General features: G+C 61.2%; 104 protein-coding genes, 1 tRNA gene and 4 pseudogenes (2 of these 109 running past the window's edge). 68 read left to right on the forward strand and 41 right to left on the reverse strand.

The window, feature by feature from the left end; translation table 11 throughout:
* Nucleotides 1-861, forward strand: partial view of a peptidoglycan DD-metalloendopeptidase family protein gene (locus ACD578_RS05825; protein ID WP_404291689.1) — the 3' portion only. 210 nt of this gene lie to the left of the window's left edge; the window shows 861 of its 1,071 coding nt (coding positions 211-1,071); its start codon lies beyond the left edge, outside the window; its stop codon occupies nt 859-861.
* A gap of 87 nt (nt 862-948) precedes the next feature.
* Here ACD578_RS05825 and ACD578_RS05830 read toward each other — a convergent pair whose 3' ends face one another.
* The gene (locus tag ACD578_RS05830) at nt 949-1,824 is read right to left on the reverse strand and encodes an ATP-binding protein (protein WP_152709145.1); all 876 of its coding nucleotides are present in this window, start codon (nt 1,822-1,824) and stop codon (nt 949-951) included.
* Nucleotides 1,825-2,036: 212 nt separating this feature from the next.
* On the opposite strand from ACD578_RS05830, the pseudogene yajC reads away from it, so the two are divergent.
* The 5 genes and pseudogenes from yajC (at nt 2,037) to ACD578_RS05855 (ending at nt 6,262) form a co-directional block, all read left to right on the forward strand.
* Nucleotides 2,037-2,380 (forward strand): annotated as a pseudogene (gene yajC, locus ACD578_RS05835) (preprotein translocase subunit YajC).
* 88 nt (nt 2,381-2,468) lie between these two features.
* Entirely contained in the window at nt 2,469-4,076 is a 1,608-nt protein-coding gene (secD, locus tag ACD578_RS05840; RefSeq protein WP_404291691.1) for a protein translocase subunit SecD, read from the forward strand.
* A gap of 12 nt (nt 4,077-4,088) precedes the next feature.
* Entirely contained in the window at nt 4,089-5,027 is a 939-nt protein-coding gene (gene secF, locus ACD578_RS05845) for a protein translocase subunit SecF (protein ID WP_404291693.1), read from the forward strand.
* Between the two features lie 4 nt (nt 5,028-5,031).
* Nucleotides 5,032-5,418, forward strand: coding sequence for an Mth938-like domain-containing protein (locus tag ACD578_RS05850; protein WP_404291695.1), 387 nt, complete (start codon nt 5,032-5,034; stop codon nt 5,416-5,418).
* A 1-nt stretch (nt 5,419) separates the two neighbouring features.
* A complete protein-coding gene (locus ACD578_RS05855; RefSeq protein WP_404291698.1) occupies nt 5,420-6,262 on the forward strand; it encodes a phytoene/squalene synthase family protein in 843 nt (280 codons plus the stop codon).
* Between the two features lie 221 nt (nt 6,263-6,483).
* Here ACD578_RS05855 and trmFO read toward each other — a convergent pair whose 3' ends face one another.
* On the reverse strand, nt 6,484-7,902 hold the full coding sequence (trmFO, locus tag ACD578_RS05860) for a methylenetetrahydrofolate--tRNA-(uracil(54)-C(5))-methyltransferase (FADH(2)-oxidizing) TrmFO (protein ID WP_404291701.1): 1,419 nt from the start codon (nt 7,900-7,902) through the stop codon (nt 6,484-6,486).
* A gap of 86 nt (nt 7,903-7,988) precedes the next feature.
* Between trmFO and ACD578_RS05865 the strand changes: the two genes are divergently transcribed.
* Entirely contained in the window at nt 7,989-8,747 is a 759-nt protein-coding gene (locus tag ACD578_RS05865) for a glucose 1-dehydrogenase (protein ID WP_404291703.1), read from the forward strand.
* Nucleotides 8,748-8,819: 72 nt separating this feature from the next.
* Here the strand turns inward: ACD578_RS05865 and ACD578_RS05870 are convergent, their stop codons facing one another.
* The gene (locus ACD578_RS05870; RefSeq protein ID WP_404291705.1) at nt 8,820-8,975 is read right to left on the reverse strand and encodes a DUF1127 domain-containing protein; all 156 of its coding nucleotides are present in this window, start codon (nt 8,973-8,975) and stop codon (nt 8,820-8,822) included.
* Nucleotides 8,976-9,228: 253 nt separating this feature from the next.
* Entirely contained in the window at nt 9,229-10,113 is an 885-nt protein-coding gene (locus ACD578_RS05875; RefSeq protein WP_404291707.1) for a calcium-binding protein, read from the reverse strand.
* Nucleotides 10,114-10,404: 291 nt separating this feature from the next.
* Between ACD578_RS05875 and ACD578_RS05880 the strand changes: the two genes are divergently transcribed.
* Together ACD578_RS05880 and ACD578_RS05885 are read left to right on the forward strand one after the other, a co-directional pair.
* Complete coding sequence (locus ACD578_RS05880; protein WP_404291709.1) at nt 10,405-11,223, forward strand: hypothetical protein; 819 nt, start codon at nt 10,405-10,407, stop codon at nt 11,221-11,223.
* Nucleotides 11,224-11,330: 107 nt separating this feature from the next.
* Nucleotides 11,331-11,645, forward strand: a complete 315-nt coding sequence (locus tag ACD578_RS05885; RefSeq protein ID WP_404291711.1) for a hypothetical protein — start codon at nt 11,331-11,333, stop codon at nt 11,643-11,645.
* Nucleotides 11,646-11,688: 43 nt separating this feature from the next.
* On the opposite strand, the gene ACD578_RS05890 is transcribed toward ACD578_RS05885, so the two are convergent.
* Together ACD578_RS05890 and ACD578_RS05895 are read right to left on the reverse strand one after the other, a co-directional pair.
* On the reverse strand, nt 11,689-11,973 hold the full coding sequence (locus ACD578_RS05890) for a porin (RefSeq protein WP_152709157.1): 285 nt from the start codon (nt 11,971-11,973) through the stop codon (nt 11,689-11,691).
* Between the two features lie 60 nt (nt 11,974-12,033).
* A complete protein-coding gene (locus tag ACD578_RS05895) occupies nt 12,034-12,585 on the reverse strand; it encodes a DUF2231 domain-containing protein (RefSeq protein WP_404291713.1) in 552 nt (183 codons plus the stop codon).
* Between the two features lie 35 nt (nt 12,586-12,620).
* On the opposite strand from ACD578_RS05895, the gene ACD578_RS05900 reads away from it, so the two are divergent.
* Nucleotides 12,621-13,922 (forward strand): GGDEF domain-containing protein, encoded by a 1,302-nt coding sequence (locus ACD578_RS05900; protein ID WP_404291715.1) that lies wholly within the window; start codon nt 12,621-12,623, stop codon nt 13,920-13,922.
* A gap of 18 nt (nt 13,923-13,940) precedes the next feature.
* Here ACD578_RS05900 and ACD578_RS05905 read toward each other — a convergent pair whose 3' ends face one another.
* Entirely contained in the window at nt 13,941-15,677 is a 1,737-nt protein-coding gene (locus ACD578_RS05905) for a glycosyl hydrolase family 28-related protein (protein ID WP_404291717.1), read from the reverse strand.
* Between the two features lie 645 nt (nt 15,678-16,322).
* Between ACD578_RS05905 and ACD578_RS05910 the strand changes: the two genes are divergently transcribed.
* From ACD578_RS05910 to ACD578_RS05930, 5 genes are all read left to right on the forward strand, one after another.
* Nucleotides 16,323-16,538: a DUF6894 family protein gene (locus tag ACD578_RS05910; RefSeq protein ID WP_404291719.1), complete on the forward strand. Its 216-nt coding sequence runs from the start codon at nt 16,323-16,325 to the stop codon at nt 16,536-16,538.
* Between the two features lie 83 nt (nt 16,539-16,621).
* Nucleotides 16,622-16,837, forward strand: a complete 216-nt coding sequence (locus ACD578_RS05915) for a DUF6894 family protein (RefSeq protein ID WP_404291721.1) — start codon at nt 16,622-16,624, stop codon at nt 16,835-16,837.
* 377 nt (nt 16,838-17,214) lie between these two features.
* Entirely contained in the window at nt 17,215-17,637 is a 423-nt protein-coding gene (locus ACD578_RS05920) for a hypothetical protein (RefSeq protein WP_404291723.1), read from the forward strand.
* A gap of 83 nt (nt 17,638-17,720) precedes the next feature.
* Entirely contained in the window at nt 17,721-17,948 is a 228-nt protein-coding gene (locus ACD578_RS05925; RefSeq protein ID WP_404291725.1) for a DUF6894 family protein, read from the forward strand.
* Between the two features lie 305 nt (nt 17,949-18,253).
* Nucleotides 18,254-19,141, forward strand: a complete 888-nt coding sequence (locus ACD578_RS05930) for a hypothetical protein (RefSeq protein ID WP_404291727.1) — start codon at nt 18,254-18,256, stop codon at nt 19,139-19,141.
* 98 nt (nt 19,142-19,239) lie between these two features.
* On the opposite strand, the gene ACD578_RS05935 is transcribed toward ACD578_RS05930, so the two are convergent.
* Nucleotides 19,240-20,049 (reverse strand): class I SAM-dependent methyltransferase, encoded by an 810-nt coding sequence (locus ACD578_RS05935; protein ID WP_404291729.1) that lies wholly within the window; start codon nt 20,047-20,049, stop codon nt 19,240-19,242.
* Nucleotides 20,050-20,285: 236 nt separating this feature from the next.
* Between ACD578_RS05935 and ACD578_RS05940 the strand changes: the two genes are divergently transcribed.
* Together ACD578_RS05940 and ACD578_RS05945 are read left to right on the forward strand one after the other, a co-directional pair.
* Nucleotides 20,286-21,062, forward strand: a complete 777-nt coding sequence (locus tag ACD578_RS05940) for a hypothetical protein (protein WP_404291731.1) — start codon at nt 20,286-20,288, stop codon at nt 21,060-21,062.
* A 136-nt stretch (nt 21,063-21,198) separates the two neighbouring features.
* Nucleotides 21,199-22,270, forward strand: a pseudogene (locus tag ACD578_RS05945) (NAD(P)H-dependent flavin oxidoreductase).
* Nucleotides 22,271-22,282: 12 nt separating this feature from the next.
* Here ACD578_RS05945 and uvrA read toward each other — a convergent pair.
* On the reverse strand, nt 22,283-25,264 hold the full coding sequence (gene uvrA, locus ACD578_RS05950; RefSeq protein ID WP_404291733.1) for an excinuclease ABC subunit UvrA: 2,982 nt from the start codon (nt 25,262-25,264) through the stop codon (nt 22,283-22,285).
* 207 nt (nt 25,265-25,471) lie between these two features.
* On the reverse strand, nt 25,472-26,803 hold the full coding sequence (locus ACD578_RS05955) for a calcium-binding protein (protein WP_404291735.1): 1,332 nt from the start codon (nt 26,801-26,803) through the stop codon (nt 25,472-25,474).
* Nucleotides 26,804-27,035: 232 nt separating this feature from the next.
* Here ACD578_RS05955 and ssb point away from each other — a divergent pair, with 232 nt between their 5' ends.
* Both ssb and ACD578_RS05965 read left to right on the forward strand, forming a co-directional pair.
* Nucleotides 27,036-27,572, forward strand: a complete 537-nt coding sequence (gene ssb, locus ACD578_RS05960; RefSeq protein ID WP_404291737.1) for a single-stranded DNA-binding protein — start codon at nt 27,036-27,038, stop codon at nt 27,570-27,572.
* Nucleotides 27,573-27,841: 269 nt separating this feature from the next.
* Nucleotides 27,842-28,099, forward strand: coding sequence for a DUF6894 family protein (locus ACD578_RS05965; protein WP_404291739.1), 258 nt, complete (start codon nt 27,842-27,844; stop codon nt 28,097-28,099).
* A 125-nt stretch (nt 28,100-28,224) separates the two neighbouring features.
* Here ACD578_RS05965 and ACD578_RS05970 read toward each other — a convergent pair whose 3' ends face one another.
* Nucleotides 28,225-29,655: a calcium-binding protein gene (locus ACD578_RS05970; RefSeq protein WP_404291741.1), complete on the reverse strand. Its 1,431-nt coding sequence runs from the start codon at nt 29,653-29,655 to the stop codon at nt 28,225-28,227.
* A 295-nt stretch (nt 29,656-29,950) separates the two neighbouring features.
* Between ACD578_RS05970 and ACD578_RS05975 the strand changes: the two genes are divergently transcribed.
* Nucleotides 29,951-31,069 (forward strand): M20 family metallopeptidase, encoded by a 1,119-nt coding sequence (locus ACD578_RS05975; protein ID WP_404291743.1) that lies wholly within the window; start codon nt 29,951-29,953, stop codon nt 31,067-31,069.
* A 4-nt stretch (nt 31,070-31,073) separates the two neighbouring features.
* Here the strand turns inward: ACD578_RS05975 and ACD578_RS05980 are convergent, their stop codons facing one another.
* On the reverse strand, nt 31,074-31,712 hold the full coding sequence (locus ACD578_RS05980; RefSeq protein WP_404291745.1) for a MarC family protein: 639 nt from the start codon (nt 31,710-31,712) through the stop codon (nt 31,074-31,076).
* Nucleotides 31,713-31,781: 69 nt separating this feature from the next.
* Here ACD578_RS05980 and ACD578_RS05985 point away from each other — a divergent pair, with 69 nt between their 5' ends.
* The gene (locus ACD578_RS05985; RefSeq protein WP_404291747.1) at nt 31,782-32,636 is read left to right on the forward strand and encodes a hypothetical protein; all 855 of its coding nucleotides are present in this window, start codon (nt 31,782-31,784) and stop codon (nt 32,634-32,636) included.
* 993 nt (nt 32,637-33,629) lie between these two features.
* Nucleotides 33,630-36,404 (forward strand): DNA gyrase subunit A, encoded by a 2,775-nt coding sequence (gene gyrA / locus ACD578_RS05990; protein WP_404291749.1) that lies wholly within the window; start codon nt 33,630-33,632, stop codon nt 36,402-36,404.
* A 329-nt stretch (nt 36,405-36,733) separates the two neighbouring features.
* Here the strand turns inward: gyrA and ACD578_RS05995 are convergent, their stop codons facing one another.
* Entirely contained in the window at nt 36,734-37,330 is a 597-nt protein-coding gene (locus ACD578_RS05995; protein WP_404291751.1) for a hypothetical protein, read from the reverse strand.
* A gap of 196 nt (nt 37,331-37,526) precedes the next feature.
* On the opposite strand from ACD578_RS05995, the gene coaD reads away from it, so the two are divergent.
* The 8 genes from coaD (at nt 37,527) to ACD578_RS06035 (ending at nt 43,410) form a co-directional block, all read left to right on the forward strand.
* Nucleotides 37,527-38,027, forward strand: coding sequence for a pantetheine-phosphate adenylyltransferase (gene coaD / locus ACD578_RS06000; protein WP_404291753.1), 501 nt, complete (start codon nt 37,527-37,529; stop codon nt 38,025-38,027).
* 34 nt (nt 38,028-38,061) lie between these two features.
* Nucleotides 38,062-38,610 (forward strand): peptidylprolyl isomerase, encoded by a 549-nt coding sequence (locus ACD578_RS06005; RefSeq protein ID WP_404291755.1) that lies wholly within the window; start codon nt 38,062-38,064, stop codon nt 38,608-38,610.
* Between the two features lie 35 nt (nt 38,611-38,645).
* Nucleotides 38,646-39,113 (forward strand): hypothetical protein, encoded by a 468-nt coding sequence (locus tag ACD578_RS06010; protein ID WP_404291757.1) that lies wholly within the window; start codon nt 38,646-38,648, stop codon nt 39,111-39,113.
* Between the two features lie 47 nt (nt 39,114-39,160).
* Nucleotides 39,161-39,628: a peptidylprolyl isomerase gene (locus ACD578_RS06015; protein WP_404291759.1), complete on the forward strand. Its 468-nt coding sequence runs from the start codon at nt 39,161-39,163 to the stop codon at nt 39,626-39,628.
* A 199-nt stretch (nt 39,629-39,827) separates the two neighbouring features.
* Nucleotides 39,828-40,904, forward strand: coding sequence for a tRNA preQ1(34) S-adenosylmethionine ribosyltransferase-isomerase QueA (queA, locus tag ACD578_RS06020; protein ID WP_404291761.1), 1,077 nt, complete (start codon nt 39,828-39,830; stop codon nt 40,902-40,904).
* A 62-nt stretch (nt 40,905-40,966) separates the two neighbouring features.
* Nucleotides 40,967-42,148, forward strand: a complete 1,182-nt coding sequence (gene tgt / locus ACD578_RS06025; RefSeq protein WP_404291763.1) for a tRNA guanosine(34) transglycosylase Tgt — start codon at nt 40,967-40,969, stop codon at nt 42,146-42,148.
* Nucleotides 42,149-42,295: 147 nt separating this feature from the next.
* A tRNA-Lys gene (locus ACD578_RS06030) sits at nt 42,296-42,371 on the forward strand.
* 406 nt (nt 42,372-42,777) lie between these two features.
* Entirely contained in the window at nt 42,778-43,410 is a 633-nt protein-coding gene (locus ACD578_RS06035; protein WP_404291765.1) for a hypothetical protein, read from the forward strand.
* 410 nt (nt 43,411-43,820) lie between these two features.
* Here ACD578_RS06035 and ACD578_RS06040 read toward each other — a convergent pair whose 3' ends face one another.
* Nucleotides 43,821-44,402, reverse strand: a complete 582-nt coding sequence (locus tag ACD578_RS06040; protein ID WP_404291767.1) for a TetR/AcrR family transcriptional regulator — start codon at nt 44,400-44,402, stop codon at nt 43,821-43,823.
* A gap of 145 nt (nt 44,403-44,547) precedes the next feature.
* On the opposite strand from ACD578_RS06040, the gene ACD578_RS06045 reads away from it, so the two are divergent.
* Nucleotides 44,548-45,288, forward strand: coding sequence for an MBL fold metallo-hydrolase (locus ACD578_RS06045; protein ID WP_404291769.1), 741 nt, complete (start codon nt 44,548-44,550; stop codon nt 45,286-45,288).
* 3 nt (nt 45,289-45,291) lie between these two features.
* Here the strand turns inward: ACD578_RS06045 and ACD578_RS06050 are convergent, their stop codons facing one another.
* The 4 genes from ACD578_RS06050 to ACD578_RS06065 are packed head-to-tail and all read right to left on the reverse strand — an operon-like array spanning nt 45,292 to nt 48,606.
* On the reverse strand, nt 45,292-46,482 hold the full coding sequence (locus ACD578_RS06050; protein ID WP_404291771.1) for an MFS transporter: 1,191 nt from the start codon (nt 46,480-46,482) through the stop codon (nt 45,292-45,294).
* A gap of 51 nt (nt 46,483-46,533) precedes the next feature.
* A complete protein-coding gene (locus ACD578_RS06055; RefSeq protein ID WP_404291773.1) occupies nt 46,534-47,964 on the reverse strand; it encodes an NAD(P)-binding domain-containing protein in 1,431 nt (476 codons plus the stop codon).
* Nucleotides 47,965-47,979: 15 nt separating this feature from the next.
* Nucleotides 47,980-48,234 carry a DUF1127 domain-containing protein gene (locus ACD578_RS06060; RefSeq protein ID WP_404291775.1) on the reverse strand — a complete coding sequence of 85 codons (255 nt, stop codon included), beginning with the start codon at nt 48,232-48,234 and terminating at the stop codon, nt 47,980-47,982.
* 54 nt (nt 48,235-48,288) lie between these two features.
* Entirely contained in the window at nt 48,289-48,606 is a 318-nt protein-coding gene (locus ACD578_RS06065) for an ArsR/SmtB family transcription factor (RefSeq protein ID WP_404291777.1), read from the reverse strand.
* Between the two features lie 197 nt (nt 48,607-48,803).
* On the opposite strand from ACD578_RS06065, the gene ACD578_RS06070 reads away from it, so the two are divergent.
* Both ACD578_RS06070 and ACD578_RS06075 read left to right on the forward strand, forming a co-directional pair.
* On the forward strand, nt 48,804-49,001 hold the full coding sequence (locus tag ACD578_RS06070; protein WP_404291779.1) for a hypothetical protein: 198 nt from the start codon (nt 48,804-48,806) through the stop codon (nt 48,999-49,001).
* A complete protein-coding gene (locus ACD578_RS06075) occupies nt 48,982-49,380 on the forward strand; it encodes a response regulator (protein WP_404291781.1) in 399 nt (132 codons plus the stop codon). Before ACD578_RS06070 ends, ACD578_RS06075 begins: the two co-directional genes overlap by 20 nt.
* A gap of 15 nt (nt 49,381-49,395) precedes the next feature.
* On the opposite strand, the pseudogene ACD578_RS06080 reads toward ACD578_RS06075, so the two are convergent.
* The 5 genes and pseudogenes from ACD578_RS06080 to ACD578_RS06100 form a co-directional block, all read right to left on the reverse strand.
* Nucleotides 49,396-49,554: pseudogene (locus ACD578_RS06080) on the reverse strand (arsenical-resistance protein); the annotation flags it as partial.
* A gap of 234 nt (nt 49,555-49,788) precedes the next feature.
* Nucleotides 49,789-50,835 (reverse strand): adenylate/guanylate cyclase domain-containing protein, encoded by a 1,047-nt coding sequence (locus ACD578_RS06085; RefSeq protein WP_404291783.1) that lies wholly within the window; start codon nt 50,833-50,835, stop codon nt 49,789-49,791.
* Nucleotides 50,832-51,209, reverse strand: coding sequence for a response regulator (locus tag ACD578_RS06090; protein WP_404291785.1), 378 nt, complete (start codon nt 51,207-51,209; stop codon nt 50,832-50,834). The genes ACD578_RS06085 and ACD578_RS06090 overlap by 4 nt, the downstream gene beginning before the upstream one ends.
* Nucleotides 51,206-54,397, reverse strand: coding sequence for a response regulator (locus ACD578_RS06095; protein ID WP_404291787.1), 3,192 nt, complete (start codon nt 54,395-54,397; stop codon nt 51,206-51,208). The genes ACD578_RS06090 and ACD578_RS06095 overlap by 4 nt, the downstream gene beginning before the upstream one ends.
* A gap of 23 nt (nt 54,398-54,420) precedes the next feature.
* The gene (locus tag ACD578_RS06100; protein WP_404291789.1) at nt 54,421-55,524 is read right to left on the reverse strand and encodes a branched-chain amino acid ABC transporter substrate-binding protein; all 1,104 of its coding nucleotides are present in this window, start codon (nt 55,522-55,524) and stop codon (nt 54,421-54,423) included.
* Between the two features lie 695 nt (nt 55,525-56,219).
* On the opposite strand from ACD578_RS06100, the gene ACD578_RS06105 reads away from it, so the two are divergent.
* From ACD578_RS06105 to ACD578_RS06130, 6 genes are all read left to right on the forward strand, one after another.
* Nucleotides 56,220-57,425 carry an HlyD family secretion protein gene (locus tag ACD578_RS06105; protein ID WP_404291791.1) on the forward strand — a complete coding sequence of 402 codons (1,206 nt, stop codon included), beginning with the start codon at nt 56,220-56,222 and terminating at the stop codon, nt 57,423-57,425.
* On the forward strand, nt 57,426-59,402 hold the full coding sequence (locus ACD578_RS06110) for a glycosyltransferase (protein WP_404291793.1): 1,977 nt from the start codon (nt 57,426-57,428) through the stop codon (nt 59,400-59,402).
* 23 nt (nt 59,403-59,425) lie between these two features.
* Nucleotides 59,426-60,544, forward strand: a complete 1,119-nt coding sequence (locus tag ACD578_RS06115) for a cache domain-containing protein (RefSeq protein ID WP_404291795.1) — start codon at nt 59,426-59,428, stop codon at nt 60,542-60,544.
* A gap of 535 nt (nt 60,545-61,079) precedes the next feature.
* Nucleotides 61,080-61,868: a DUF4239 domain-containing protein gene (locus tag ACD578_RS06120; RefSeq protein ID WP_404291797.1), complete on the forward strand. Its 789-nt coding sequence runs from the start codon at nt 61,080-61,082 to the stop codon at nt 61,866-61,868.
* A 677-nt stretch (nt 61,869-62,545) separates the two neighbouring features.
* Nucleotides 62,546-62,716, forward strand: coding sequence for a hypothetical protein (locus ACD578_RS06125; protein WP_404291799.1), 171 nt, complete (start codon nt 62,546-62,548; stop codon nt 62,714-62,716).
* Nucleotides 62,717-62,803: 87 nt separating this feature from the next.
* The gene (locus ACD578_RS06130) at nt 62,804-62,983 is read left to right on the forward strand and encodes a hypothetical protein (RefSeq protein WP_404291801.1); all 180 of its coding nucleotides are present in this window, start codon (nt 62,804-62,806) and stop codon (nt 62,981-62,983) included.
* A 338-nt stretch (nt 62,984-63,321) separates the two neighbouring features.
* Here the strand turns inward: ACD578_RS06130 and ACD578_RS06135 are convergent, their stop codons facing one another.
* The 5 genes and pseudogenes from ACD578_RS06135 to ACD578_RS06155 all read right to left on the reverse strand — a co-directional run.
* Complete coding sequence (locus ACD578_RS06135) at nt 63,322-63,753, reverse strand: hypothetical protein (protein ID WP_404291803.1); 432 nt, start codon at nt 63,751-63,753, stop codon at nt 63,322-63,324.
* 391 nt (nt 63,754-64,144) lie between these two features.
* Nucleotides 64,145-64,927: a hypothetical protein gene (locus ACD578_RS06140; protein ID WP_404291805.1), complete on the reverse strand. Its 783-nt coding sequence runs from the start codon at nt 64,925-64,927 to the stop codon at nt 64,145-64,147.
* A 366-nt stretch (nt 64,928-65,293) separates the two neighbouring features.
* A complete protein-coding gene (locus tag ACD578_RS06145) occupies nt 65,294-65,593 on the reverse strand; it encodes a helix-turn-helix transcriptional regulator (protein WP_404291807.1) in 300 nt (99 codons plus the stop codon).
* Between the two features lie 385 nt (nt 65,594-65,978).
* Nucleotides 65,979-66,839, reverse strand: a complete 861-nt coding sequence (locus ACD578_RS06150; RefSeq protein WP_404291809.1) for a tyrosine-type recombinase/integrase — start codon at nt 66,837-66,839, stop codon at nt 65,979-65,981.
* 108 nt (nt 66,840-66,947) lie between these two features.
* Nucleotides 66,948-67,166: pseudogene (locus tag ACD578_RS06155) on the reverse strand (Arm DNA-binding domain-containing protein); the annotation flags it as partial.
* A 588-nt stretch (nt 67,167-67,754) separates the two neighbouring features.
* On the opposite strand from ACD578_RS06155, the gene ACD578_RS06160 reads away from it, so the two are divergent.
* Nucleotides 67,755-68,165: a cupin domain-containing protein gene (locus ACD578_RS06160; protein ID WP_404291811.1), complete on the forward strand. Its 411-nt coding sequence runs from the start codon at nt 67,755-67,757 to the stop codon at nt 68,163-68,165.
* Between the two features lie 32 nt (nt 68,166-68,197).
* Here the strand turns inward: ACD578_RS06160 and ACD578_RS06165 are convergent, their stop codons facing one another.
* Entirely contained in the window at nt 68,198-68,443 is a 246-nt protein-coding gene (locus ACD578_RS06165) for a hypothetical protein (RefSeq protein WP_404291813.1), read from the reverse strand.
* Between the two features lie 38 nt (nt 68,444-68,481).
* On the opposite strand from ACD578_RS06165, the gene ACD578_RS06170 reads away from it, so the two are divergent.
* Nucleotides 68,482-69,309, forward strand: coding sequence for a hypothetical protein (locus tag ACD578_RS06170; RefSeq protein WP_404291815.1), 828 nt, complete (start codon nt 68,482-68,484; stop codon nt 69,307-69,309).
* A 105-nt stretch (nt 69,310-69,414) separates the two neighbouring features.
* The gene (locus tag ACD578_RS06175; protein ID WP_404291817.1) at nt 69,415-69,594 is read left to right on the forward strand and encodes a hypothetical protein; all 180 of its coding nucleotides are present in this window, start codon (nt 69,415-69,417) and stop codon (nt 69,592-69,594) included.
* A 392-nt stretch (nt 69,595-69,986) separates the two neighbouring features.
* Here the strand turns inward: ACD578_RS06175 and ACD578_RS06180 are convergent, their stop codons facing one another.
* On the reverse strand, nt 69,987-71,276 hold the full coding sequence (locus tag ACD578_RS06180) for an L-fuconate dehydratase (protein WP_404291819.1): 1,290 nt from the start codon (nt 71,274-71,276) through the stop codon (nt 69,987-69,989).
* A 534-nt stretch (nt 71,277-71,810) separates the two neighbouring features.
* Here ACD578_RS06180 and ACD578_RS06185 point away from each other — a divergent pair.
* Together ACD578_RS06185 and ACD578_RS06190 are read left to right on the forward strand one after the other, a co-directional pair.
* Nucleotides 71,811-72,980: an MFS transporter gene (locus ACD578_RS06185; RefSeq protein ID WP_404291821.1), complete on the forward strand. Its 1,170-nt coding sequence runs from the start codon at nt 71,811-71,813 to the stop codon at nt 72,978-72,980.
* 364 nt (nt 72,981-73,344) lie between these two features.
* Entirely contained in the window at nt 73,345-74,463 is a 1,119-nt protein-coding gene (locus ACD578_RS06190; RefSeq protein WP_404291823.1) for a Gfo/Idh/MocA family protein, read from the forward strand.
* 372 nt (nt 74,464-74,835) lie between these two features.
* Here the strand turns inward: ACD578_RS06190 and ACD578_RS06195 are convergent, their stop codons facing one another.
* The 4 genes from ACD578_RS06195 to ACD578_RS06210 form a co-directional block, all read right to left on the reverse strand.
* Nucleotides 74,836-75,645, reverse strand: coding sequence for an SDR family oxidoreductase (locus tag ACD578_RS06195; RefSeq protein ID WP_404291825.1), 810 nt, complete (start codon nt 75,643-75,645; stop codon nt 74,836-74,838).
* Nucleotides 75,633-76,556, reverse strand: coding sequence for a myo-inosose-2 dehydratase (iolE, locus tag ACD578_RS06200; protein WP_404293718.1), 924 nt, complete (start codon nt 76,554-76,556; stop codon nt 75,633-75,635). The genes ACD578_RS06195 and iolE overlap by 13 nt, the downstream gene beginning before the upstream one ends.
* Before the next feature lie 46 nt (nt 76,557-76,602).
* A complete protein-coding gene (iolD, locus tag ACD578_RS06205; protein ID WP_404291827.1) occupies nt 76,603-78,444 on the reverse strand; it encodes a 3D-(3,5/4)-trihydroxycyclohexane-1,2-dione acylhydrolase (decyclizing) in 1,842 nt (613 codons plus the stop codon).
* A 116-nt stretch (nt 78,445-78,560) separates the two neighbouring features.
* Nucleotides 78,561-79,508, reverse strand: a complete 948-nt coding sequence (locus tag ACD578_RS06210) for a MurR/RpiR family transcriptional regulator (protein WP_404291829.1) — start codon at nt 79,506-79,508, stop codon at nt 78,561-78,563.
* Nucleotides 79,509-79,961: 453 nt separating this feature from the next.
* Between ACD578_RS06210 and ACD578_RS06215 the strand changes: the two genes are divergently transcribed.
* The 10 genes from ACD578_RS06215 (at nt 79,962) to ACD578_RS06260 (ending at nt 91,612) form a co-directional block, all read left to right on the forward strand.
* A complete protein-coding gene (locus ACD578_RS06215; RefSeq protein WP_404291831.1) occupies nt 79,962-81,398 on the forward strand; it encodes an NAD-dependent succinate-semialdehyde dehydrogenase in 1,437 nt (478 codons plus the stop codon).
* Between the two features lie 14 nt (nt 81,399-81,412).
* Nucleotides 81,413-82,231 (forward strand): HpcH/HpaI aldolase/citrate lyase family protein, encoded by an 819-nt coding sequence (locus ACD578_RS06220; RefSeq protein ID WP_404291833.1) that lies wholly within the window; start codon nt 81,413-81,415, stop codon nt 82,229-82,231.
* Nucleotide 82,232: 1 nt separating this feature from the next.
* A complete protein-coding gene (locus tag ACD578_RS06225) occupies nt 82,233-83,222 on the forward strand; it encodes a hydroxyacid dehydrogenase (RefSeq protein ID WP_404291835.1) in 990 nt (329 codons plus the stop codon).
* A gap of 46 nt (nt 83,223-83,268) precedes the next feature.
* Nucleotides 83,269-84,261, forward strand: coding sequence for an inositol 2-dehydrogenase (iolG, locus tag ACD578_RS06230; protein WP_404291837.1), 993 nt, complete (start codon nt 83,269-83,271; stop codon nt 84,259-84,261).
* A gap of 385 nt (nt 84,262-84,646) precedes the next feature.
* The gene (locus ACD578_RS06235; protein ID WP_404291839.1) at nt 84,647-86,146 is read left to right on the forward strand and encodes a sugar ABC transporter ATP-binding protein; all 1,500 of its coding nucleotides are present in this window, start codon (nt 84,647-84,649) and stop codon (nt 86,144-86,146) included.
* Nucleotides 86,139-87,155, forward strand: a complete 1,017-nt coding sequence (locus ACD578_RS06240; protein WP_404291841.1) for an ABC transporter permease — start codon at nt 86,139-86,141, stop codon at nt 87,153-87,155. Before ACD578_RS06235 ends, ACD578_RS06240 begins: the two co-directional genes overlap by 8 nt.
* Nucleotides 87,088-88,152 (forward strand): substrate-binding domain-containing protein, encoded by a 1,065-nt coding sequence (locus ACD578_RS06245; protein ID WP_404291843.1) that lies wholly within the window; start codon nt 87,088-87,090, stop codon nt 88,150-88,152. The genes ACD578_RS06240 and ACD578_RS06245 overlap by 68 nt, the downstream gene beginning before the upstream one ends.
* A 628-nt stretch (nt 88,153-88,780) precedes the next feature.
* Nucleotides 88,781-89,521, forward strand: coding sequence for an ATP-binding cassette domain-containing protein (locus ACD578_RS06250; RefSeq protein WP_404291845.1), 741 nt, complete (start codon nt 88,781-88,783; stop codon nt 89,519-89,521).
* Nucleotides 89,521-90,567 (forward strand): ABC transporter permease, encoded by a 1,047-nt coding sequence (locus tag ACD578_RS06255; protein WP_404291846.1) that lies wholly within the window; start codon nt 89,521-89,523, stop codon nt 90,565-90,567. Before ACD578_RS06250 ends, ACD578_RS06255 begins: the two co-directional genes overlap by 1 nt.
* A 31-nt stretch (nt 90,568-90,598) precedes the next feature.
* Entirely contained in the window at nt 90,599-91,612 is a 1,014-nt protein-coding gene (locus ACD578_RS06260; RefSeq protein WP_404291847.1) for a sugar-binding protein, read from the forward strand.
* A gap of 128 nt (nt 91,613-91,740) precedes the next feature.
* Here ACD578_RS06260 and ACD578_RS06265 read toward each other — a convergent pair whose 3' ends face one another.
* On the reverse strand, nt 91,741-92,187 hold the full coding sequence (locus ACD578_RS06265; RefSeq protein ID WP_404291848.1) for a PaaI family thioesterase: 447 nt from the start codon (nt 92,185-92,187) through the stop codon (nt 91,741-91,743).
* Nucleotides 92,188-92,308: 121 nt separating this feature from the next.
* Here ACD578_RS06265 and ACD578_RS06270 point away from each other — a divergent pair, with 121 nt between their 5' ends.
* From ACD578_RS06270 to ACD578_RS06280, 3 genes are all read left to right on the forward strand, one after another.
* Complete coding sequence (locus ACD578_RS06270) at nt 92,309-93,067, forward strand: SDR family NAD(P)-dependent oxidoreductase (RefSeq protein ID WP_404291849.1); 759 nt, start codon at nt 92,309-92,311, stop codon at nt 93,065-93,067.
* A gap of 465 nt (nt 93,068-93,532) precedes the next feature.
* Nucleotides 93,533-94,609 carry a Gfo/Idh/MocA family protein gene (locus tag ACD578_RS06275; protein WP_404291851.1) on the forward strand — a complete coding sequence of 359 codons (1,077 nt, stop codon included), beginning with the start codon at nt 93,533-93,535 and terminating at the stop codon, nt 94,607-94,609.
* A gap of 166 nt (nt 94,610-94,775) precedes the next feature.
* The gene (locus ACD578_RS06280) at nt 94,776-95,765 is read left to right on the forward strand and encodes a Gfo/Idh/MocA family protein (RefSeq protein ID WP_404291852.1); all 990 of its coding nucleotides are present in this window, start codon (nt 94,776-94,778) and stop codon (nt 95,763-95,765) included.
* A gap of 181 nt (nt 95,766-95,946) precedes the next feature.
* On the opposite strand, the gene ACD578_RS06285 is transcribed toward ACD578_RS06280, so the two are convergent.
* The 3 genes from ACD578_RS06285 to ACD578_RS06295 all read right to left on the reverse strand — a co-directional run bounded on the left by ACD578_RS06285 (nt 95,947) and on the right by ACD578_RS06295 (nt 99,627).
* On the reverse strand, nt 95,947-96,924 hold the full coding sequence (locus ACD578_RS06285) for an aldo/keto reductase (RefSeq protein WP_404291853.1): 978 nt from the start codon (nt 96,922-96,924) through the stop codon (nt 95,947-95,949).
* Between the two features lie 550 nt (nt 96,925-97,474).
* On the reverse strand, nt 97,475-98,413 hold the full coding sequence (locus ACD578_RS06290; RefSeq protein WP_404291854.1) for an esterase: 939 nt from the start codon (nt 98,411-98,413) through the stop codon (nt 97,475-97,477).
* A 41-nt stretch (nt 98,414-98,454) separates the two neighbouring features.
* Nucleotides 98,455-99,627 carry an ABC transporter substrate-binding protein gene (locus ACD578_RS06295; RefSeq protein WP_404291855.1) on the reverse strand — a complete coding sequence of 391 codons (1,173 nt, stop codon included), beginning with the start codon at nt 99,625-99,627 and terminating at the stop codon, nt 98,455-98,457.
* 176 nt (nt 99,628-99,803) lie between these two features.
* On the opposite strand from ACD578_RS06295, the gene ACD578_RS06300 reads away from it, so the two are divergent.
* The 3 genes from ACD578_RS06300 (at nt 99,804) to ACD578_RS06310 (ending at nt 103,751) form a co-directional block, all read left to right on the forward strand.
* On the forward strand, nt 99,804-100,289 hold the full coding sequence (locus ACD578_RS06300) for a MarR family winged helix-turn-helix transcriptional regulator (RefSeq protein ID WP_404291856.1): 486 nt from the start codon (nt 99,804-99,806) through the stop codon (nt 100,287-100,289).
* Nucleotides 100,290-102,259: 1,970 nt separating this feature from the next.
* Nucleotides 102,260-102,514: a hypothetical protein gene (locus ACD578_RS06305; RefSeq protein WP_404293719.1), complete on the forward strand. Its 255-nt coding sequence runs from the start codon at nt 102,260-102,262 to the stop codon at nt 102,512-102,514.
* Between the two features lie 130 nt (nt 102,515-102,644).
* On the forward strand, nt 102,645-103,751 hold the full coding sequence (locus ACD578_RS06310; protein WP_404291857.1) for an AI-2E family transporter: 1,107 nt from the start codon (nt 102,645-102,647) through the stop codon (nt 103,749-103,751).
* A 476-nt stretch (nt 103,752-104,227) separates the two neighbouring features.
* Here the strand turns inward: ACD578_RS06310 and ACD578_RS06315 are convergent, their stop codons facing one another.
* The 3 genes from ACD578_RS06315 to ACD578_RS06325 form a co-directional block, all read right to left on the reverse strand.
* Nucleotides 104,228-104,926: a hypothetical protein gene (locus tag ACD578_RS06315; protein WP_404291858.1), complete on the reverse strand. Its 699-nt coding sequence runs from the start codon at nt 104,924-104,926 to the stop codon at nt 104,228-104,230.
* A gap of 750 nt (nt 104,927-105,676) precedes the next feature.
* The gene (ppk2, locus tag ACD578_RS06320) at nt 105,677-106,516 is read right to left on the reverse strand and encodes a polyphosphate kinase 2 (protein ID WP_404291859.1); all 840 of its coding nucleotides are present in this window, start codon (nt 106,514-106,516) and stop codon (nt 105,677-105,679) included.
* 84 nt (nt 106,517-106,600) lie between these two features.
* On the reverse strand, nt 106,601-106,765 hold the full coding sequence (locus ACD578_RS06325) for a hypothetical protein (protein ID WP_404291860.1): 165 nt from the start codon (nt 106,763-106,765) through the stop codon (nt 106,601-106,603).
* Nucleotides 106,766-106,845: 80 nt separating this feature from the next.
* Between ACD578_RS06325 and ACD578_RS06330 the strand changes: the two genes are divergently transcribed.
* The 8 genes from ACD578_RS06330 to ACD578_RS06365 form a co-directional block, all read left to right on the forward strand.
* Nucleotides 106,846-107,079: a hypothetical protein gene (locus tag ACD578_RS06330; RefSeq protein WP_404291861.1), complete on the forward strand. Its 234-nt coding sequence runs from the start codon at nt 106,846-106,848 to the stop codon at nt 107,077-107,079.
* 89 nt (nt 107,080-107,168) lie between these two features.
* Nucleotides 107,169-108,266 carry an AraC family transcriptional regulator gene (locus ACD578_RS06335; RefSeq protein ID WP_404291862.1) on the forward strand — a complete coding sequence of 366 codons (1,098 nt, stop codon included), beginning with the start codon at nt 107,169-107,171 and terminating at the stop codon, nt 108,264-108,266.
* Between the two features lie 208 nt (nt 108,267-108,474).
* Complete coding sequence (locus tag ACD578_RS06340; protein ID WP_404291863.1) at nt 108,475-109,239, forward strand: DUF2092 domain-containing protein; 765 nt, start codon at nt 108,475-108,477, stop codon at nt 109,237-109,239.
* A complete protein-coding gene (locus ACD578_RS06345; protein ID WP_404291864.1) occupies nt 109,236-109,505 on the forward strand; it encodes a hypothetical protein in 270 nt (89 codons plus the stop codon). Before ACD578_RS06340 ends, ACD578_RS06345 begins: the two co-directional genes overlap by 4 nt.
* A 376-nt stretch (nt 109,506-109,881) precedes the next feature.
* A complete protein-coding gene (locus tag ACD578_RS06350) occupies nt 109,882-110,322 on the forward strand; it encodes a helix-turn-helix domain-containing protein (protein ID WP_404291865.1) in 441 nt (146 codons plus the stop codon).
* A 401-nt stretch (nt 110,323-110,723) separates the two neighbouring features.
* Nucleotides 110,724-111,704 (forward strand): phosphate acetyltransferase, encoded by a 981-nt coding sequence (locus ACD578_RS06355; RefSeq protein ID WP_404291866.1) that lies wholly within the window; start codon nt 110,724-110,726, stop codon nt 111,702-111,704.
* A gap of 3 nt (nt 111,705-111,707) precedes the next feature.
* On the forward strand, nt 111,708-112,916 hold the full coding sequence (locus tag ACD578_RS06360) for an acetate/propionate family kinase (protein ID WP_404291867.1): 1,209 nt from the start codon (nt 111,708-111,710) through the stop codon (nt 112,914-112,916).
* A 17-nt stretch (nt 112,917-112,933) separates the two neighbouring features.
* Nucleotide 112,934, forward strand: partial view of a hypothetical protein gene (locus ACD578_RS06365; RefSeq protein ID WP_404291868.1) — a 1-nt sliver only. Its footprint extends 515 nt past the window's final position; only 1 of the gene's 516 nt is visible here; its start codon straddles the right edge of the window (only 1 of its three bases is visible, at nt 112,934); its stop codon lies off the right edge, out of view.

Here is a 112,934-nt window from a genome sequence, read left to right on the forward strand (position 1 = left end):
CCGACGCCTTCGGTTCAGGCGCAGGCTCTGCCTCCCGTGCAGTCCCAGTCCCTGTCGCAGCCTTCCCGCATCGCCTCCGCTCCCGCTCCGATCCAGCCGCGCCCCATGCCGGTTGCTCACACCGCGTCGGCCCAGCCTGTCAGCCAGCCCAAGTTCCGCCTCGTCGACACTTCGAAGGTGCCGGCCCCAGCTACACCGATTGCCGCCGCCGAGCCGACCAAGCGCGTCCGTCCGGGCATGACCTCGACGGCCCAGGCTCCGGCCCCCGCGAAGTCCGCTCCGATGCAGGTCGCATCCGCGACGAACGAGCCGCTGGTCTCCGCGCCCAAGCCCCTGGTGTCCGCTCCGAAGCCTGTCGTCGAGCAGCCCAAGGTGGCGGCTCTGACCCAGCCTGAGCCTGTGAAGCCTGCCGCCGTTCAGCCGCTTGCGCCGGCTCCGCAACCGGAGGCTGCCAAGGCTCCCGTGCAGGAGCCCGAGCAGACCGCGAGCGTTTCGGGTGACTTCCGCTGGCCGGCCCGCGGTCGCGTCATCGCCGGCTTTGGCGCCAATGGCGGCAACGAGGGCATCAACATCGCCGTCCCCGAGGGTACCCCGGTCAAGGCTGCCGAAGCCGGCACGGTGACCTACGCAGGCAGCGAGGTGAAGGGCTACGGCAATCTCGTCCTGGTCAAGCATGAGAACGGCTACGTCTCGGCCTACGCCCATAACGGCTCGCTCAACGTAAAGCGCGGCGAGCAGGTGAAGCGCGGTCAGGTGATCGCCACCTCCGGCCAGACCGGGAACGTGACCTCGCCGCAGCTTCACTTCGAGATCCGCAAGGGTGCGCAGCCCGTCGACCCGATGAAGCATCTCGGCGGCTGATCAAGCCAACGGTTTAGATCGGCCCTCGAATGTCGAGGCCGATCGAATGAGGGGACGGTGGAGCTCAGCCACCGTCCCTTTGTCGTTTCAGATCGCCTTGCCGAGACGTCCGGCCAAATCCTGGATGAACTGCCAGGCCGTTCGCCCGGAGCGCGCGCCGCGGGTGGTCGCCCATTCCAGCGCCTCGGCCCGGATGGCGTCGCGGTCGGCCTTGAGGCCAATGTGGTCGACATAGGCGAAGACCATATCGAGATATTCGTCCTGGCTGCATTTGTGGAAGCCGAGCCAAAGGCCGAAACGGTCGGACAGGGACACCTTCTCCTCGATGGCCTCGCCAGGATTGATGGCCGTCGAGCGCTCATTCTCCATCATGTCGCGCGGCAGCAGATGGCGGCGGTTCGAGGTGGCGTAGAAGATCACGTTGTCGGGCCGCCCCTCGATCCCGCCTTCAAGCACGGCTTTGAGCGACTTGTAGGAGGTATCGTCCGCGTCGAACGAGAGATCGTCGCAGAAGACGATGAATCGGTGCGGATCCGGGCGCAGCAGACCCATGAGATCGGGAAGGGTTTCGATGTCCTCCCGGTGGATCTCGATCAGCTTGAGGGGAAGCGAATCGCCAGGTTTGGCGTGGTTGATCTCCGCATGGACCGCCTTGACCAACGACGACTTGCCCATGCCGCGGGCGCCCCAGAGCAGGGCGTTGTTGGCCGGCAGGCCCCGGGCGAAGCGCTGGGTGTTTTCGGCCAGCTGATCCCGGACCCGGTCGATGCCGCGCAAAAGGCTCATCTCGACCCGGTTCACCTTCGGAACGGGTGCGAGCCTGCGGCCCGCAGCCTGCCAGACGAAGGCGTCGGCTGCAGTAAAATCGCCGTGAACCGTGCCGGCGGGAGCGAGACGTTCCAGGGCGTCGACGATGCGCGTCAAAAGCGCCAGGGATTCGGGGGAGGTGAGATCGGCGGGCATGGGCATCTGACTTCAAGAAACGGTGAGGAAGCCGTGCTTAGCGCAAAAACCGCTTCCCGGTCCATGGAAGACGGGGCTGTGGCCCTGCAGGAGCCTTGGGAAAGGCCTTCAACTTCATTGATTTCGGCGAGTCGATGAGTATAGTCCGCCACGCTTTGTAATCCCGTCTGGCGCGGGTGGGCCCAAAAAGGGCCCGCCACGCGCCTTTATCCATGGAGAGCCGCTTGTTCATTTCACCTGCCTTCGCACAAGGGCCCCTGCCGGGGGCGGAACGGAGATGATCCTTCAATTCGTACCGTTCATCCTCATATTCGTCATCATGTGGTTCCTGATCATCCGGCCCCAGCAGCGCCGGGTGAAGGCCCACCAGGAGCTGATCAAGAACGTGCGCCGCGGCGATACGGTCGTCACCTCCGGCGGCATCATCGGCAAGGTGACCAAGGTTGTCGAGGATTCGGCCGATGTCGAAGTCGAAATCGCCGATGGCGTGAAGGTGAAGGTGGCCCGGGCCATGATCTCCGAAGTTCGCTCCAAGAGCGAGCCGGTCAAGGCCTGATGTAACAAGAAGCCGGCCCTTCCTATCCGAAAGGGCCGGTTCGCCGCAGAACGATGCGGCAGGGTGTGTGAGAAAGGTTGAGCTGACGATGCTGCGCTTCTCGAGGTCGAAAATCATCGCCACCGTGGCGATCATTGTGATCGGCCTGCTTCTTGCGGTTCCGAGCACGATGAATCGCGAGCAGCGTCAGGCTTTCCTGAATGCCGTCCCGAGCTGGGTTCCCTCCTGGCTCATCCCGTCCCGGGCCATCGTGCTGGGCCTCGACCTGCAGGGCGGCTCGCACGTTCTCCTCGAGGTTGACGGCCAAGATCTGCTGAGGGCGCAGATCACAATATTGCGCGACGACGTCCGCCGCATTCTTCGCGACACCCGCGTTTCGTCCCAGAACGGCATTCAGACGACGCCCCGCGGCGTGCAGATCCGCGTGCCGGATGCGGCCGACCGCGAACGCCTCCTGCCTCGCCTGCGCGAGTTGTCGCAGCCCATCGGCAATACCGTCCTGGGCCAGACCGGCAACAATGCCATCGAGATCACCACCACGCCGGACGGCGTGATCACGCTGACCTATACGGATGCCGGGATCAATGAGCGCGTGCGTCGCGCCGTCGATCAGTCCATCGAGGTCGTTCGTCGCCGTATCGATTTCGGCGGAACCACCGAACCCAGCATCCAGCGTCAAGGTGCCGACCGCATTCTCGTCCAGGTTCCAGGGCTCCAGGATCCGCAGCAGCTGAAGGCGCTTCTGGGCGAGACCGGCAATCTCGAATTCCGTCTGCTCGCGCAACCGGGCGCGACCGATGTAGACATGCTTCCGATGGAGGATGCGGGTGGCCAGCGCGTTCCGGTCGAGCGCCGGGTGATCGCCGAAGGCGGCGACCTGACGGACGCCCAGCCTGCCTTCGACAGCCAGACGCGCCAGCCCATCGTCAATTTCCGCTTCAACATCCGCGGTGCGCAGCGCTTCGGCCAGGCGACCACGGAAAACCTCGGGCGTAGTCTCGCCATCGTCCTCGACAACAGGGTGATCTCGGCCCCGACGATCCAGTCGCCCATCACGGGTGGTTCAGGCCAGATTTCGGGCAGCTTCACGGTCGAGCAGGTCAACAACCTCGCAGTCCTGCTGCGCTCCGGCGCTCTGCCTGCCAAGCTCACTATCGTCGAGGAGCGCACCGTCGGCCCGGGCCTGGGGCGCGACTCTATCGAGGCGGGCAAGACGGCAACCTATGTGGCGGCCGTTTTCGTGATCCTCTTCATGTTCGCGACCTATGGCGTCTTCGGTCTCATCGCGAACATCGCGCTCCTCGTCCATGTGGGCCTCATCTTCGGCCTCATGTCGGTGCTGGAAGCAACGCTCACCCTGCCGGGCATTGCAGGCATCGTTCTCACCATCGGCACGGCCGTGGACTCGAACGTGCTCATTTACGAGCGCATCCGCGAAGAGGTGCATGCCGGGCGGTCCATCGTGTCGGGCATCCAGGCCGGCTTCGACCGGGCTTTCGCCACCATCGTGGACTCCAACAGCACCATGGCCATTGCGGCCGTGATCCTGTTCTTCCTCGGCTCCGGCCCCGTGCGCGGCTTCGCCGTCGTGTTCATTCTCGGCATCCTGACGACCGTGATCACCGCCGTCACCCTGACGCGCATGATGATCGCGCTCTGGTATCAGTGGATGCGTCCCAAAGTTCTTCCGTTTTAAGGAGTGAGTATCGTGCGCCTCGTACGCCTTTGGCCCGAAAACTCCCACTTCGACTTCATGCGCCTTCGGCGCTTCTCCTTCCCGCTGTCCGCCCTGATTTCGGTGGCGACGGCGATCGTGCTCATGACGGTCGGACTCAACTTCGGCATCGACTTCAAGGGCGGCACGCTCATGGAGATCCAGGCCAAGTCCGGTCAGGCCAATGTCGCCCAGATCCGCCAGACGGCGGAGAGCTTCGGCTTCGGCGATGTGGAGGTGCAGGAATTCGGCACCACCGGCGAGGTCTCCCTGCGTTTCCCCATCCAGTCCGGTGGGGAAGCGGCGCAAACCGCCGTGGTGCAGAAGGCACGCGACACCTTCAGCAATGAGTACGATTTCCGCCGCGTCGAGACGGTTGGCCCGCGCGTATCCGGCGAACTCGTCCAATCCGGCACCATCGGCATCGTGCTCTCAGTGATCGCGGTTCTGTTCTATCTCTGGTTCCGCTTCGAGCGCGAACTGGCGGTGGCATCCATCATCGGCACGCTCCACGACATCGTGCTCACCATCGGCTTCTTCGTGATCACACGGCACGAGTTCAACATGACCTCGATTGCCGCGATCCTGACCATCGTGGGCTACTCGCTCAACGAGACGGTGGTGGTGTTCGATCGGACCCGAGAGCTCATGCGCCGCTACAAGGCCATGCCGGCCAAAGAGCTGTTGAACCTGTCGATCAACACCACCATGTCCCGTACAATCATGACGGCGACCACCACGGCGCTCTCGCTTCTGGCGCTGGTGCTCTTCGGCGGGCAGGCGATCCAGGGCTTTGCGCAGGTCATGCTCTACGGCGTCGTCATCTGTACGTATTCGGCCATCTGCATTTCGTCTCCCATGCTGATCTATATCGGTCTGCGCGGATCCGAGACCGTCAAGGTGGCGGAGGGCAGGGCCGCCGCAGCGGAGTAAGACCATGAACAATGGTCGCCTCTATGATGGTTTCCTGCCGGGACGCTATCCGTTCGATGCCTATGGCAATGGCGGCTTTCGCTTTGCGGATATGTCCCATCGCGGGTCCTTGCTCGCCTTGCCTTCGGGGATCAGGGCCTGGCCGGTGAGTTCCGTGGCCGAGCTGACGGACGAGGCATTCGACCCGATCTTCGCCGAGGGCGATGCGATCGACCTCCTGCTTCTCGGGACGGGCGCCGATATTGCGGCGATTCCGGCCGCTTTTCGGACGCGCTTCCGCGAGGCGGGGATCGGGCTCGACGTGATGCAGACAGGCGCCGCCGCCCGCACCTACAACATCCTGCTCGCCGAAAACCGCAAGGTCGGCGCCGCCCTGATCGCCGTTCCCTGACATGGCGCAGGCGATATCGAACTTCGCGCATTGCGAAGCCCTCGTGCGCGAGGCCGATCCAGACCGCTACTGGGCCAGCCTCTTCGCGCCGGCCGACAAGCGGCCGCATCTTCACGCGCTCTATGCCTTCAACTTCGAGGTCGCCCGCGTTCGCGAGGCGGTGCGCGAGGCGCTCGTCGGCGAGATCCGCCTGCAATGGTGGCGCGATGCTCTGCAGGGTGAGGCGAGGGGCGAGGTGCGCGCCAATCCCGTGGCGGCAGCGCTCGATGACACCATCGTTCAGTTCCGTCTGCCCCGACAGTCTTTCGTCGACCTCATCGATGCCCGGATCTTCGATCTCTATGACGATCCGATGCCGAATCTGAACGATCTCGAGGGCTATTGCGGCGAGACCTCGTCGAGCCTGATCCAGCTCTCGAGTCTCATTCTCGCCAACGGCTCCAATCCCGGCACGGCGGACGCGGCGGGTCATGCGGGTGTGGCCTACGCAATCACCGGACTTCTGCGCGCTTTTCCGCATCATGCGCGGCAGGGGCAGATCTTCCTGCCGGCAGACATCCTGACCCGCCATGGGGTGGTGCGCGAGGATATCGTGACCGGGCGCGGCGGACCGGGGCTCAAGGGTGCTCTCGCCGATCTGCGAGCGGTCGCCCGCCGACACCTCGAACAGGCGCGCAGACTGCGAACGACCATTCCTGGCGCGGCGAAGCCGGCTTTCCAGCCGCTCGCGCTGGTCGAGCCCTATCTCAAGGCCATGGAGCGGCGGGGCTACGATCCATTCCACACACCTGTGGACCTGCCGCAGTGGCGGCGGGTCTGGGCGCTTTGGCGTGGGCCGTTTTAGAGAATCTCACAACGCTTGGTGTCAGCCCCGCGAAGGCGGGGATCCAGGAACGCAACGATGCTTCCCTTGCCTACTACGTCATCACCGGCCATGTGCCGGTGATCTCGATCCGAAAAGCGGATCACTCTTCCGGACCGACATGGCCGGGACAAGCCCGGCCATGTCGTGACGAGTATCGTCCCTGTGATTCAGCGCATCCTGGAATGCCGGTGTAAGCTGACTTACTCAGCAGCCACAGGCAGGGCGCGGCCCGAAAGCCAAGCCGCCAGATCCACCCGCGCCCTGTCGGTCAGCGCCTTCTTTCTGGCAACGGCCTTGGCAGGGCCGCGCAGGCGCTTGCCGTCCTCGGCCTTCGGAGCATGGGCCAGCGGCGGGAACAGTCCGAAATTGACGTTCATGGGCTGGAAGGAACGCGGCCCCTCGTCGATGGTCTCGATATGCCCGCCCGTGATGTGGTTGATCAGCGCCCCGAGCGCCGTGGTGTGGGGCAGGGGCTGGATCGGCTGGCCGAGCCGCTCGGCCGCGGCGAAGCGGCCGGTCATCAGGCCGACGGCCGCGCTCTCCACGTAGCCCTCGCAGCCGGTGATCTGGCCGGCAAAACGCAGGCGCGGCATCGCCGTCAGGCGCAGGGTCGGATCGAGGAGCTTGGGCGAGTTGAGATAGGTGTTGCGGTGAATGCCGCCGAGCCGCGCGAACTCGGCATTCTCAAGACCCGGGATCATGCGGAAGATGCCGGTCTGTGCGCCGTATTTCAGCTTGGTCTGAAAGCCGACCATGTTGAACAGGGTGCCGAGCGCATTGTCCTGGCGCAACTGCACGATGGCATAAGGCTTCTTGTCGGGATTGCGCGGATCGGTAAGGCCAACGGGCTTCATCGGCCCATGGCGCAGGGTCTCGCGCCCGCGCTCGGCCATGACTTCGATCGGCAGGCAGCCGTCGAAGTACGGTGTGTTGGCCTCCCATTCCTTGAACTCGGCCTTGTCGCCGGCGATCAGGGCATCGACGAAGGCATCATACTGCTCTTTGGTCATGGGGCAGTTGATGTAGTCCTTGCCTGTGCCGCCCGGTCCGACCTTGTCGTAGCGCGACTGGAACCAGGCGATGTCCATGTTGATGGACTCGCGATAGACGATGGGAGCGATGGCGTCGAAGAAGGCGAGCGACGTTTCGTCGGTCAGGGACAGGATTGCTTCGGCCAAGGCGGGCGAGGTGAGGGGCCCGGTAGCGACGATGACGGAGGACCACTCCTCCGGCGGCAGGCCGGCGATTTCGCCGCGTTCGATGGTAACAAGCGGATGAGCTTGGAGGGCCGCCGTCACGGCATCCGAGAAGCCGTCGCGGTCGACAGCCAGCGCACCGCCGGCCGGTACTTGGTTGGCATCGCCCTTTGCCATGATCAGCGAGCCTAAGGAGCGCATCTCCTGATGCAGCAGGCCGACCGCATTGGTCTCGGCGTCGTCCGAGCGGAACGAGTTCGAGCAGACCAGTTCTGCGAGGCCCTCCGTCCTATGGGCGTCGGTGCCACGCACGGGACGCATCTCATGGAGAACGACGGGCACACCCGCCTGAGCGATCTGCCAGGCTGCTTCGGAACCGGCGAGGCCTCCGCCGACGATATGGATGGGTTCGATGGTGCTCATGGTCATTCTCCCGAGCGGCTTTGTTGACTCCCTCGGGAGCCCTGGTCAAGTTGAGCCGGTTTACTTTTGGAAAGGCATTCAACGCCATGCAATCCAGGCGTCCCGTCGTCTTTATTACAGGTGGAAGCCGCGGCATAGGGGCTGCGGTGGCGCAGCTTGCGGCCGCCCGCGGCTATGATGTGGCCATCACTTACCGGTCCGAACGCGAGGCAGCCGAGCAGGTGCTCGCCGCGTGCCGAGCATCCGGGGCAGCAGCGGTAGCGTGTCAGGGGGATGTGGCCGTCGAGGCCGATGTGGTGCGTCTCTTTGACGAAGCGGAGGCCGCGCTGGGCCCAGTCTCCCACGTGGTCAACAACGCAGGGATCACGGGCAAGTCCAGCAAGCTCGAGCAGGCCTCGGCGGAAACGATACGGGCCTGCATCGACATCAATGTGCTGGGAGCGATCTGGGTGGCCCGCGAGGCGGCGCGACGGCTCTCGAAGAGCCAAGGCGGGAAAGGCGGGACCATCGTCAATATATCGTCCGTCGCCGCGTCCCTGGGGAGCCCCAATGAGTATGTCTGGTATGCCGCCTCGAAAGGGGCAGTCGACTCCCTGACAGTCGGATTGGCTAAAGAACTCGCCGGGGAAGGAATCCGCGTCAATGCCGTTTCTCCGGGCATGACGAAGACCGACATCCACGAACGTAGCACCCAGGATGCGGGCCGAATGGAGCGGATTCGCCCCCACATCCCGCTCAATCGGATTGGGGAGCCCGAGGAGATCGCCGAGGCGGTGCTGTTCCTGATATCGGACGCCGCGTCCTATATCACCGGTGCCAACCTCCCGGTCTCGGGCGGCCGCTGAAATCCCGCCGGCAAATGTATAAAGAAAGCCCGCCGGAGGCGGGCTGAGGTCTTGCTGCGCTGCAGCGACGTCCTACGCGAAAGCGTTCTGGCGAGCGACGCTCTCGATCTGGAAGCGAGAGATGCCGAGATCGTCGAGCTCGCGGTCCGAAAGCAGCGACAGCTCACGGATGGTCTCGCGATAACGCATATAGTTGCGGACCTTAGAGAGGATGTAAGAAACGAACATTGGAAGCTCCTAATCAGTTACCGGCCCCTTTGACCGGTGGCCTTTGTTCTTGCGTTTGCAGTGCGGTATATACGTCCCTGCGGTGCAGAAGAGGAGTGGTAATAGTGTAGGTCTGTCATGCTTTAGTAGCATAACGACCTAATGCCAAGTTAACTGTGCTGCAGGCCAGGAATGGGTTGTCGGGTGAACCAAGCAGTCTCAGAAGCGGAAACGGCCCTGAAATCAGGGCTATCTCCGTGAACTGGGCTTTGGTCTAGAGTACGAAGAAATCGGCCTTGGAGAGGGTGAGGCCGGAGTTCAGCTGGGCGAACTTCACGGCGGCAACGCCGCCGACGCCGTCAGCGTCGTAGAGCAGGGCGCCGCTCTGCTTGTGGTAGATGATCCGGTCGGAGGAATCCCGGGCGCCCGAACCGGTGGTGAAGGCTCCGCTTGACAGCCAGCCGTCGCGTCCGACGCGGGTGAAGACCTGATTGTCGAGCATGATCGTGTCGTCGGCAGGCCGGAAGTCGACGATCCGGTCGACGTTTTTGCTGGACGGCCTCGTGTCAAAGACGAAATAATCCTTGCCGGAGTTGCCGGTCAGCCGGTCGCTGTCCGCACCTCCGCTCAGGTAGTCGCTGCCGGCACCGCCGGTCAGGGCGTCACGGCCGGCGCCTCCGTACAGATCATCGTCTCCCCAGAGTCCATAGAGCTTGTCGGCGCCTGTGTCGCCGTGGACGATGTCGTCCTCGTCGTAGGAATAGACGATGTCGTTGCCCGACCCGCCACGGATGATATCGACGTAGTCGTTGCCGTAGAAGGTGTCGTGACCTCCGTTGAGGGTCACATACCAGGCATAGCCCTGAAGCTCGTCGACCGTCGTATAAAGATCGAGGTCTTCGATGGAGAGGATCTTGTAGCCGTCATTCTCATAGAGCAGGTCATCGACGATGACGGTATAGCCATCGCTCCAGTATCGGGCAGTGAAGTAATCCACCAGGGCACTGCCGTAGACGTCGTACCCGGCAACCGCACCGCTGTCATAGACGAGGTCCGTCGTGACGGAGGGATCGGCCCCGATGAACGCCCAGCCCGAGCTGCCGGTGCTGGACATGTTGAAGCCCACGCCCGCTGCATTGAAAGCCTGAAAAACTGCCATGGCTGCGCTATTCCTGATGAACGACCGATAGCGCTAAGCTAGAACGATAAACGTGAACTTAAGCTGTATGGGTCTGAGGACCAGCGTTCATGGCGATGGTAAAGATTCGGTTGAACGCCTCGTTGCCCGCCTCAATGCTTCTGTCCGAGACGTTGCTGAGGCGTCGGATTTTGAACGGATGTTCATCTTCGCATCTAAATTATCGGGTAAGGTGCGTTACTTGAAGTTGTTGGGAACAGTCTCCAGAGGTTGGCGTTCATCTCGCACCTTTACTATTATGGAGATGGTCCCGTGAAGAAAATTGCTCTCGGTGCCGCCCTTCTCTTGCTGAGCAGCGCGGCCTATGCCCAGACATCCACGCAGACGAATACGAACACCAACACGACGTCACAATCATCCTCGGACTCGAACACGTTGCTGCGCAACCAATCCGGTAATAGCAACCGGACGCAGAGCGAGACCACAGGTGCAACCCGTAGCGAGAGCTCCGGTACACAGATTAACGTCCGCAATCGTGAGGAAACCGGCACTCGGGTCGGGGTCGAGACCCGCGAGCGCGCGGGCGTGTCCGTCCACTCCCGCACGGTCCGCGAAGTCGAGGAGCCGAGTGTCTCGGTGACCCGCCGCCGCAGCGTGACCACCTATGAGGAGCCCGATTCCGAGATCCACCGCACCGTGGTGAAGAAGAAGCCCACCAAGAAAGTAGCGGTGAAGAAGACCAAGCGGACCAACAAGGTCGTGTCGAAGAAGCGCCGCTATCAGGTGGTCGAGGAGCCCGTGGAGGTTCGCCGCCGGAGCGTGCGCCGCTACGAGGAGGTCAACGAGCCGAGCGTTTCCGTGAGGAGCCGCACGACGGTTCGTCGGACCCAGGACACCTCGCCGAGCGTCGGCGTGTCGGTCGAACAGCGCCGCTCCAACGACGTGAATGTGTCGACGAGCCGGACGCGCTCGAGTGCGCCTGAAACGACGGGCACCGTCTCGACCCGCAGCCGGACGGATGTGAACAGCAACTCGGGTGGCAACACGTCGAATTCCGGCAGCAGCTCCACCAACATGCGCCTGCCGCAGCAGGGTGGCTCCTCCTCGCAGGGCACCAGCCCGAACCAGTAATGACAAGCAACTGAAATGGTTGGGAAAGGGGCCGGTTCAGCGGCCTCTTTCTCGAACCATCGGCCTCAAGTTGAGTTCAGGAGCAAGTTGAGTTCAGGAGTATGACGATGAAAAAGCTTTTGGTGACGATCAGCGTAGCTCTCTTGGCCGCGACATCCTTCAGTGGCGCGGTGGATGCCCGCCCCGGTAAGGGCCATGCCTACGGCTATTACAAAAACCACAAGGCCCAGCGCTACTACGTTCAGAGACGGAACAACAACAATGCCGCGATTGCGGCCGGTGTGACCGGTGCGATCCTTGGCGGGGCGCTCGCTGCGACAGCCCGGCCGACATACCGGACCTATGACAGGCCTCACTACAGGGCCTACGAGGCGCCCCGACGGACCTATTATCGAGAAGAGTACTACGACGACGGGTACTGACCCGGATCGGAAGAGCGCCTTCGGGCGCTCTTCCTTTACGCCGTCAGCGCCGCAGATTCCCGACTGAGATGACGGCCCGCAAGGGGCCGTATTCCGTCTGCTTCCTCACGTCCAGCTGGACACGACCGCTCGCCTGCGTCCGGTAGGAGTCGGAGGAACGAACACGCGATGAGCCGATCGCCGTCTCTGCCCGCACTCGACCGCTGACCCGCACGCAGGTATCGGAGGCCTGAAGCATCGCAAAGCCGGGCGGGCAGGACGAGGCCGCCTGCGCCTGACCGGTCGCCGCAAGGCTGGAAAGAATGAGGGCGAGGACGCATCGCTTCATAGCAAGCTTGAGTTTAGCCGTCCCTGTCCGCCCGTGGCAAGGCGATCGCCTCTGCCGAACTCAAACGCCGCCCGAGCCGCTCCGGCGTCCATAGGATTTGGCAACGTCCACCCGGTCCACCTCTACGTGGAACTGTTCGGCCTTGGGGCTGTAATCCCGGATCGCGCCGATGCCATAGCGATAGGCGAGTTCGCCGCCGAGCCAGCCGCTGAACAGGAGGAGAACGGTCTGAATGCCGGACAGCCAGATACCCCAGCCCTGGACCCCGGCCGCCGGATCGTCCAGGCGGACGCCGACATTGATGAGGGCCAACGCGACCACCACGAGATTGGCCACCATATGCGCCCAGGAGACCCATACGTTGCGCACCCGGTCGATCGTCACGAAATCGATCAGGCCCGGAACGGCGGCAACGAGAGCGGTGACGATGCCAGCGATCAGGAGCCAGTAGGAGACCTGGGCCCAGAAGGGATCCTGGACGGCGAGGAAGGCGATGTCGGTTCCCAGAGCCCCGATCAGGAATGCGACGGGGAAGACAATCAGCATGTGGTGGAGCGGATGGCCAGCGATCGCCGCCGTGCTCTGGACGCCATGACGATGGTACATGCCCATGTAGTTCTCCCTCTCGGATGCTGCGTGAGGGAAAAATGCTCCGAGCATACCTTCGTTCCCGGCGCTTTCTTTCCCTGTCCGCCGATCCGTCGCAGAGCGGGGTTCTGGACATCGCGAGGCAGATGGGAGATAGCGCAGGTATTCATTCCCTACGGGATGGGCCGTGGGGATTCGTCTGCGGCCGTCTCGCCGAACTCCATGCAGCCGCTTCTATGGTCCTTGATCCTGCCACGCTCACCGTCGCCTTCGTGTTGCTTTCGGCAGTGCTTGGAACGTTGTTGTTTTTCTCCTGGGTGCTGAACCGCAAGGTCCAGGCTCTCGCCTGGTGGGGCAGCGCCTTCTGGTTCATTGCCTTAGGAATCGGATCGGCCAACCTGGCGCAGGGCCAGCCGGCTTACGCCATTCTGCTCGTGGCGAACGCCTTGGCCTTGCTGTGTTATGGCGTCCTGTATACAGGCTGCAGGATCTTCAATGGTCGCTCCGCGCCTTTGACGGCGACGCTTGCCGGCGTGGCTGTCTGGGTCGGCGCATTTCCATTCATCTATAGCTCGCACGGCTACAGGCTGATCGTCGCTTCGCTGATCACCTGTGGGTATTCCGCACTTTCGGCATGGGAACTCGGACGCTATGCGCCACGGCCCCTGGCCTCCTCGCGTGTCGCAGTCGTGCTTCTGCTGGGGCTTGCCATCTTCAATCTGTCCCGTGGAACGCTCGGGATCGCCCTGACCTCCGTCTCCTGGATCGATACCATCGCCAGCCGGTGGTCGCCGTCCATGGCACTCCTGCTGGTCATGTTCGGGCCGACGCTGGCCTTCATGTTTCTGTCCATGGCCAAGGAGAAGGTCGAATTCGAGTACAAGCAGGCAGCTCTCGTCGATCCGCTGACCGGTGTTCCCAACCGGCGCGCCTTCATGCAGAACGCTTCCCTTCTCCTCGGCCGGCTCGGCAACAGGCCGGCGAGCTGCCTGCTGTTCGACCTCGACAACTTCAAGGCCATCAACGACGGCTACGGACACGATGTCGGCGACCGCATTCTCACGATCTTCGGTGAGGTGCTGGCGAGCCATCTGCCACAAGGCACCTTCGGCCGCTTGGGCGGAGAGGAATTCGGCGCGATCCTGCCGCTGGCTTCCCGCGAGGCGCCTCTCGTGGCGGACCGGATCCGGCATGCCTTCTCCACGGTCGGGGCAAACACTCTGGGCGGTTCGGCCACGGTGACCGTCAGCGTCGGCTGCATTACGGGAACAGGCATCGATGCCGGAACGCTGCTCCGGGGCGCCGATGCCGCGCTTTATCAAGCCAAGCGCGGCGGCCGCAATATCGTCATCGCGGCCTGATCGGGCGGGTCCGATGCTCTAGACGACGAAGAAGTCATGATCGGTCAGGGCAAGGCCCTTCTTGAGCTGTGCGAATTCCACCGGCTTGCGTGAACCCGCCCCGTCGGAATCGTAGGAGAGGATGCCGGTCTTCTTGTTGTAGAGGATGTAGTCGTTCTGATCCTTGGGCCTGTTTCCCGCGTTGAAGAACTCCGCATTGAGCTCGGTGGGATGGGCGGACGAACCCGGTCCGAGCTTCCTGAAGATGGCGTTGTCGAGCCAGATCGAGTCGTCTCGCACCGAATAATTCGTGATCGTATCGAAATTGACCTTCCGATCCGTCGTGGCGCTTCCGAGCTTCGTGCTGAAGATGAAGACGTCACGGCCTGCATCGCCGCTCAGAATGTCGTTGCTGGCGCCGCCGTTGAGGCTGTCGTGGCCGTTCCCGCCGAAGACATAGTCCTTCCCGGTATCCCCATAGAGCTTGTCGTTGCCTCCATCCCCGAAGACGAAGTCGTTGCCGCCCATACCCCGGATCGTATCGTTGCCCGAACGGCCGCTCAGACCCTCATCCTGCCCGGTGCCTCTGAAAGAGTTGGACTTGGCACTTCCGATCCAAGTCTGCTGTGACGTGAAGATCGCGCCGGAATCCACACCGTAGATCACGTTGCCGAGCAGGCGGATGCCGCTGGGGCCGGCCAGGGTGTTCGTCTGCTCCTCACGGATCCCGTAGCGCGCATCGATCGCGCCGTCGGAGTAGATCGTGTTGTTCAGGACCTGCGTGTTGGTCGAATAGTACGTCAGCCCGGTGGTCGTATCGAGGCGCATGCGGATGCTGATCTCGTCGAACTGGTTGTCTCCGGCCTGCGCATTGTTGAAGATGTGGCTGTTCTGAATGATGCTGCCGGTCGATCCTTCGATCCGGACGCCGCTGCCCTGGTTGCCGAAGATCATGGCGCCGTCGACGATGACGTTGGAGGCCATGTTGAGCAGGACGCCGTCCTTGACGTTGGCGTAGTACTGGCCGCCGACGATCTGGACATTGCTCGGCCAAGCTATGTTTTCCGATCCGCGCTGCACGACCACGCCTGTCGACCCGTTGCCGTAGGCGATGTTGTCCTGCAGGAGGAGCCCGGTCGTCGTCGTGGTGATGTTGAAGCCGTGCCGGTCGTTGCCGTAGGCGATGTTGTTCCTGTAGATGCCGTTGACGATGTAATCGGCCACGAAGCCGTCGAGCCCGTTGCCGTGCGACACGCTGCTCTCGATCGTCAGGCGCAGAGTCTGCTCATGCGGGTCGAAGCCATAGCCTGAGCAATCCATCACCTCCACGCGAGCTACGTGGATGTCGCTGTCCTGCTCCGTACTTCCGGGTTTGACACCCGTATAGAAGCCGTCGATCTTGCCAATCGTGGCGTCGCGATTTCCGTCGATGGTGAGATCGAACAGGCCCACATTGCTCGTCACTTGATCGAATGGAGTGCGCACCACGCCGGTGATGTTGCCCGTCGATCCGTTGGCAACCTTGAGGATCGTCTGGCCCATGCCGGCGCCCTGCAAGGCCGTGCCGGTGAGCAGTTCGACCGCACCGTCGCTCTTGTCGCCATTGCCTTTGACGAGCAGGGTGCCCGCCGGCAGAACGACCGTCACACGGCCCGCAGCAGAGTCCTTAAGATAGGCATCGTGAGCCGCTTTGACGGCAGCATTGAGGGCGGCAGTATCGTCCAATGCATCATTTGCCTTCGCACCATAATCCAAAGCATTGATAAACAAGGCCATGCAGACAATCCTCTGTCGAAAAAGGAAGACAGCCTGCTTAACCAGCTTTGAGTGATTTTTTGTGGGTTATTCCTGAGGATTGACCCGCATAGGAGGTAGTCATCATGAAGGTGATGGCGACTTACTCATAGGTTAAGAAACTACTCTAAAGTTTATTGGGCGAACAATTCAGAGAGACGTTGCGATGATGTCCGGTCCATCATACCGGCCCGCATGTCTGAAAATGTCGCTAGATGCCTCAAAGATGGGCATGACGAGAGGAAACCATCAGCATTGAGCGTCCATTCACCGAATGGTTCGCGGAGATAGCCTGCCATCGTCATCGACAGCTCAATGAAATGCAGTTGCGAAGGGAAGGTGATCGATCCTATTGCTCACGAAGGAGATCGCCGATGAATCGTTCCACCTCTGCAAGTCTTTCCATGTCTCAGCGGACATTGCCGCGCGCCATACGCAGTGGAGGGTCATGGTGATCACGTTCAATACGGGGGTGATGCAGCTCTGAGCGGGCACTTTCTGTATAAATGGCGGGCTGAAAGCAATCGTTTCCGGAAAACAACTATAACTGCCATGTCTCGTAACCTGTGTTAAGGCGCTCAAGCTCAGGGCGTGTAGTCTGCAGTCAGAAAAAGGTGAGGAACTGCCATGCCTCGCTATCATTTCCACGTTCAGCATGGGGATCGGTTCATCCTGGATAGGGAAGGTGTCGACCTGCCGAACTTGAGAACAGCGCGGGGAGAGGAGTCTCAGGCCGCTCAGGCGTCCTGGGAGCATGTGTTGTGCTTTATCCAGAGCTTGCCCAACAGAACCACTGTCATTACGGACGAGTCAGGCCGGATTGTCTTTGTTCTTTCTCTGTAGCGTGTGCCTCCACACCGCAAAAAGTGCGGTCCGGGTGAGTATTCCATCATCGTCAGACGATCGCTGCAACAGAGGGGAACGAGATGCCCCGTTACTACTTCCATCTCCGCTCGAAGGAGCAGTTCATCTGGGATAAGGAAGGAGTCGATCTGCCAGATCCTGTCATCGCCCGAGGGGCCGCCGACAAGGCGGCGGCCGAGCTCCGTGGTGGCCTGCTGCATGAAAGCACGCAGGTATGCTCTTGGGTCGTCGCAGTCACGGATGAGGGTGACGAACTCATTCACGTCACGTCGCTCTAGAGCATCGAACCCATCAGTGGACACCACTTTCAGGATCCATCCGACGCTCACTTTCAACTGACGGATCGTCCGGTGCAGGCCAAAGGTCCGCGTCATCCGGAAATCGGGGTCCCTTTCCGCTCGATGCGCTCGCGCCTCGCCCCTGAAAAGCGCTCGATCCTGCGTATCGGAGCGCCAGACGAACACAGTACACGCGTCCCGAATTGGTGCTCAAATGAGGGCTATCTTTTTGGAGCCGGTACGCCCAAGCTAAAGCCTAAAGTTGTAGTGAACTGCCATTCTTGATTTTAAGCTTGCGCATTACTCTGCGTTAAGCTCTTTTCAAGCAGATTATGCAATGGTTCCGATGGGTGGCACACGATGTCTGGGGGGCAGACGTGACAGACGAAGAAATTGAAGCCGTTGCAGAGGAACTGGCAAAGGCCGGGGGGACCTCGTGGTATCCTGGGCGCACGCGCGGCGCTCTCTTGAGATCCGTGAGCGAGCGATACCGGGACCGGGCGAGATTGGCGATCGCCGCTCTCGATAGAGTAAGGGCCGGCAACGGCAGCCAAATCCAGCCGCAATCCCCGGAAGCGCCAACGACGCCTGAGCGCTCCATCGCGGGCAACACGGACCATATCCACGTCGGGGCGACCGTGGTCTATCGTCCTCCGGGAGACCAGAGGGCGATCAGCTGCCGGATCGAGCGGCTCAAGGACGGGCGCGCCTATCTCGTGCCGGCCCCGCGGCCCGATATCGGCTGGGTTGCCCTGGACAGTTTCGATCCCGTGGGAGAGGCTCCGACCAAAGACGAATAACGGTCCGGGGCCGAAGGTCTCTTCACTTCGCTGGCAAAAACCGCTAGCAGACTCCATCCTTTTCGTGGGGTGACGGTCCCGATATGCGCTGCTTCTTCCACCTTGTGAACGATCATGAAGAGATCGTCGACAATACAGGGATTGAAGTCCAGGACCTGGAGAGCGCCAAGGTTCAGGCTCTCCTTGCCATCACCGAACTGCGCCAGGAAATCGGCGCTGATATCGAGGACTGGTCCGGTTGGCGGCTCGATATCGTTTGTCCTCGGGGCACGCTTCTCCATTCCATGCTGCTGAACAACACAGTCCACTAAAAGCAACAATCGCCCAAGACTGCTGTTGAATGCCAGGCCGCAAAGCAAAGCTTTAACCGATAATCTCATGTAAGCAATTTGTACAAAACGATATAGCGTATTTCAAGTATTCGTACGTACGTTGTATCGTGAATAGTAGGGGATATAAGTATCTACTCAGATAAATATTCAAAGTTGTGGAACTAATTTCCTCAAAGCCGAGTCTTTTTTACGCGAGAGCCCGTAAGGGGTAACTCTTAAGGAGTGGAAGGATGAATTCGCGTGGACGGTTGTTCGGCTTCGGCCGCGAAGCTTCAGCATAGGGTGTGGCAGTTCTTCTGGTTTCCTCTTTGGTCTGGCAGCCGGCCGTTGCCCGCGACCGTGGCGGACGTTTGGATGGGATCGGGGCCGGGCTTGGCGTGAACGTTGGTGGCGACAATGGAATCTCCGCAGGTCTGGGTGCGAATATCGGCGGTGGCGGCGGGATCGCGGCCGGCCTCGGCGCCAGCATCGGCGGAACGGGCGGCACGAACGCCGGCGTCGGTGCCAATGTGGGCGGCTTGAGCGGCGTCTCGGCCGGAGGCGGAGCCAATATCGGCGGCGCGAGTGGCGTCTCGGCGGGAGCGGGCGCGAATGTCGGGGGCTCGAGCGGCGTCGGCGCCGGCCTAGGCGCGAATGTCGGCGGTTCGTCGGGCGTGAGTGCCGGCGGCGGCGCCAGCATTGGCGGATCCGATGGTGTCACGGCCGGTGTCGGTGCGAATGTCGGGGGCTCCAATGGTGTCAATGCTGGCGTGGGAGCAAACGTCGGCGGATCTAACGGTGTGACGGCTGGCCTCGGCACGAGCATCGGCGGCTCCAACGGCGTCGATCTTGGCGCCGGCGTCGGGGTCGGCGGCAGCACGGGCACCAGTGGAACTGGCGCATCCGGTGGCACGGGTGGAATCGGAGGCACCGGCAATACGGGCGGCCTCGCCACTCCAGGCTCCACGGGAACGGGCAGCGTGCGCAATCCATCCTCGACCGGCAGCGTCGACCCGAACCGGCCGGGCAGATCCGGTCAGACCGAGCGTCTCAGGGCGGAGCTCCGCACCATGAGCGAGGATGAGCGCATGAAGCTGCGTCGCAGCTGCGCCACGGTTTCAGCTTCGCCCGATGGATACGATTCCGACATGCAGGCGCTCTGCCGCCTGATGAGCCGGATGTCGGCTCGTTGAGAACTGTCTCATGAGGAGCAAAGGCGCGACCCATCGGGCCGCGCTTCTTTTTTGAAGTGCGGTGCGCCTTCTCAAGGATCGATCCGATGCCCTGGGCGCTATCGCCAAGCCGTCACCACGAGAGCGCTCATGCGGTTTTCGACGGCTGACGCGCCGTAGCGGGACGTGAGCGCCTCGGTCGCTTTGGCGGTGATGTCCTCCAAGCGCTCCGGGGCCCGCGCCTCGAGTTCGGCGCGCAGGGGCGTGCCCTGGCACAGCCCTATCGCGGGTTCGCGGGGCGAGGGGGCTTGCGTGACCTTGTCGACGACCTCGATATCGACGTTCTCGAACCCTGCCTGCTGCACCTCTCCGCGGATCCGGTCCGGGTCGAAATAACCGAAGGGCACGCGCTCGATGAAGCGCGGAGGATCGTCGGGAAAGAATGTTCCCGCCACATCGGAGACGATGCGGCTGATCTCGTTGCGATCGAGGGAGTTCCAGACGTTGAAGACGAGACGCCCGCCGGGTTTGAGCACGCGCAGGGCCTCGCGATAGCCGGCCAGCTTGTCGGGAAAGAACATGACGCCGAACTGGCAGACGATCACCTCGAAGGATGCATCCTCGAACGGGAGCTTCTGCGCATCGGCCTGCTGCCATTTCAGGTTAGGCGCCTGCAGCCGCTTGGCCGCGAGATCGAGCATGGCCTGATTGAGGTCGGTCGCGACGATCTCGACACCGGGCGGCAGCGCCTTGACCAAGGCGCGGGTGACGATCCCCGTTCCGGCTGCCGTTTCCAGAATGCGGCCCTGCGCGACGTCATGCAGTCGCGCCGCCATGTCTTCGGCAAAAGGCTCGAAGAGGAGCGGACCAAGATATTGCTCGTAGATCGCCGGAATCGAGCCCGCAAAGGCTGCATCGGTAGCGCCCATCGTCTCCTCCGCCGTGAACGGACGGGATGATCGCGCCGAAGGCCAAGGCAGGCAAGTGTCTCAAAAGAGGTGGAGCGGCCCGGATCGTCTCGACGATGGATATGCTCCGGAGCATCCTCAGCCACCGGCCGCGATACGCCGGAAAAGCCATGGCAGGTGTGAATGTTGCATGCTTTCTTGTGCGCCGCCGTAACCGGTGCGGGCGAGCAGGAGCCACGCAGGATTCAGGAGCAAGCATGACGGCCATTCTGCAGCTTCCAGCCTGGTTGGGGGCCATCCTCGCGATGCTGCTCGCGATCGCAGCTTCGGCTCTTCCCTTTGTCCTGCTTCGGCGGCGAATGGGCGATGAGCTGCCGACGAAGACCCGTGACGTGGCCGAAACGGTTGCCGTTCGCATCGGCACAGTCCACAGCCTGATCCTGGCGCTTGTCTTCGCGGAGGCCCAGTCCACCCACACCAACCTGCAGCAGGAGGTTTCCAAGGAGCTCACGACGATCGAGCACATTGCGCTGGAACTGAACCAATGGAACGGACAAGAGGGCAATGTTCTTCGCAGCCAGCTTGCCGCTTATGTGACGGCGGTTCTGCAGAACGAGTGGCAGGCATCCGCCGACCTCAGAGGCAGCAGAGAGGCAAGGCGGGCCTATAACGCACTCGACATCGGCATCCTCGACCTCAGGGCCGAGACGCCACAGCAGCAATCTCTGCGCGCTCGGATGATCATGAACATGGACGATCTTCAGGACCACCGGAAGGCGCGGCTCTCGCTGGCACATCGCGGTCTGCCCAGCCTGTTCTGGTGGATGGCCCTGACCGGCTTCGCCATCATCGTCGGGTTCTTCCTCATTTTCCCGGCCAATCTCGTGCACATCGCCATTCTCTCCGTCTACGGGGCCTATACGGGCCTTGCGCTCTATTTCATCCTGGCCCTGAGCCATCCCTATGCAGGCCCGGCTTCCATCGATACGTCGCCCTATGAAATGGTGCTCGAGGACGAGCTGAAAGGGCCTTAGCCGATCGCTACAAGAAAAAGCGCGCGGTTCTCCGCTCGGAGCGTTTCACAGAGAATGGAGTGATCCGGAAAGTGCATTCTCATTTTACTGATATACTTTAGCACTCGTTCGTCCCTAGACAGGAAAGGCAGCAGCCATGTGGAAGGATCGGCGAATTCTCGATCTGTTGGGAATTGAGCTTCCAGTCGTCCAGGCTCCCATGGCCGGAGCCAACCTGTCCGACATGGTCATTGCGGTCTCGGAAGCCGGAGGTCTGGGTTCGCTCCCCTGCGCTCTGCTGAGCGCCGACAAGGCCAGGGAAGAACTGTCCAAGATCCGGCAGAAGACCGCGAAGCCCATCAACGTCAATTTCTTTTGCCATCGAGCCCCTGTCTTCGACCCAGAGCGTGAAGCGGCGTGGAAGCAGCGCCTGAAGGACTACTATGTGGAATTCGGGCTTGACCCGACTATGCCGACGCCACCCTCGGCGCGCGCTCCCTTCGACGAGACATTTCTGAGTTTGGTCGAGGAGTTCAGGCCGGAGGTTGTGAGCTTCCATTTCGGGCTGCCTCGACAAGACCTGCTGAATCGCGTGAAGGAGACTGGTGCCAAAGTGCTGTCCTCTGCGACGACGGTCGACGAGGCACGCTGGCTTGAAGGCGAGGGATGCGACGCCATCATTGCGCAGGGCTTCGAAGCCGGCGGTCATCGTGGCATCTTTCTGACGGACGATATCTCGACCCAGGTTGGCACGATGGCGCTGGTGCCGCAGGTGGTCGACGCGGTCAGGGTGCCTGTTATCGCTGCGGGCGGAATTGCCGACGCGCGGGGCATCGTCGCGGCCTTCGCCTTGGGAGCATCGGCCGTGCAGATCGGAACGGCCTATCTGTTCACTCCGGAAGCCACGATATCTCCGGCTCACAGGCAGGCGTTGAAAGGCGCCGGCGCTGAAAAAGACGGCGCTGACGAACCTCTTTACCGGGCGTCCAGCCCGAGGCATCGTCAACCGGGTCATGCGCGAGGTCGGGCCGATCTCGACGTCGGCGCCGGATTTTCCGCTTGCAGGCGGTGCGCTCGCACCCCTGCGTCAGAAATCCGAGCCCCTCGGTTCGGGGGATTTCATGTCTCTCTGGTCGGGGCAGGCCGCGCGCTTGAGCCGTGAGTTGCCTGCTGGCGAGCTGACGAAGCGGCTCGCAGAGGAGGCCTTGGTACGGCTCTCATCCCGGTGAAAACACGGCAGGCTATTCAGCCGCCTGCCGTGTCACCTTCTTGTCCTTCTTCGCCGGCGCCTTCTTGGCAGTTTCCTTCGGAGCCGCTTCTTTCTTCAACGGCCTGCGCTGCAGCACTTCCTTCATGAAGCGGCCGGTATGGCTCGCCTTGGCCTCGGCGATGTCCTCGGGGGTGCCCTGCGCCACGATCTGACCGCCGCCGCTGCCGCCTTCGGGACCCATGTCGATCACCCAGTCGGCGGTCTTGATGACCTCGAGATTGTGCTCGATGACGACGACCGTATTGCCCTGGTCGACGAGCTCGTGCAGCACCTCCAGGAGCTTCGCGACATCGTGGAAGTGAAGGCCCGTCGTGGGCTCGTCGAGGATGTAGAGCGTGCGGCCGGTGGCGCGTTTGGAGAGCTCCTTCGAGAGTTTGACGCGTTGGGCTTCGCCGCCGGAGAGTGTCGTCGCTTGCTGCCCCACATGCACGTAGTCGAGGCCGACGCGGGCGAGCGTCTGCATCTTCTCGCGGATTGACGGCACGGCCTTGAAGAGCTCGCGCGCCTCCTCCACCGTCATGTCGAGCACGTCGGCGATGGACTTTTCGCGGTATTTCACCTCCAGCGTCTCGCGGTCGTAGCGCTTGCCCTTGCACACGTCGCAGGTGACGTAGACGTCGGGCAGGAAGTGCATCTCGATCTTGATCACGCCGTCGCCGGAGCAGGCCTCGCAGCGCCCGCCTTTCACGTTGAAGGAGAAGCGTCCAGCCTGATAGCCGCGCGCCTTCGCCTCGGGCAGGCCGGCGAACCACTCGCGGATCGGCGTGAAGGCGCCGACATAGGTCGCCGGATTCGAGCGCGGCGTGCGGCCGATGGGCGACTGGTCGATATCGATGACCTTGTCGAGATGCTCCAGGCCCTCGATGCGGTCGAACGGCGCCGGATGCTCCAGCGCGCCGTTGAGCTTGCGCGCCACGGCCTTGTAGAGGGTGTCGATGACGAGCGTGGACTTGCCGCCGCCGGACACGCCGGTGATGCAGGTGAAGGTGCCGAGCGGGATTTCCGCCGTCACGTCCTTCAGGTTGTTGCCCTTCGCACCGACCACTTTCAGCATGCGTTTCGGGTCGCGCTTGCGGCGCTTGGCCGGCACCTTCACGGACATCTCGCCGGTGAGATACTTGCCGGTCAGCGACTTCGGATCCGCCAGGATCTCGTCAGGCGTGCCCTCAGCCACGATCTCGCCACCATGGATGCCGGCGCCGGGGCCGATATCGAACACGTAGTCGGCGTGAAGGATCGCGTCCTCGTCGTGCTCCACCACGATCACGGTGTTGCCGAGATCGCGCAGACGCTTCAGGGTGACGAGAAGACGCTCGTTGTCGCGCTGGTGCAGGCCGATGGACGGCTCGTCGAGCACGTAGAGGACGCCCGTGAGGCCGGAGCCGATCTGGGATGCGAGGCGGATGCGCTGGCTCTCGCCGCCCGACAGCGTGCCGGACGCGCGGGCAAGCGTCAGGTATTCCAGGCCCACATCGACCAGGAAGGTGAGGCGCTCGCGGATCTCTTTGAGAATGCGGCCCGCGATCTCGTTCTGCTTCTTGGTCAGCTTCTTGGACAGATCGCCGAACCAGAGATGCGCGTCCTTCACGGAGAGGGCCGTGGCGTCGCCGATATCGGATCCTGCGATCTTCACCGCGAGCGCTTCCGGCTTCAGGCGCTTGCCGCTGCAGGCCTCGCAGGGCGTCTCGCTCATGAAGCGGCCGATTTCCTCCCGGGCCCAATCGCTCTCGGTTTCCTTGTAGCGGCGCTCGAGATTGGGGATCACGCCCTCGAAGGGCTTCTTCACCTCGTAGGCGCGGAGTCCGTCGTCATAGGCCATACGGATGGACACGCCGCCGGAGCCGTAGAGGATGGCGTCCCGAACCTCGTCGGACAACTCGGTCCAAGGCTTCGTCATGGACGCCTTGTAGTGCTTGGTGATCGCCTCGAGCGTCTGGCCATAATAGGGCGAGCTCGACTTCGCCCACGGCATGATGGCGCCGCGCTTCAGGGAGAGCGTCTCGTCGACGACGAGAGCCTCGTCGATGCGCATCTCGTGACCGATGCCACCGCAGGTCGGGCAGGCGCCGAAGGGATTGTTGAACGAGAACAGGCGCGGCTCGATCTCGGGGATCGTGAAGCCGGAGACCGGGCAGGCGAACTTCGAGGAGAAGACGATGCGCTTCGGTTGGCCCTTGGCGTCCTTCTCGTCGGCATATTCGATGATGGCGATGCCGTCGGTGAGTTCGAGCGCCGTCTCGAAGGATTCCGACAGGCGCGCGGCGATGTCGGCGCGGACCACGATGCGGTCCACTACCACGTCGATATCGTGCTTGAACTTCTTGTCGAGGGCAGGGGCCTCGTCGATGGCGTAGTACTCGCCGTCGATCTTCAGGCGCTGGAAGCCTTTCTTCTGGAACTCGGCGATCTCCTTGCGGTACTCACCCTTGCGGCCGCGCACCACGGGGGCCAGCAGATAGAGACGGGCCTTTTCCGGGAGCTCCAGCACCCGGTCGACCATCTGGGAGACCGTCTGGCTCTCGATGGGCAGGCCCGTGGCGGGCGAATAGGGGATGCCGACGCGCGCCCAGAGCAGGCGCATGTAGTCGTAGATCTCGGTGACGGTGCCGACCGTCGAGCGCGGGTTCTTCGAGGTGGTCTTCTGTTCGATGGAGATGGCCGGCGACAGGCCGTCGATCTGGTCCACGTCGGGCTTCTGCATCATCTCCAGGAACTGGCGGGCATAAGCAGAGAGCGACTCCACATAGCGCCGCTGCCCCTCGGCATAGATCGTGTCGAAGGCGAGCGACGACTTTCCCGAGCCGGACAGGCCGGTGAACACCACGAACTTGTCCCGCGGGACCATGAGGTCGACGTTCTTGAGATTGTGCTCCCGCGCGCCCCGGACGGAGATGACGCGTGCATCCGGGTCTCCCGCCTTCGCGCGGTTGAACAGATCGTCGAGTTTAGCCATTGCCCGCAAGCCTTTTGAGGAAATCCGGCCTCGCCGGCCGGTCCCCGCATATGTGATACCTCACCCTCCGGTGCAATGCGGCGGATGATTCCAGGTGTTTGATCCTAGAACAAAGGGGGTACGGCGGGCAAGCGGAGCCGTGGACGCATTCACGGAAAAAGAAAAGGCCCGCCGCAGGGCGGGCCTTCGTTGGTGGTTAGCCGGGTCTCAGATGACGAAGTCCGAAGCCTTGAGCGCGGCCTTGTTGGCCAAGGTGGCAACGAGGTAGGGATCGAAGTTCAGCCCGGTCCCATCGGCATCGAAATAGATCTTGCCGTCGTCCGTGTCGTAGAGGAATTGCGCCAGGGCCGTGGCAGGCTTCGGGTCGGTTCCGGCAACGAAGGGGTTCGCTCTGTCAAAGGTAGGTATGACGTATTTGTCCAGATCGAAATCGTAATATCGGAAGCTGGTGGCGCGGATGAGGAAGTAATCCTTGCCCGAAAAGTCCGCAATCGTACAATCCGAGCCTCGCGACAGAGAGAATTGATCCTCGCCTGCCCCGCCGACGAGAGTGACGTGGCCGTCGCCGCTCAGCTTGTCGTCACCCGCGCCACCATCGACGATGATTCCGTTGGCCGGGTTGTCGCTATTGTAGCCGTTCGCGGAAAGGGTGTCGTTGCCCGCCCCGCCGTTGATCATGCCGGACTTGCCCTCGGCATTGATCGTGTCGCTGCCCTTCGAGCCGGTGACGAAGCTCCCGACATCCATGTCGGAGACTGAGGCGCTGACCTTCTCGAACTGGCCGGCCTTGACGTTGCCATAGCCGATATCGACGGCCTTCTTGCCGGTGATGCTCGAGAAGTTGAGCGAGTATTTGACGCTGAGAGATGAGTTGCGCGAATAGAGGCTGAGACTGAGAGTATCGATGCCCTTGCCGCCCAGAGCATTGTCTCCATCGTCGACCCAGACCTTATCTTTGCCATCGCCCCCTAGGAGCCTGTCCTTGCCCAGTATAGTCCAGGTTCCGTTGTCCATGAAGACGCTGGGATCGCGACCGTCGACGTTGTCGTCACCCGCGCCGCCGGACAGATAGTCGTTGCCTTCTCCGCCGTGCAGATCATCGTCGCCCTTGCCGCCACCGAGACGGTCATTGCCTTTGTCGGCGTACAGCCAGTCGTCCTCGCCGCCGTAAAGCCTGTCGTCGCCTTCCCCACCCATTAGCGAGTCGTCGCTCTCACCGCCATAGAGCTTGTCGTTGCCGACGTCACCGTAGAGGTTGTCGCGGTCCGCCTCGCCGTAGAGGGTGTCGTTGCCGTCTTGGCCCTGGAGAATATCCTTGCCGAGGCCGCCATAGAGATTGTCCTTGCCCAGGCCGCCGAGCACCTTGTCCGATCCGTCGCCGCCACCGCCGGTCAAGTTGTCACTGCCTTCGGCTCCGGAGACATAGTCGTCGCCGTCGCGGCCGTCGAAAATGTCCTTGAACTTCGAGCCGAAGAAAGAATCGTCCTTCTCGCTCCCTTTTATGGCCTTCTTCTTCGTGGTGATGCGATAGGTGGTCATGCGTTCCTCCAGGCTGTGCGGAACCAATGTCATGTTATTTCATAAGCATCGAGTAAGATGGGCAGGCCCCGGAGGTTCGTCCCCAGTCTGGGAAGAGACGGCTTGCCGGGAACACAGAGGGGCCGGTCCGAACGGCCATTAATTGGGGACAGGCCTGTGTAGAACTCGTCCGTCGCCTTGCCGTAGGTCCGGCCCGGCCCCAGAACAGCCCGAGTTGAACAGGAGCGCCCTGATGGCAGGCAGTGTGAACAAGGTGATTTTGGTTGGCAATCTGGGGCGTGACCCGGAGGTGCGGCGATTGTCGAACGGGGAGCCGGTGGTGAACCTGCGCCTTGCCACGTCGGAGACCTGGAAGGACAAGGGCACGGGCGAGCGCAAGGAGAAGACCGAGTGGCACTCGGTGGTGATCTTCAACGAGAACCTGGCCCGGGTGGCGGAGCAGTACCTGAAGAAGGGCTCGAAGGTGTACATCGAGGGCCAGCTGCAGACGCGGAAATGGACCGATCAATCCGGCCAGGAGAAGTATTCCACCGAGGTGGTGCTGCAGCGCTTCCGCGGCGAGCTGACGATCCTGGACAGCCGCCAGGGCGGCGGGGCATCGGAGTATGGCGACGAGGAGCCGGGTCAGGTCGCCAAAGGCGGAGACTTCGGGCGCTCGTCCTCCCAGGAGCGTCGCCCGGCCCCGTCCTTCGGCGGTGGCGGCAGCGGCAGCGGGGGAGGCGGTGGCGGTTCCCGCTACAACGACCTCGACGACGACATCCCGTTCTAGTCGTTCGATCTATCGACCGGAAAGGCCGTCTTTCCAGGCGGCCTTTCCAGTGAAATGCCCAGGCGTTGTTCTTGAGATTAACAAGGCAGCGCGGTTCAGCGTTGAGGGAGCGGTCTTCACCGAGCTTGACCGTTCCCGGGAGCGATTCGTTCAGGACAATATTCTTCAACAGGGCGTTCAAGTCGGCACGACGCCGAAAACTTACCTTGCGTCCGGTCAGGGAAGCTGCTCATCTAACGGCAGATTCCGGGTCTTGTTGAAGCTCGGCGGTGAGTGAAGATTTCCAAGGTTGCTCAGTCGTGCACTGTTACTTTCACCTTGTGCACACGCACGAACGGATCGTCGACGAGGCCGGAATTGAAGTCTCGGATCTCGAAGCAGCCCATTATCAGGCGCTCAAAGCCATTCAGGAATTGAGGCAGGAAGGCGAAGCCGACGAGGTCGACTGGCACGGCTGGCACCTTGAGGTCGTCGACGAGGCGGGCAATGTCTTGCTGTCGATTCCGTTGAATGTGGCGCAGCATTGAGTAATTCGCCCTCAACGATTCCTTTGACGGGTCGGCTCCTCGAAAATCGATCATCCACATGAATGCGATGGCTGGGTGCAGCATGCATTAAACGAAAGGCCCGGATTTCTCCGGGCCTTCTGCCGTCATAGAATGAAGTCGGCGGCTGAGAGTTGGGCCTTCAGGACGTTTTCGAGCTTGATGTAATGGCTCGTCCCGGAAAGGTAGACGAGGGAGTAGGCTGTTCTATCGGCGATGTTGAGGCTGTCGAAGGAGGCGAAGCGCCAGGCGCGCAGATCGATCTGATCCTCTCCCGGGCGGAAATATTGGATCGTGTCCTTGCCCGAGGACAAGTCGAACGCGAAGAGATCGCGCCCGCCGCCGCCGTCCATCGTATCGTTTCCGCTGCCGCCGTTCAGGTAATCCGCGCCCGTGCCGCCATAGGAGGAATCGCCGATCAGGCGGTCGTTGCCCGCGCCGCCGAGCAGAGTGTCGTTACCGTAGCCCGCATAGGCGCTCGTGGCCTGGGCATCGCCATACAGCACGTCGTTGCCGGAGCCTCCGCTCAGGTAATCGTGTCCGCCGCGGCTCTGATCGTTCAGAGATCCGGCATCGCCGTAGAGCGTATCGTTTCCGGTGCTGCCATAGAGACTGTCGTTTCCGCCAACGGACGCGGCGACCAGGCTATAGGCGTCGCCATAAAGGATGTTGTTGCCGCCTTCTCCCGACAGGTAATCGGCCCCGCCGATCGCGCCGTCATACAGCGTATAGGCATCGCCGTAGAGCCGGTCATTGCTCGAGCCGCCGTAGAGCCAGTCGGCTCCGCCGACCGTGCCGTTGCGCATCTCGTAGCCATCGCCGTGGAGAATGTCCTCGGAGGCGCCACCTTTGAGAGTGTCATGTCCGCCGATCGCGGAGTGGGTCAGAGAGCGTGCATCCCCATAGATCGAATCCCGTCCACTGTCGCCGCTGAGCCTGTCCGATCCGCCTCTCGCTCCATCCTTCAAAGTGAAAGCATCCCCATAAAGTCGGTCGTCGTCGTTACCGCCATAGAGGAGATCGGCGCCGCCCACGGCAGAACCCGTCATCGAGTACGCATCGCCATAGAGGGAATCGCTGTCGTTGTCGCCATACAGCCCATCGGCGCCCCCGGTTGTCGTCGCCGACATCGAATAGGCATCGCCGAAGAGGCTGTCGTCATCATGGCCGCCATACAGCTTGTCGGACCCACCTCTCGCAGAACGCGACATGGTTCGGGTGTCTCCATAGAGCTTGTCGTAGCCGTACTCGCCCCAGATCCGGTCCGAGCCGCCGATGGAGGAGTAGCTCATGGTGTAGGAATCGCCATAGACCGTATCGCCGTCGAAGCCCGCCCAGATGGTGTCGGACCCGCCGCGTGCCGTGAGCCTCAGGTTTCTCGCGTCGCCATAAAGATAATCCGCCCCGTTGTAGCCGTGGATCGAGTCGCCGCCGCTCGTGTGTGCCGTGAGGGTGCCGCTGCTGTCGCCGTAGAGGCTGTCGGAGACACCGGTGCCTTCGAGAAAATTCCTGCCGAGAGAGCCAACTTTGCGTGTCATTCTTTTAAATCCAAGTGAGTCTGCAACTTCGATGCATTAGCTTATTTTCCTGTTACAAGATATCGATACGTAACCGATGCGTCATAAAGACGTAGCTTTGTATCGTTCGGCGTGGCGCCGTGCGGAACCGGAGGTCCGCCACGGACGATGCGCCGATCAAGGGACAGAGCATCGGATCAGCCAAAGGTGGACGCCGCTTTTGGATCCGAGGCTTCAGGCAGATCTCATCTCGGGCTTGATGTTTCGGGCGAGGAGTGGTTAGCCAGCAGGCACGATCATTCAGAACGAAGACATCATGAGCCGCTCCTCGCCATCCCTCGACACGCTCTTCACCTGGATCCGCACCGAAAGCCCGACCCATGACCGGGCCGGAGTCAACCTGATGATGGACCTCGTCGTCTCGCAGATGCAGGACGCGCCGGTGGCGGTCGAGCGCATTTCGGGCACGGAGGGCTTGGGCGATGTCCTCGTGCTGCGGGCGGGGCCGCAGACATCCGAGCCGGGCATTCTGGTCATGTCGCATCTCGACACGGTCCATCCCGTCGGCACCATCGAGAGCGATCTGCCATTGCGTCTCGAGGGCGACCGACTCTACGGACCCGGCATCTACGACATGAAGGGTGGCGCCTATTTTGCCCTGGAGGCGTTCAAGGATGTGGCGCGCAGAGGCGCGGCGGCTCGGCCCATCGTCTTCCTGGTGACGCCGGACGAGGAGATCGGCTCGCCGATCACGCGGCCGATGATCGAGGATTTCGGTCGCCGTTCGGCTTATGCGCTCGTGACGGAACCGGCCCGCGACGGCGGCCAGATCGTTACCGCGCGCAAAGGGGTAGGGCGCTTCGACGTCCATGTGGAAGGCCGCCCGGCTCATGCAGGCTCGCGCCACAAGGATGGGCGCAACGCCGTCTACGAGGCCGCGCGGCAGATTCTCGCCATCGAGGCCATGACGGATTATGCGCGTGGGATCACCACCACGGTGGGCATGATCTCGGGCGGTACGGCGGTGAATACCATTCCGCAGCATTGCCGCTTTCCGGTCGACCTGCGGGTCGAAACCGTGGCGGACGGTGAGGCCGTGACGGCCGCGATTTTGGGGCTGAAACCGCACAATCCCGATTTCAAGCTCACCATCACCGGCGGCATGAACCGGCCGCCCTATGAGCGGACGGCGGCGACCTCGAAGCTGTTCGACCAGGCCAAGTCGCTTGCCTCCGAGATCGGTTTCGACCTCGTCTCCGCGCCCCGCGTCGGCGGCGGCTCGGACGGCAATTTCACGGCGGCTTTGGGCATCCCGACCCTCGACGGCCTCGGTATCGACGGCGATGGGGCGCACACGCTCCAAGAATACGGCCTGGTCTCCTCCATCGCGCCGCGCCAGAAGCTCATGACGCGCCTGCTGGAGACGTTGCGCTAAGCCTCTAGACCGCCGGTGCCCGAAGCAGCGCCAGCACCCCGTCGATGATGAACTGCACGGCGAGGCCCGCGAGGATCACGCCCAGCAGGCGGGTGAGAACCACGTTTCCAGTCACGCCGAGCCAGTGGGCGACACGCTCGGCGGCGGAGAACACCACGAAGCAGCTCAGGATTCCGAGCGCGATCAGGATCAGCAGCGCGGTCAGATAGACGATGTTGCCGTCCGCACGTCCGGCGAGCAGGATCACGGCCGTGATGGCGCCGGGGCCTGCCATCAGCGGGATGGCCAGCGGGAAGGCGGCGACGTTGCGGATGTGATCCTCGGTGATGGCGATATCGGCCGTGTGCTGCTTGCGCTCGTTGCGGCGCTCGAAAACCATCTCGAAGGCGATCCAGAACAGCAGCAGGCCGCCGGAGATGCGGAAGGCCGGAATGCCGACGCCGAGAAGCCGCAGCAGCACCTCGCCGCCGAGGCCGAAAAAGGCCAGAATGCCGAAGGCGATCAGGCAGGCCCGCAGGGAGACCCTGCGGCGCTCCCCGGCATTCATCCCCCGGGTCAGCGATACGAAGATCGGCGCCAGCGCCACCGGATCGAGGGTGACGAGCAGGGTCACGAGAGCGGCGGAGATGTAGTCGAGGAGCATCGGCTGGACCTTCTTGCAAGCTTTGCGTTATGGGGTGATCGGACCGGTTTGACGAGGGGCGACGCGACAATGTTCACGGTTTTGGATCGGATCAGCTGGCCGGGGCACCCGGACAAGCCCAACGAGGACATCTGCGGCGTCTCGGGCGATTGGGCCTGGGTCATCGACACGTCGATCTTTCCCGGCACGAAGCCGGTCATGCCCGCGAAGAGTGACGCCACCTGGCTTGCCCGGTTCGCGGACGAGCGGCTCTCGAACCTCGCCCCTCAGGCGCAAGACGGCGCCGCCCTCCTGCGGCACGTGATGGAGGAAGCGTGCACGGCTTACCGGGCCATCGCGCCCGCGGAGCGGCATGACGATTTCGTCACCTGGCCTCTCGGCGCGATGACGCTGGTGCGCCGCAGGGGCGATCTTCTCGACGCCTGGACCTTCGGCGACACCACGGCCTATGTCCGCCGGCCTGACGGGACCGTCGTAACCCTGGGCGACGCCCCTGGCCTGCGCGACGCCGAATCCTCAATGGCGGCCGAGTTGATGCGGCAGGCGGGGTCCAGGCCCACGGCCATCCTCGACGAGCCGGTCTTTCTCGCGTGGCTTGGCGAGCGCCGCGAGCGCCAGCGCAAGAGCGGCATCCCGGCAGCTCTCCTGAGCTTCAATCCGGACGCCGTCGACCGCCTGCGGCACGAGACGGCTCCCTGCGAGGACGGCACGGTGATCCTCCTGGCCTCGGACGGCTTTTCGGCTCTGGTCGATCTCTACGGAGCCATGGATGCCGAGGCCGTCATGGAGGCCGCTCTCACCTTCGGCCTTGAGCCTCTGGTGAAGCTGGCGCGGGAGATCGAGACCGAGCGCGATCCGGACGGCCGGCTCTATCCACGGTTCAAGGCGAGCGACGACACGACGGCGATTCTGCTGAGAGCATAGCGCGTTCACGTCCGTCGTGGCCGGGCTACTAGGCCACCGGCGCGCTGAAAAGCGTCGCACCGGCGGCGATGAGAGGATGTCATCCCCGGCGGTCCGCAGGACCGGGAAGGGGATCCACGATCACGCGCTAAGTTGATGGATTCCCTTCCCCGTCATGGCCGTCCCCGGGCTCGATCCGGGGATCCGTCCCGGCCATCCCGCGTTCAGACCCATGGCCCTCATCCTGAGGAGCAGCCGTGAGGCTGCGTCTCGAAGGAGGGTCCGGAAGAGCCCTGAACTCCTCCTTCGAGACGCCGCTTGCCGCGGCTCCTCAGGATGAGGCCGTGCGAGACGATCGGGATCACGGCCCTGGACACCCTCTCCCGTCATGGCCGGGCCTGTCCCGGCCATCCCGATCGGACGAGCGCCGCGCTTCAAGCAATCGGGATCACCGGCACAAGGCCGGCGATGACGACTGAGAATGTCACCCGGCGAACACTGTCATCCATAGCCATGACGGGATCCATCCCGGCGCCAACGGTCATGGATTCCCGCCTGCGCGATGACAATGTCGAGGTTCGAGCGCCAGAACTCTGCACTGATCCCAGATCTCCGCTCACACTCCGTCTGGGGTGGCGGAGCGAGAGAAAGCGGATATCGCGGGCACATGCCCGGGAATGACATTTGAGAAGGTGTCAAAACCTAAGAATATCAATGGATTGGACGCGGCGGCTGAGCCGATGTCTCATCTCGCGGGATGCCCTGCGAAAGTGCCACAGCCACGAGCCGGCCCGCCGCCGCGCCCGATCCGACAATAAGTTGCTGAAACGTAAACGGATTTCGGTGCTGTGCTTGCCTCTGGAAAACCCGTCAAAAAGCTTGAAAATTGCGGCGTTCTCCCCCATCTAAGAGGCTGATTTCTATTGGATTCGCGGGCCTGCCGGACGGCTTGACGAAGCGGCACCGATAAGCCGCCTCTCGCGATAGGGCAGACCGTTTTAAGAAAGACCAACCTTGACCGATCCGAACGATATCCGCTCTGGTGGCCCCGCGGGGGACCAGCCGGCGAGCGACATCAAGCTGATTTCCATCGTCGACGAGATGAAGCGCTCCTATCTCGATTACGCCATGAGCGTGATCGTGAGCCGCGCTCTGCCCGATGCGCGCGACGGCCTCAAGCCCGTGCACCGGCGCATCCTCTACTCGATGCACGAGAACGGCTATACGCCTGACAAGAAATACGTGAAGTCCGCCCGCATCGTCGGCGACGTGATGGGTCAATACCATCCGCACGGCGACCAATCGATCTATGACGCCTTGGTCCGAATGGCGCAGGACTTCGCCATGCGCGTCATGCTCGTGGACGGGCAGGGCAATTTCGGCTCGGTGGACGGCGACCCGCCGGCGGCCATGCGCTACACCGAGTCCCGCCTTGCCAAGGCGGCGATGCCGCTCCTCGACGACATCGACAAGGACACGGTCGACTTCACCCCCAACTACGACGAGTCGAAGGACGAGCCGGCGGTTCTGCCCGCGCGCTATCCGAACCTGCTCGTCAACGGGGCCGGCGGCATCGCGGTCGGCATGGCCACCAACATGCCTCCCCACAACCTGGGTGAGGTCATCGACGGTTGCCTGGCCTTCATGGAAAACCCTGACGTTTCGGCCGAGGAGCTGATCGAGATCATCCCCGGTCCGGACTTTCCGACCGGCGCCCTGATCCTCGGGCGCGCCGGCGCCCGCTCGGCCTACACGACGGGCCGCGGCTCCGTCATCATGCGGGCCAAGTCCGAGATCGAGGAGGTTCGCAAGGACCGCGAAGCGATCATCTTCACCGAGATCCCGTATCAGGTGAACAAGGCCTCGCTGATCGAGAAGATCGCCGAACTGGTGCGCGAGAAGAAGATCGAAGGCATTTCCGATCTCCGCGACGAATCCGACCGCGACGGCATGCGCATCGTGGTCGAGATCAAGCGCGACGCCATGGCCGACGTGGTGCTCAACCAGCTCTATCGCTACACGCCGCTGCAGACGAGCTTCGGCGCCAACATGGTGGCGCTCAACGGCGGTCGTCCGGAGCTGATGACGCTCAAGGATCTGATCAAGGCCTTCGTCGATTTCCGCGAGGAAGTCGTCTCCCGCCGGACCAAGTACCTGCTCAACAAGGCCCGCGAGCGCGCCCACGTGCTGTGCGGCCTTGCGATCGCGGTCGCCAATATCGACGAGGTCATCCGCCTCATCCGCACGGCGCCCGATCCGAACACGGCACGCGAAGCCCTCATGGGCCGCGACTGGCCGGCGCACGACATCGCGCCGCTCATCGCGCTCGTGGACGACCCGCGTCACAAGATCAACGAGGACGGCACCTACCGTCTCTCCGAGGCCCAGGCCCGCGCCATCCTCGACCTGCGCCTGCAGCGCCTCACGGCTCTGGGCCGGGACGAGATCGGCGACGAGCTGTCGAAGCTCGCGGCCGAGATCTCCGACTACCTCGAGATCCTGCGCTCCCGTGTCCGCATCATGTCCATCATCAGGGACGAGCTGACCGAGATCCGCAACACCTTCGCCACGCCGCGCAAGACGCAGATCGTGGATTGGGACTCGGATCTGGATGATGAGGACCTGATTGCCCGCGAGGACATGGTCGTTACCGTGTCCCATGCCGGCTACATCAAGCGCGTGCCGCTCTCGACCTACCGGGCGCAGCGCCGCGGCGGCAAGGGCCGTTCCGCCATGACGACGAGAGACGAGGATTTCGTCACCCGTCTCTTCGTGGCCAACACCCACACGCCCGTCATCTTCTTCTCCTCCGAAGGCCAGGCCTACAAGGAGAAGGTGTGGCGCCTGCCGCTGGCGGCTCCCAACGCCAAGGGCAAGGCCCTGGTGAACATGCTGCCCATCAAGCAGGGCGAGCGCATCACCACCATCATGCCGCTGCCCGAGGACGAGGCATCCTGGGACAAGCTGGACGTCATGTTCACCACATCCCGCGGCACGGTCCGCCGCAACAAGCTGTCGGACTTCGTCCAGGTCAATCGCGGCGGCAAGATCGCCATGAAGCTGGATGAGGGCGATCACATCGTCGACGTGCAGATCTGCTCGGAGAACGACGACGTGCTGCTGACCACGGCCAAGGGCCAGTGCATCCGCTTCCCGGTCACGGACGTGCGCGTGTTCAAGGGCCGCGATTCCATGGGCGTGCGCGGCATCAACCTGGCCGAGGGCGACGACATCATCTCCATGGCGATCCTGCGGCACGTGGAAGCCACGGGCGAGGAGAGGGCGGCCTATCTCAAGATGCGCCGCGCCGTCACCGGTGAGCAGATGGGAGCGGATGCCGACGCGTCGGAGGACGCGGAGGAGGCCAATGCCGACGCCACACTCTCGCAGGAACGCTACGCCGAAATGAGCGCGCAGGAGCAATGCATCCTGACGCTCTCCGAGAAGGGCTACGGCAAGCGCACCGTGTCCTACGAGTACCGCATCACCGGACGCGGCGGCAAAGGCATCACGGCCATGGCCGTGAACAACCGCAACGGCAAGCTGGTGGCCTCGTTCCCGGTCGAGAACTCGGACCAGATCATGCTCGTCACCGATGGCGGTCAGCTGATCCGCGTGCCGGTGGAGGGCATCCGCGTCGTCGGCCGCAACTCGCAGGGCGTCACCGTCTTCTCCACCCGCGACAAGGAGAAGGTGGTCTCGGTGGAGCACATCGAGGGCGAGGATGCCGAAGAGGTCGAGGGCATCGATGACGCCGCGACCGAAGGCGGCGAGGCGGCGGAAGAGTAGAGGCTTCTACACCTTCAAGAAATGCGAAACCCGTCGGCTCAGGCCGGCGGGTTTTTCGTTATGCCGTCATTGCCTCCCCGGACTTGATTCGGGGATCAGCGCCGATGATCCTGCTTTCCACACCCTTTCGACCTCATCCTGAGGAGGTCACATCAGTGACCGTCTCGAAGGATCAGGGCGTCTCCAGAGAGTACCAGATCCTCCTTCGAGACGCAGCTTCGCTGCTCCTCAGGGTGAGGTCGAGATTATGGGCCAGACTTACAGGCTGAGGGTGGAGTATTGGAGATGAAGACGTGTATCGTCGAACTAGCCCGGCAATGACGTGGAAACTATTGCCGAGGATAGCTCAGGTGGAGGCTCCTCACCTTCGGCTTGGCAGCTCTCATGGCAGATGAATCTGAAGCGAATTCAGAATCGCCTGCTACGACACTCAAAGCTTCGTCGGGTGCGGTGTCATCGGTCTCGAAGATGGGGCTGAAGATACAGCCGCCGGGCAGAGCCCCCAGTACTCCGCCCTTCCAGCTCTCGATGCTCCCGCCGTAATCCCATTCGAATCCGTAGAGAACGAAGGGCCTGCCGTTCGCCTTCTCGACAGCCTCGATCGGTGAGCCGACCCGGAGCCCCTCCGGCCCGGCCCAGCCTGAACCCATCAGGTGGATCCGTGCCGGTCGCCGGAGCGCTTTCTCATCGGACCAGAGCACCACCAGACGCCGGACCGGATCCTTTGGGAAGACGACGCTGGCTCTGACTTCCAAGCCTTCCGGTTCACGGATCGTTTCCCGGCTGACATTCGCACGGCCAAAGGCCGCGACGAGGAGCTTGTGGTCGGTATCCTTCGCGAAAGGACCTCGGCATGCAAATTCGTCCGCGAAGGCGTGAGTGGCGGCGAAGAACATCCAAGTCGCGGCAATCCGAAAACGCAGCATCGCTGGCACTTATGTCAGACTCGCGAGTGCGGCCGGGCTCAGAACCGCCACGGCGGTGATGGCGACGATGAAAAGACGGAAGATCATAGCTCTCTCCTGACCTAAGGTGAGCTATATCTCTCATGACCCTGTCCAGCTTGCCGTGTGCCAGCGCACGGCTTGCCCGACAGCGATTATCAAGCTAGGCCATGGCCTCATGACACGCACCGCGCTCTATACCGGCAGCTTCGACCCCGTCACCAACGGCCATCTGGACGTTCTGCGCCAGGCCTGCAGCGTGGCCGAAAGGATCGTGATCGCCATCGGCGTCCATTCCTCGAAGGCCCCGATCTTTTCCGCCGAGGAGCGGACCGAGATGCTGCGCGAGGTCTGCGGGCCGGTGCTTAAGGCCAGGAATGTCGAACTGGAGGTCGTAACCTTCAACGATCTCGCGGTTGACGCCGCCCGTCGCCACGGCGCGACTCTCATCGTGCGCGGCCTCAGGGACGGCACGGATTTCGACTATGAGATCCAGATGGCCTCCATGAACGCCACCATGGAGCCCGGCGTCCAGACCATCTTCTTCCCGGCCTCGCCCCCGGTTCGCCCCATCACGGCCACGCTTGTGCGCCAGATCGCCGGAATGGGCGGCGATGTCTCGGCCTTCGTGCCGGGTCTTGTCGCCGAACGCCTGAAGGCCAAATTCAAGCGGCCATAAAGTTTCATCATCCTCGATAAGGAGACTTCTCACCATGAAGCGTTTGCTCGCAGCCGGAGCGCTCGTGCTCGTAAGCCTCGTTCCAGCCATGGCCCAGCCCGCCAACGACCCGCAGAACACGATCCTCCTCGACACCAGGGACGGGCGCATCACCATCCGCCTGCGCCCCGACCTGGCACCCAAGCACGTGGAGCAGATCAAGGCTCTCACGAAGCAGGGCTTTTATAACGGCGTCGTCTTTCACCGGGTGATCGAGGGCTTCATGGCCCAGACCGGCGACCCCACCGGCACCGGCACGGGCAAGTCGAACCTGCCTAATATCCCGGCCGAATTCACCAAGACCCAGTACAAGCGCGGCTCCGTCGGCATGGCCCGCTCCCAGAGCCCGGATTCCGCCAACAGCCAGTTCTTCATCTGCTATGAGGGCTGCGGCCCGCTGACCGGCCAGTACACGCTCTTCGGCGAGGTCGTGTCCGGCATGGACGTCGTCGACAAGATCAAGAAGGGCGATGCCGCCGCCAACGGCATGGTGTCGAACCCGGACAAGATCGTGAAGATGCAGCTCGCCGCCGACGCGAAGTAATGCGGCTTCGGCATCTATCCGGAGCGTGGCTGGCAATGGCCGCGCTCCTGTTCGCCGCGATGGCCTCGCCACTCGCCGCACAGGTTCTGTCCCCCTCGTTCTATCCGGATGAGTGGGAGGAGCCCCGTCAGCCGCCGCCTTTGCCGGAGGGCCTGCGAGGCACGATCCGGCCGCGTTCCGATGCGCCGAAGGTCGAGCGGATCGACCGCATCGGTCAGATTTTCCAGGCGGTCCAAGCCTGCTGGCGCCCACCCGCCGGCAGCGGGTATTCCGGCCAGGAGATCACCCTGCGCCTGAGCTTCAAGCGCAACGGCGAGGTGCTGGGACAGCCCCGCATCACCTTCTACAAGGCAGGCTCGCAAGCCGAGCAGCGCGAGCCCTTCACAAGAGCCGTGCGTGAGGCGTTCGAACGCTGCACGCCTCTTCCCTTTACGGAAAGTTTGGGGCGTGCCATTGCCGGGCGCATCTTCTCCTTCCGTTTCGTCGATGCTCGACCTATGTGAGCGGGCAGACGACCCTTTTCAGCCGATAGCCAGCACAGGAGATCCCGATGGCAGATCCCGAAAACACCATCATCATGGAGACCACCAAGGGCCGTGTGGTCATCGAACTGCGCCCCGATCTGGCTCCCGGTCACGTGGAGCGCATCAAGACGCTCTCCCGCCAGGGGTTTTATGACAACGTGCCGTTCCACAGGGTGATCGAGGGCTTCATGGCCCAGACCGGCGATCCCACCGGCACCGGCACGGGCGGTTCCGACATGCCGGACCTGAAGGCAGAGTTCAACGCCGAGCCGCATGTGCGCGGCGTCTGCTCGATGGCGCGCACCAACCAGCCGCATTCCGCCAATTCGCAGTTCTTCATCGTCTTCGACGACGCCCGATTCCTCGACAAGCAATACACCGTCTGGGGCAAGGTGATCGAGGGCATGGAGAATGTCGACAAGATCAAGCGCGGCGAGCCCGTGCGCGATCCCGACCGCATCGTGTCCATGAAGGTCGCGGCGGACGCGGCTTGAGCCTATTCTCCCCTTGAATCCGTCATGCCCGGGCTCGCCTCGCGCATCCACGTTTTCAGATGAACTGCCCTAAGCCCTCATCCGGAGGAGGCCGTCAGGCCGTCCCGAAGGATGAGGGCGCTTCCAGAGAACATCAGGCCCTCCTTCGAGACGCAGCCTTACGTCTGCTCCTCAGGATGAGGGTTGAGACAGAATCTCCATGCGCGTCGACCTGTTCGATTTCGATCTTCCCGAAAGCAGTATCGCGCTCCGCCCCGTGGAGCCGCGCGATGTTGCGCGCATGCTCGTGGTCCGGCCCGAAATTGGCCTCGAAGACCGTATCGTGCGCGACCTGCCGGACCTGCTGCAGCCCGGCGACGTGCTGGTTCTCAACAACACCAAGGTCATTCCATCCCGGCTCTATGGCTTGCGCGTCCGTGAGGAGACCGCGGCGCGTGTCGAGATCATGCTGCACAAGCGCGAAGGCGCCGACCGCTGGCGTGCCTTTGCCCGCCCGGCCAAGAAGCTCAACATCGGCGATCGCATCCGCTTCGGGGACGATTCCGAGAGCACCGCCTGCGAGCTCGTGCGCCTTGATGCCGAGGTCGAGGAGAAAGGCGAAGGCGGCGACGTGGCGCTCCGCTTCTCCTTCTCGGGCGCATTCCTGGACGAGGCCATCGCGCGGCTCGGCGAGCTGCCGCTGCCACCCTACATCGCCGGCAAGCGCCCCACCGATGACAAGGACCGGAACGACTACCAGACCGTCTATGCCAAGGACGAGGGGGCCGTCGCGGCCCCGACAGCCGGCCTGCATTTCACGGAAGACCTTTTCCGCCGTCTCGACGAACGGGGCATTACCCGCCAATTCGTGACGCTTCATGTAGGGGCGGGGACCTTCCTGCCGGTGAAGGCCGACGACACGAATGAGCACCGGATGCATGCGGAATGGGGCTCCGTCTCGGCGGAGACCGCGCAGGCGCTCAACGAGGCGAGGGCCAGGGGAGGGCGGATCGTGGCGGTCGGCACCACATCCCTTCGTCTGCTGGAGAGCGCGGCGCAGGGAGACGGGACCATCGCTCCGTTCTCCGGCGACACGGCGATCTTCATCACCCCTGGCTATCGTTTCAGGGCGGTGGACGTGCTGATGACCAATTTCCACCTTCCGCGCTCAACCCTTTTCATGCTGGTTTCAGCCTTTGCAGGACTGGATTGCATGAAAGCCGCCTATGCCCATGCTGTCGAAACCGGCTATCGCTTCTACTCCTACGGTGATGCGAGTTTGTTGTTTCGGCGTTGACCCTACTGTTGCCCTTCTTGCCCGCCGAACGGGCGAGGGCCATCCATAGACAGAGTTTCCGAATGACGACCGAGAGCTTCACCTTCACCGTCAACAAGATCGACGGAGCGGCACGCACCGGAGAGATCCGGATGCCCCGCGGCGTCATCCGCACGCCCGCCTTCATGCCCGTCGGCACGGCAGCGACCGTGAAGGCCATGTACCCGGACCAGGTGAAGGCGCTGGGCGCCGATGTGGTGCTCGGCAACACTTATCACCTCATGCTCCGCCCCGGTGCGGAACGCGTGGCCAAGCTCGGTGGGCTGCATCAGTTCATGAACTGGCCCTACCCGATCCTCACCGATTCCGGCGGCTTCCAGGTCATGTCCCTCTCGGCACTGCGCAAGATCGACGAGACCGGGGTCACCTTTCAGTCGCACATCGACGGCTCGACCCATGTGCTGACGCCGGAGCGCTCAATCGAGATCCAGGGGTTGCTCGGTTCCGATATCCAGATGCAGCTCGACGAATGCGTGAAGCTGCCGTGCTCCGATGAGGTGGCCGAGAAGGCCATGCGCCTGTCGCTGCGCTGGGCGGAGCGCTGCCGGGTTGCCTTCGGCGAACAGCCCGGCAAGGCCATGTTCGGCATCGTCCAGGGCGGAGCGGTGGAGCGGTTGCGCATCGAGAGCGCGACGGAACTCGCGGCTCTGGATCTGAAGGGCTATGCCATCGGCGGCTTGGCCGTGGGCGAGCCTCAGGACGTGATGCTGCGCATGATCGAGACGGTCGAGCCGCATATGCCCAAGGAAAAGCCCCGCTATCTCATGGGGGTGGGTACCCCTGACGACATCGTCGAGGCAGTGCGCCGGGGCGTCGACATGTTTGATTGCGTCATGCCCACCCGCGCCGGCCGCCACGGCCAGGTCTTCACCCGCCATGGCCGCATGAACCTGCGCAACGCCCGCTTCGCCGAGGATGTGAGCCCGCTCGACCCGGAATCGAAGTGCACGGCCTCGAACACCTATTCGCGCGCCTATCTCCACCATCTCGTTCGCTCCAACGAGATTTTGGGCATGATGCTCCTGACCTGGAACAACTTGGCCTATTACCAAGAGCTCATGGCCGGCCTGCGCAGGGCGATCGCCGAGGGGCGGCTCGATGACTACATCGGCGAGACCAAGGAGGGCTGGGTTAAGGGCGAGCGGGACAGCAAGGCGGAGATCGGCCAGCACGCCGACAACATCGCCATGGCGGCAGAGGGGTGATTGCCTCGACTCCCAAGAGTGTTTCTGCCCGGAAGATCTCAGAAAAACAAACCCCCTTAGGACCCCGAAGCTGAGGATTTACCGGTCCAGGCGGGGCTTTTCGATTGACCCGAGGCCTGAGAGCCCCTATCTCGGGCTCACCTCTGGGAGCGCGTAGCTCAGCCGGTAGAGCATCTGACTTTTAATCAGAGGGTCCTGGGTTCGAGTCCCAGCGCGCTCACCATATATTCCAGAGGCTTAGATCCCTTGTGGCCATCCGGCGGGCCGCATGCTTCCATCCTAGGAAGCACATAGTAAGCACCAGATGCTGTTTCGGCCCCGACTCGCCGCAGATCTGGTTTCCTTGCCTCCAAGCTGCCTTCGCCTCCCGCGATCTGCTACAATCCAGGACAGCGTACCGCAAAGTTCGTCCACTCAGCGAACGCGAGTCCGCTAGGGAGCTCGAGGGTTTTCGAGGACCTTAGTTCTAACGGTTTAGGTATCCTGGCTCACAGCCCCAAGTTTATCCCAATTTACGCATGAACACTGACCCATGCCTCGTTGGCAGTTTGATGCCTGAGACATTGTTCCTTACCCGATTCTGCTATGCTCCTGCATCGTGGGCGATCGGTGGGGAACCGTAATCAAGAATGACGAAACGGAAGAATGCGGTAGAAGAACTTTTCGAACTTTCGGTAGATGAGCGGGTGCAGCTTGTTCGCGATATTGCTTTAAGAAGCCACAAGGACGCTATCGACCTAAATGCTTGCAGGGCCCTAATCGAGACAATACCAAGAAGCTTCTTTAAGGATGTGCAGGTCGCGCGAGCCGCGCTTCAAGTCGATAGATCGCTGGTCGAGCGTGTCCTTATGATTTCCGAAAGCGCACTTGGCGTCGTCAAGTTCCCGAACGATAGGCACGCGCATGTAGCGATGTCACTTTTGAAAGACGCCGCAGTTTTCGAAGAACTGGCAAGAGGCGGAAATGCGCAAGGTTTAAAGAACGCTCAAGTCGCCTTGGATGCCGCACTTGAGGATTGGAGACGGGAGCTGATCAAGCATTACCGCGATAAGTTCGTTGCACATCGCGTGGAGCCTAAGCCCGACAAGCCAATCCCGGAATTGGATTACCTCCTCACGATATCCGGGCGCGTGGTCTTCATGCTGGCTCAACTCGCAACCGGCGCTGGATATCCAATCGACCAGAAGAAGCTGGACTCGTACGGCCACTTCCTAAACGCCCAAGCATTTTGGCGGCCGTGGCTTCCGAGCCATCTGCAGTAACCGAAGTCTATTGGACGGCAGCTGTTGGCTTAAGGGGATCTTTTCTGTCGGGGCCCTAATCGAGTCCTACCGTCTCGGGCGTGCTGTACTCGGCCTCCAAGACCAACTTCTGCTCTGCCCCAAGTTCCTTGAAAACGCGATTAGCCAATGCCTCAGTTCGGCGGTGTCCTTCCCGACCGGCTCGTCAGCGATGATCTTCCCCCAGCCAGGTCCCTGTTCATCGGTGAGCTGCTGAGCCCGGGCCATGATCTCTTCCTTGAAAGTCAGCTTCGGGCAGGAACAGCGGACGTTCCTGCAGGGTAGGGGATCGTCGGTGCCTGACCCACTGCGGACTCTCAGAGCCTGACTCGAACTTGCTTCAGACCTGGCATCCGGACGCTGGGGAGGCCATCTGATCTCGCCACCGGGGCTCACGATGATTCCGTGGTGCAACCGATCGCCTGGATCATGGCCCCTACGGCCGCCGCCTGTCCCAGGCCACTCTCGCGCACCAGGGCCCGCCACGTGAAGAAGTTGAGGGCCAGCCGCAACATCGCGTGCTGGGTCTTGCTTAGCTCTGTGCCGAGCACGTCCTGATAGGCCGCCATCGACGGTCCAATCCGCAACTCGACGATCTCTTTCGTCAGCGAATGGTATTCGGCATCGCGCAACACGCATGCGGCCAGGTCCTCGTTGCGCTCATACCAGCGGTAAATGGCAAGAAGGCCGACCCGGAGTCGCTCGCCCCCATCCTCGATGCCCTGCCAAGCTGCTGCGTCGGGCAGGGAATCGCGCTCCAGCGTCAGTCCCGAGCACGCCAGGTACAGACTGCGCTCATCGGGAAAGTGGGCGTAGAGCGTATGCCGCTGAACGCCGGCCCGCTCGGCCACCATGCTGAGCGACGTGAGTGCCGGACCGATGCTGCCGTGCAGTTCGACGGCGGCTTCGACGATCCGCTGCCGGGTCTCGGCCTGCTGCTCCGCGCGCTTCTTGAGGGTGTAGGTCCGGGTCATGTGTGTTTCGGCACACAGCACTGTGCCGCCATATTGACCATATGTCATTTTCACTGCACGGTAATGTACGTTCAAATGTGACTGCTGTCCACCGTCGCCCAGTCCGGCCGGTGGTGCCCACCAAGATGATCGCGTGGAGAAAGTCATGGGACCCAACATCAGCGAAATCGCCGACGGCATCTATCGGATCTCGATCTTCGTGCCGGAGATCGCCCCGCCTGCGGGCTTCACCTTCAACCAGTTCCTCGTCCTGGGCGACGAGCCGCTCCTGTTCCACACCGGGTTGCGGAAGATGTTCCCGCTCGTGTCCGAGGCCGTGTCCCGGATCATGCCGGTCGGGAACCTGCGCTGGATCACGTTCGGCCACTATGAGGCCGATGAGTGCGGAGCGATGAACGAATGGCTGGCCGTCGCCCCCCAGGCGCAGGTCGCACACGGAATGACAGGCTGCCTTGTGTCGTTGAACGACATGGCCGATCGCCCGCCGCGGGTGCTGTCGAACGGCGAGGTGATCGACATCGGCGGCAAGCGGATCCGCTACATCGACACGCCGCATGTGCCGCACGGCTGGGATGCCGGGGTGATCTACGAGGAGACCAGCCGGACGCTGTTCTGTGGCGATCTCTTCACGCATCTGGGTAACGGCCCGGCGATCACAGAGAACGACATCGTCGGCCCGGCGCTTGCGTCCGAGGACATCTTCTATGACACGAGCCTCGGCCCGAGCATCGCGCCGACGGTGCGCCGGCTGGCCGATTTGACCCCGCGCACCCTGGCCTTGATGCACGGCTCCTCGTATGTCGGCGATACCGTCGCTGCACTGAATGATTTGGCCAGTGCCTACGACAAGCGCCTGCGGGACGCGATGGCCGAGATGTCGGCTTGAGCGTCAGTCCTTTCGGGCGGCCAGCCACAGCAGTCCGACGAGGACGATGTTCAGGCAGGTCAGCCCCGCGAGGAAGCCGAGCGCGGCGCCGGGACCGCTCCACTCGATCAGGATCGCGCCCAGCGAGGGCGAGAGCGCCTGGGCCAGCAAGCTGGGCATTGCCAGCCGACCCATGAGCGAGGCATACCCGTCAGGGCCGAACAGGGCGAGGGGCAGGGTGCCCTTGGCAATGGAGCCGATTCCGTTCCCCGCGCCGTACAGCGCAAGGGCGACCGCGAGGATCCGGAAGCCGAAGAGGAGCAGGGCGACACCGCCGGCGACTAAGGTGACGGAGGCCGCCAAGGTCCAGATCGGGTGGTAGTGGCGGCCGAAGGCCATCTCAATGACGCGGGCGCCGACCTGCGAGGGACCGACGAGCGCGCCGAGGGCCACCGCTGCCGCGAGTCCGAGGCCCCGTGCCTGAAGGAAGGTGAGCAGGTGTACCCCGATCATCGAGGCCGTCACGGCCCCGAGGGTGAGGATCGTGGCGAGGAGCGCGAACGCGCGGGTTCGCGTGGCTCCGGTCAGAGGGGCTGGTGACGGCAGCCCGGGCTTCGCGCCGGGGAACCTGCCGCCGCTTGGAACCGGCCCGATGTCGGGTACGACGAAGGCGTGCAGCGGAAGCGAGACGAGGACATGGATCGCGGCATAGGCCGCGCAGGCGCCGCGCCAGCCGAAATGCTCGACCAGCCAAGCGCTGAGTGGCCAGCAGACCGTGCTGGCGAAACCGCCCCACAGGGTCAACGTGGTGATCGCACGCCGGGCATCCCTGCCGTACAGGCGGCCCAGCGTGGCGAAGCCCGCGTCGTAGAGACCCGACCCCATGCCGAGGCCCATCACGAGCCAAGCCATCAGGTAGACGGGAAGGCTGTGGGCCAGCGCGAGGGTCGCGAGCCCGGCGGCGAGCAGGATCGAGCTGGCGACGAGGACAGGGCGTCCGCCCTTGATGTCGATCGTACGCCCGATCCGCGGCGCGACCAGTCCGGCCGCGAGCAGGCCGACGGACAGGCCGCCCACGACCCAGCCGAGCGACCATCCCGTGTCTGCGGCGATCGGTTTCGCGAGCACGGCGGGAAGGTAGAAGGACGATCCCCAGGCAAGGATCTGCGTGATCCCGACGGCGGTGATGACCACCCCCGGGCTTGGCTTCGGCATGGCAGGATCGTTCGCCAGGGACTCACTCACCGGATTCGACACGGGCGGATCTCAGCAGCAGCCAGCGGGTTCCGCAACCTTCTCCGGTGCCTTCGCCGGGCCGCATCCGCAGCCGGATTGGCCCTCGGCCTTGGCCACGGCGTCCGCGACGCAGCAGGCATCGGCCTTGGCCGGAGCGGGACCGCCGCAGCAGCCAGATGATGCAGGCGCACCGTCGACGGGAAGGTTGGTCGAGCACACGCCCGTCTCCGGCAGGACGAGATGGATGTCGTCCGCCGCCGCGAGGTCGCCGGCGATGGCCGCCACGACTGAGCGGACCTGCTCGTAGCCCGTCAGCATCAGGAAGGTCGGGGCACGGCCGTAGCTCTTGATCCCGACCGTGTAGAAGCCCGGCTCCGGATGGGCGAGCTCGCGGTGGCCGTGGGGCGGGACCGACCCGCAGGAGTGGACGTTCGGGTCGATCAAGGGTCCGAGGGCTTTCGAGCTTTCCAGCCATGGATCGAGATCGAGCCGCAGCTCGCGGGTGAGGTTCAGGTCCGGGCGCTGTCCGGTCGTGACCACGATCCGGTCGATGGGCCCGATCTCGCGGAGGCCGCTTGCCGTTTCGCCCTCGACCATGACCTGCCCGCCGGCGGTCCGCACGCGGACCACGGAGAACCCGGCAACCAGCGTGACTCGTCCGCTGTCCACGAGCGCCTTGAGTCTGGAGCCGAGCTCCCCGCGGGCCGGGAGCTGGTCGGAGCGGCCGCCGCCATAGACCCGCATCAGGTTCTCGCCGCGGGTCGCCCACACGATGGACGTCGCGGGATTCCGTTCCGCAAGCCGGGCCAGGTCGAGAAGGACGTTGGCAGCCGAGTGCCCAGCCCCCACGACGAGGGTTGTCCTGCCCTCGTAGGCGGCACGGTCACGTCCGAGCACGTCCGGGATGCCGTAGGCGATGTGGTCTGCGTTCTCGGCCTCGCCCTCGGCGAGGATGCCGCCCGCGCCGAGGGGATTTGGTACCGTCCACGTGCCGGAAGCGTCAATCACCGCCCGGGCCAGGTCGCGCCGGATCGATCCGTTGCCGGTGGAGACGGCGAGCACGAACGGCTTGGTCTCGCGCCCCCGGCTGAGCACCTTGTCAGCGCCCTGCCGGGTGATCGCCTCCACGGCAGCGCCGGTCTCGATCACAGCCGCCATCTCGGACGTCTCGGCGAGCGGCTTGAGGTAAGCCTCATACAGGTCCGATCCCGTCGGCATCGCCTTGCCAGGCGGCTCCTGCCAGCCATGGGACTGAAGCAGCGCGCGGGCCGCCGTGTCGGTGTTGTACTCCCACGGCGAGAACAGGCGAACATGGCCCCAGTCGCGGACGTTGGCGCCAACGGTCGAGCCGGCTTCGTAGACCTTCACGGGAAGGCCGTGCTGGATCAGGTGAGCGGCGGCTGCAAGACCGACAGGGCCTGCGCCGATGACGGCGACGGGGAGGGCATCAGACGAGGTCATGGCAGGACTCCTTGGTCAGCAGCAGGAGGCGGGTTGGGGAGCGAAGCCGTCGCGCACGCGCTCGACGAAGACACGCCCATGGCAGCAAAGGATCTTCAGCATCCGCGAGGGATCGCGGTGGCGGGGCTGGGCCAGGACGGCGAGGACGTCCGCCCGCTCGAGGCCGATGTCGCAAAGAAGATGGTCGTCCAGTTCGCCGAGGGCGATGACGTGCCGACGGTTCCGCGCCGCGCGGGCGAGATGGAGGACGAAGGGAAGGAAGCCGGGCATCTGTCTCTCCTTTTCATATTTCCAGTAGTATGGAAATAGCGGGCAAAAAATAAATCAGGCGGCGTTCTCCGCCTGGGTCGCGCATCCGGCGTCGGCGCAGCACTCGTCGGCCAGGAAGCCGATGAGGCCGTTCATCGCCGGATAGCTGGCCCGGCAGATCAGCGTGGTGGCCTGCCGCTCCTGCGTCACCAGTCCCGTCAGCAGGAGCCGCTGGAGGTGATGCGAGAGCGTCGAGCCCGGAATGCCGAGGCGCTCCTGGATCTGGCCGACGGGCAGACCTGCTTCCCCTGCACGGACAAGGGTGCGGTAGACCTGGAGCCGGGTGGTGTTCCCGAGCGCTTCGAGTTGCTTGGCTGCTTGTTCGACGTTCATGGAAATAAGATGCGGGTGTCTGGATCGTCCGTCAAGCGTTATTTCTGGATTTATCGAAATAATGCTCCGGCCGATCAGTTTTGCCGCCACGCTGAAACCCACCGCGAGTCCAGGTGTTGCTCCCCCTAACGTATGTCGGCCCAGACGGCACACGCCGCGCGACGGGTTCGCGGGACAAGTATCCAAGGAGAGTGCCGATGCCCCACGATGCCTTAGGCGACGTGCGCCTGCCCCACGTCAACGATCTCCATCCGGATGTCGCTACCTTCATGATCGCACGGGCTTTCGCCGAGACCTACAGGGACGTGCTCGATGCCCCGGTGCCAGACCCGCTCGTCGCCATCCTCCGGCAGATGGAAATCGGGAAAGCCGACCATGAACACCCTGCATCCTGAACCGCACGTCGCACTGATCGTCGAGGACGAGCCCTATGTCAGGGAACTCGCGGGCGCTCTGCTGGAGGAGACCGAGCTGGACGTGGTGGAGGTCGACAGCGCCGAGGCGGCCTTGGCCTACCTCAAGGACCAGGGGGGCGAGGTCGCGATGATGTTCGCCGACGTTCGGCTGCCCGGGGAGATGGACGGGGTCCAGCTCGCCAAGGCGGCTTGCACCCTCTGGCCTGCGATCCGCATCGTGCTCACGTCGGGCGATCCGGACGCTGCATCCGACGACTTGCCGGACGGCGTCACCTTCATGCCGAAGCCATGGCGCGGCCTTGACTTGCTGGTCGAGGCGGAGCGGGCCGTTCGCCAGCCCGAGCCGCTTGTGACCTAATAGGGTCGGGGATGTTCACTCCCCGGCCGTCACCCTCCGTCCGGACGATACCGCACGCCCGGCTCCGCGCTCGTACCAGCCTTGGCTGGGGTTCACGACCCGGACCACGGACGGCGTCACGGGCACCTCGATCAAGACACCGACGACGATCGCCAGCGCCGCACCGGAGTTGAACAGGATCTGGCGTTGACCTTATCCGGATTTCTGCATTGGCGGCGTGAGCGGACCTTCATTTGGTCTGCTCAACATTACATTTTGACCCGAACCGGACCTTCACGCGTAACTCAGATCGCGAGGAGCTGACCTACAGCTGCATTGCCTCACCACGCTTACGAAGTTTGGGAACGAGGCACGAAGGCGAACTCGCGGTGGATCGTCGTCGGGCTCCCCCGCGATCTTGCGTACCGCTCAGCCGGAGAGGACAATCTGATGGATCTCCAGATCGCCCTTGCCGCGGATCTGTATCGGCCCAAGTGGAACAGCCCGAATGCGGGTACTCACCTGCTTCCATGCGGCCGCGCTCAGGTTGATCCCAGCGCTTGTACCGTAGCCAGCGAGACGGGCGGCGACATTCACAGTATCCCCCCAGATATCAAAACTGAACTTCTGCCGGCCGACGACACCGGCAACGACAGGACCGACATGAATGCCGACTCGGACATCCCAAGGGATCGGCAGTCCACGAGCCGACGTGATGGTCGATACAGCGCATTCAATGCTGGACATCACAGGATCTGGATTGGGCAAAAGCAGACTGGCTGTAGCGAGTAACCCATCCCCAACCGTCTTGATCTTCTCAAGCCCATGCTGCGTAGTGATGTCCTCGAAGGCTGAGGCCAGCAGATCAAGATTCTCGACAATCTTTTCGGGCGCGAGTCGATCGCAGGCTGCCGTAAAGCCCACTACGTCTGCAAACACTACCACAACGTCCTCGTACCGACGTGGCGTCACAGCCTGGGAGCTTTCGAGCTCCGCGACCGCCTGAGCCGGAAGAATGGCGTGCAGAAGCGCTTCGGCGCGGCACCGCTGCCGCTCAATTTCCGCGAGATAGCTCAGCTCCTGATCATGCAGCCGCTTTTTCTCCAGACAGGCGTTGATGCGGGCCCTCAGGAGCACCGGATTGAAGGGCTTGAGCAGATAGTCTTCTGCGCCGAGCTCAATGCAGCGGACGACGCTCTCGATATCCGACAAGGCCGAGATCATCAGGACGGGAATATCGCGGGTGCCCGGATCGGCCTTGAGCCGCGCCAGCACCTCGTAGCCATTGACCTCGGGCATCATGATGTCGAGGAGTATGAGGTCGAACCGCTCCTTCACTATCCTGTCTAGCGCCTCGCGCCCGTTTTCGGCCATGACGAGGTTCGTCCATCCCTCACGCCGCAATCTACGCGCCAGGGTGTAGCGATTGTCCTCGTTGTCATCCACAATGAGGATGCGGACCCCGCCATGGGTCATGGGCCGCTCCGGCATTGCAGAAGCGCATGGATCTTCGCCAACAGCCTCTCGAAAACGACGGGTTTGGCGTCGTAGTCGTCGCAGCCGGCAGCTAGCGCCCTCTCGCGGTCGCCTGCCATCGTATGCGCCGAGAGTGCAATGATCGGGATCGCACCCGTGTCAGGCGCGTCCTTCAGCAGCCGCGTGGCCGCCCAGCCGTCCAGGAACGGCAGGCTCAGGTCCATCAGGATCAGATCTGGCTTTTCGCTGCGGGCCATCTCGATGCTTTGTTCGCCATCGGACGCAACGCTGACCTCAAATCCATACTTCCTCAGACGCCGAGACAGCATATACACATTGTCATCGTTGTCTTCGACGTACAGAATCCTACTCATGTCCGCTCCTGATTGTTCACGCGGCCGAGCCGCAGGCAATCAGCAATCACCTCCCGCAATGTGGCAAGAACCTCCTCTCGGCCGCCAGGCCTCTTACGCAGGATTCTCTCGATACTGCCATTCAGGCGGCGATGTCCCTCTTCATCGAGGTCGGCGGCGGTTAGCACGATCACAGGCAGATGGCGTGTTTCCTCGCGTCCACGGATCGCCTCGATGAACTCGAAGCCGTTCATCTCGGGCATCATCAGATCAAGGAGCACGAGGTCGGGATGCGCCATCATCAAACGTTCAAGCGCGACACGTCCATTCTCAGCCTCGGCCACCTCCCATCCGTTCTCGCGCAGGATGCGGGACAGCCATCCGCGCGTGTGGGCGTCATCTTCGACGACCAGCACCCGTGGGCTCGCATGGTGGGGATGGCAGGAGGTGAGTGCCTTTCTGAGGTGTTCGCGGTTGATCGGTTTGGTCAGATAAGCCGCAGCTCCGAGGGCGTAGCCTCGATTCTCCTCATCGACGATCGTCACCATGATGACAGGGATATCGCTGAGGTCGTCATTGCGCTTGAGTTCCTGGAGAGTACTCCAGCCGTCGAGATCTGGCATCAAGACGTCAAGGGTAATGAGCGACGGCCGGATCTGACGGGCGAGCTGGATCCCCTGCCGACCACTCTCGGCCGTCACGACATCAAAGCCTTCACGTGTCAGGATCTGCCGCACGATGCCCCGCGCTGGTTCATCGTCATCGATCACCAGCGCGCGTCGGCCCTCTCCAAGGGGCCAGATATGGGCTGGAGGAGGCTCGGGGGCGGAAGGTATCGCTGGAGTGTCCGTTTGTCCCCCGTCTGCGGGCAGTGTCACGGTGAAGGTGCTTCCGACGCCCACCACGCTTTGCACGTCGATGTCCCCGCCCATCAGGCGACACAGGCGGCGGCTGATGGCGAGTCCAAGCCCGGTCCCTCCATACTTCCGTGTCGTCGAGCTATCCGCTTGAGTGAACTCCTGGAACAGCTTGCCGATCTGCTCTTCAGTCATGCCGATGCCCGTGTCCTGGACAGTGATTGTCACCCTGTCTCCGCTCGGGCCCGCAATACGGGTCGCACGCAAGACGACGGTCCCATTCCTGGTGAACCTGCAGGCGTTACTCAGGAGGTTGAGCACCACTTGGCGCAGGCGCATAGGATCGGCCTGAATGGTCCCAAGGCCTGGGGAGACTTCCACATTAAGCCGATTGCCATTCTTGGCAGCGAGGGAATCGGCGGTACTCGAAACGTCCGCCATCAATGCTCCGAGCTCGACCTCCTCAGGATAGAGTTCGAACTTTCCCGCCTCGATCTTGGCGAGATCGAGGATTTCGTTGATGAGAGCCAAAAGATGGGTGCCTGCATGGTGGATCCGGTTGAGCGGTTCAACTAGGGGCTCCTCGCCGGTTTCCTCGGCTTCCTCCTTCAGCATCTCGGTGATTCCAATAATCGCATTCAGCGGCGTCCTGAGCTCATGGCTCATGTTGGTAAGGAACTGGCTCTTCGCCCGGGTTGCCGCCATGGCTTGGTCGCGGGCCAGCTCGAGCTGTGCCGCGTGACGCGTGATCTCGGTAATGTCGGTATAGACCGCAACAGTTCCACCGCCGGCGATCCTCCGTTCACTCACTTGGATCCACCGATCACCGTCGCGATGCTGGACGTCGGCGGCGACCGGATTGTGGTGCCGAGCCAGCCTCTCTGCGACCCAAGCGTCGATACGTCCTTTGGCCTCGTGGATGAGGCCGAGTTCCGCGGCGCGCCGGATCACCTTCTCAAAGGTCGTGCCGGGAACCATAGCGGCATCGATTTCCGGGTAGAGGAGATCCTGATAACGACTATTGCACAGGACCAGGCAATCATTTGCGTCATACAGTGCAAAGCCCTCGGTGATGCTCTCGATGGCGTCGATCAGGCGCTGCCGCGCAGTGGCGACCTCGCGCAGGTTCTTCTCCTCAATCTCGATCGCAGTATCCCGGAACACTGCAAGCGCCTTTGCCATCTGGCCGATTTCATCGCCGCTGTCAGAGGGGAGGGGCGCCCGCAGGTTGCCTCCGGCGATCGCCAGCATGCTGTCGCTCAGGGCCCTCAGCCGTGCGACAAGATTACGGTCGACGTAGAGCCAGACGATGAGGAGGGAACTCAGGAGGCTTAGGGCGACAACGCCGAGAAGAATGTTGCGGCCTACGCGCCGCGCCATCTGTGCTTCTCCTCCGGCCTCTTGGATATCGTGTCTTGCGGCAGCGATAAGTCCGTCGACAGCTTTCGTCAGCTGAGCCGATAGCCCAGCGTTTTCCGACAGGAGACGCTCGGCCTCCTCGACAAGACCGAGTTCAGTTCGGCGCGCATTGAGGACGCTGTCAGGTCCCTCGATCAGCCGTGCGAAATCGGAGATGCGCTGCTCGAAGCGGGAGCGCAGGCGCAAGTCCGTTAGGCTGGATGTGATCTGCCGTAAGGTCGACAGCGATCGGTTGAGCGGGAAGCTCAGCACGGGAAGGTCAGCCTGATTTTCTGCCAAAGAGGCCCTGAGCAGGCCATCGTTGATCGCCGCAAACTCGAGTTGCGCCTTCTGCATCGGCAGAATTGCGGCGATCTCCTGCACGATTTCCATAGGCGACTGCGTGGGCCCGTCGCTTGGGGACGTGCGGTGCAAGGTTGCGATCTTAGAATCCATGACCACGATGGCTGGGGCTACCAGTCGCTGAGCGGCCACCGTTGCATTTGACAGGCGACGGAGGAGGGCATCCTTGCGCTCCGAGACTGCGAGCCGTCCCGCGACGAGACCGGCAAGTGCGGTGAGATTTCGGCGCAGGCCCTCGACGGCCGGCTCCATCGCGGCGAGCGCAGCGGGATCGACGGCGCCACTCCTGATTTGAGCAAGCAAAGCCTCGAGGCGATCGACCTCTATCGTGATGGACGCAGAGATCTCCCGGTATTGCGCCTCTGATCGCACTGTCAGCAGGGCCGGCGCGGCGGCGACGATGCGCTCGGCCTGACGCGACAGATCGAGGGCGGTGAGCGCTGATGGCACGCGTTGATCTGTGATCCGCTCAAGCACATAGGCCATCTCACGGAACGCATAGGTGCCCGTCGCAGCAGCTAGCACAGCAAAGGCGCTGATCCCGAGGAATGCGAGGAGGAGGCGCCAGCGGACACTAAGCCGGTTTCGCATGACTGCAAGGGTAGAACCCTCCCTCATTCCAGAGGCACATACTGGCCACCCCGCCAGATAAACCACTCGAAGCCGGGCTGCCGGACGTCGCCCTTTTGGTCGAAGCTGATCGGCCCAAGAATCGTAGCGAACTCGCCGGTGCGGAATGCAGCAATAACGGCCTTTTGTTCCACCGAGCCAGCCTTTGTGGCGGCCTGGGCCCAGGCCTGGACAGCCCCGTAGCTGTAGAGTGTATATCCCTCAGGCTCGAAGCCCTGCTGTCGGAGACGGGCAACGACTGGCTCCGCTACTGAGCTCCGGCGCGGATCGCGGAACGAGGTGAAAAGGGTACCCTCGCCAGCCTCTCCGGTGACCTGCGCGAACGCCTCGCTCGCGATGCCATCCCCGGAGACAAGTTGCATTTTGTAGCCCTGCTCGTGGGCACTCCGGACCAACAACGCGGCTTCCCGATAGTACCCGCCGAAATAGGCAACCTCGACCCCGGCGGACTGAAGCTTAGCGACGAGAGGGGAGTAGTCGCTCTGACCGGGTATTAGATCCTCATTCAGTGTTTCGGCGACTCCATGCTTGGTGAGTTGCCGCCGGGTCTCCTCGGCAAGGCCCTTGCCGTAAACCGATCCATCACTGACAATCGCGATCTTGCTATTGGGCCAGCGCGCAACGAGAAAGTCTCCGGCAATAGCGCCCTGCTGATCGTCCCGCCCGCAGATGCGGAAGACATTGGCGCGCCCCTCCTCGGTCAGCCGCGGGTTAGTCGAGGCGGGCGTCATCTGGATGATTTTGGCTCTATCATAAATCTCGGCGGCCGGAATTGAGGCGCTCGAGCACTGGTGCCCGACGACGAACGAGACCCTGGCTGCCACAAGCCGATGGGCGGCCGCAATAGCTTGGCCGCTGTCACAGGCATCGTCGACTGAAATGAGCCTTAACTGCTGGCCAAGGATGCCGCCGGCGGCATTCAGGTCAGCAACCGCCAACTCGACCCCTTGCTGCTGTTGTTCACCCTGATACGCATTGGGACCTGTGAGGGCTCCTGCCATGCCGATCAGGATCTCGGCTGTCGCAGCAGAGATGTGCATGGCTGTCAGAACGGCAGCAGCACTGACACTCCACAGAATCCGCCTCATAGCGAGCCTCCCGCTCTATGGGGGCATCAGTCCAACCGCGGCGTTATCCACTGCCGGGCGAAGGCAAATATTACATTGAGATAGGCTTCACCTTTCAAGGGGCAATTGTCTCTTGATGCCTATTGTTTGAGCACCTTCAGCGGGCCCACTTATGCGGATTGAAAAGAAAGAGAGCTTCGACCGCTTGCTTCGAACCGAAGTGTCCGAAGCTCTGACGTCCTGGGTCGATGGTGTCCCTTCCATGCACTCGTTATTACTGTGTGCTTGAGCGAATGCGGCCCAAGGGCAGCTAATGGCACGAGGCTGACCCTAGCTGTACTTCCGCACTGCTGGGATGACCGGACCTTCGCGCGAGCCCGCTGCAAGGCACTGGATGACCCACTGCGGACCTTCCACTCGTACAGGAATAGAGCGGAACATGGGCGGGGAAACAAAGCCACCACTCGTGGTAACGAGAATGTCCATCCCATACTAAGTTTGTGGAACCTGTCAGGCAGCTTGAACTGGAACAGCCGCAGTGAGCTCGGCCGATAGGACCGCTCGCCACAGTTGTGATAGTACTCCTTTATAGGTATTCCTAAAGAGATCGCCTACCGGATCGATTCTCCAGCGTTCTCAACAAAGGAGTGCAGAAATCTGGCCTGGACAACCTTAGCAGTAATCCCAGTTTGGCCGATTTGAACTAGCACCCACCCATGAAAATCTTCAGACTTCTTATCGGAGCGGCTCTGCTCCTTGCTGGCCTCTACGTGATTGTTGGCGAGTATCTCTCGGGAACCAGCGCTGACGCCACGATCAATGCCCGCACCACGGTGCTCCGAGCACCGGTCCAGGGGCTGGCCGAGTTCTCTGTTCGCAGCATCGGAGCCCGGGTGTCCCCGGAAGAGGCCGTGGTGCGCATCACCGACAACCAGTTCGACAATGCCCGCCTGATCGACCTGGAGCGAACCCGCTCCACGATGGAGGCGGATCTCGCTCGGCTCAGGGCCCAGTCTGCGGCCGTGGACGAGGCTCGCAAGATCCTCGAGGCCCAGGCCAAGAGCTATCAGGAAGGGCGGGTGCGCCAGATCCGTTCCCGCATCGCCGAAGCGCAGACCGCCGTGAACTCGGCGGAGGCCCGGTTCCGTGAGGCGGAGAGCGCTCTCGAGCGGACCCGCGAGCTGAGCTCGCGCGGAGTCCAGACCGCGATCACCCTCGATCGCGCCAAGGCCCAGTACGATGTCGCGCAGCAGGACATTGCCAGCACGCGCGAGCGCATCACCTATCTCTCCGCGGAGCTCTCCTCGGCCCAGAATGGGGTCTTCATCGGCGATTCCTACAACGATGCGCCGTTCTCAATTCAAAGGATCCGCGAATTCGACCTGAGGCTCGCCGAGCTGAAGGCCGAAGCCGAGAACGTCAGCCGACGCCTGAATCTCACTGCCGAGCAGATCGCGGCCGAGCGGGTCCGGATCAATCGCCTGACGTCGGCGGAGCTCTCGGTGCAGAGCCCCGGCATCGTCTGGAACTTCCTCGCCAGCAGCGGCGAGCACGTCAACCAGGGGCAGGATCTCGTCCGCTTCGTGGATTGCTCCGCCGTCATGGTCACGGCCAGCGTGAGCGAGAGCGTCTATTCTACCCTCCGGGTCGGCATGCCGGCCCAGTTCCGGCTGATCGGCGACGATCGGGTCCTGCAAGGAACCATCACGCGCCTCGGCGGATCGGGGGCAGCCGGCCTCTACAGCACGCTCGCTATCGGCCCGAGCCCGGAGCACCTGACCCGCTTCGACGTCGCCCTGAGCATTCCGGAGCTCGCGAGCGATCCGGACCTCTCCTGCGCCGTCGGGCGAACGGGTCGCGTGGTCTTCATGGGTGGACCGCTGGCCGGCATCCGGCAGAAGCTGACGGATCTCGGTCTGTAGATGCTTGTCCTCGACCAACATTTGTCGAGCCTCGCGGGCCTTGCCGTGGTGATCGGCCTCGCCCTTCTGTTGCTGCCGCTGGCGACACCCAGGAGCGCGCCCATCCGCATCCTTCTGCTTGGCCTTACCACCCTGCTGGGCTGGCGCTACATGATCTGGCGGATCACCGAAACGGTTCCGTCGGCGGCCGAAGGCCTCACCCTCGACGTCATCGCGGGCTGGACTTTCGTGGCGATCGAAGCTCTGGCTCTCGTGTCCTCAACGACGGCCTATCTGTTCCTCACCCGCCGGAAAGACCGGCACCAGGAAGCAGACCGGAACCTCGCCTGGTGGGGGAGCCATCCGCCGCGTGTCGACCTCTACATCGCCACCTACAACGAGGAGTTGGAGGTTCTCGAGCGCACGCTCGCCGGTGCGCAGGCGATCGATTATCCGAACCTGCGCGTGTTCGTACTCGACGACGGGCGACGGGAATGGCTGACCGAGGTGTGCCGTCGCTATGGCGCGGAGCACAGAACACGCCCGTCCAACGAGCACGCGAAGGCCGGCAACATCAACTACACGCTGACACAGCGTCTGAAGGGGGAGAATGCCCCCGACTTCATCGCCGTCCTCGACGCGGACTTCGTCCCACACCGTAATTTCGTGCGCCGGGCCGTCGCCCTGTTCCACGACCCGAAGGTCGGCCTCGTCCAGACGCCACAGCACTTCTTCAATCCCGATCCGATCCAACACAATCTCTACATCGCCTCCGCCTATCCGGACGAGCAGCGCTTCTTCTTCGATCATCTGGAACCTGCGCGCGACGCATGGGGCATTGCGGTGTGCTGCGGAACCTCCTCGATGGTGCGGGTCTCGGCTGTGCGCGAGATCGGCGGCCTGCCGACACAGAGCGTGACGGAAGACTTCCTTCTAACCATTCGCCTCGACAGCCACGGCTATCGTACGGTCTATCTCAACGAAGCGCTCACGGAAGGGCTCGCCCCGGAAGGACTGCACGAATATGTCGTGCAGCGCGGGCGCTGGTGCCTGGGCATGATGGAGATCGTGCGCAACGTCTACAATCCCTTTGGCGCCAATGGCTTGCGCTTCATGCAGCGCCTGAGCCTCGTCGACTCGCTGCTATTCTGGACGACGACCTTTCCGTTCCGCTTGATCGCTCTCATCGGCCCGCTGCTCTACTGGTATTTCGGCATCATCGTCGTGAATGCCTCGTTGACGGATGTTACGTCGTATTATCTCCCTTATTACGCAGCCGTGCTGATCACGCTCAACTGGATCTCCGGCGGCCTAATCTGGCCCGTGCTCAACGACGTGTCGCAGCTCATCGCCGCATGGCCCATCGCGCGCGCAGCCGCGATGGGCCTGCTGACCAGAGGACCGCACAAGTTTCGCGTCACGGCGAAGGGCGGCGACCGGACGAAGACAATCGTGCAATGGCCGATGATGAAGCCTTTCGCGATCCTCTTCGGCCTCACCGTGCTGGGACTTCTCCTGCCCCTGATCTTCCCGGATCATTTCAGCCATGTGGCCAAGGCTGGCGACGGGATCAGGATCATTCTGTTCTGGACGATCTACAATCTGATCGTGCTCGCCATCACCATGCTGGTCTGCGTCGAGCGGCCTCGCACCAACCGGCCCCAACGCGAGAATGTCGAGCTGGCCACGATGTCGGTCGGATCGCAAAGACTCCCGTCCTGGGTGCTCGAACTCGGAGTCGATCATGCCCGTGTGCGCGGATTAACCGGGTTGCCGGTCGGCGCCCTGGGAGCAATCGCTCTTGCGGATGTCGGCGATGTCGCCATCCGCATCTCGGACGAAACGAATGATGGCTATCGCCTGTCCCTGCGTCCGACGCCGGAACAGCGCGATGGGATCCTACGCAAGCTCCACACGGCAGATACCAGGCCGGGAACCGGGCGGGGCGACCTTCCTGAAATGATCAGGGGCTGGATGCGCAGCCTGGGATCGCGGTAGGCGCAAGAAAGAGGAGCGCGAGAATGCGCATTGGGATCAAGACACTTGTATTCGTGATCGGCGCCTTGCTGATGCTCGTACCTGCCATCGTCGCCGGTACCATGTTCACGAATGCCATGCAGCGCCGTGCAGAGGAAGCCAACAGCGCGCGCTTGCGGCTTCTTGGCGAGATCGTTGCCGATCAGCTCGGTCGGCGCATGCACGAGCTCTGGCAGGACGTTGAGGGAATGGCGCGCGTCGTTCGCTTGGACGACTCTGAGGAAATCCGCCGCCAGTTCACCCTGCTGGGCCAAGTGGATCGGCGGTATACCTGGATCGGCGTCACCGACGTGCAGGGGAAGGTGATCGCCGCTTCGCAGGGCATGCTGGAGGGCGCAAGCGTTGCCGAGAGGCCGTGGTTTCGCCGCGGCCTTAACGGCCCGGCTGCCGTCGATGTGCATGAGGCGGTACTTCTGGCGAAGCTTCTTCCCGCAACGCAGGAGCCGCGCCGTTTCGTCGATTTCTCCGCTCCGATCAGGAATGACCAAGGGGCCGTGATCGGCGTCATCGGGGCGCATTTCGACTGGAACATGGTCAAGGATATCATCCAGGCCGTGAGGGAACAGGGGGTCGATGCCCTTCTCGTCTCGCGGGACCGGGTGGTTCTCTCGGGCCCGCAGGAGCTTCAGGAAACCAGGCTGTCCGAAGGGTCGGCCGTCGCCGCCAGCCAAGGGACATCGATCTCGCGTCGCGAACGATGGCAGGACGGCAAGGACTACATGACGGCCGTTATTCCCACAATCCAGTTCAAGGACATGCCCAGCTTCGGCTGGAGCCTCATCGCGCGTGCGGACCTGAACATGGTGCTCAATCCCACGCGGTCGATCACACAGGCCTTCTGGATGCTGCTCGGCGCCGGCGCACTGGCTGGTCTCGTCCTGCTTTACCTCTTCTCCGCCTGGCTCGCCAAGCCGCTCCGCCGGCTGATGGCAACGGCGGAGGCGCTCGCCAGCGGCCGCGCAGATCAGCCGCCGCATGACGAGACCCGCTACGAGGAGGCCGCTCGTCTGAGTGCCGCGCTCGTGCGGATGCAGACCTTCTCGATTAGGCCCTATCAGCCGACCCGAGCCGAGAAAGGCAAGAAGCCGACGCGTGTGTCCTGATGCGGGTTCTGAATGGCGGACAAGTTCGGGAGGATGATCGGAAAGTCTCTGGGCCGATATTCCAGATCGATTTGCCCCAAATGGGTTTTGTATGGACTACTCATCGCACCAACAAGGCGTCGACGAGTCTACTTGTCTGCCGGTCGCGACTACAACTTGGCGCTCTTGACGACTGAGTATCATGATCGGCGGCTACCATTCGGATTGGGCTCGCTTGTTGCATCAAGCCGCTCTGGCACAATCTGGAAACAATGGGAATGTCAGCAAATGGCACTCCTGAGACGTAAGCGTTTGGTCCGCTTCGACACTCAAGTGCCGACGTTCGTTGGTTCCGCCGGAACGTGAAAGTTTGACCCTGAGCGGTCGTTCAGCCGTAGGCGTTTATCGCCAGTGTGGCTGGAGTTGGGCTGGAAGAGCGGTTCGGCTTGGTGGTACTCCTGCATAGCCGTCAATGGCTTCCCGCAGCAAGGCCGTTGCTGCTTGCGCACAGTTGCTCCCATCCGTCATATTCACCTGGACCGGAGCGGGTCGACCCATGGCACTCCTGACCACCCTGCCACTATGGCTGTCTGGCGTCCTTCTCGTCGGCGGGGCAACGCTCATCGCCATGGCCGCTCCCGCCTTCGTTCGCCGGCACGTCAGCTCGGACCGGCTCCGGATCAACAACGAGGTGGCCGGCTTCACATTTGCGACAGTCGGTGTGCTTTATGCCGTGCTGCTGGCCTTCGCCGTCATCATCGTCTGGGAAAAGTTCAGCGAGGCAGAGCACGCAGCCGCCCAGGAAGCCGGCGCTGCAGCGACCCTCTACCGCCTGGCGGAGGGCATCGGGGGTGATCCCGGTGCTGCCCTCCGCGACGGGTTAACCCGCTACGTGAGAGCAGCCATCGCCGAGGACTGGCCTGCCATGGAGCAGAGCGGGTCAAGCCACGCGGTGACGCGCGGGCTGGACGCCGCCTACGCAGCCCTGCTGACGTTCACCCCCAGCGATGGCCGCGGAACGGCCGTTTTGGCCGAGGCTCTCCGGCAGCTTGATGGCCTGACCGAAGCCCGCCGCACAAGGCTCGTCCTGGCCTCCGGCGCAGTGCCTGGGGTGCTCTGGTTCGTGCTCTTCGGCGGCGCCGTCCTGACGATCGGCTTCACGCTGTTCTTTGGCACCGAGAACCTGCGCGTTCACGCGATGATGACGGGGATCCTGTGCTTCCTGATCGTCTCCGGGCTGCTTGTGATCATCGCCATGAACCACCCCTTCGCGGGATCGGTGAAGGTGCAGCCGGAGGCCCTTTCGGCGGTGCTGGAGGACTTTGGTGAGAAGGCTCAGCCGTGATGGATCTCGTTGCACGTCTTCAAGACTAGAACGGCTCATGGCAGGATGCATGATCTTTCCACGTTCGTGAAAATCCTTCTGCCGATAGTAGCCTTCCCTCTGCCGCTTTTTCCTAGTAGCCGCGCTGCCAGCAGCCCCCGCAATGGCGATCGATCTCTAGCGTCGCTTCTTGGCACGCCTGAGACCTAAGCCCGAGGGCAGCAATCCTCATCGAACCGGACGTTCCAAACGGGTAGGGAATCTCGGTTCCTGACCCGTTTCGGACATTGCTGAACTGTGGCCGACCTTCGCAACGGACGGTTCCTCGGAGGGAAATACAACGCTGTGATGCTTTCCGGACGCGTGTCAGCAGGTCGAATTCACTGTTCGCGGCCATGCCGGACGGCTGGATGATGGGCATGGGTGCGTTCTCTTTCCCAGTCGCGCGGCGATGGTAGGCTAAAGGTGCGTCCGACACTCTGCTCGGACGGGTCCAAGGTGGCCGGCGATATCCTGAGCCCGCGTCTCAAGCAGATAGGGGGTCTTGAACCCTTCAGAAACTGAACCTTGCCGGGCTACCTGTCTCGGTTCGTCAAGTCGGTGTCCTGTTCTGTCAAGCTGACCGCCTGCTCTCGTGCGAGGCTGCTGGTATCGGCGGATTCATTCCTGACGCGATCGCGGCCACGTGGAGAGAACCAATGCAACCCCCATCGATCCTGACGCTTGGCGCGATCAGCCTCGTCCTGGCCGCTTGCCAAACCCCGCAGCAGGCCGTGCAGCAGAAGGAAGATCCGCTGGCAGCTCCGGCTTCACGCGCCAGCCCGCATGAGCAAAGGTCCGGGGCGGAAAGCGGCGGCGCTTATAGCTGACTTCATCAGGCCCACGCTTCCGCGACACCGATCGCTTTGGCACGCCATCACTCGTTCTGGTTCTCAGAATCTGCAAAGGAGAAGTCGATGCTCGTGAGAGTGCCATTGTTCCTGATCCTGTCGGCTCTGGTCTCCGGTTGCGTGTCGGGCCCTTCAGGCGGGCAGCCGCCAAACTACGTCGAGACCGAGCTCACCCAGAGCCCGATCCCGCGAGGATCGATGGTCGCGTCGCCGGATCTCCCCGGTGAAATTGGCGGTCCCGAATAGGCTGCCTCTTCCATAGGGGTGCCTATCCGAGACCCTGCATCAGCCCGCGGCCGCAGACGTGATTGTGTCAGGATGCCAGTGAACAAGGATTGCGCAGCCACTCACGGCCTCGCAGGTCACATCCGTTATTTACGTGCCAAGCTTCGGTCTAGGAGCCCGGCACCACTTGGCTGCGCAAGCTTCCCAAGCTCCTTCCAAGCTCTCCAAGAAAATCGTCTCAGTTCGAAGGAATGTCGGCTCCTGGCACGAAGCGGAACTTGCTTGGTCGTCTGCAGTAGGCCCGAAAGCGGACCTGCATCAATGGTGAAGGATCTGCGCTCCGAACTGCATTCCATGTACTACAAACGATCAATAGAGCTTGGATCATCGCTCTGGAATTTGAGAGTCACCTTGTTAAGAGCTTCGAGAGAACAGCGTTCAATCTTCAGCGCTTTTGCTCGAAGCCGCTCATACGTGCGCTGATGCATGCCCCTGGGTCGAGGCGGGAAGGGAGCACGGATCGACAGGCTCCCTTTGAGGCGAGCGCGAATATTTTGTGCTTGGGTGATCATTCGGAAGAGGTCCGACTCACCTTGCGAGCGGTATGCGAGACTATGGGCTTCGCGAGAGGCAAACCTCTCGGCGCCGGGCGGCAGATAAAGAATGCGGGTTTGTTGGTCCGTGATTGGACAGACGAACCACAGCCGGATGGCACCAAGGTGCGGTGCTGTACCGACCACTCTCACTGTCTGACGGCGTTCAACGCCGCGAAATCGGAACGAGACGGTCATATTTGCGTCCGCAAGGTTGGTCAGGTTGCTGCTGTACTGGATCGCTAGGCAGCGAGGTCCGAGAGGAGCGGCAAGACTCCATTGTCCTTCCGTGACTGATCCGGGTCTTAGTCGGGCAGCACGCGCGAGTACTGCGATGTCGAGTACGAGGGCATGTTCGACAAGGCCACGGCGTGAGTGCCATAGCGAGAAGTTACCTGATCCAGTGCCGCCCACGAATGCCACCTATATTGCCGCGAAATCATTTGCCAAAAAGTATACATCGCAGTTGATTGTCGGTCGCCCTAAGCGGAAAATTGTTTTATATTCAGCCGGTTATGCGATTGATGGTTGGTTGCACCCCCTGCAGCTTTAGTAGCACACTGCAACTGCAGTTCACTGTTGTTGAAAGTCATGGAGTCCCCAGCTGCCTGCTAGCTTCAGCATACCGTCGACGCGCCTTTTGTTGGATTTCCTGAGAAATAGAGTAGAGCTTGCCGTAGATCTGACCTTGCGGCGTCGGGCGGATACCAAGGGCTTTTGCAACCTCAGGATCCGTCCCCTTGCAGATGTAGTCCAACTTCCCCAACGTTGCCCGCAGAGTTGAATTGCCATTGCCAATGCGTTTGAACTTAACAGCACGATCGTTTAGGCCGTGGCAGGCCTCGTCCAGAACATTCAGGACCTGCCTCTTGAAGTCTCGAAGTATCGATGGCGGGCAATGAACCAAGATATGCGTATTGGCACAGCCGTTTGGATTCTCACGAACTGCAATCTGCGCGAAGATCTTGCAGTAGCGCGGCTTAAGCCATTTCCTGGTGAGCTCCATCAGCCGCCCGAGAATCTGGCCATCTGGATCGTTCCCAACCCAGGTGCGGGTCCAGTTGATGTCGATGCTGAGATTGAGAGGGTGCTTAATATCGTGAGCGAATTCAGCCGCAGATCGCATCTTCGTAACATGGTGTTTTGTCAGATGGGTGGACTGCCGGCGCAGGGGATGAGCTGACCTCTCGAGATCCAGTGATGCACTGATCCTACTACTATTACGAGGATTACTACGCGCACGCGTGAGGATAGCGCGCCAGCGACATTGGGAAGAACGCGTGATCGCAGAAGGATTTGAGGCATCATTTGGCAGGCTTTCGACACCACCGTCACTTGCCATGGTCTTTCCAAGTTTGCGATCGTTCATCATCGTGCTCTCCTAAACCCGAGCCAGCTTGCCTGCGTTGTGCCTCGCAGGTGGTAAACTCAGAAAGCCGCTGCGTCGGGCGTCGCTCATCTGCTCACCTTCACGATAGGCAAGGCCATCCAGCGGCGGACATCACCAATCCGGTATTCATCAGCGTTCGTGCGAGAGGCGGCTGTTAGGCAGCCCGGCCCGTGTCCCTGTCGATCCCAGCGGTGGAGCCTCGCGACCGAGCAGCCGAGAAAGAGCGCGACTTCTGCGGCGGAAACGATCGTGTCGTCCGGCAGACATCCGAGCTCAATCGGGGTTCGGATAAGGAGGCGATGCTGTTGCGGCTGCTGCGACACGGGATTGCTCGGGGAACAGAGCAGGCTAGGTCTGCGACGGGCCAGAACTGCTCGTCGAGCGGCGGTTCTTGCTATTGGCCCACGCCTGCAGGTCTTCCAGGCTGTAGACGATCAGTTTGGGCGAGAGCTTCTTATAGGTTGGGCCGGAACCCCGCAGCCGAGCATGGTTCAAAAACGAGACGGAGACACCGAGGTATCGAGCCGCCTCGGGCGTCCGCAGGTGTCGCAACAAAGGCGGTGCGGATTGCTCTTGCGCAAGCGATAGCTGCTGCTGAAGCAATTTTGCCGCGGCCTTGGCCTTCGGCATCATTGGACGGGTCGTCATGGTTCTACACTCTGTCCGGTCTTGTCCCAAGAACTGAGCGTTCAATAAAAAATTTCAAGATGCCGAGATCGCAAAGACTAACGTGATTGTGTAAAACTGGCGAATTGCATCTGATCGAGCTGTAGCGGTCATGGCTACTTGCACTTTGCTTTCCGCGTGAACCGGAATGGATAGTAATATCTTTCACACAAAAATGATGAAGGACTTATTGTGGCATTTCGCCACGAATTACTCACAGGTTGTTGCGACCTGCCACGGCGGCTTCAGCAATTTGAAGCACTTATCGGTCACGAGCCCGGCTGTGGCGTGTGGCAGAATTGGGGCGAAACCATCTGTGTAGGTTGCTCTCGGGCACAGGATGCGCGTGGCTTGCCCGAGGTGGAGCTCAAACAGCGATACGGGTGATCTCGGCCGCGAGCTTCTGAAGGGCACCGCGCTTTGCTGACACGTAATCATGGCGGTCGTAGACGCCGGCCACCCCTGGGATCGTGTGAACAAGGACCCGTTCCGCAATTTCGCCGCTGACCCCGGCGCGGCTCATGAGCGAGCGTGCGGTACGACGTAGGTCATGCAGCCGCCATCCCGTGATCCCGCTGGCGCAGTCGATGACTGCCTTGGCCTTTGAGAAGCCGGAGATCGGCGTGCGGCCTGTGGTGGTGAACACGTACTCGCCCGAGCGCGGGAGGGTAGCAAGAATGGCTTGAACCTCCTCGGTCAATGGAACAGTGTTGGCCCTGCCGTTCTTGTAGTGCTCGCGGGGAATGATCCAGAGATCGCCATCGATCTCACTCCACCGCATGTGCGCCCCCTCATCCCGGCGCTGAGCTGTCAGCAGCAGGAGTTGAGCGAAAGGACCGAAGGGGTAGGGGATTTGCCGCAAGGCGTGCCAGAGGGCTCTGATCTCGTTGTCGTTCAGCACGCGATCACGGGCCCGGGCGGTGATGCTGGTACGGGCCATGCCTCGCACGAGCGGGCTTTGGAAGCGCTCGTCCCGGGCGGCATGCCAGTTGAACAGCTTGCGGATGACCGCCAGCACGTGGTCTGCGAGGGCCGCGCTGCGCTTCGCCTCGATCGCGTCGAGAAGGGCCGTCACATCGGACCGCTGGATCTCGGCGATTGGTCGAGAGCCCCACTTGGGTAGAACATAATCATGGAGCATGCGCTCGTACTCGCGCCAACTCCGAAGGTGTGGCTTGGCGTGGCGTGCGATGAAGGAGGCCGAGATCGCTTCGACGGAGTTCGCCATCTTCCGCTTCTTCTCTTGCGCGGCCTGTGCAGCTTCAGCGTGGAACTGTTCTCGTTGGGTAACTGGGTCAATGCCTTGGTGGAGCTTTCCCCTCACCTGAACGGCGATGCTTCGGGCCTGATCGGGCGTCAGGCTCTCGCCATAGGCTCCAATCGTGTAGCGCCGGATGCGACCACTTCGTCCTGGAGGGTAGCGGTACTGGACCAGGAAGACCTTGCGGCCGGACGGTGTGATTTTGACGCCGAAGCCCGGCAGATCCGCATCAAAGATGACCCTGTCCTTCTCGGCAGGCGCTAGGCCATCGACAGTGCGCTTGGTGAGTTTGATGCGAACTGGAGCAGGGGGGCGCCATGATCACTCCGGTAATCACATGGTAAGCACGCGATCAGCAACGACCACTTAGAACCGGACACAGTGTGCAACGAAAATGCGTGTGCCACAATGATGTGTGACACACGCCGTATCATAGAGCCAAGATGAGGATGAAATAGCGCCTAACTTTTAATCAGAGGGTCCTGGGTTCGAGTCCCAGCGCGCTCACCACCTCAAACCCTTAACCGGCAAGGGTTTTATGATTTCCACTTGGCTGCAATCCCGCGCCTTGTTTTTATTCGGGTAACGCCACGGGTAACAGTAGACAAAGTTCGAGCAATCCGCGCCAGCCCCGCCTCACTAGCGCTGGACAGCGCAATTTCTGCAATTGCGCTCTGAGTTGACCTTCACACAGCCTCGCTTAGAGGCAGTTCTTGACCCAGAGCTAACTCTAGCTGTTCCAACACAGTTCGCGTTTGCCACGGTTCCGTAATTTCAGTTCTTCGAATTCTCGGACCTTTGTCTCACGCACCAACGGCCACTTCCCTTCGGTCCAGCGGCGGCGCATCCTGATCCTGGGTTGGGGATCAACGGAGATGGCCTATGCCCGGCAAGTTCATACTCAAGGATGATGTCAGACGGGAGGAGTTGGAGATCGTGCGGCTCGGCTGGCTGAGCCATCCAGCTTCCACGGGCGCCAGCAAGTTCACTGTGCTCGAAGGCACCTTTTTCCCCGGCAAGGGACACAGCTTCCACTACCATGCCGACCAAGAAGAACTCATCTACGTGGTCTCCGGCGCGGTTGAGCACTGGATCGAGCAGGAGAAGCGCATTCTCGGCCCAGGAGACAGCGTGTTCATGCCTTCCCGGGTCGTGCACGCGACTTTCAATATTGGAGCCGAGGACGCCAAGGTTGTTGCCATTCTCGGGCCCTGTGTCGGCGACATGGGGGTGGAGCAGGTCGACGTATCCGGTGAGGCGCCTTGGAATGGGCTGCGAGCCAACACAACCTAAGAACAACCGGATTTCATAAGGGCTCTTGCGACTTACGCGGCCTTGCCCATCAGGGTTTGTCCCACCAAGGCTGCGGCCTCTTCGGACGTCTTGAACAGAGGCGCGTTCTGGATGTTGCACTTGCCGAAGCAGATCTTGCGCTGATCCCAGTTGAGAAGCCATTCGAACCGGCGGCGGAGCCCCTCTGCCCAGCGGTGGACCGTGTTGCAGGAATGCGGCACCATCTGCCACACTGATGCTCCCGGCAGCCCGCACCAGTTGACGCACAAGCGGCCCATTCCCTACTTTCCGGCCAAAAGCAAACCTCAGGGGCCTCATGCAACCACTTGAGCTCAAGGCTATTGTCGCGGTCGCTGCAGGCGTGCTGTTCGGCACCCCTGCCCAGGCGCAATCCCTGTCGGGGATCAAGGTTGGCGAGGAGATCTCGTCCGCATCCAAACTCGCTGCAAGGCCGCTGCTCTCCAGGAGCGTGGCTTCGCACAAGGAGCGGCGATGGAAGCTGCCCGACGGCAACAGGCTCTCCGTCGCTGTAGACCCTGAGACGAAGCGGATCGTCTACGCCGAGAAGACGTGGAGTGGCGGCGCCAACGGCAAGCCGGCTGATTTCCCAGGCTTCGTCTACGGCCAGACCACTCTCGCCGACATCAGGGCTCATGCCCAGAATAACGGGTTCGCGTTCAAGGAACACCTCATCGATGTGAGGCCGGACGGTCTTGCTCTGTTCAACGCGTACGAGGTCGAGGGTGCGTCCGGCCTCGTCGTGACGTTCGTGACCAAGCTGTCCAGGAAGGATGACGAGCGCCTCCGGACCGGCAAGGCGAATGTGGACCTCAACCGTGCCGCCCGGCTGGACGCCATCATTCTCGCCGATGCGAGGGACCTCGATACGATCTGGGGTGATGCGAAGCTGACGCACGAGGCGTACAAGCCCATCCGGTGGGAGCCGCCCCGCCATGCCACGTTAGCGTCCCGCCAAGGGGGCGAATGCCACCTCCATGGCGGCCGCCCGCTGGAGGCGGCACCCACCGCCCTCTCTCGGCGTCAGAGCGGCTCTGGAGGGCATGTGGCTTTGTGGGCTACGCTGCTGCTTCGGCATCTGTCCTTGCTGATGAGTCAGGAGCCGTGCCGCGATGGCACGCCCTGATCGCCTCGTGTGGGATGTGTGGATCCAGTAATCGCGGCGTGAGGTTTGGTTAGGACCTGCGGACTACCGTGCTGCTCCGACACCTTGATCATCGGAGTCAGCACCATGATAGGCTTCCTGCTCGCCGCAATCGGACTTGCCTTGGTGTCTCCCACAGCCTTTGCTGACGGCACGACCCTGGCGGGCTCCCTCTGGCACTGCACCCGCGCAACTGATCAGTCGCAGTTCGTCATCACCTTCTACCCGGGCGGCGTCGGGGAGGGGAGTTTCAGAATGATGAGGTGAGCCCCTACATCTTCGAGGCCTCTTGGACAAAGTCGGGCGAGTGGCCCGGGAGGTGGGACCAGACGGGCCGGCGTTTCACATGGGCTTTCCCAGATCAGAGTATTCGGATCGAAGGTAGCCTCACAGGACTTGGCCAGACAACAATGCGGCTCGCCGGAACCGAAGCCTCGCTGGCGGGACGATCAGCCGTGACATGCAGCGCTCTTTCAAAACTGCCAAAGATCGGGGCGGGGCTCCTTATTCCGAGGGACAGCCGCTTCATTGACCTTGATGGAGAGGAGGGCGAGTTGAAGGTGCCGGCCGGGATCTCGCTCCAGCCGCAGGAGCCGTGACGATCTTCCAAATCCGATTGAGCGCGGATGGGAAGCCAGCTCGACTGACCGGGCGGTTTGCTAGATTGCGGAAGGCCTGGGGAAGAGATGCTGCCGGATTGAGGCCTCCTTCATCTCGATGGAAAAGCCCGGACGGTGAGGCGGAATGTAAGCCGCATTCCGGATCACGCAGGGATCGACGAAATGCTCGTGCAGGTGGTCCACGTACTCAACCACCCGGTCGTCCTTGGTTCCTGACACGCAGAGATAATCGATCATCGCCAGATGCTGGACATACTCGCACAGGCCCACACCGCCCGCATGCGGCCAGACGGGCAGGCCGAACTTGGCCGCCATCACCAGCACGGCCAGTACTTCGTTCACGCCACCGAGTCGGCAGGCATCGATCTGCACGATGTCAATGGCGCCCCGCGTGATGAACTGCTTGAACAGGATGCGGTTCTGGCACATCTCACCAGTCGCAACCTTCATTGGCGCAACGGCCTCACGGATCTTCCGATGGCCCTCGACGTCGTCGGGACTGGTCGGCTCTTCGATGAAGTAGGGCTGGGCGAACTGCAACTGCCTGAGCCAGGCGATGGCCTGATCGACCTCCCACACCTGGTTGGCGTCGATCATCATCTTCACATTGGAGCCGATTACCTCCCGGCAGATGCGCAGGCGGCGAATGTCGTCCTCGAGATCGCGGCCCACCTTCATCTTGATGTGCCGGAACCCGGCTTCGACCGCCTCAGACGCAAGGCGGGAGAGCTTCTCGTCACTGTAGCCAAGCCAGCCGGCCGAGGTGGTATAGCAGGCATAGCCCTCCCGTTGCAGGATCACCTTCCGCTCAGCCTTGCCGGCCTCTGCCCGGCGGAAGATCTCCAGCGCTTCCTCGGGCGTGATCGCATCGGTCAGGTAGCGGAAGTCGATGATGCGGACGAGTTCCTCAGGGCTCATGTCCGCAACCAGCTCCCAGACCGGCTTGCCAGCTTCCTTGGCCCAGAGGTCCCAGACGGCATTGACGACCGCGCCCGTGGCGAGGTGGATGGCGCCCTTGTCAGGTCCGATCCAGCGCAGCTGACTGTCTCCGGTCAGGTGGCGCCAGAACCGGCCGGGGTCCTCCTTGATCCAGTCGAGATCGAGCCCGACCATGAGGTGGCGCATCGCCGCGATGGTGGCACAGCAGATGTCGTTGCCGCGCCCGATCGTGAAGGTAAGGCCATGGCCTGCCAGATCTGGATTGTCAGTCGCGAGCACCACGTAGGCGGCGGAATAGTCCGGATCCGGGTTCATCGCATCCGAGCCATCGAGATGCTCGGAGGTGGGGAAGCGCAGGTCAAATGTTCGGAGATCGGTGATGCGGGTCACGGCACGCCTCATCTGAGCCGGAGAGCAATAGCGGCTCCACTATGATAGGTATTGGGGCAACGACCACTCTCAAGAGCGCCATCCGTTGTTCTCGCCGGTTCCCGACCCTGAGAAATGGACTGATCTCCGGCAGTGGCGACAGCGCCTAACAGGTGGTGCTATGCAGGGTTTCGGACGACCTATGGGGGCAAGAGACAAACGCCAGATCCGGCACGGTCAGGCGAGAGCAAAGGTTCTCATCCGCGCGGTGAACAGACCTTGCTGGGGTCCATTAGGGTTACACTTTGACCCATAGCTGCCCTCCGACCGAACGACGCGAATGCCGCGATGGGTCGTGTTCGCAACGCTCAAAGCGCCGCCTCCCGGGCCGAGTTCACCGAAGCCAACTCGACATGCTGCTGCGCAATTTCTACCGCAGCGGCGTTGTGATGGTCGAAGCAATCGCCGAGCTGCGTTCGCAGCGGAGCCACGACGCTGGGCCTGCGGGTTCGATTCCAGGATGAAGTTCGCCCGGCTACGTGGCAGGATCCAGTCATGCGCACCAATACCGTCACACACGGTCGCTTCATCGTTCGCGACGAAACAACATGGGCCGCCTACGGGCTGCTCACGGTCTACACGTTCTTCCTGGCGCTGATCGGGCCGCTGCTCCCGCACGTGCGGGCCGAGCTGGACCTGAGTTACGCGGCCGGAGCACTCCATACCAGCGCGTTTGCGGCGGGCGTGATCTTGTCCGGCCTCTTGGGCGAAGTGGTGGTTGAGCGGTTCGGCCGCAAGCGAGCAGCCCAGTTAGCTCTCGTAGGAATTGGCATTGGGACCCTGCTGATCGCCCGTGCGCCATCGGCGGCCGTGAGCATCGGCGGTTCTGCCATGATGGGGCTCATCGGCACGCTGATCCTGATCGTCGTGCCGGCCGTTCTGGCCGAGCGGCACGGCGAGGCGCGCAGCATGGCTTTCACTGAGGCCAACATCCTGTCCTACATCGGCGCGCTCGCCGCCCCACTCACGGTATGGTGCGTTGTCAGCATTGCGACTTGGCGGACAATTTTCGTCCCCGCTTGGGCCGTGCTCATCATCACAGTCTCGGCAATCTGGGCGGTTCCGTTCCCGGTCGGCAAGGCCGCGGCGGCTGTGGACCGGAGCCGGCTGCCGAAGGCTTTTTGGGCGTTCTGGATGTTGATCACGCTCAGCGTCGCCACCGAATTCTGCCTTGTCGTATGGAGCCCGAGCTACCTGGAGAGCGTGTTCGGATTGTCGCGCGAGAGGGCTGCGGTCGCGGTCATGGCCTTTCCCGTTGGCATCATTGCGGGCCGGTTGATCGGCGCATTCGCGCTGACCCGGTTCAGCGATGAACAGGTGGTGCTGCCATCCCTTGCCATCGCATTCCTAGGGTTCCTTCTGTTCTGGTCGGCGACGCACGTTGGAGCGGCTGTGGTCGGGCTCCTGGTCACCGCGCTCGGTGTGGCCAACCTTTTCCCGGTCAGTCTGGCCCTTGCAATCGGCCAGGCCGGCTCGGCTACGAGTTTGGCGACGGCGCGCTCCTCCTTGGCGACGGGCGTCGCTCTCATCGCAGCACCGCTGATGCTCGGAGGGCTCGCCGACCAGGCTGGCATCAGAGGCGCCTTCGCGCTGGTCCCGCTGCTTCTCATCGCCGGGGCCGCAGCCCTCGTGCTCGGCCAGCGAACGTCAATTCGTTCGACATGAAATCGTATGTCAGGATCGCAGCGCCGTCTGAGCAGATTGCTCGTGCTGAAATGTTTGTGATGTCTCTCCTCGTCCTCGCTTGGTCGAGTCAAGCCCCAAGGCGTAGTCCTTCAACCGCAAACTAGATGACGCAATAAATTGTGCAGTTATTGACGTTCTGCAATTTTCATTGTAATTCCTTCAAGGAAGGTGCGTAGCAAACTGGCGAAAGGAGGAGGGGACGGATTGGGGCGAGGCGGCGGGTGCCACATGCGGCACTGCCGCTATCACAATGAGCAACTCTGGCGGCCTCCCTCAATCCTGAATCTATTGGGGTTCTTTCTGTGTGTGGTCCTGAAATCTAGGCTGAACGGAGACGAAGTATATGCGCCAGATTGGCATCGGAGTCATTGGAACTGGCTTCATGGGCAAGGCGCATGCCTTTGCCTACCGGGCCGTGTCAGGCATCCTTCCGGGGACGAGGCCTGAGCTCGAGATCGTCGCGGATGTCAACAGGGCCGCTGCTGAGCGTGCGGCCACTCAGCTGGGTTTCCGGCGCTATACGGACAATTGGCAGGATCTTGTCGCTGATCCGGCGATTGGCATCGTTTCAATTACGACACCCAACATTTTTCATCGTGAGATGGCCTTGGCCGCAATCGCTGCTGGAAAGCACGTTCATTGTGAAAAGCCGCTTGCCCCGTCCACGGCCGAGGCCCGTGACATGATGGAGGCCGCCGAAGCAGCCGGTGTGGTCACCCAGGTTGGCTACAACTACATCAAGAATCCTCTGCTCGGCCTCGCCCGTGAAATGATTACGAGCGGTGAACTCGGAGAAATCACCGGCTTCCGCGGCATCCATGCGGAAGACTATATGGCCAACCCGGATGAGCCTTACAGTTGGCGTGTTGATCCAACGGGAGGTGCAGGCGCCATCGCTGATATCGGCAGTCACATTATTGGCATGGCGCGTTTTCTCCTCGGTCCCATTGACGAGGTCATCGCCGATCTCGAAACCGTTGTTAAGAGCCGGCCCATTGCTCCCGGAGCCGGCGAGCGACGCACGGTCGAGGTCGACGATATTGCCCGCCTAACGGTCAGCTTTGCGCGAGGCTGCCGTGGGATGATTGAAGCGAATTGGGTCGCGACTGGCCGTAAGATGCAGCTCGGATTCGAAATCAACGGTACAAAGGGTACGCTGGTCTTTAATCAAGAACGCTTGAATGAGCTGCACTTCTACCAAGTCGGCCGAGACCGTCGTCACGGGGGCTTCCTGAAGATCGAAGCAGGTCCTCAACATCATCCCTACGGCCTATTTTGCGTCGCGCCCGGCCACCAGCTCGGCTTCAATGATCTTAAGACAATCGAAGTTGCGGATTTTTTGACAGCCATCGATGGCGGTGAGCATCGTGGACCTGACTTCCGTGAAGCTTATGAGATTCAGAAAATCGTCGACACGGCAGTTAAGTCATCGCGTGAGCGCCAATGGAGAACTGTGTCCTAGAGCCATAGACGTGGACGATCGGATAACGTCTGGCGCATCTGAGGGCGGCACTGGACTGTCCATCTGGGTTCTCTGAGCCTTTGAGCACTCTTTCAGACGAATGGAAATGCGTAGCGATAGCTTCATCCGAGTTTGAAGATCCCGTCACCGGGATAGCAAAGCGCCTCAGCATCATTCCCGTCGGTTGTAGTTCCGAGACGTCACCCGTGACATTTCCTTAGCGCTTCGAGGAGCACCAAACGACACATGAGGTTCTTGCAAACGCGCTACCGACTCGTGGATTCAGTCCCACCGAACAGATACTCCAAGCAAAAAAAGGGCCCTGCCAGATGGGAGAATTCCGGCAGGGCAGGCGGGAGGACCACAGAGTTGTCAGAGAGGGGCGGCTGGTCTCGGGGCCGCATCATAGGCCCCCCAGATCGATTGATCGTAATTGATCACGGAACCGGTCATCAGGCCTGACTCGTCACTTGACAGAAACGCCACAGCACGAGCCACCTCCTTTGGGTCGATCAGTCGTCCAAAGGGCTGCTGCGCGGCTGCCTCGGCAAGCCAGTGTGGATTGGCGCCATGATACTGCTTCTGAGTGCGATCCTCGCCCTCGCTGGCCATCCAGCCAATGTTGAGGGCATTGACGCGGATGCGGTTCATGAGAAGGGCATAGGCTGTGTTCTCGGTGAGGGTCGCAAGTGCCCCTTTAGATGCGCAGTACGCCGCGATGAAGGGCTGCCCGGCCTTTGCCGACATCGAGCAGATATTCACGATCGTGCCCTCGACGTGATCCCGACGCATGAGTTTGATCGTGTCCTGCATCAGAAAGAAGGGAGCTCGGACGTTGACCGCAAACATGGTGTCGAAGAGATCCGGTGACGTATCGATGATCGTGCCGCGGTCCGTGATAGCCGCAGCATTGACAAGTGCGTCAATGCGTCCGAACTCGGCATCCGCTTTGGCGATGACCGCCCGGGAATCATCAACCCTGCTCAAATCAGCGGACACGAACACGACGCGGGCATCGGTTTCTTGCTGAATGGCGCGCGCCTTCGCTTCTCCCTTCTCACGCGACCGGCCGCAGATGACGATGCCCGATGCCCCGCGTTTCGCGAACAATTCAGCAATGGAGGCTCCAAGGCCTTGCGTTCCGCCGGTTACAACAGCGACCTTCCCCTTCATCTGTGCCATGCTGATACTCCGTCGATGCGGTAACCGGCTTTGGTAAGAGCCGCGGTCAGGGCGCGGTAGCCGATCCTGGCGTACTCAGCGGGCGGGGCTTTGGCAGGATCCTGCTCCGCCTCGACGACGAACCAGCCTTCATAACCCACATCGGCGAGGCGCTGGATTACGGCCGTGAAGTCGATCGTCCCATCACCTGGAACAGTAAAGGCCCCCTCAAGCACCGCGTCCAAGAAGGACTGACGGCTTCGGTCGAGGCTCTCGATGACAGGTCCGCGAACGTCTTTTGTGTGAACGTGGATGATCCGGCTTCCATGCTTCTCGACCACGCTTAGAACGTCGCCTCCGGCAAAGCGCATGTGTCCCGCGTCGAACAGCAAGCTCACGGCTTCACCGGTGTACTTCATCAGCAGATCAAGGTCCTGCTCGGTCTCGATCACAGTTGCCATGTGATGGTGGAAGCCAAGCGGGACTCCGGCGTCGGCGCAATGCTCGGCAAAGCGCGTCAAACGTCGTCCATAGACTTTGATCTCGTCTTCAGAGAGCCGGCGCCGGGTGGCCAATGGAGCATTGCGCTTGTTTTGAATGGTTCCGGCCGTCTCACCGTAGGCCAGGCACGTAGCGCCGAGGGTGCGGAACAGCTCAAGCTGCGGGGCTACTTTGTCTTTTTCCTCGGCAAGGTCATCGGATGCGTCGAGAACGGTTCCGGAATACCAACCGGATGCGAGCTCCAGGCCGAAGGTCTCAAGTTCAGGAGCCAACTCGGCGGCGGTCTTCGGGAATTTCCCCCCGGTCTCCACACCTGAGAAGCCAGCCTCCCGGCTCTCCCTCAAACAGGTCTGCAGGCTTGTGTCCCCACCTAGCTCCGGCAGGTCATCATTGGACCACGCAATGGGCGCAATTCCCAACTTCGCTCTCATCATTGTCTCCGGGAAGCTGCAGTCAAATTTTGGCCTCGATGCAGGGTCAGACACCGACACGCTGGCGTTTGCGACCGTCCAACTGTGCCTTGGATGCCTCGATTACTTCGTCTCGTCCGCTGACCTGCGGCACACCGACATCCCACCACGCGTCACCAGGGGTCCAGGTGAAGGCGTCTGAGACAATGGTGATGACGGTCGTCCTGTCGGTCGTTTTAGCCCAATCCAAAGCTTGGCCGAGATCCGCCAAACTCTCGACGTGTCGGGTCAACGCTCCCATCGCTTCCGCGTGCTTTGCGAAGTCGACCGAGAAGGGCTCCTTCACGCGACAATCTCGGATCAGGTTATTGAACGAGGCGCCGCCTTTGGCGTTCTGCAAGCGGTTGATGACCGCGTAGCCGCCATTGTCACACACGATGATAATCATCTTGTGACCAGCCAAGACTGACGAATAGATATCAGAGTTCATCATCATGTAGGTGCCGTCACCGATCATGACGATCGGCGTACGGGTTGGATCCGCCATGGCGGCGCCCCATCCGGCGGCTATCTCGTATCCCATACACGAGAAGCCAAACTCACAGTCGAAGGTATTGGGCTCCTTGACGCGCCAGTTCTTCATCACCTCGCCGGGAAGCCCACCCGCAGCGGCGATGAGGAGATCCCGCTCGCCTGCCTTGGAATTAACGATGCCGACAACCTGGGCGTAGGTCGGAATTGGATCATTTGTCGGACGCTGGAAGCCGTCGAGCATCGAGTTCCATTTTGCGAACTCGACGCGGCCCCGCTCTGACCAGGCCGTATCAGCCTTCCAGCCCTGCACGGCTTCCGCAAGTTCCTCGATCGTTTCCCGCGCATCCGCAACAACTGCAAGAGCACGGTGTTTGGTCGCATCATAACGGGCCGCGTTGATGGAGATAAATCGGGCGTCGGGCGAGAAGCAGGTCCAGGACCCCGTGGTAAAATCCATGAGCCGTGTTCCCACAGCAAGGATCACGTCAGCCTCCGCAGCCAAGGCGTTTGCCGACGTGGACCCGACAATGCCTATTGGCCCAACATGAGCCGGGTGGTCGTGCGTGACAGCGCCCTTGCCGGCAATCGTCTCCGCCAGTGGAATGCCATGCTTCTCCGCGAACCGTCCGAGAACGTCCTCGGCGCCGGAATAGCGCACACCGCCGCCGGAAATGATCAAGGGGCGCTTGGCTGACTTAAGTAGACGGACGGCCTCGATGAGCTTGTCGCGGTCCGCCCGCGGGCGTGGGATTGTGTGGATGGTCGGCTCAAAGAACGCAGTCGGATAATCCCAGGCAATCTCCTGCACGTCCTGCGGCAGCCCGATGAACGCCGGCCCGCAATCCGCTGGATCAAGCAGCGTCGCCACAGCTTGAGGTAAGGACGAGATGAGTTGCTCGGGATGAACAATCCGATCCCAATACCGCGTGACTGCCTTGAACGCATCATTGACGTTGATCGTCGGATCGCCGAAATGCTCAACCTGCTGCATGACGGGATCGGGGCGGCGGCTGACGAAAGTGTCGCCGGCGAGAAGCAGGACCGGGAGCCGGTTCGTATGAGCAACACCCGCGGCAGTCACCATGTTAAGGGCACCCGGACCGATTGAAGTGGCGGCCACCATGATCTGGCGTCGACGCTTCGCTTTGGCAAAGCCGATGGCGGCAAGTGCCATTGATTGCTCATTCTGTCCGCGCCACGTCGGCAAGATGTCCTGGACGCCTTCTAACGCCTCGGAAATGCAAGTCACGTTGCCATGCCCGAAGATTGCAAACACACCCGGAAACAATGAAACCTGTTCGCCATCGACGATAGTGAATTGGTTGCAGAGGTAACGAACCAAAGCCTGAGCCATGGTGCAGCAAATAGTCGACATGCGATCTCCTCCCGGTCACGACGCGCTGTCGCCGATAGCGCATCTGCCTTTCGTAAAGATTATTGCAGACTCCTATAATTCGCAAGATAAATTGCGAAAAAGAGTTCGTCCGATCGTCACAACTTCGCGGAGGCCTTGCTGCGACGCTTTGAATCGCCGGTTCTGTCTCGGGCGATCTCGGTCACCGTTGGGATCCGGGGGGTCACGTCGCGACCAGGCTGCAGAAGCGCTGCTGTGGCAACGGCAATGCACTGAACGAGGCACATGGGAGCCGCAAGCGATCGGGAGAAGGTGTACTCATCCTCGGGGACCGTGAATAAGACCCTGGCATCTTTTGCGAGAGGCGACAGTTGGCTGTCTGTGATCGCGATAATCGGTGCTGAGGTGCTGACTGCCACGTCGGCAATGGCAATAACCTCTTTTGCGTAATGCCGAAACGCGATGGCGACCAAAACATCGCGACTCGTCATTGTCGCGGCCATTTCCTGCGCCAAGCCGCCTGCCGGATCAAGAAGCACAACCCGTCGACCCAGCATCGTCAAAACGTAGCGAAGGAAAGATGCGATTGGCTCCGACCGGAGTTGACCAGCAATATAGATCGTTTCCGCCTTCACCAGCAGCCGAGCCGTGGCTTCCAGATCCTGTTCTGCAACCCCTTCGAGAAGGTCCTGGAGGGCTGCGATATCGCGGACAACCAGTTGCCGCAAATGCCCGAGGTTGCCGCGTTCTTCGTTGCGGGACAGTTCGCCTTCCAGCGCGCTCAGGCGCTCGCGAAATCCCGGAGCGGCGGTCGCAAGGCGTGTCTGGAACACTGCCTGAAGCTGCTTGAAGCCTGAATACCCGAAGTTCTGGGCAAAGCGAACGAGGCTCGAGGGGTGGGTCCCGCATTGGGCCGCAATGGAGTTGATCGACTCAAGTGCAATAATGTTCGGATTTTGGGTAAAGAACCGGGCGATCTGCTGGAACCCAGCCGACAGGTGCGGGTATTCACGTGTAATGAGATTGACAATCCCCTCATAGTTCTTCGGGGTCGGGCTCGTAGGCCGTTTGTCCTTCGCTGGCATTGCGGCTCCGCCTTTCTTCTTTGCGTAGTGGCCATCGGCTCTAGGCCTAGCCTGTTTGTCAGACTGCGTTGCGCCGCAGCTGCGGCGTCGCCGGGGTTATTGGCCATTCGCCAATATAGCTCTCCTCATAATGCGACGCTCAGTCGTCAACGAACTTTGCACCAGATACTTGACATAGAATATTCGTTGCGCAAGATATACATCAGCAATTAAAGTTGCAACAAGGCGCCGATGAACGCGCTCTGCATAAGGACGTAAGGGAGAGGACTTTGTTGAGCCGCCAGCAACCGGTTGCTCAGGCGCAGCACCCCCGCATCGTGATCTGTTGGCCCGCCCGCGAGCTCAGATAGACGATCTTGCAAGAATGTTGCGCGCTCAAGCCTGACTTCTCCCTTTCAGAATTTGCAACGAATGTTGCAGGAAACGTCACACCGAAGCAAGGGATCCTCTCCGATGTACGAGAATTTCGGCCTGTTCATTGACGGCGAGTGGCGCTCCCGAGGAGGGCAGGGGGATCTGGATGTCCTTGACCCTGCGACCGGCGAGATTTTAGGAGCAGTGCCGGCGGCAGCGGAAAGTGAAGTTGATGACGCTATCCTTGCTGCCGAGCAGGCTTTGAAGCGCTGGCGAGAAACCCCGGCTTGGACGCGGGCAGATCTTCTTCACGCCGCTGCAGACCGCATGCTGGGACGAACAGACGAAGCCGCCCGCCAGATTACCCTTGAAGCGGGAAAGCCACTGGCGCAGGCAAAGCGCGAATGGGCGCTCTCGGTTGATCAGTTCCGTTGGTATGCGGAAGAGGCGCGCCGCATCTACGGCCGGATCGTTGAAAGCCGTGCTCCAGGCGGACGCATCGAAGTCCTGCATGAGCCGGTCGGCGTTGTCGCGGCCTTCACAGCCTGGAACTTCCCGGCGGTGCTGATCGCCCGCAAGGTGGCGCCAGCCCTGGCGGCGGGATGTTCGGTGATCGTGCGACCATCCAGCGAGGTTCCCGGTGCCGCCATGATTATGGTGGACTGCCTCAGGCAGGCGGGTATCCCCAACGGCGTGGTGAATTTGGTCGTCGGCCCCACCTCAACAACCTACGCGCGGCTCGTAGCATCGCCAGTGGTTCGCAAGATTACGCTCACTGGATCTACCGCGGTTGGGCAGCAGATGGTCAGGGATGCTGCCGCGACAATGAAGCGGGTCAGCATGGAACTTGGCGGCAATGCGCCGATGATCGTGTTCGATGATGCCAACGTCGATGCCGTGCTCGATCTCGCCGTTCCTACGAAGTTCGCCAATGCCGGCCAGGTTTGTGTCGCGCCGGATCGCTTCTACGTGCACGAGTCGCTGCACGATGACTTCGTCTCTGGCTTCGCGAAACGGGCGGGTTCCCTCAAGCTCGGGCATGGCCTTGACGAGGCCACGCAGATGGGACCGCTGATCAACCAGCGCCGCATCGATGCCATCGAGGCTGTTATTGCGGACGCAGAGAAGCACGGCGGCCGCATCGAGGCCGGCGGCCAGCGCCCACAAGGCCAGAACAAGGGGTTTTTCTACGAGCCGACCGTGATTTCCGGCTTGCCTGATCATGCCATGGCGCTCGCCGAGGAGAATTTCGGGCCCATCGCAGCCATCACATCCTTCGCGGAAAGCGATGAGGTCTTCCAGCGCGCCAATGCTGGAGACTTTGGCTTGTCCGCATATGTTTTCACCCGGGACCCGACCCGCATCCGGGAGGCCGTATCTCGGATTGAATCCGGCATGGTCGGGGTGAATAGCTTCGCCCTCGCTGCGGCGGAAGCGCCGTTCGGCGGAATCAAGCTGAGCGGAATGGGTCGTGAAGGGGGCTCTGAGGGGATTTTCGACTTCCTCAACGTCAAGCTGTCCCAAGTCACGGTCTAGAGGCAAGAGCCACCATGTTACCGAACGCAATTCGTGAGAAGTGGAACGCCGGCAAGCCGGTCATTAACGGATGGCTGTCCATCGCCTGCCCATTTACGGCCGAGATCATGGCCGAGCAGGGCTACGACTCAATCACCATCGACCTTCAGCATGGTCTGGTGGGCTACGAGGTCGCGACCACCATGCTCCAGGCTATGCGCGCCAGCGCCGTAACGCCTCTCGTCCGGGTTCCCTGGTTAGACCCAGCCGCGATTATGAAATCCCTAGACGCTGGTGCCTACGGTGTGATTTGCCCGATGATCAATACCCGGGAGGAGGCGGAGCGCCTCGTCTCCTGCGTCCGCTATCCTCCCAACGGGGTCAGGAGCTTCGGGCCGACACGGGCGAACTTCTCGGCAGGATCGGACTACGGACAGCACGCGGACAGGGAGGTTCTCTGTTTCGCCATGATCGAAACCGCAGAGGCAGTTGCCAATCTCGAGGCCATCACTTCAACCCCTGGGCTTGACGGTGTGTACATCGGTCCTGCCGATTTGACCCTGGGGCTTACGGGCCGACGTTACCCGACGGGATTTGATCGGGAGGAACCTGAGGTCGTGGAAGTCATTCAGACGATCCTCCAAGAAGCGCACAGGGCTGGTATACGCGCATGTCTGCATAACGGAACGCCGGCATACGCCGCTAAAGCGATTGGCTGGGGCTTCGATCTCGTCACGATATCGAACGACGTGCGCCTGCTAGCAGGCGCAGCGCAAGCTAGCGTGGCGATGGCGCGGAAACTAATCGACGAACAGGTATCACCGCTTCCGGCCTCAGCCACAGAAGGATACTGAGATGCCCCATGTACTCGTCGCCGGCCGCATTCATGATGCCGGGCTCGCTCTCCTGCGCGCAACTCCAGGCCTGACATTCAACCTTGTCGAGGAGGTGTCGACGGAATCTTATGCACCGTTCGTGGAGCGCGCCGATGCAGTGCTCATCCGGACACAACCGATGCCTGCCTCCGTCATTAGCGCAGCGCCCCGATTGAAGATCGTCTCCCGACATGGCGTCGGCTATGACGCCGTCGACATAGCAGCGTTGAACGAGCGTGGGATCCCACTGGCTGTTGTCGGGGACGTCAACTCGCGATCAGTGGCTGAGCATACGATGATGCTCATTCTGTCCCTTGCAAAGCGAACACTTACGTACGACGCGAAAACCCGCCTCTCCGAATGGAACTACCGCAACAGCTTCGACGCCTCGGAATTGGCTGGGAAGACCCTCCTTCTGCTTGGGTTCGGGCGCATCGGGCGCTCGGTTGCAAAACTTGCCGAAGCCTTTGGCATGCAGATCATCGTCCACGACCCCTTTGTGGACGAGTCTACGATCAGAGGCGCGGGCGCCGTTCCTGCTCCCGAAATGGATGCCGCCCTCGCACAGGCCGATGTGATCTCGGTGCACATTCCGCTGTCGGAGGGGCGCGCCTTACTAGGAGCACAGGAACTTGCGAAGCTGAAGTCCACCGCCGTCGTGGTGAACACGGCTCGGGGCGGGCTCATCGACGAAGAAGCACTCGCCGCCGCGATTGAAGCGGGTCGTCTCGCGGGGGCCGGGCTTGACGTCTTCAGTGCCGAGCCGCCCCCACATAATCACCGGCTCTTCAAAAATGACCGTGTGATCCTCAGCCCTCACTCGGCGGGTCTGACACAGGAGAGCGCGATCCGCATGTCGGTGTCGGCTGTTCAGAACATTCTCGATTTCTTCGCGGGCAGCCTCGATTCGAGCCTTGTGGTGAACGCGGACAGCGTATCGCCGGCAGCTCGGGAGCTAATGAGAGCATAACGATCAATGTGGCCACTAGGTTACTATACAGACTGGAGCCTTACTGATGTTGCGCGTTGCAGTGCTCGGTGCCGGACGGATCGGCAAAATTCATGCGGCCAATGTTGCGGCCAACCCAAACGCCAAGCTGATTGCTGTGGCAGACCCTTTCGGGAACGCGGCAGCTTCACTGGCGGATCAGCTCTCGTGCGAGTCCTCACTGGAGCCTACTTCTCTCATCGAACGTGATGACGTCGACGCGGTCGTAATCGGCACGCCGACTGACACACACGTAAGCCTAATGCTGCACGCCGTCGCCTCAGGAAAGGCTGTGCTGTGTGAAAAGCCGATCGATCTTGACATTACCAAAGCCGATGCCGCGCTGCATGAGATCGAGCGCCTTAATGGCCGTGTCATGCTGGCTTTCAATCGGCGCTTCGATCCGAGCGCGCAGCAGCTTCGCCGGTCCATCGATGCAGGCTCTATTGGTGATGTCCGACAGGTGATCATCACAAGCCGTGATCCCGGATTGCCGTCGCGCGAGTATCTGAAGCATTCCGGAGGTATCTTCCGTGACATGGTCATCCATGATTTCGACATGGCGCGCTGGCTGCTGGGCGAAGATCCTGTCGAGTTGATGGCGACCGCAAGCCGCTTGGTGGACCCGACCCTGACGGACTTTGACGACTTTGACACCGTGATGGTGCAGATGCGGACGGCAACGGGGCGCCAATGTCATATCAACTGCTGCCGAGAGGCGGTATACGGGTACGACCAACGCTTCGAAATCCTTGGATCGGCAGGGATGCTGCAGAACGAGAACCTGCGGCAAACGACGGTCCGCCGCTGGACGCGAGATGAAACAGAGGCTGGCGATCCACTCCTGAACTTTTTCTTAGAACGCTATGCTGATGCGTACCGGAACGAACTGAACGCGTTCATTGCCGCGGTCGAGTCTGGCTCGCCTATGCCGGTCACGCCGTTTGATGGCCGCCAAGCCCTGCGGCTTGCGGATTGCGCCTTGGAATCCGCGCTGACTGGTCGTGCCGTGACCGTTTGAGAACAGGAGCGGGGACGCGCCGGCTCGGACTGGACCACCCTTGATACGAAGTGGTGCGGCAAAGAGTCGAGCCAGCGCGGACAAGGAGAGTTTCGCCGACGCCGCAATTGACATCTGCAAATTTTATTGCGTAAATAATATAAATGCAACAAATGTTGCTAACAAGACACCAAGGCGGATCATGAGCATCCACTCAGGGAGGACACGCCGATGAAGCAGGGCACCAATCCGTCCGCATGTACAGCCCATCCACTAGCCCTCTCTCTTGCCTGATCAACTGTTTAATGGCGAGGGCAACTACATGCCTCCAACGGCAATCCCGCATCGGAACGTGCGACCGATACCGGCGTCGGCGCTGCCCGCCGCACAGGCGGGGCGACACGACATGACGCTGCTCCGCACAAACGGCGTTCGTAAAAGCTTCGGGCCGGTCGAGGTCCTTAAGGAGGTCGATTTGTCCGTGTCACCCGGTGAGGTGACCGCGCTGGTTGGCGAAAACGGTGCCGGCAAATCGACGCTCATGAAGATTATTGCGGGCTACGAGCAGCCGTCGTCCGGGCACCTGCTCGTTGACGGAACGGACGTCTTCTTCCGGTCCAATGTCGATGCGGAGGCCGCCGGAATCGTCCTCGTACATCAGGAGTTCTGCCTCATCCCGCATCTGACTGTCGCCGAGAACATCTTTCTTGGCTACGAGCCGACCCGGGGCCACGCCCTCGACTATGCCACGATGGAAAAGCGCGCGTCCGCGTTGCTGGAGGAACTCGGTTCCAATATCCATCCGCGCACACTGCTGTCTAAACTCACTGTGTCGGACTGGCAGATGATCGAAATCGCCAAGGCTCTGTCCCGGCGTCCTCGCCTGTTGATCATGGATGAGCCGACCGCAGTTCTCGGCCATCACGAGGCGGACAGGTTGTTTGAGCGAGTGGATCGGTTCAGAAAGGACGGAGGGTCCGTCGTTTTCACGTCGCATAAGCTCGACGAAGTCAAGCAGCTTGCGGACCAGACAGCGATCCTCCGCGATGGCCGGATCGTCAGAGTCGCTCCGACAAGTTCGCTCACCGAGGACGAGATGGCCAGCCTGATGGTCGGGCGGCCCTTGTCGGACCTCTACCCGCCCAAGCACACGACCGCCGGACAAACAACGGTTCTGGCCGTGCGCGACCTCGACGTCCCTGGATTTGTCGAGGGTGCAAGCTTCGAATTGAAACTGGGTGAGATCCTCGGATTTTCAGGTCTGGTTGGATCAGGTCGCACGGAACTGTTCGAGGGGCTTTTCGGGCTCAGGCCGGCTCACTGCAAGTCGTTCTTTTTCAAGGGGAAGGAACGCCATCTTCCGGGACCTCGAGAGGCCTACCAGATGGGAATGGCCTACCTGACCGAGGACCGGAAAGGCCGTGGGCTACTGCTGGAAAAGCCGCTGGGCGAAAACCTTACTCTTCTCAAGGGAGCCCTGGCGGGAGACACGATCATCGACCTCAAAGCCGAGCGGGCGGCGTTGGCCGATGCAATCACGACGTATGAAATCAAGGCACCGAGGCCGTCAGCGCGCGTCGGCACGCTCAGCGGCGGCAACCAACAGAAGCTCCTGATCGCAAAGACGCTTCTCGCCGGGCCAGACGTGATCGTCTTCGATGAGCCGACCCGCGGCATCGACATCGGGACCAAGCAGCAGATCTACCGCCTGATACAAGCGCTTGCCGCAGCCGGAAAGGCCTGCGTGGTCATCTCATCCGAGATGCAGGAAGTCATCGGTCTGAGCCACCGCGTGATGATCATGCGTCAGGGCCGCATCGTCGGCGACGTTTCCGGTGACACAATGACCGAGGACGAAATCGTCCGGTATGCCGTGGGCCTAAAGGAGGCACCCATCCATGTCTGATACGATTGCAGTTCCAAACAAGCTGCCCGCAGCGCGAGGCCGGTACCGGATCGGCGATCACTTGACTGCGTTTGGGCCTCTGATTGCGCTCGTTGTTTTGTTGATCATCGGAGGGCTCATCAACGAGTCGTTTCTCAGTTCAGCCAATCTCAGCAACGTCCTCACCCGAAGCGCGCTCATCGGCATCATCGCAATTGGGACGACATTCGTGATCACCGCAGGCGGCCTCGATCTGTCCGTCGGCGCAATGTCTGCCCTCGTGGCGGGTCTCATGATCATGTTCATGAACTTTGCTGCGGCGACCCTTGGCACAGGTTGGGCAACCGTCTTAACCGGCATCGCGTTCGCGCTGGTCCTTGGGACGATGGCGGGCCTCGTCAATGGTCTTTTGATCACCCGGTGGCGCATTGAGGCCTTCATTGTCACCCTTGGGACAATGGGGATCTTCCGCTCACTGCTGACATATCTCTCGAATGGAGGCTCGATTTCACTAGAATCTGGCCTTCGCTCGACAGCAAGGCCGATCTACTACGGAACTTTGTTGGGAATCGCCTATCCGATCATCGCATTGGCGGTGCTGGCGGCCATCGGTGAGTTTGTGCTGTGGCGAACCCGCTTCGGTCGGCACTGTGCCGCAGTTGGCTCGAACGCTGATGTTGCCAGGTATTCAGCCATCAATGTGAACCGGGTCCGGATTGCAACATACATTCTCCAGGGCTTGTGCGTGGCTGTGGCGACTCTGATCTATGTGCCGCGCCTCGGGGCTGCCACGCCGTCCACGGGCGTCCTCTGGGAACTGGAGGCCATCGCGGCCGTGATTATTGGCGGCACTGTGTTGTCCGGGGGCTATGGAAGAATCTGGGGGACGATCGTCGGCGTCCTCATCCTCGGCCTGATCCAAAACGTCCTTAACCTCACGTCATGGTTCAGCCCGCATCTGAATGGCTCAATCCAAGGCGCGATCATCATTCTGGCCGTCCTCATGCAGAAGGGACGGGCGACTCGATAACCAAGCGTACCAGTTTGCAGCAAGGGAGGAAGGCATGTTGAAGAACCTACGTTCACTTTTAAGCATTGGCGCAATCACTCTCGCGGGTGTGTTGACCACATCGCCCTCAGCCATGGCGGAGAAGGCTAAGATCGGAGTCTCTATTCCGGCCGCAACGCATGGGTGGACTGGCGGCCTGAACTACCACACCAAACGCACAGTCGACGCTCTGAAGAAGGCCTATCCCGATCTCGAGTTCGTGATTACAACGGCTGACAGCGCGACGAAGCAGGTGAACGATATCGAAGATCTCGTTGCGGTTCAAAAGATCAACGCTCTCGTGGTTCTTCCCTTTGAGTCCGATCCGCTGACAGAGCCGGTCAAAGAGGCGAAGAAGCAGGGCGTCTTCGTGGCGACTGTCGACCGCGGCCTGTCGGAGGAGGGCATTGAGGACCTCTATGTCGGGGGCAACAATCCGGAATACGGTCGCATTGCAGCCGACTACTTCAAGAAGAAGTTGGACGGCAAAGGTAAGATCGTCGTCATGCGTGGAATTCCCACCGCCATCGACAACATTCGGATCGATGCCTTCAAGAAGGCCCTGGAAGGGACAAGCATCCAAGTTCTCGATATGCAGTATGCGAACTGGAATCCAGATAAGGGCTTTGAAGTCATGCAGGATTACCTGCAGCGGTTCCCCCAGATCGACGCAGTTTGGGCTGGCGACGACGACGCCGCACTCGGCGCAGTCGAAGCCATCAATCAAGCCGGGCGTGCGAAGGGTATGACTGTTCTCGGCGGATCTGGCATGAACAAGGTCATCAAGCGGATCATGGACGGTGACAGTCTGATTGACGCCGACATCTTCTATCCGCCGACTCTGATCATTCCGGCTATCGGGGCTGTCGCCATGAAGTTCGCAGTTGGTGCACCCGTCAGTGGTCGTTGGGTTTTGGGAAGCCCCCTGATCACAAAGGAGAACGCGAAGCAATATTACTTTCCGGAGTCTCCGTACTAGCGGTGATCTCGGCACCAGAACCAATGGATAGGGCAGGGCGGGGAGCAATCCTCGCCTTTTTCTTAGGAAAGGCCTTATCCGCACAATATTCCCGGGCCATACCTGGAAGCGGTGGGACAGAACGCACAGGGGCAGCCAACCAGTCTCTAGGCCTCCGCCTAATACGCCGCTCTCGCCCGGGTTCTACAAGCAGATTTCCAAAAAAAATGTCTCGCAAGTTTTGTTGCATGGTTTGACATGTCGCAAGGATACTTGTAGGCTCTGCTCAAATAGGCCAAGAAAAATGGCAGTAATGGGAGGAATGAATGGTGCAGACGACGCAGCAGATCCCTTACTCAGAGCGCTTGCCCGACTCGGCACGTGGCCTCCGAAACTTGGCTCTTCATTAGCCAAGCTGCCGTCGCGCCCATGCGGGCTATCGGTTGGTCCCTGCGGACTAAGAACGTGAGAGCCAGAGCATCGACGCGGACAGGTTGTGCTGTCGCCAGGTTTTCGATGCCCACCTTGATCCTTCGCCTCCACTTCAAGCTGGCGATTGCATCAACGGGAGAGAGCCCCGCGGGCCACCTGAACCAGTGTGCATGGCTGTGCCAAAGGCCCACCCTTCAAAGGATGAGGAGACCCAAAAATGCCGCTCTTGGAGCTTCACGGAATTGCTAAGCATTTCGGTGCGATCGAGGCCCTGAAAGGGATGGACCTTGCAATTGAGCCTGGTGAGGCCGTAGGTCTAATGGGGGACAATGGAGCCGGCAAGTCGACCCTCGTCCGGATCATTGCCGGCAACTTCCGCCCGTCAGAGGGTGAAATCCGGCTCAATGGCCAGGTGCAGCATTTTCACAAGCCGGTTGACGCTCGGGCCGCCGGGATCGAGGTTGTCTATCAAGACCTTGCCCTGTGCGACAATCTCACGGCAGCGGCGAACGTTTTTCTTGGCCGCGAGCTCAAGCGCCAGATCGGTCCGCTCAAGATCCTGAATTACCCTGCCATGTACGCCAAGGCAGCTGAGTTGTTCAAGGAACTCAAGTCGGAGACCCGGCCTCGTGATCTTGTGAAACAAATGTCTGGCGGTCAGCGCCAGGCGGTCGCAATTGCTCGAACCCGCCTCGCTGATGCCAAGATCGTTCTCATGGACGAGCCAACAGCTGCCATCAGTGTGCGGCAGGTCGCTGAGGTGCTGGATCTCATTCGCCGCCTCAAGGATCAGGGGATCGCCGTTGTGCTGATTAGCCACCGTATGCCGGATGTGTTCTCCGTCTGCGATCGCGTCGTTGTGATGCGACGCGGCCGAAAGGTCGCGGACAAAGCCATAGCGTCCAGTTCGCCCGAAGAAGTGACCGGCCTCATCACCGGCGCGATCCACGTTGCCTGATGATCGCACAGGAGCATTTCATGTCGACGACACCAATCCCCGCCACACAGAGCAGCGTCGCGATCGAAGATATTACAGGGCTCAAGGGGCGCAGCCTCCTGCAAAGGCTCTTCTCAACCCAGCCATTCTGGGTCACCATCGCCCTGATTGCCATGTGCGCCGTGATGACATGGTATCAACCAGACGCATTTGCCTCTGCGGATAACTTCTACAACATTACGCGCAACTTTGCCTTCGTCGGCATTATGGCCATTGGAATGACGGCTGTCATTCTCACCGGCGGCATAGACCTGTCGGTCGGTTCGATCATGGGTCTGGTCGGGGTTGTTTGCGGCCTTGTCCTTCAAGCTGAAGGCCACTGGGGAGTTGCTGCCTTAGCCGGATTGGCGGCAGGTGCTCTTGCGGGAGCCGTGAACGGTTTCCTCGTGGCCTATGTCGGTCTGCCAGCCTTCGTTGTGACCCTCGGAATGCTGTCCATCGCCCGCTCGCTGGCAATCGTCTTGTCTGAGAATCGAATGATCTACGAATTTGGTCCCTATGGCGAGACATTCAACGCGATTGGCGGCGGAGCTATCTTCGGCGTGGCGAACCCGGTGTGGGTCCTGCTGATCCTCGCCCTGGTTTTTGGCTTCGTTCTGAATTTCACCAGCTGGGGCAACTACCTGTACGCCATCGGCAGCAATGAAAATGCTGCTCGCCTCACGGGCGTCCCGACCCGCCGGATCAAGCTCCAGACGTACATCGTCTCGGGCCTGACTGCTGCTCTGGCATCTGTGCTCATCGTCGGTTGGCAAGGATCAGCCATCAATGCTTTGGGCCAAGGCTACGAGCTGCGCGTCATTGCCTCGACCGTCATCGGCGGCGCCGACCTGATGGGTGGTCAGGGCGGCGCTTACGGAGCGGTCATCGGCGCGGCCCTGATCGAAGTCATTCGAAATTCGCTTCTCATGGCTGGCGTTGACGCCAATTGGCAAGGCGCCTTCGTCGGCCTGTTCATCGTGTTAGCGGTTCTGCTGCAGCGGATCCGCGGCAAGCGTTCGGCTTGAGGGAAGCCGGACATCACAGGGAGGAAACCCAATGAGAGTTCTAGCATTTAGTGTCGCCGCCATAGCATTGTTTGCAACGGCCGCTGGGGCCCAAGCCCAGAGCAAGAAATATACCTTTGCTCTGGTTCCAAAGAACATGAACAACCCGTTCTTTGACCAAGCCCGCGATGGCTGCAAGAAGGCGGAAAAGGAACTTAACGGTGCGATCGAATGCCTTTATATCGGCCCCGGTGAGCACGGGGGCGGTGAGGAGCAGGTCCAAGTGATCAATGATCTCATTACCAAGAAGGTTGACGGTATTGCTGTCTCACCAGCCAATGCCGCGGCCGTCGGAAAGGCGTTGGAGGCCGCGAAGAAGGCCGGCATTCCCGTTCTGACCTGGGACTCCGATCTGCTTGACAAGGATAAAGGCCTTCGCGTTGCCTATGTCGGCACTTACAACTACGACATCGGCGTCAACCTTGCGAAGCTCGCGCAGCAGATTAAGCCAAAGGGCGGGTCCCTGTGCATCCAATCGGGTGGCGCTGCCGCCGCGAACCACAATGAGCGCATGCAAGGTATTCGCGATACCTTGGCCGGTTCGAAATCGGCCTCTCCTCCTGGGACAAAGCTGAGCGGTCAGAATGGCTGGACCGAGGTGGCCGGTTGCCCGCTCTACACTAACGATGACTTCCCGCTCTCTGTCCAGCAGATGGAGGACACACTCGGTAAGAACCCGAAGCTGGATGCCTTCATTCCTACGGGTGGCTTCCCGCAGTTCATCCCGCAGGCTTACCGGAAGGTCGCGGAGAAGTATAAGGCCCGCCTTGACGACGGGTCCCTGGCCCTCGTGGTTGCGGATACCTTGCCTGCCCAGATGGACCTTCTGAAAGCCGGCCTGTCCAAGGGACAGGTCGGACAGCGTCCCTTCGAAATGGGGTACAAGACCATGATGTTCCTAAAGGACATGAAGGACGGGAAACCCGGTCCGAAGGACCCAACCTATACCGGTCTGGATGTCTGCACGACACAGAACGCTGCAAGCTGCGTGGGATCGGGCAGCTAGGTGGGATGAGACCGGCTTGCGATCAAGTCGGTTGAGCGGCAACGAGGGCATGCGATCCGAAGGGGAGCATGCCCTCCAACTGTGCTCCGGTATGAGATTCAGCCAGCCCGGATAGCACCATGCGTGGTTCACGAAGAGGGATGGAGATCCGAGGGGGTGAACGGGACACCTTGAGGATTCTCGCTTCCCCTGCGATAGCGATGAACGCTTGTGCCTGTCGCAAGCACTGAGCCGCTGAGGTCCACGATCTCGGATTGGGCAAAGTAGATATTACGCCCTCCCGCGGTCCGCCGGCCGACAGCCACGATACTCCCGCTTTTCGATTGACCCACGAAGTTGCTTGTGAGGGAGAGAGTGACGCAGAAGCGTGCGTGAGCGGGGGTGGTACAGTACAATCCAGAAAAGCTGCCAACGTGATCGAGAAGCGTTGTCAGGATGCCGCCATGGACCACACCTGAACGATTTTGATGATCCGGCCGGAGGTCAAGGTGGGTGCGAACATAACCGTCTTCCCAGTGTTCAAGCTGAACACCCAACAGATCTATGAACGGGTTGTTGATGAGGAATTCTGACATAGCAACCTATCCGCTGAATTTGATGAGGGAAGCTCGGGTGTCGGGCACGTCAGTTACATTGCCATGCCATTCAGGCAGACAATAGATTGATCACAGGAATTGATCCGAGAGGGATAACAACATGGTCGCGACCTACAGTGATCTGAAAAACAAGGTTGTGCTGGTCACCGGTGGTGGATCAGGCATTGGCGAAGCGATCGTTCGAAGCTTTGCCAGGCAAGGGTGCAAGGTTGCGTTCATTGATATCGCGACCGAACCGTCCGTGAAACTTGCTGGAGAATTATCGGAGCGCGGTCTCAGCGTACGGTTTGAACAAGCGGATCTCACTGATATCGGCGCCTTAAGGTCTGCAATTGCGCAAATTCGAGAAAGTCTCGGGCCAGTCGAGATTTTAATCAACAACGCTGCTCATGATGAGCGGCATCCCACGCCGGACGTAACGCCAGAATACTGGGACGACCGCTTTGCAGTAAACCTTAAGCACCAGTTCTTTGCCGCGCAAACGGTGCTGCCTGACATGCAGGCCGCGAATGCTGGCGTGATCATCAACTTCGGATCATTTTCGTGGATGATCGGTCAAGGGGGCATGGCAGCCTACACGGCGGCAAAGTCGGCTATTCTCGGGCTGACACGATCTCTCGCACGTGACTACGGCCAATACAATATTCGGGTCAACGCGATTGCGCCTGGTTGGATCATGACCCAACGCCAGCTGGAGAAGTGGCTCACCCCGGAGGCTGAACGAGATCTGATGCAGCGTCAGTGCCTGAAGCGGAAGCTTATGCCTGAGGAGATTGCGCGGTTCACCGTCTTTCTTGCATCCGAGGAAGCTTCGGCCTGCACTAATCAGCACTACGTCGTTGATGGAGGCTGGTCCTAACCGACACTCACTGACGAAGTACGGTGTTGAAGGAATCCGCACCCGAATTGGCAACGGTTTTCCACGGAATGTCAGATCCGTAATCGAAAACCGGCGCGTCATTGATGCCAAACCGTAGGCAGTTTAGGTACTTCCAGCTATCCACGTCAGTTCTCAGGGAGTCAGCGTACCTGCACCGCTGGAACTCTAATCGGGGAGAGACTGTATTTGAAGCCGAGGATCCAGGGCACACGTGATCCTCGTCGCTCAAAATCGTTGGAATAAAAGTTGACGATCTGGTGCTTACTGCAATAAATATTGCATCGGCCAAAGGCGATGAACCTCGAACGTCAAGCAAGTTGTGCCATTAGGGGCGAGCGGCCCGTCATCGAGGATTGGCATCGGTATCTGATTGCTCTCGCGGCGAAGCGATCTCGGCCTCAGTCAAAGCACACGCCACCCGTGTTGCCCTATAGGGAGGGAGCATTGAAAAAGGTTCGCTATGCCGTCGTTGGAGCAGGCTGGATCTCACAAGAAGCCTTCATGCCCAGTGTCGACCAAACCGAAAACTCGGTCATAACGGCTATTGTGACGGGAAACAGAGCCAATGCGCTCAAGTTGGCTGACTTCTATGGCATTGAGCACGTCTTTGGCTACGAACAATACGAGGAGATGCTTGGCTCAGGCGTAGTGGATGCTGTCTATATTGCGCTTCCGAACTCGCTGCATGCTGACTTTGCGATCAGAGCCGCCAATGCAGGCGTTCATGTACTGGTTGAAAAGCCCTTGGCAACATCGGTCGCGGAGTGCGAAGCCATGATCGCTGCCGCCGATCGGTCGGGTGCCAAACTGATGACGGCGTACCGTCTGCATTACGAGCCGGGGACCGTTGAAGCCTTGGATACGATCCGCCGTGGTGACATCGGTGACCCGAGGGTGTTCATCTCGGTGTTCAGCTTCCAATCGGCCGAGTCGAACCATCGCTTGAAAGGCGAACATTGGGGAGGCCCTTTGCAGGACATTGGCGTCTACTGCCTCAATGCCGCTCGCCATGTCTTCAGCAGCGAACCTTATGAAGTGGTCGCCATCGGGGGGCACGGTCACAATGATCCGCGGTTTGCCGAGGTGGAAGAGGCGATCTGCGCCACGCTCAAGTTCCCTGGCGACCGCATCGCTACTTTTGTTGCAAGTTTCGGCGCGGCCCCGCTCGATATGTACCGCGTCATCGGTTCCAAAGGAGAACTTGAAATGTCGCCTGGTTTCAGATTCGAAACTGCGACACGCTTGAGGCTGACCCGGGACGGTCAGGTTACGGAGAGATCCTTCCCTCAAGTCGATCACTTCAGTGGTCAAGTCGCTTACTTTTCTGATTGCATTCTTCAGGGCAGATCGCCTGACGCAGATGGTCGGGAAGGTCTAGCAGACGTTCGAGCTCTTCTGGCGATTGAGGCTGCGGCTCGAACAGGACAGTCACAGCAGATTGGATCACCGCCGTGCCTCACGCAGCTGTCGCTAAGCGCGGTTCGCGCGTTTCCGCCAGTCGAACGAAGGCTCGTTCTATGAACAGGGTGACGTAAGGGCATCTTGAGGTCGGAACGGGATGTCGTGTCAATGCGCAGCGAATGTCGAAGTCGGGTTCGGCCTTTCCAGAATGGGGCAATTGACGAAAGTCCGCCGTTGACCTGAACCATAGACACTAACCGGCAAGCTGTATGTGGGAGGATGTGATTTGAGCATAGGAGTTGGAATCATTGGTGCTGGCGTGATGGGGGCGGATCACGCCCGACTTATCCGCAGCCATGTATCCGGCGCACATCTGGTCGCCGTGGCGGATACGGATCCGGCCCGAGCCAGGGAAGCCGCAGCCGACGCGCGGATTAGCACTGATCCGCTCGAGTTGATCAACGGTCCAGAAGTTCAGGCTGTCATCGTTGCCTCGCCGGATCATACGCACGGCGACTTTGTTCTCGCGGCGATCCGTGCCGGAAAGCCCGTCCTGTGCGAGAAACCGCTCGCTGCGACATCTGAAGATTGTCTTCGCATCATTGATGCTGAGCGCACGGCTGGTCGGAAACTCGTTCACACCGGATATATGCGGCGGTATGACCCGACCTACAGAGAACTGAACGCCACTCTGAAGGCGGGAACTCTTGGCAAGGTCCGCATTCTTCATAATCAGCATCGTAACCGGGTAGCGCCGGACTGGTTTACCCCCGACATGGCAGTCACGAATTCATTTGTGCATGAGATTGACATCAGCCGCTGGTTACTCGGCACGGAGTTCAAGGCTGTGACTGTTGTGGCATGCGGCAGCGACCGGCCTGATGTTGCTGCCGACCCACTCCTCATTACCTTGGAGGCTGAGAACGGCGCGCTTGTCTCGACAGAGGTCTTCTTGAATGCAGGTTACGGCTACCATGTCCACGCAGAGGCGGTGTGCGAGCGGGGAGGGGTTCGCATGGGTCAGCCTGCCCTGACGTCCGTCCTCTTCGAAGGATCAGATAGGGCGGCCTTTCCAGCGAATTGGATACCTCGTTTTGCTGATGCTTACCGCTTGCAGGATCAGGCGTGGGTGAATGCGATTCACTCCGGTTCTCTCGATGCTGATGCATCGTCGTCGTGGGATGGCTACATGGCGAGCTACATCGCTGAGAAGACCTTAGAGGCATTCAAGACGGGTCAGCGAATTGAGCTGCAGGTACCTCGGCAGACAGGCTAGGAGCGTTAGCGCGTGGCCCGGTCGACGCGCGGCTTTCGGGACGAAAACAAATCCTTCCCGGCCACTACGCCAGACCGACTGGCGAAGTCCGTCTCGTCCATCAGCTCTTCGGTCTTGTTACCTGAGTGGCCGGTTCGGATCGATTCGTTGTAACTTTCCCAAGTTGCTGCAACCGAGCGGTTCACCCGAGCTTGTAATGGCGGGTCGCTTCCGGGTCTTCGGTTGTGACCGGCACCGACGACAGCTCACTCCAGACGAGATCTGGAATGGGCCATCGTGCCCATTCGAGCGTCTGCGCAATGCGCTCCGGCCGACTGACGCCACAGATCGTCGAGGTAATCCGCGGGTCTCTCAGGGAGAATTGCAGAGCGAGAGCGCCAAGTGGAATATTGTGCTGGCGGCTGATCTCTTCGAGGCGATGGATGGGTGCGAGCCTATCGCCGGTCGTATCCTGGTAGGCGTAGCGGGCATACCGGTCCGAGCCCTTGGCGAGAACGCCACTGCCGTAGGGTGCCGCATTCAGAACCGCGATCCCTTTTGCATGCGCGAAATCGATCATCGGCTCCGCGTTCTGGTTGACCAGGGTGTAGCGATTGTGAGTGATGACCGCGTCGAAGTCCCAGTCGCGCAGGAGCGGCATCATCACGTCGACACGGCCTGCCGCGAGGCCGACCGCCATCGCCAGCCCTTCATCCCGCATCTTGAACAGCTCACGCAGAGCGCCGTCGGGGCCGGTGATCTCGTCCAGAGAGGCTGCATGTTCGGGATCGTGAAGGTGCAGCAGGTGGACCCGCTCCAGCCCTAAAGCTGTGAGGCTCTCCTCAAGGGACCGGCGCGCCTGAGCCGCATTGAACCGGCCCGTGTCCGGGTCGCGATCAAGCTTGGTCGATAGAACGAATTCGGCGGGAAGTCCGCCGCGCTCGCGGATCACAGCCCCGATCCTTTCTTCACTGCGCCCGAGCCCGTAGTTCCGGGAGGTGTCGAGGAAATTCACCGGCCCGGCGAAGATCGCCCGGATGGTCTCCTGGGCCCAGTGTTCATCGACCCCATAGCCATAGGTATCAGGCATGTCTCCGAGGGCTGATGTGCCGAAGCAGAGCTTCGAAACCGAGAGATGGGTGCGGCCTAGGGCAACCGTCTTTACGCCGGGTTCTGGCATGTCTCTTCCCCTTCAAAGTACTGGGCTGCGGGGATGTTGGGCCAAGAGCCAGCAGCATGCAACCGGCATCGCGCCAGTCACCTTCCCAGCAATTGTGTGGCTAGTCGGACCAGAGGTGAATGGCACTCAGAACGCGTCTCGTTTCCAGCTATTTTGCGGCCGACCTCACCCTAATTTGCTCTTCGATGCCTCTCGAAATCGGAAGCCGGGAGAGTGTGCCTTCCCGACCGTATCGGGTGTCAACCGTACGACAAGCATGTGCCTACGACTTTGATCTCCCGCGGGTCTCCGGCTGATTCTGTGTTTGTCACCACGAATTAGCTGGCAACCTCTGAGAAGCATCGTTCCTACTTTGTCCCGGTTTGGCGCGGTTTCTTTCACAAACTTTACGCGCTCCCTAGAAGGGCCGCTAATGGCACTGGGCGGAAGTAGACCGAAACTCTATTCAAGCAGGGCACATCAGACGCTCTGGGAAGGCAGGGGTTTTCCTGCTTTGACATATAGGAGACCCTTCGCGATGGTGGCTTCGCTAGGCCGTCGCTTGTCCCGATTATCGCTCCAGGATCCAGCCGCTCAGCAATTCTGCGATCTCGGCGTTGTTGTTGTCCATCATGAACATGTGCGAGTTCCCGCTGATGCCTTGCCTCGGCAGCGACCAGAGCGTCGCGCTTGCACCCGCTTCCTTGAGAGCCGCAATGGACTCTTCGGTTTTTCCCCTCAGGGACATCCAGAGCGGCGCCGCATCCATGTAATCGCCGGTGATGAGAAGCACCGATCGGCCGACAAAGGCACTTGGTTCATCGGGAAAACCAGACGGCTCCAATGCCGCGAGGCATGGTACCAAGGCTGGGTGACGTGCGGCTGCGCGGAAGGCAACCTCACCTCCCTGGCTGTGAGTGACGACACAGCATGGCCCAACCCGCTGGAGGACAGCCTCGAACGTCGCAACCGCCGCGTCAGTCGTGGTCAGCCAGCGGGGCGAGTGACCCATGATGAACGTGTCGAGGTCACCAGTTGGGAAGCGTTGACCCGGAAATGGTCTGCGATCTTGGAAGTCCTCCCGACTGCCGAACCGGAACAGGCTCCATGCCTCCTGCGCGCTTCTGACGATGGGTGCACCATCCCACACCTCCGGAATGGCGCACCAGCTGGCCCGACCCCGTTCGACATTGTCCACGACGTAGACCGCGAATCCCAGCCCAAGGAGGATCTGGAGCCAACCGGGCCTGCCGTCTGGTGTCGACTCCCACATCGTGCCGCTGAAGCCGCCTCCATGGAGAAGGACAATTGGCAGCGGCGAGACCAACCGTTCCGGGATGAAGTATTGAACGTAGGCCTGCTCGATGTGGTAGAGCCCGTTCGGGTCATACGAGAACGACGTGCTGCGCGTGAATGCGATGGACTGCGTGTCTCGACCTTCGACCTGGATCTGGCGCCCCCCGACATGGAAACTGCCAACCTGCGCGATCCTCAGACTCGGGACATCCATCGTCACTTCTTGACCAGCGGACACTTGCTCTCGGACAGTGGCTAAGCGGAGTCCTCGGCCGGAATTGTCCGCACGATCTCAAAGTAGTCCCAGTCGTATTTCGATTGGGCGGGAGCCTTTACCTTGGCAAGATACATGTCGCGCATCACGCGGCCATCCTCCCGGATCAACTCCTTCTTGGTGAACGCATCCTCGATGGGCCTGGAGCGCATGGCGGCGGCGACCTTGTCGGCATCGTCCGTTCCGGCCGCCTTGACAGCCTTGAGGTAGTGCAGAACGCTGCCATAGATGCCTGTCTGAAGCATGGACGGCATTGCCCCGACCCGCTCCTTGAACTTCCTGGAACAGGCACGAGTCGCATCATCCGTGTCCCAGTAGGACGCCGTCGTCAGATAGGTGCCCTGGGTCGTATCCAGTCCAAGGCTATGGACATCGTTGATGAACATGAGCAGGGCAGCCAGGTTCTGTCCGCCCTGAACAAGGCCGAACTCGCGGGCCGCCTTCATGGCATTGACCGTATCACCGCCGGCATTCGCGATGCCGATGACCTTGGCGCCGGAGGACTGGGCTTGGAGAATAAAGGACGAGAAGTCGCTGGCGTTGAGCGGGTGACGGACGGCCCCGACCACCTTGCCGCCATTGGCTTGGACGACTTCCGTTGCGTCCTTCTGCAACTGGTGTCCGAAGGTGTAGTCGGAGGCAAGGATGAACCAACTGTCCCCGCCGGCCTTGACCACCGCCGATGCGGTTCCCCGGGACACTCCATAAGTGTCGTAGGTCCAGTGGAAGCCGTAAGGCGAGCACTGCTCGTTCGTGAGGGCTGTCGTCCCGGCGCCCGAGAAGAGGGCAATCCGCTTTTTGTCCTTCACGATCCCCTGGACTGACAAGGCGACCGCGGAGTTGGGAATGTCAGCAATGACATCGACGCCCTCGGTATCGAGCCAGCGGCGTGCCGTTGTCGCGCCGACCTCCACCTTGTGCTGATGATCGGCGGAGATCACCTGGATGGGTTTGCCGAGAGCCGACCCACCGAACTCCTCGACTGCCATCTGGGCGGCCACAAGAGAACCTTTGCCTGTCACATCGGACGTGACCCCGGCCATGTCGGTCAGGACGCCGATCTTGACGACATCGTCGCTGACCTGGGCCAAGCCCGGAGAGGCAAGGGCGGATGCCGCAAGTAGGGCGGCAACTATCGTCCCGCTGGCTTTCATTGAGCGTTTCTCCCTACACTCGATTGCACGCGGACCTGTAGGCCGCTCCGTTTTGTGTTATGGGCCTGGAGGGTACGCCCGGCCTAGCCGGGATGCAAGGGAAAGGTCTCATATGAGACCAATGTCGGTCTCATATGAGACTATAACAAGGTTGCTTCAGGTGCTGGAGGGTCAGTTTGACGATCGGCGACAGTGACAACATCAAGAGCATCCTGAACGGCACGACGATCCCGACGGCCTACAAGATGGGCTATGTCCTAAACCATTACCGGGAGCCGTCATTTCGGGCCATCGAACGGGAGTACGGAATCACCCGGCCCGAAATCGTGATGCTCATCTTCCTTGTTCACCGGGAGGGAATCACAGCAAACGACATCTGCGAGTTCTCCGGGCACCTGAAGGCCAACATGAGCCGAGCTGCGATTGCTTTGGCCCGGAAGGGCCTGATCGACCGACGGCCGGATGCGACCGACCAGAGGCGCCAGCTCCTCTACCTGACGGCTGTCGGGCGACAATTGCACGGACGCTTCATGCCGATGCTTGAGGCGCGTGAGCGTGCCATGCTGGCCTGCCTCTCGGCCCGTGAGGCAGAGCAACTCGAGCGTCTGCTGAACAAGCTGGGTGATCACGTTCCTGACTGGGCAGGCGAGAACTCAATCTAGCCTTGGCCCGCTCGATCCCGCCTGACAGGGCGCTTCCATTCACTCCGCTGAAATCTAAGGGAAAGACAGCTAATGGCACTGAGCTGAAGTAGGCCGAGTGTCTGCTCTAGCAAGAACAGCAGACGTCCCAGGAGTGCAGGGGATCGGCAGAGAATGACCCAATCGGACATTCAGAAAGTCTTATCCCGAGCAGGTGAACGCGCCCTTCAATGGTTGGATCACAAGCCAAGACCTGACGGGCTTGTGTCGGGCATTATGGCCTACATTACGCGGCTCAACTGCCGAACAGGGCCACCGTTGTCTCATCTACCTGACGGGAGGATCACTGCGTTCTCTTCTGAATCCTTTTCTGCAGCGCGTTTCGAGCAGAGCCCCAGCTTTATTCCGGGGCCAGCGGCGAAACACAGCCTGCCCGCTTTCCGCGCTTCACGATCATGAGAAAGTATGAATGCCACTTGCACCGGAGCAGCGCGCCCGGCCGCTTGGAACGGCGCCTCTTTGCCGTCGCCGGCCTTTGGGGTGGTATGTACTTGATCGCGATCGATTGACAATAAACCTCTTGGCGGGACTTCAACAATAGCTACCGGAGGTAGATCCCTTCAGGAATGCATGTGCCACGTGATGCTGCTCAGGCTTTGAGCAGACAAGCTATAGCTTCGATAAGCATTTTGGTCTCGGCAGTTTCGAGAAACGTGACATATTGACGAATTGCAGGCGATAAATGAGAAGAGGGAAGGTTTCCCGAAACTAATGAAACCTCCCGCATCGCAGCTGCGATGGCCGGCTAATCGGCAGCCGCACATACTTTCAGCCGAAGCGCAAGGCTCTCTGATCGCGTACCCTCTCATAAGAAACTTGAAGAGGGGGCTCGCCTCGCCGTTTTCTCCGCAATTGAATGGTCACTGGTCGGGTACTCGCTGCCGGGCCGGACAGCAGGCGGCCTGAGCCATGCCCCATCGTGCCTTGGCGCAAGGACCGGATCCGTTTCGGACGGTCAGGCAGCGAGCGCCTGGATTCGCTCCTCCACGGTCTCGAGTTGTCGGACACCAGCAGAATGCCAGGTCCCATGGCAGATGGCTCACTAGACGTATATCAACCGCCCAATCCATGACTGTGTGCCACGGATACGTTCAGCGGGTCGTTAGCGGGAGCCCGCTTTAGGTGAACAGCTATAGGCAACGGTGATCGAGTTCGCCAGAAGGACTTTCTGGTGTGCTTGCGCTGCGGCTTCGCAAGCCTGCGGGGTGTCATACTCAGCGACAACGGTATGATTTTGGCCGGTCAATAGTGTCATCAACAATACTGTTATTGTCATGCTCTCTGTCCTCTTCAAGTATCCGAAGAACCTCGCCCTCGTGTCTCGTCGCAACGAATGGTTTCCCGGATATTCCCTTGAGCCCATTTACTCTACGCATGGCGTTCGCCCAGTCACCGCATCTTCTGAAGACGTTAGAGCGCCAGTTCAAGAAACTTATCCGACTGCCTTCCTCCTGCATGCTCCGCCACGCTTGACGAATCACTGGGACAGTCCGATCGGCGCCTTCGTTGGTGGTGGCAACCCACGTCGCCGACACTTGGCCTTCACCCGCTTCGCTGACCCAAACTGACAACCATTTGTCCTTATCGATCAAGCGTCCCGTTTCGGAAGGGCTAGATTGAATCTCGAGTATGCAGGCTGACGGTTCGAATGGCGACCTCCACCTGCCGAGCATGAACGTGATCTGTGGCAGCGTGCCATTCGGTAAGCAGGCGCAAAGCCTGAGCCTGGGCGATTGCGGCTGGTGTCGCTGAGGCTGCTGACGTTTGCCGTGATGGCGCGTTCTAGGCAGAGATAATAGCCGGAAGCACCTGTGCCCGGCGCCGAAGGAGGCAGACCCCTGCCCAAGCGGGTCGCGGTCTGGAGCGGTCAAAGGGGCGAGCTTGCGTGGTTCTATCGCCTTTGAACAGAAATGCAGTTGATGGAGGCGGATATGAAGGTCCTGATCGCATTAACGGTACTTATGGCTGGGTTCGTAGCCGCAAGCACAGAAGAGGCCCGTGCTGTGGTTTACTGCCAGTACGTCAATTATCCTGTCGGGTGCATTGTCAGACCTGGTGTCGTGCTGCGGGCACGGCCTGTCGCGCGGGCCGTGGTGACCCCGGGTGTCGGTGCCCCTGGCGTCGGAGTGCGGGCGGGAACACCGATGAACCGGGGCGGCCCGGTCAATCGCGTCGGCAGGCGCTGAGATGCCTTGTTCTGATGTGTTCCGCGGAAAGTGAGCCTTCGCTTGTCCGCGAACTCGTCTCAGACGGATTGAATCCGCTATGCGAATATCAGGTGCAAGATACCGTGGAACGGTGCAAGGTCCCCAATCGATGGACCTGAACACGCCAACCCTGGGCGACGCACCTGCATCCTCAACTATGTTCGACACCGCGCTCCGCATCGGGCTGGTGGCCGTTTTGGTGTACGCCTGCGCCCGGATCGTGCTGCCCTTTGCCTTCGTGTTGATGTGGTCTGCGATCCTGGCGGTGATTCTGTATCCGCTGCACCTTCGTCTGGCCGGGCGGCTTGGGGACCGCGGGGCGGCACTGCTGATTGGGCTGATCGGTGTCGCAGTGATACTGGGGCCGATGGTCATTGTGGTGACGTCGCTCGCAACTTCACTCTACTCGTTGATCTCGAGCGTTCAGAGTCAGGACGTGGCATTGCCGGCGCCGCCGCTCTGGCTCGATGGAGCCCCGCTGGTCGGCAAAAAGCTGACGGAGATCTGGACTCTCGTCGCCACCAACCTGCCAGCGGCGCTCGCAAAGTACGGGCACTTGATGAGTGGGCCTCTGGCATGGGTGGCGTCGTTCGCTGGGGGCTTGGCCATCGCCGAACTATCATTTGTTCTTTCATTTGCGATCGCCATGGTGCTCGTCGTCTATGGCAGGGGTGCCACCGAATTTGCTCAACGCTTTCTGGAACGTGTCACCAGCAGCAACGCGCGTGCAGTACAGCTGGTCACGTTGATGGCCGCCACGATCCGCGGTGTGGCGCTCGGGGTGATCGGCGTGGCGCTGATCCAGTCGGTGCTTTTAGGGGGCGGCTTCTTCGCCATCGGCATTCAGGCGGCCGGTCCTTTGACGCTTATTGCGCTTTTGCTGGGTGTCATGCAGGTGCCCTTGATTTTACTGACCTTGCCCGTGGTTGGGTACGTCTTCGCGACCGAACCAACGCAGGCGGCGATCATTTTTCTGATCTGGAATGTCATCGTCGGACTCAGTGACAATATCCTGAGGCCATTGATGCTGGGTCGGGGGGTGGAAGTGCCCATGCCTGTCATTCTGATCGGTGTCATCGGCGGTATGATTGTCGACGGACTTGTCGGCCTCTTTGTCGGGCCCGTGCTTCTGGCCGTCAGTTACGTACTGCTGCTGGAATGGTTGCGGCAGAACCCGGTCGATGACCCGCATCGCAGTGACGCGCCAACATCGTGACTGCGGCACCCGCTCCAGCTACTTCACGCTCAGCAGCGAGTAGTGATCGTAGGTCAACCCTTCTATCTGGGCAGAGGTAACAGTAAAATAATCTTGCGTTCTGGGCCCGACAGAGACTCTGGCGCAGATGACCGGGACGTTGGACGGATCTTATGCCAAGTAGGCCAACAGGGCAGATCAAACGTGCCGCCGATCATCCTGCCGTCCTTCCCCCGGCGCGCCCGCTGAGGGTTTGGCGCCGGTTTCCCGTCTTTCTGTTCGGTTGCCAACTGGGGATGATTTCTATTTTGTGCGATGGAAGTTGGCCGCGGCCGGGCTCTGGGATCGAGTGAGGCCCTGGACGGGCTCATGAGCAAGTATCGCATTTTGCCCAAGGACATTTTCGCGAACGGCGTTGGAGCGGCCTTCACCGTAAGCGGTGGTAATACTGCATCGCGAGACCCTCACCGATCCAATGCGAGGATGTGGGGTTCTTTTCAATGGACGGTGATGGCGCCCAGTGCGAAGCCTGTCTTGCCGGGGGTGATCCAGACCTCCCCGTCACCCAGCATCATCCCTTTGTCCCGGACAAAAACCGCCTCAAAACTGGATTCCGCGACTACCTCCCGAAGGCGTGGGCTCAGGATCGTTTCCTTCGCCGCAACAAGCTGCTCGCGAGTGCGGATCATCCGCTTGGCCTTCCGTGTGATCGATAGAGGATACTGGGTGACCCGAGCGAGCAGTTGGATATCGCCCGATCGGAACGCTGCCTTGACACGCCGGAAGCCGAAATATGCGGCCAGAGGATCGAACTTCAGGTCGCGGTAGCTCGCCTCGATCTCGGGCGACAGCTTCGGCCGGGAGAACCCTGCGTCTGGGGTCATTACCGGCAGCTCCATCGAGCGCCGCAGTTCTCGCACGAGGAGGTTCAAGGCCCGGTGACGATCATAGAGCGTCTGCAACGCTGGCTCACGGGCCTGGGCCGCTCCGTTCGCGAGGGATCCCGTGATCTCCGGCTCGACCGGCGCTACGTCAACCCCGGTATATTGCCCCTCGCGTGAGAAAGAACTCGCCGCCAGTTCGTCAGCAAGCTGGTTGCGGGCAATCCAGGTCCGCTCCTCCACGTCGGCCAGGACCTGCTCGTGTGATGGCCGAAAGCCGGGACCTCTGGCGATGTCAGCAGGGAGAGCCTGCATGGCTTCCTGCGGTTTCAGGCCACTCGGCTCATTGGATGGAAACCGTGGATCGACCTTGTATGTTCGGCCATAGATCGTGAAGAAAAAGGGGCCCGCCTGAACCGGAACGGTGCAAAGGAGAGCTAGAAGACACCCAGACAGCCTGAAAGTCTTTGTGGCGAAGCGGGCCATTGCCGCCTCCATTCTTAATTGTCTACCAGTTTCTCCGAAGCGCACGGCGTGATGACCGCCGGCCATGCCCGCTACGCTATCGGTCATCCTAAGTCCGCCGATACTGCCTGCTGCACGGCGTCACGAGGCCGAAGCCGATGGCGCTCGCGTGACCGGAAGCTGTTACATTGAACCGGCTCACGTCGTTTGACGTCGGAAGCGCGGCGAGGAACGGTGCCTGTCACCTGTTATGGCAGTTGCACCATTAGATTCTTATTGTGCGTTCGCCATTGGCGATATCGACGGACCTACCCGTCTGCTCACCATAGACATGTTGACCAGAACTGCTTGACCGGCTGAGCCAGCGACTTGTCCTTTTGAGACAGCAGCCTGGAAATTCTTTTCAGTTCGATAGAAGGCTGGTCATCCTCGCATGCGGTCAAGATCAACACCGGCCTCCCAGAAACATCCACCTGCAATCAAGTTCGCCCACCGTGTTCTGTGTCTTTCCGTCGCGGGCTTCGTCGTTCCAGTCTCCCCGTCCACCATCGGGCATGATCGCGCGGCGTCCACAGGGCTCCCAATTAGAGCGCCGGTCGTTCAATACTGTGCTGGCACAATATCGCCTGCGGGCAATCCGTCTTCGACTCGCTTGGGCCTCGGTTCGGCCTTCGGCACCCGCGGCAGTTCGACCTTGACCTTCTCGTACGGAATCTTGCCAAGCATGTGCGCGATTAAGTTGAGGCGTGCCCGGCGTTTGTCATCGGAAGGGACAATGTACCAAGGGCAGTCCGGCGTGTCGGTACCCCGCAACATGTCCTGGTACGCGAGTGTGTAATCCCACCAACGGCGCACCGACTCAGTGTCCATCGGGCTGAGCTTCCAGTGCTTGACCGGGTCGTCGATCCGGTCGGCGAAGCGTCGCCGCTGCTCGTCCTGGCTAACATCGAGAAAGTACTTGAGCAGGATGATGCCGTTGTCGACGATCTCTTTCTCGATCGACGGTACGAGCCGCATGAAGCGCTCATACTCATCCTTTCTGCAGAAGCCCATCACCCGTTCTACGCCAGCTCGGTTGTACCAAGACCGGTCGAACAGCACGATCTCGCCGGCGGCCGGGAAATGGGCCAGGTACCTTTGGATGTAGAGTTGGCTCTTTTCCCGCTCGGTCGGCGCGGGCAAAGCGATGTGCCGATACACCCTGGGACTCACGCGTTGTGTGATCCGGCTGATCACCCCGCCTTTGCCGGCGGTGTCACGGCCCTCGAAGATCACGATGACACGGGAGCCCGTCGCTTTGACCCAGGTTTGCAGGCGAACGAGTTTCACCTGGAGCTTTCTCAATTCGCTTTCGAACTCCTTCCGCTTCATGGGCGGAGGGATATCATCCGCCTCATTGAGCGCGAATTCATTCCGTTTCACGGTGTCTTTTCCGCCCATCTCAAGCTCCTTTCGATCACTTCCGCCACAATCATTCCGGAGGCCGTCGTTATGTGCTGGCCTTACCTCCTCACCGGACGTCCGCTAGCAAAATGTTTTGCCGCCGCCAAAGCGCCAGCAGGAAGGACCCGAGCAGTAATCGGACGAGGCCGTAGGCGAAAAGCGCGTGAGAGGCGGCGTGCCGACGGAGGCGCTGGGCGCAATGGCCAAGCCAAGGCCGACAATGCGGGTCGACGCTGCGAGGGCCATTGGTTTGCGCTCTTTCTACCGGTGACTGCCGACACACCATCCGCCCTGTCCAGCCTGCCTCTGGTCTAAAGATGGGTACAATGGATGCCAGTCTGCGGCCCTCAGAGGCAGCTCTTGGCCTGTCCAGAGAGGTTGCCTTGTACGAGAAAATTATCATCGTCCGTCCCTTTGCGGGAGATCATGCCATTCGGCAAAGTGATTATCGCGCCAACCGCATCGATGAGCTTGATGGTTTGGGACAGAACTTTGACACAATCGGACAGCCGGCGAAGAGGGAGCTATCAAATTCCCTTAAATTGGCCTCAAATATGTAACATGAGTTAATGTGTGCAGATCAGCACCGATGCGTTTGATTACGCTGACTGTGCAGTTTTGCGACGCTTAGGACCTCTGGGAGGCCCGCATGACCAGTATCGTGCCTCCGTCAACGGTTGCCAGCCCTACGAATTCTACATCGAGGCAGCCAATCGTTCTGGCAGGCCGCGGGTGGACGCTTCCCCCCGGCTACATTCATTTGGGAGTCGCCAAGGAGATCGCGCCGACTCTGCACGATTTCGGCGTCGATCCCGATCCAGTCATCCGGGAGGCCGGGCTCGACCCGCGTCTGTTTGACGACGGTACCAACGTCATCCCCCACGCGGCCCTGGGCCGGCTGCTCACCTTGAGCGTGGCCTGCACGACCTGTCCGCATTTCGGGCTTCTGGTCGGTCAGCGGGCCACGATCCTATCTCTCGGGATGGTGGGGCGCCTGATGCAGCATTCCGAGACTCTGGGCGATGCCATGCGTGCTCTCGTGTCGAACCTGAGCATCCAAAACCGAGGCGCCGTCCCGTCACTTACCATCAGCGGTGACATAGCCTTGTTTGCATTTTCGGTCTACCAACCCGAGGCCGAGAGTGCGGACCAGATCTCGGACGGATCCATCGCCGTTGCAGTGAACGCCATACGGGCCCTGCGCGGATCGGACTGGAGGCCGAGTGAGGTTCTGCTGCCTCGTTTTGCTCCGGTGGATCCCGAGCCATATCGTCGCCATTTCCGAGCCCCGGTGAGGTTCAATCAGGAAACCGCCAGCATAGTCTTCCCGGCCCATGATTTGGATCTGCGGATTGCTGGGGCCGATCCGATGATGCGTAGCCTTCTGGAAGAACGGATCCTGCAACTGAAGAGCGCGCAAGGCTCCGAATTCTCGGACGACATTCGGCGGTTGCTGCGCACGCGGCTGACCAGCAATCACTGCTCGGCCGATGACATTGCCCATTTGCTTACGATGCACCGGCGCACCCTGAGCCGCCGCCTGAAGGGCGGTGGCATGGGCTACAGGGCGATCACGAACGAGATCCGGTTCGAGATTGCGCGTCAGTTGCTGCAGGACACCCAAGTGCCACTCGCCCAGATCGCGGCGGCGCTCGGTTATTCGGAAGCGAGCGCCTTCACCCGGGCCTTCCGGCGCTGGTCGGGCCAAACTCCGACAACGTGGCGGGACGAAGGTCATCATGAGTGATGCCCCGGCGGCCTAAACTGTCAAGAGATTGTCCCTACTGGTCAAGCACGATGCCACGGCTCGCCTACAGTGCTTCTATGGCTGGCTGATGATCCCGGTCGATGAAGCAGGAATGTTCTCACCGGTTTGCATCTGGAAAAAGTCCAGGGAGGATCGCACGATGAACCGAGAGATCTGTTTGGGTTGCGGAGCCTCCCTCGCGAGAACCATGGCCCGCCTCGCAACTGTCGTGGCCATTGCCGGCGCACCAGCATCTGCTGCGTGGGCCGATGAGGGGGAGGCGAAGACCATTCTGAAGGCCATGGCAGACTACGTGAGTCGCCAGGAAAATCTGTCCCTGAAGTACGATACGGATATCGAGGTGGTGACTCCGGCCGTCGAGAAGATCCAATTCAGCGCTTCGGGCGAGGTTACCATGAGCCGCCCGAACAAGTTCCGCATTAGTAGAACTGGTGGCTATGCAGACGTCGAACTCGTGTCGGACGGCTCTACCGTGACCGTGCATGACAGCGGCGGCAAGCGGTTCGCCCAAGTTTCTGGGAGTGGCTCCTTTGACGAGGTTGTCGATAGGCTCCGGACCGAGGCTTCGCTCGAGCTTCCGGGTGCAGATCTCCTGCTGTCGAAGCCCTATGAAGAACTCATGGCAGGGGTGCTGGAGTCCAAGCACATCGGTCGCGGCGTCATCGAGGGTGTCGAGTGCGAGCACCTTGCCTTCCGCAATCTTGAAACCGACTGGCAGATCTGGGTCGAAGTCGGCGAGAGGCCGCTGCCGCGCAAGTACGTCATCACGAGTAAAGCGGTTGGGGCCGCGCCCCAGTATACGCTGCGGCTCCGAGACTGGAAGACCGGCGGCACCCTCGCACCGGATGCGTTCGCGTTCAAACCACCAGCCGGCTCCAGCGGTGTCGCGATTACTCTGCTCAATGACGTTGACGAGATTCCAGCGGGTGTTGTTCCTGGAGGCGCGAAATGAACAGATCAGGCGTTAAGTTGATGTCCCGTGCCGCGCCCGCGCTTTTCGTCGGCGGTTTGGCCCTGTGCTGGAGCAGTGATGCGCTCGTTTCGTCAGGCTCGTTGATCAGCCAAGCGGAAGCAAGGATTGGACGACCTGCAACACCCATGAGCTACGCCGGCGTTGCCCGGCGGACCACCCGCAGGAGTGTCGCCTATGGGGCAGCAGCCGGCGCTGCAGTGGCCGGTACTTACTACTACGCTGCTCAGGATGCCAGCAGGTCGTGAACTCCTATGGACAGATCGTATACCGCTGTCCGTAAACAAGCCCGCGCCCGAGCTGCTCGCCGGATTGCTGGCGTAGAGATGTTGGATGCTGCCGTGGGTATGGACCGCAGGCGCTCATGAAGGGCATTATTAGCGAGGGGCTTTACCTGCACGGAACAGTTAGCACGTCCCTCCATCGCAGCGCTCAAAAATGAATGGAGAGTTCGCCTCGTGAAACGGAGAGGTCATAGCAGGTCACGACGAAGGCCACTCATCTTCTATTCCTAAATGCCAAGAGAAAGTCCAAATGGATCAAGCAGAGGAATGAGGAACCTCTAATGATGAGCTGGTTCAATAGCAGCAGGGTTGTCAGAAAAAGGTGCAAGGAGCGATGGAGATGCCATCCGCCCACAGGTTAGACGAACCTAACTTGAGCCATGACTTTGGTTCAATTACCGGTGATTTGCGTCGAGTTCTTCGTACCGAACTGCTCAGGGGAACCTGTTCTGCCAACACAGTAGCTCGCTTTTTTTCGATGCACCGCCGCACCTTGCACCGTCACTTGCGTATGGAAGGTTTTGCGTTCCGACAGGTGGCTGATGAAATCCGCTTCGAGATTGCATGTGAGCTGCTCGAAAACACATATATGGCTCTCAGTCAGGTCGCCGCAGCCTTGCAATACTCCGAGTTGAGCGCCTTCACCCGAGCCTTCCGGCGCTGGTCCGGACAGAGCCCGTCGGCGTGGCGCGCTAGCCATAGCCGTGTTCGGAAATCGCGGCGACCGCACAAACCACGCGGGCCCGTCTTACCCATAGATCCTGGCGGGCGCTCCGGTTAGTTAGGCCAGCTTCCCCTGAACCATTTGAAGGATGCTGCTGAGTGAGCCCGCCCAGACGTGGACGTTTGAACTGCGCATTCAGAAAGCGTCACCGAAAATATATTCAAGTGAGTGTGCCGACCGAGGGTTGAACCTGCACTTGACGATTTGGCGCCATGGTTTGCTGCGCCAAGGTCAGGCGATAATCAGGCTCATTTTCCCGCAGCGCAGTCCTAAATTGTCAAATCAATGGCCCAATCGGTCAAGCAACAGATTAAGGACGGGCCATACTCCCCTCTGCAAAACGAAATGGGCATCGCGGACATAGGCCTGGACCTTATTCCGACAAGCCCCTTTGGCACGTTCGGCGAGAGCCGGCAGTCAATCGCAACGCCCATAGGAAGCACAGCGTGGAGGCAATCATGACGGTTGCAGTCTCAGCCCAGGGCGGGTCTCAGCCTCATCAGAGGCGGCACGACAAGTATGACCGGCTCGTGACGACCGCGCAGTCCCTGCCGAAGCTGAAGGTTGCCGTGGCGCACCCGTGTGATCCGGCATCCTTGGATGCGGTGTTTGAGGCGGTTGGGCTCGGTCTGATCGATCCGATCCTGGTCGGGCCGCAGGCCAAGATTACCGCGGCCGTGGCGGCGCTTGGTAAGGATCCTTCTAAGATGCGGATCGTAGATGCACCGCACAGCCATGCCGCGGCAGGAGCGGCGGTCGATCTCGTGAAGGCTGGCCAGGCCGAAGCGTTGATGAAGGGGAGCCTTCACACGGACGAGCTCATGGGTGCCGTGGTTCGGCGTGAGGGTGGCCTGCGCACCGCCCGTCGGATTAGTCACTGCTTCGTCATGGACGTCCCTGGCCATGAGACCGCGCTCATCATCACCGACGCTGCCGTCAACATTGCGCCGACACTGGAGGACAAGGTCCACATCGTCCAGAACGCCATCGACCTCGCTCGGGCTCTGCGGGTCGATCCGGTGCGGGTGGCGATCCTGTCGGCGATGGAGACTGTGAATCCGAAAGTGCCCTCGACCATCGAAGCCGCGGCTTTGTGCAAGATGGCAGACCGCGGGCAGATCACAGGGGGAATTCTCGACGGCCCTCTCGCGCTCGACAACGCCATCGACCTCGGGGCGGCGGCGATCAAGAAGATCCAGTCACCGGTCGCCGGCCAGGCCAATGTCCTCGTGGTCCCGGATCTCGAGGCCGGCAACATGCTGGCAAAAAGCCTGACCTTCCTTGCCGACGCCGACGCGGCTGGCATCGTGCTCGGCGCCCGTGTTCCGATCATCCTCACGAGCCGGGCCGACTCGACGATCACTCGGCTGGCATCCTGCGCCGTCGCCTCGCTCGTCGCCGAGGCACAGCGCTCACAGCTATCCATGCCGGAGGTCTGATCTATGACGCCAGTCCTGATCGTCCTCAACGCCGGCTCATCGAGCCTCAAGTTTCAGGTCTTCGACATGCCGGATGAAGCGGAGCCTCGGCTTGCCTGGAAAGGTCTTTACGAAGGTCTCGGCGGCGATGCGCATTTCATAGTCCGCGACACGAACGGAGCCATTCTGGATGAGCGGTCCTGGGATCCGGGCGAGGAACTCGGGCACGAGGAGGCGCTGATGCATCTCATCGCGTGGTTGCGAGAGCATCAGGAGGGGCGCAAGCTCGTGGCTATCGGACACAGGGTCGTCCATGGCGGCGCGGCCTTTTCTAGCCCAGTGTTGGTCGACGAGTCGGTCCTCCAGTCGCTTGAGGTGCTGGTGCCGCTCGCGCCTCTGCACCAACCCCATAACCTGGAGCCGATCCGGATCGTGCGCAGGCGCTTGCCGGGGATGCCGCAGGTCGCTTGTTTCGATACTTCTTTCCATCAATCCCAGTCCGACATCGCGACATTGTTCGCCCTGCCGCGCGAAATGCGCGAACGCGGCGTTCGGCGTTATGGCTTCCATGGACTCTCCTACGACTACATTGCGTCCGTTCTGAAACACTATGATCCCCGGCTTGCCGAGGGTCGGGTGATCGTCGCACATCTCGGGAATGGCGCGAGCCTATGTGCTCTCCAGGGAGGGGTCAGCATCGCAACGACTATGGGCTTCTCTGCTCTCGACGGACTTCCGATGGGAACGCGCTGCGGCGCCATCGATGCCGGCGTCGTATTCTTCATGCTGCGGGAGATGAAGCTTAGTCCGGAAGCCGCCGAGCGCATACTCTACACCGAGTCCGGACTTCTAGGTGTTTCTGGTCTGTCTAACGACATGCGAGTGCTGCGCGCCAATGCGGCGGCGAATGTGGATTCCAGGCGCGCCATCGATCTTTTCGTCTATCGTATCCTGCGCGAAATCGGATCGCTTGTTGCGGCTTTGGGCGGCATCGACGGTCTCATCTTCACGGCCGGGATCGGGGAGAACGACGCGGCTACCCGCGCCGAGGTGGCCAGCGGCCTCGCATGGGCTGGTCTTACTCTTGATGAGAGAGCCAACAGCACCGGTGGCCCGCGGATCTCCACCGGAGCCGGACCGGATGTGTGGGTCATTCCCACCAATGAGGAACTGGTGATCGCACGGCAGACGCGAAGCGTGCTCAGTGCTGCCCAGACTCGGCTTGCATCCTGAACAGGGAGATTGATGTCA

The sequence above is a fragment of the Microvirga sp. RSM25 genome (genome assembly GCF_044784385.1).
In the GTDB taxonomy this organism is placed as follows: Bacteria; Pseudomonadota; Alphaproteobacteria; order Rhizobiales; family Beijerinckiaceae; genus Microvirga; species Microvirga tunisiensis.

What these genes read in the sequence shown, in the direction of transcription:
- ACD578_RS05935 (WP_404291729.1), bottom strand. Translation starts at nt 20,049, where the DNA reads ATGGGCGCTACCGATGCAGCCTTTGCGGGCTCGATTCCGGCGATCTAC.
- iolD (WP_404291827.1), bottom strand. Translation starts at nt 78,444, where the DNA reads ATGTCGACTATTTGCTGCACCATGGCTCAGGCTTTGGTTCGTTACCTC.
- ACD578_RS05900 (WP_404291715.1), top strand. Translation starts at nt 12,621, where the DNA reads ATGCTCCGAGCATACCTTCGTTCCCGGCGCTTTCTTTCCCTGTCCGCC.
- ppk2 (WP_404291859.1), bottom strand. Translation starts at nt 106,516, where the DNA reads ATGGGCGGAAAAGACACCGTGAAACGGAATGAATTCGCGCTCAATGAG.
- ACD578_RS06340 (WP_404291863.1), top strand. Translation starts at nt 108,475, where the DNA reads ATGGCCCGCCTCGCAACTGTCGTGGCCATTGCCGGCGCACCAGCATCT.
- ACD578_RS05895 (WP_404291713.1), bottom strand. Translation starts at nt 12,585, where the DNA reads ATGGGCATGTACCATCGTCATGGCGTCCAGAGCACGGCGGCGATCGCT.
- ACD578_RS06115 (WP_404291795.1), top strand. Translation starts at nt 59,426, where the DNA reads ATGCGCATTGGGATCAAGACACTTGTATTCGTGATCGGCGCCTTGCTG.
- ACD578_RS06355 (WP_404291866.1), top strand. Translation starts at nt 110,724, where the DNA reads ATGACGGTTGCAGTCTCAGCCCAGGGCGGGTCTCAGCCTCATCAGAGG.
- ACD578_RS05865 (WP_404291703.1), top strand. Translation starts at nt 7,989, where the DNA reads ATGCAATCCAGGCGTCCCGTCGTCTTTATTACAGGTGGAAGCCGCGGC.
- ACD578_RS06175 (WP_404291817.1), top strand. Translation starts at nt 69,415, where the DNA reads ATGATAGGCTTCCTGCTCGCCGCAATCGGACTTGCCTTGGTGTCTCCC.
- ACD578_RS06285 (WP_404291853.1), bottom strand. Translation starts at nt 96,924, where the DNA reads ATGCCAGAACCCGGCGTAAAGACGGTTGCCCTAGGCCGCACCCATCTC.
- ACD578_RS06075 (WP_404291781.1), top strand. Translation starts at nt 48,982, where the DNA reads ATGAACACCCTGCATCCTGAACCGCACGTCGCACTGATCGTCGAGGAC.
- ACD578_RS05975 (WP_404291743.1), top strand. Translation starts at nt 29,951, where the DNA reads ATGAGCCGCTCCTCGCCATCCCTCGACACGCTCTTCACCTGGATCCGC.
- coaD (WP_404291753.1), top strand. Translation starts at nt 37,527, where the DNA reads ATGACACGCACCGCGCTCTATACCGGCAGCTTCGACCCCGTCACCAAC.
- ACD578_RS06335 (WP_404291862.1), top strand. Translation starts at nt 107,169, where the DNA reads ATGACCAGTATCGTGCCTCCGTCAACGGTTGCCAGCCCTACGAATTCT.
- ACD578_RS06185 (WP_404291821.1), top strand. Translation starts at nt 71,811, where the DNA reads ATGCGCACCAATACCGTCACACACGGTCGCTTCATCGTTCGCGACGAA.
- ACD578_RS06210 (WP_404291829.1), bottom strand. Translation starts at nt 79,508, where the DNA reads ATGCCAGCGAAGGACAAACGGCCTACGAGCCCGACCCCGAAGAACTAT.
- ACD578_RS06190 (WP_404291823.1), top strand. Translation starts at nt 73,345, where the DNA reads ATGCGCCAGATTGGCATCGGAGTCATTGGAACTGGCTTCATGGGCAAG.
- ACD578_RS05850 (WP_404291695.1), top strand. Translation starts at nt 5,032, where the DNA reads ATGAACAATGGTCGCCTCTATGATGGTTTCCTGCCGGGACGCTATCCG.
- ACD578_RS06045 (WP_404291769.1), top strand. Translation starts at nt 44,548, where the DNA reads ATGGGACCCAACATCAGCGAAATCGCCGACGGCATCTATCGGATCTCG.
- ACD578_RS05925 (WP_404291725.1), top strand. Translation starts at nt 17,721, where the DNA reads ATGCGCTGCTTCTTCCACCTTGTGAACGATCATGAAGAGATCGTCGAC.
- ACD578_RS06070 (WP_404291779.1), top strand. Translation starts at nt 48,804, where the DNA reads ATGCCCCACGATGCCTTAGGCGACGTGCGCCTGCCCCACGTCAACGAT.
- ACD578_RS06315 (WP_404291858.1), bottom strand. Translation starts at nt 104,926, where the DNA reads ATGCAGGCTCTCCCTGCTGACATCGCCAGAGGTCCCGGCTTTCGGCCA.
- ACD578_RS06125 (WP_404291799.1), top strand. Translation starts at nt 62,546, where the DNA reads ATGCAACCCCCATCGATCCTGACGCTTGGCGCGATCAGCCTCGTCCTG.
- ACD578_RS06100 (WP_404291789.1), bottom strand. Translation starts at nt 55,524, where the DNA reads ATGAGGCGGATTCTGTGGAGTGTCAGTGCTGCTGCCGTTCTGACAGCC.
- ACD578_RS06040 (WP_404291767.1), bottom strand. Translation starts at nt 44,402, where the DNA reads ATGACCCGGACCTACACCCTCAAGAAGCGCGCGGAGCAGCAGGCCGAG.
- ACD578_RS06215 (WP_404291831.1), top strand. Translation starts at nt 79,962, where the DNA reads ATGTACGAGAATTTCGGCCTGTTCATTGACGGCGAGTGGCGCTCCCGA.
- ACD578_RS05985 (WP_404291747.1), top strand. Translation starts at nt 31,782, where the DNA reads ATGTTCACGGTTTTGGATCGGATCAGCTGGCCGGGGCACCCGGACAAG.
- ACD578_RS06055 (WP_404291773.1), bottom strand. Translation starts at nt 47,964, where the DNA reads ATGACCTCGTCTGATGCCCTCCCCGTCGCCGTCATCGGCGCAGGCCCT.
- ACD578_RS06110 (WP_404291793.1), top strand. Translation starts at nt 57,426, where the DNA reads ATGCTTGTCCTCGACCAACATTTGTCGAGCCTCGCGGGCCTTGCCGTG.
- ACD578_RS05870 (WP_404291705.1), bottom strand. Translation starts at nt 8,975, where the DNA reads ATGTTCGTTTCTTACATCCTCTCTAAGGTCCGCAACTATATGCGTTAT.
- ACD578_RS06330 (WP_404291861.1), top strand. Translation starts at nt 106,846, where the DNA reads ATGGATGCCAGTCTGCGGCCCTCAGAGGCAGCTCTTGGCCTGTCCAGA.
- ACD578_RS06260 (WP_404291847.1), top strand. Translation starts at nt 90,599, where the DNA reads ATGAGAGTTCTAGCATTTAGTGTCGCCGCCATAGCATTGTTTGCAACG.
- ACD578_RS06345 (WP_404291864.1), top strand. Translation starts at nt 109,236, where the DNA reads ATGAACAGATCAGGCGTTAAGTTGATGTCCCGTGCCGCGCCCGCGCTT.
- ACD578_RS06085 (WP_404291783.1), bottom strand. Translation starts at nt 50,835, where the DNA reads ATGACCCATGGCGGGGTCCGCATCCTCATTGTGGATGACAACGAGGAC.
- ACD578_RS06010 (WP_404291757.1), top strand. Translation starts at nt 38,646, where the DNA reads ATGGCCGCGCTCCTGTTCGCCGCGATGGCCTCGCCACTCGCCGCACAG.
- ACD578_RS06305 (WP_404293719.1), top strand. Translation starts at nt 102,260, where the DNA reads ATGAAGGTCCTGATCGCATTAACGGTACTTATGGCTGGGTTCGTAGCC.
- ACD578_RS06090 (WP_404291785.1), bottom strand. Translation starts at nt 51,209, where the DNA reads ATGAGTAGGATTCTGTACGTCGAAGACAACGATGACAATGTGTATATG.
- ACD578_RS06220 (WP_404291833.1), top strand. Translation starts at nt 81,413, where the DNA reads ATGTTACCGAACGCAATTCGTGAGAAGTGGAACGCCGGCAAGCCGGTC.
- ACD578_RS05915 (WP_404291721.1), top strand. Translation starts at nt 16,622, where the DNA reads ATGCCCCGTTACTACTTCCATCTCCGCTCGAAGGAGCAGTTCATCTGG.
- trmFO (WP_404291701.1), bottom strand. Translation starts at nt 7,902, where the DNA reads ATGAGCACCATCGAACCCATCCATATCGTCGGCGGAGGCCTCGCCGGT.
- ACD578_RS05970 (WP_404291741.1), bottom strand. Translation starts at nt 29,655, where the DNA reads ATGACACGCAAAGTTGGCTCTCTCGGCAGGAATTTTCTCGAAGGCACC.
- ACD578_RS06250 (WP_404291845.1), top strand. Translation starts at nt 88,781, where the DNA reads ATGCCGCTCTTGGAGCTTCACGGAATTGCTAAGCATTTCGGTGCGATC.
- ACD578_RS06120 (WP_404291797.1), top strand. Translation starts at nt 61,080, where the DNA reads ATGGCACTCCTGACCACCCTGCCACTATGGCTGTCTGGCGTCCTTCTC.
- ACD578_RS05995 (WP_404291751.1), bottom strand. Translation starts at nt 37,330, where the DNA reads ATGCTGCGTTTTCGGATTGCCGCGACTTGGATGTTCTTCGCCGCCACT.
- ACD578_RS06195 (WP_404291825.1), bottom strand. Translation starts at nt 75,645, where the DNA reads ATGGCACAGATGAAGGGGAAGGTCGCTGTTGTAACCGGCGGAACGCAA.
- ACD578_RS06295 (WP_404291855.1), bottom strand. Translation starts at nt 99,627, where the DNA reads ATGAAAGCCAGCGGGACGATAGTTGCCGCCCTACTTGCGGCATCCGCC.
- ACD578_RS06145 (WP_404291807.1), bottom strand. Translation starts at nt 65,593, where the DNA reads ATGACGACCCGTCCAATGATGCCGAAGGCCAAGGCCGCGGCAAAATTG.
- ACD578_RS06225 (WP_404291835.1), top strand. Translation starts at nt 82,233, where the DNA reads ATGCCCCATGTACTCGTCGCCGGCCGCATTCATGATGCCGGGCTCGCT.
- ACD578_RS06140 (WP_404291805.1), bottom strand. Translation starts at nt 64,927, where the DNA reads ATGATGAACGATCGCAAACTTGGAAAGACCATGGCAAGTGACGGTGGT.
- ACD578_RS06035 (WP_404291765.1), top strand. Translation starts at nt 42,778, where the DNA reads ATGACGAAACGGAAGAATGCGGTAGAAGAACTTTTCGAACTTTCGGTA.
- queA (WP_404291761.1), top strand. Translation starts at nt 39,828, where the DNA reads ATGCGCGTCGACCTGTTCGATTTCGATCTTCCCGAAAGCAGTATCGCG.
- ACD578_RS06160 (WP_404291811.1), top strand. Translation starts at nt 67,755, where the DNA reads ATGCCCGGCAAGTTCATACTCAAGGATGATGTCAGACGGGAGGAGTTG.
- ACD578_RS06325 (WP_404291860.1), bottom strand. Translation starts at nt 106,765, where the DNA reads ATGGCCCTCGCAGCGTCGACCCGCATTGTCGGCCTTGGCTTGGCCATT.
- ACD578_RS05955 (WP_404291735.1), bottom strand. Translation starts at nt 26,803, where the DNA reads ATGACCACCTATCGCATCACCACGAAGAAGAAGGCCATAAAAGGGAGC.
- ACD578_RS06095 (WP_404291787.1), bottom strand. Translation starts at nt 54,397, where the DNA reads ATGCGAAACCGGCTTAGTGTCCGCTGGCGCCTCCTCCTCGCATTCCTC.
- uvrA (WP_404291733.1), bottom strand. Translation starts at nt 25,264, where the DNA reads ATGGCTAAACTCGACGATCTGTTCAACCGCGCGAAGGCGGGAGACCCG.
- tgt (WP_404291763.1), top strand. Translation starts at nt 40,967, where the DNA reads ATGACGACCGAGAGCTTCACCTTCACCGTCAACAAGATCGACGGAGCG.
- ACD578_RS06005 (WP_404291755.1), top strand. Translation starts at nt 38,062, where the DNA reads ATGAAGCGTTTGCTCGCAGCCGGAGCGCTCGTGCTCGTAAGCCTCGTT.
- ACD578_RS05940 (WP_404291731.1), top strand. Translation starts at nt 20,286, where the DNA reads ATGACGGCCATTCTGCAGCTTCCAGCCTGGTTGGGGGCCATCCTCGCG.
- ACD578_RS06105 (WP_404291791.1), top strand. Translation starts at nt 56,220, where the DNA reads ATGAAAATCTTCAGACTTCTTATCGGAGCGGCTCTGCTCCTTGCTGGC.
- ssb (WP_404291737.1), top strand. Translation starts at nt 27,036, where the DNA reads ATGGCAGGCAGTGTGAACAAGGTGATTTTGGTTGGCAATCTGGGGCGT.
- ACD578_RS06135 (WP_404291803.1), bottom strand. Translation starts at nt 63,753, where the DNA reads ATGACCGTCTCGTTCCGATTTCGCGGCGTTGAACGCCGTCAGACAGTG.
- iolG (WP_404291837.1), top strand. Translation starts at nt 83,269, where the DNA reads ATGTTGCGCGTTGCAGTGCTCGGTGCCGGACGGATCGGCAAAATTCAT.
- ACD578_RS05885 (WP_404291711.1), top strand. Translation starts at nt 11,331, where the DNA reads ATGAAAAAGCTTTTGGTGACGATCAGCGTAGCTCTCTTGGCCGCGACA.
- iolE (WP_404293718.1), bottom strand. Translation starts at nt 76,556, where the DNA reads ATGAGAGCGAAGTTGGGAATTGCGCCCATTGCGTGGTCCAATGATGAC.
- ACD578_RS05980 (WP_404291745.1), bottom strand. Translation starts at nt 31,712, where the DNA reads ATGCTCCTCGACTACATCTCCGCCGCTCTCGTGACCCTGCTCGTCACC.
- ACD578_RS06165 (WP_404291813.1), bottom strand. Translation starts at nt 68,443, where the DNA reads ATGGGCCGCTTGTGCGTCAACTGGTGCGGGCTGCCGGGAGCATCAGTG.
- ACD578_RS05905 (WP_404291717.1), bottom strand. Translation starts at nt 15,677, where the DNA reads ATGGCCTTGTTTATCAATGCTTTGGATTATGGTGCGAAGGCAAATGAT.
- secD (WP_404291691.1), top strand. Translation starts at nt 2,469, where the DNA reads ATGCTGCGCTTCTCGAGGTCGAAAATCATCGCCACCGTGGCGATCATT.
- ACD578_RS06310 (WP_404291857.1), top strand. Translation starts at nt 102,645, where the DNA reads ATGGACCTGAACACGCCAACCCTGGGCGACGCACCTGCATCCTCAACT.
- ACD578_RS06270 (WP_404291849.1), top strand. Translation starts at nt 92,309, where the DNA reads ATGGTCGCGACCTACAGTGATCTGAAAAACAAGGTTGTGCTGGTCACC.
- ACD578_RS06015 (WP_404291759.1), top strand. Translation starts at nt 39,161, where the DNA reads ATGGCAGATCCCGAAAACACCATCATCATGGAGACCACCAAGGGCCGT.
- ACD578_RS06360 (WP_404291867.1), top strand. Translation starts at nt 111,708, where the DNA reads ATGACGCCAGTCCTGATCGTCCTCAACGCCGGCTCATCGAGCCTCAAG.
- ACD578_RS06245 (WP_404291843.1), top strand. Translation starts at nt 87,088, where the DNA reads ATGGCTCAATCCAAGGCGCGATCATCATTCTGGCCGTCCTCATGCAGA.
- ACD578_RS06050 (WP_404291771.1), bottom strand. Translation starts at nt 46,482, where the DNA reads ATGCCGAAGCCAAGCCCGGGGGTGGTCATCACCGCCGTCGGGATCACG.
- ACD578_RS06170 (WP_404291815.1), top strand. Translation starts at nt 68,482, where the DNA reads ATGCAACCACTTGAGCTCAAGGCTATTGTCGCGGTCGCTGCAGGCGTG.
- ACD578_RS05830 (WP_152709145.1), bottom strand. Translation starts at nt 1,824, where the DNA reads ATGCCCGCCGATCTCACCTCCCCCGAATCCCTGGCGCTTTTGACGCGC.
- ACD578_RS06235 (WP_404291839.1), top strand. Translation starts at nt 84,647, where the DNA reads ATGACGCTGCTCCGCACAAACGGCGTTCGTAAAAGCTTCGGGCCGGTC.
- ACD578_RS06240 (WP_404291841.1), top strand. Translation starts at nt 86,139, where the DNA reads ATGTCTGATACGATTGCAGTTCCAAACAAGCTGCCCGCAGCGCGAGGC.
- ACD578_RS05910 (WP_404291719.1), top strand. Translation starts at nt 16,323, where the DNA reads ATGCCTCGCTATCATTTCCACGTTCAGCATGGGGATCGGTTCATCCTG.
- ACD578_RS06350 (WP_404291865.1), top strand. Translation starts at nt 109,882, where the DNA reads ATGCCATCCGCCCACAGGTTAGACGAACCTAACTTGAGCCATGACTTT.
- ACD578_RS05890 (WP_152709157.1), bottom strand. Translation starts at nt 11,973, where the DNA reads ATGAAGCGATGCGTCCTCGCCCTCATTCTTTCCAGCCTTGCGGCGACC.
- ACD578_RS05855 (WP_404291698.1), top strand. Translation starts at nt 5,420, where the DNA reads ATGGCGCAGGCGATATCGAACTTCGCGCATTGCGAAGCCCTCGTGCGC.
- ACD578_RS06065 (WP_404291777.1), bottom strand. Translation starts at nt 48,606, where the DNA reads ATGAACGTCGAACAAGCAGCCAAGCAACTCGAAGCGCTCGGGAACACC.
- ACD578_RS06130 (WP_404291801.1), top strand. Translation starts at nt 62,804, where the DNA reads ATGCTCGTGAGAGTGCCATTGTTCCTGATCCTGTCGGCTCTGGTCTCC.
- ACD578_RS05875 (WP_404291707.1), bottom strand. Translation starts at nt 10,113, where the DNA reads ATGGCAGTTTTTCAGGCTTTCAATGCAGCGGGCGTGGGCTTCAACATG.
- ACD578_RS06265 (WP_404291848.1), bottom strand. Translation starts at nt 92,187, where the DNA reads ATGTCAGAATTCCTCATCAACAACCCGTTCATAGATCTGTTGGGTGTT.
- ACD578_RS06290 (WP_404291854.1), bottom strand. Translation starts at nt 98,413, where the DNA reads ATGGATGTCCCGAGTCTGAGGATCGCGCAGGTTGGCAGTTTCCATGTC.
- ACD578_RS06255 (WP_404291846.1), top strand. Translation starts at nt 89,521, where the DNA reads ATGATCGCACAGGAGCATTTCATGTCGACGACACCAATCCCCGCCACA.
- ACD578_RS06060 (WP_404291775.1), bottom strand. Translation starts at nt 48,234, where the DNA reads ATGCCCGGCTTCCTTCCCTTCGTCCTCCATCTCGCCCGCGCGGCGCGG.
- ACD578_RS06150 (WP_404291809.1), bottom strand. Translation starts at nt 66,839, where the DNA reads ATGGCGAACTCCGTCGAAGCGATCTCGGCCTCCTTCATCGCACGCCAC.